This window comes from Bradyrhizobium sp. BR2003 (assembly GCF_009720285.1).
In the GTDB taxonomy this organism is placed as follows: domain Bacteria; phylum Pseudomonadota; class Alphaproteobacteria; order Rhizobiales; family Xanthobacteraceae; genus Bradyrhizobium; species Bradyrhizobium elkanii.
Window position 1 is genome coordinate 1 of the sequence record NZ_SMYJ01000031.1, and the last position, 115,343, is coordinate 115,343.

General features: G+C 61.2%; 101 protein-coding genes and 2 pseudogenes (1 of these 103 running past the window's edge). 32 read left to right on the forward strand and 71 right to left on the reverse strand.

What is annotated here, in order from left to right; genetic code table 11:
• Positions 1-976: TAXI family TRAP transporter solute-binding subunit (locus E2I15_RS25865; RefSeq protein ID WP_155262571.1), on the reverse strand; the 976-nt coding region annotated here is incomplete at its 3' end.
• Between the two features lie 539 nt (positions 977-1,515).
• Complete coding sequence (locus E2I15_RS25870) at positions 1,516-2,820, reverse strand: AI-2E family transporter (protein ID WP_246668091.1); 1,305 nt, start codon at positions 2,818-2,820, stop codon at positions 1,516-1,518.
• 177 nt (positions 2,821-2,997) lie between these two features.
• Between E2I15_RS25870 and E2I15_RS39350 the strand changes: the two genes are divergently transcribed.
• Complete coding sequence (locus E2I15_RS39350) at positions 2,998-3,456, forward strand: hypothetical protein (protein ID WP_246668092.1); 459 nt, start codon at positions 2,998-3,000, stop codon at positions 3,454-3,456.
• Positions 3,457-3,579: 123 nt separating this feature from the next.
• Here E2I15_RS39350 and E2I15_RS25880 read toward each other — a convergent pair whose 3' ends face one another.
• The 3 genes from E2I15_RS25880 to E2I15_RS25890 all read right to left on the reverse strand — a co-directional run bounded on the left by E2I15_RS25880 (position 3,580) and on the right by E2I15_RS25890 (position 9,548).
• A complete protein-coding gene (locus E2I15_RS25880; protein WP_137479329.1) occupies positions 3,580-6,099 on the reverse strand; it encodes an excinuclease ABC subunit UvrA in 2,520 nt (839 codons plus the stop codon).
• A 699-nt stretch (positions 6,100-6,798) separates the two neighbouring features.
• Positions 6,799-9,171 (reverse strand): PAS domain S-box protein, encoded by a 2,373-nt coding sequence (locus E2I15_RS25885; protein WP_422109843.1) that lies wholly within the window; start codon positions 9,169-9,171, stop codon positions 6,799-6,801.
• 110 nt (positions 9,172-9,281) lie between these two features.
• Positions 9,282-9,548 (reverse strand): DUF6894 family protein, encoded by a 267-nt coding sequence (locus tag E2I15_RS25890; RefSeq protein ID WP_246668093.1) that lies wholly within the window; start codon positions 9,546-9,548, stop codon positions 9,282-9,284.
• 142 nt (positions 9,549-9,690) lie between these two features.
• Between E2I15_RS25890 and E2I15_RS25895 the strand changes: the two genes are divergently transcribed.
• Positions 9,691-9,819, forward strand: coding sequence for an SANT/Myb-like DNA-binding domain-containing protein (locus tag E2I15_RS25895; RefSeq protein WP_246668094.1), 129 nt, complete (start codon positions 9,691-9,693; stop codon positions 9,817-9,819).
• Positions 9,820-9,942: 123 nt separating this feature from the next.
• Here the strand turns inward: E2I15_RS25895 and E2I15_RS25900 are convergent, their stop codons facing one another.
• A complete protein-coding gene (locus E2I15_RS25900) occupies positions 9,943-10,173 on the reverse strand; it encodes a hypothetical protein (protein ID WP_137479186.1) in 231 nt (76 codons plus the stop codon).
• 649 nt (positions 10,174-10,822) lie between these two features.
• Between E2I15_RS25900 and E2I15_RS25905 the strand changes: the two genes are divergently transcribed.
• Positions 10,823-11,956 (forward strand): PAS domain S-box protein, encoded by a 1,134-nt coding sequence (locus E2I15_RS25905; RefSeq protein WP_246668095.1) that lies wholly within the window; start codon positions 10,823-10,825, stop codon positions 11,954-11,956.
• Positions 11,953-12,138 (forward strand): hypothetical protein, encoded by a 186-nt coding sequence (locus E2I15_RS25910; protein WP_137479187.1) that lies wholly within the window; start codon positions 11,953-11,955, stop codon positions 12,136-12,138. Before E2I15_RS25905 ends, E2I15_RS25910 begins: the two co-directional genes overlap by 4 nt.
• Here E2I15_RS25910 and E2I15_RS25915 read toward each other — a convergent pair.
• Both E2I15_RS25915 and E2I15_RS25920 read right to left on the reverse strand, forming a co-directional pair.
• Positions 12,135-13,253 carry an NAD(P)/FAD-dependent oxidoreductase gene (locus E2I15_RS25915; protein ID WP_170991537.1) on the reverse strand — a complete coding sequence of 373 codons (1,119 nt, stop codon included), beginning with the start codon at positions 13,251-13,253 and terminating at the stop codon, positions 12,135-12,137. The two genes, E2I15_RS25910 and E2I15_RS25915, sit on opposite strands and share 4 nt — an antisense overlap.
• Positions 13,254-13,390: 137 nt before the next feature.
• Positions 13,391-14,896 carry an FAD-dependent oxidoreductase gene (locus tag E2I15_RS25920; protein ID WP_137479188.1) on the reverse strand — a complete coding sequence of 502 codons (1,506 nt, stop codon included), beginning with the start codon at positions 14,894-14,896 and terminating at the stop codon, positions 13,391-13,393.
• A 164-nt stretch (positions 14,897-15,060) separates the two neighbouring features.
• Between E2I15_RS25920 and E2I15_RS25925 the strand changes: the two genes are divergently transcribed.
• On the forward strand, positions 15,061-15,576 hold the full coding sequence (locus tag E2I15_RS25925; protein ID WP_137479189.1) for a YciE/YciF ferroxidase family protein: 516 nt from the start codon (positions 15,061-15,063) through the stop codon (positions 15,574-15,576).
• Between the two features lie 123 nt (positions 15,577-15,699).
• Here the strand turns inward: E2I15_RS25925 and E2I15_RS25930 are convergent, their stop codons facing one another.
• Both E2I15_RS25930 and E2I15_RS39885 read right to left on the reverse strand, forming a co-directional pair.
• On the reverse strand, positions 15,700-17,142 hold the full coding sequence (locus E2I15_RS25930; RefSeq protein WP_155262572.1) for a carbohydrate porin: 1,443 nt from the start codon (positions 17,140-17,142) through the stop codon (positions 15,700-15,702).
• A gap of 256 nt (positions 17,143-17,398) precedes the next feature.
• On the reverse strand, positions 17,399-17,548 hold the full coding sequence (locus E2I15_RS39885) for an isochorismatase family protein (RefSeq protein ID WP_422109844.1): 150 nt from the start codon (positions 17,546-17,548) through the stop codon (positions 17,399-17,401).
• Positions 17,549-17,671: 123 nt separating this feature from the next.
• Here E2I15_RS39885 and E2I15_RS39890 point away from each other — a divergent pair.
• Both E2I15_RS39890 and E2I15_RS25940 read left to right on the forward strand, forming a co-directional pair.
• A pseudogene (locus E2I15_RS39890) lies at positions 17,672-17,884 on the forward strand (hypothetical protein); the annotation flags it as partial.
• On the forward strand, positions 17,829-18,083 hold the full coding sequence (locus E2I15_RS25940) for a hypothetical protein (RefSeq protein WP_137479190.1): 255 nt from the start codon (positions 17,829-17,831) through the stop codon (positions 18,081-18,083). The pseudogene E2I15_RS39890 and the gene E2I15_RS25940, both read left to right, overlap by 56 nt.
• Positions 18,084-18,469: 386 nt before the next feature.
• Here the strand turns inward: E2I15_RS25940 and E2I15_RS25945 are convergent, their stop codons facing one another.
• The 7 genes from E2I15_RS25945 to E2I15_RS25975 form a co-directional block, all read right to left on the reverse strand.
• Positions 18,470-18,892 (reverse strand): hypothetical protein, encoded by a 423-nt coding sequence (locus E2I15_RS25945; protein ID WP_246668096.1) that lies wholly within the window; start codon positions 18,890-18,892, stop codon positions 18,470-18,472.
• Positions 18,893-18,920: 28 nt separating this feature from the next.
• Complete coding sequence (locus tag E2I15_RS25950; protein WP_137479191.1) at positions 18,921-19,853, reverse strand: DUF2950 domain-containing protein; 933 nt, start codon at positions 19,851-19,853, stop codon at positions 18,921-18,923.
• Positions 19,850-21,532, reverse strand: a complete 1,683-nt coding sequence (locus E2I15_RS25955) for a DUF3300 domain-containing protein (protein ID WP_137479192.1) — start codon at positions 21,530-21,532, stop codon at positions 19,850-19,852. The genes E2I15_RS25950 and E2I15_RS25955 overlap by 4 nt, the downstream gene beginning before the upstream one ends.
• A gap of 87 nt (positions 21,533-21,619) precedes the next feature.
• Positions 21,620-22,930 carry a type 2 periplasmic-binding domain-containing protein gene (locus tag E2I15_RS25960; RefSeq protein WP_246668097.1) on the reverse strand — a complete coding sequence of 437 codons (1,311 nt, stop codon included), beginning with the start codon at positions 22,928-22,930 and terminating at the stop codon, positions 21,620-21,622.
• A gap of 109 nt (positions 22,931-23,039) precedes the next feature.
• Positions 23,040-23,453, reverse strand: coding sequence for a hypothetical protein (locus tag E2I15_RS25965; protein WP_246668098.1), 414 nt, complete (start codon positions 23,451-23,453; stop codon positions 23,040-23,042).
• 24 nt (positions 23,454-23,477) lie between these two features.
• Entirely contained in the window at positions 23,478-24,710 is a 1,233-nt protein-coding gene (locus E2I15_RS25970) for an HlyD family secretion protein (RefSeq protein WP_137479193.1), read from the reverse strand.
• Positions 24,703-25,146 (reverse strand): hypothetical protein, encoded by a 444-nt coding sequence (locus E2I15_RS25975; RefSeq protein WP_137479337.1) that lies wholly within the window; start codon positions 25,144-25,146, stop codon positions 24,703-24,705. The genes E2I15_RS25970 and E2I15_RS25975 overlap by 8 nt, the downstream gene beginning before the upstream one ends.
• A 157-nt stretch (positions 25,147-25,303) precedes the next feature.
• On the opposite strand from E2I15_RS25975, the gene E2I15_RS25980 reads away from it, so the two are divergent.
• Both E2I15_RS25980 and ppk2 (E2I15_RS25985) read left to right on the forward strand, forming a co-directional pair.
• A complete protein-coding gene (locus E2I15_RS25980; protein WP_137479194.1) occupies positions 25,304-25,756 on the forward strand; it encodes a hypothetical protein in 453 nt (150 codons plus the stop codon).
• A 26-nt stretch (positions 25,757-25,782) separates the two neighbouring features.
• Positions 25,783-26,583, forward strand: coding sequence for a polyphosphate kinase 2 (ppk2, locus tag E2I15_RS25985; protein WP_137479195.1), 801 nt, complete (start codon positions 25,783-25,785; stop codon positions 26,581-26,583).
• Between the two features lie 43 nt (positions 26,584-26,626).
• Here ppk2 (E2I15_RS25985) and E2I15_RS25990 read toward each other — a convergent pair whose 3' ends face one another.
• The 3 genes from E2I15_RS25990 to E2I15_RS26000 form a co-directional block, all read right to left on the reverse strand.
• Positions 26,627-27,052, reverse strand: coding sequence for a hypothetical protein (locus tag E2I15_RS25990; protein ID WP_422109847.1), 426 nt, complete (start codon positions 27,050-27,052; stop codon positions 26,627-26,629).
• A gap of 92 nt (positions 27,053-27,144) precedes the next feature.
• Positions 27,145-29,895: an aminotransferase class I/II-fold pyridoxal phosphate-dependent enzyme gene (locus E2I15_RS25995; protein ID WP_137479197.1), complete on the reverse strand. Its 2,751-nt coding sequence runs from the start codon at positions 29,893-29,895 to the stop codon at positions 27,145-27,147.
• 148 nt (positions 29,896-30,043) lie between these two features.
• Positions 30,044-31,732, reverse strand: a complete 1,689-nt coding sequence (locus tag E2I15_RS26000) for a SulP family inorganic anion transporter (protein WP_137479198.1) — start codon at positions 31,730-31,732, stop codon at positions 30,044-30,046.
• 160 nt (positions 31,733-31,892) lie between these two features.
• On the opposite strand from E2I15_RS26000, the gene E2I15_RS26005 reads away from it, so the two are divergent.
• Both E2I15_RS26005 and E2I15_RS26010 read left to right on the forward strand, forming a co-directional pair.
• On the forward strand, positions 31,893-32,777 hold the full coding sequence (locus E2I15_RS26005) for an alpha/beta hydrolase family protein (protein ID WP_137479338.1): 885 nt from the start codon (positions 31,893-31,895) through the stop codon (positions 32,775-32,777).
• Between the two features lie 44 nt (positions 32,778-32,821).
• Positions 32,822-33,376 (forward strand): invasion associated locus B family protein, encoded by a 555-nt coding sequence (locus E2I15_RS26010; RefSeq protein ID WP_338134470.1) that lies wholly within the window; start codon positions 32,822-32,824, stop codon positions 33,374-33,376.
• A gap of 16 nt (positions 33,377-33,392) precedes the next feature.
• Here the strand turns inward: E2I15_RS26010 and E2I15_RS26015 are convergent, their stop codons facing one another.
• The 3 genes from E2I15_RS26015 to E2I15_RS26025 all read right to left on the reverse strand — a co-directional run bounded on the left by E2I15_RS26015 (position 33,393) and on the right by E2I15_RS26025 (position 36,495).
• Entirely contained in the window at positions 33,393-33,767 is a 375-nt protein-coding gene (locus tag E2I15_RS26015; RefSeq protein WP_137479200.1) for a response regulator transcription factor, read from the reverse strand.
• 186 nt (positions 33,768-33,953) lie between these two features.
• Positions 33,954-34,586, reverse strand: coding sequence for a response regulator transcription factor (locus E2I15_RS26020; RefSeq protein ID WP_137479201.1), 633 nt, complete (start codon positions 34,584-34,586; stop codon positions 33,954-33,956).
• Positions 34,587-34,650: 64 nt separating this feature from the next.
• Positions 34,651-36,495 carry a sensor histidine kinase gene (locus E2I15_RS26025; protein WP_137479202.1) on the reverse strand — a complete coding sequence of 615 codons (1,845 nt, stop codon included), beginning with the start codon at positions 36,493-36,495 and terminating at the stop codon, positions 34,651-34,653.
• A 240-nt stretch (positions 36,496-36,735) separates the two neighbouring features.
• Here E2I15_RS26025 and E2I15_RS26030 point away from each other — a divergent pair, with 240 nt between their 5' ends.
• A complete protein-coding gene (locus tag E2I15_RS26030) occupies positions 36,736-37,404 on the forward strand; it encodes a helix-turn-helix domain-containing protein (RefSeq protein ID WP_137479203.1) in 669 nt (222 codons plus the stop codon).
• Between the two features lie 6 nt (positions 37,405-37,410).
• On the opposite strand, the gene E2I15_RS26035 is transcribed toward E2I15_RS26030, so the two are convergent.
• Positions 37,411-37,848, reverse strand: a complete 438-nt coding sequence (locus E2I15_RS26035) for a potassium channel family protein (RefSeq protein WP_137479204.1) — start codon at positions 37,846-37,848, stop codon at positions 37,411-37,413.
• Entirely contained in the window at positions 37,848-38,927 is a 1,080-nt protein-coding gene (locus E2I15_RS26040) for an AI-2E family transporter (protein ID WP_137479205.1), read from the reverse strand. The genes E2I15_RS26035 and E2I15_RS26040 overlap by 1 nt, the downstream gene beginning before the upstream one ends.
• Before the next feature lie 162 nt (positions 38,928-39,089).
• Here E2I15_RS26040 and E2I15_RS26045 point away from each other — a divergent pair, with 162 nt between their 5' ends.
• Positions 39,090-39,500 (forward strand): hypothetical protein, encoded by a 411-nt coding sequence (locus E2I15_RS26045; protein WP_196238942.1) that lies wholly within the window; start codon positions 39,090-39,092, stop codon positions 39,498-39,500.
• Positions 39,501-39,536: 36 nt separating this feature from the next.
• On the opposite strand, the gene E2I15_RS26050 is transcribed toward E2I15_RS26045, so the two are convergent.
• Both E2I15_RS26050 and aspD (E2I15_RS26060) read right to left on the reverse strand, forming a co-directional pair.
• Positions 39,537-39,806 (reverse strand): hypothetical protein, encoded by a 270-nt coding sequence (locus E2I15_RS26050; RefSeq protein WP_137479206.1) that lies wholly within the window; start codon positions 39,804-39,806, stop codon positions 39,537-39,539.
• A 409-nt stretch (positions 39,807-40,215) separates the two neighbouring features.
• Entirely contained in the window at positions 40,216-41,847 is a 1,632-nt protein-coding gene (gene aspD / locus E2I15_RS26060) for an aspartate 4-decarboxylase (protein ID WP_137479207.1), read from the reverse strand.
• A 346-nt stretch (positions 41,848-42,193) separates the two neighbouring features.
• On the opposite strand from aspD (E2I15_RS26060), the gene aspT (E2I15_RS26065) reads away from it, so the two are divergent.
• The 3 genes and pseudogenes from aspT (E2I15_RS26065) to cax all read left to right on the forward strand — a co-directional run bounded on the left by aspT (E2I15_RS26065) (position 42,194) and on the right by cax (position 46,871).
• Entirely contained in the window at positions 42,194-43,885 is a 1,692-nt protein-coding gene (aspT, locus tag E2I15_RS26065; protein ID WP_137479209.1) for an aspartate-alanine antiporter, read from the forward strand.
• 15 nt (positions 43,886-43,900) lie between these two features.
• Positions 43,901-45,595, forward strand: a complete 1,695-nt coding sequence (gene aspT, locus E2I15_RS26070; protein WP_137479210.1) for an aspartate-alanine antiporter — start codon at positions 43,901-43,903, stop codon at positions 45,593-45,595.
• A 196-nt stretch (positions 45,596-45,791) separates the two neighbouring features.
• Positions 45,792-46,871: pseudogene (gene cax / locus E2I15_RS26075) on the forward strand (calcium/proton exchanger).
• A gap of 166 nt (positions 46,872-47,037) precedes the next feature.
• Here the strand turns inward: cax and E2I15_RS39355 are convergent.
• The 9 genes from E2I15_RS39355 to E2I15_RS26120 form a co-directional block, all read right to left on the reverse strand.
• Positions 47,038-47,313: a hypothetical protein gene (locus E2I15_RS39355; RefSeq protein WP_137479339.1), complete on the reverse strand. Its 276-nt coding sequence runs from the start codon at positions 47,311-47,313 to the stop codon at positions 47,038-47,040.
• Positions 47,314-48,175: 862 nt separating this feature from the next.
• The gene (locus E2I15_RS26085) at positions 48,176-50,512 is read right to left on the reverse strand and encodes a N,N-dimethylformamidase beta subunit family domain-containing protein (protein WP_137479211.1); all 2,337 of its coding nucleotides are present in this window, start codon (positions 50,510-50,512) and stop codon (positions 48,176-48,178) included.
• Positions 50,513-50,571: 59 nt separating this feature from the next.
• Entirely contained in the window at positions 50,572-50,937 is a 366-nt protein-coding gene (locus E2I15_RS26090) for a N,N-dimethylformamidase alpha subunit family protein (RefSeq protein ID WP_137479212.1), read from the reverse strand.
• Positions 50,938-51,016: 79 nt separating this feature from the next.
• Positions 51,017-53,338 carry a N,N-dimethylformamidase beta subunit family domain-containing protein gene (locus tag E2I15_RS26095; RefSeq protein WP_137479213.1) on the reverse strand — a complete coding sequence of 774 codons (2,322 nt, stop codon included), beginning with the start codon at positions 53,336-53,338 and terminating at the stop codon, positions 51,017-51,019.
• 61 nt (positions 53,339-53,399) lie between these two features.
• Positions 53,400-55,049 carry a branched-chain amino acid ABC transporter permease gene (locus E2I15_RS26100; protein WP_137479214.1) on the reverse strand — a complete coding sequence of 550 codons (1,650 nt, stop codon included), beginning with the start codon at positions 55,047-55,049 and terminating at the stop codon, positions 53,400-53,402.
• Positions 55,050-55,052: 3 nt separating this feature from the next.
• Positions 55,053-55,934 carry a branched-chain amino acid ABC transporter permease gene (locus E2I15_RS26105; RefSeq protein ID WP_137479215.1) on the reverse strand — a complete coding sequence of 294 codons (882 nt, stop codon included), beginning with the start codon at positions 55,932-55,934 and terminating at the stop codon, positions 55,053-55,055.
• 3 nt (positions 55,935-55,937) lie between these two features.
• Positions 55,938-56,705 (reverse strand): ABC transporter ATP-binding protein, encoded by a 768-nt coding sequence (locus tag E2I15_RS26110; protein ID WP_137479216.1) that lies wholly within the window; start codon positions 56,703-56,705, stop codon positions 55,938-55,940.
• Positions 56,702-57,478 carry an ABC transporter ATP-binding protein gene (locus tag E2I15_RS26115; RefSeq protein WP_137479217.1) on the reverse strand — a complete coding sequence of 259 codons (777 nt, stop codon included), beginning with the start codon at positions 57,476-57,478 and terminating at the stop codon, positions 56,702-56,704. The genes E2I15_RS26110 and E2I15_RS26115 overlap by 4 nt, the downstream gene beginning before the upstream one ends.
• Positions 57,478-58,893 (reverse strand): ABC transporter substrate-binding protein, encoded by a 1,416-nt coding sequence (locus E2I15_RS26120; protein ID WP_246729441.1) that lies wholly within the window; start codon positions 58,891-58,893, stop codon positions 57,478-57,480. The genes E2I15_RS26115 and E2I15_RS26120 overlap by 1 nt, the downstream gene beginning before the upstream one ends.
• 512 nt (positions 58,894-59,405) lie before the next feature.
• Between E2I15_RS26120 and E2I15_RS26125 the strand changes: the two genes are divergently transcribed.
• A complete protein-coding gene (locus E2I15_RS26125) occupies positions 59,406-60,443 on the forward strand; it encodes a helix-turn-helix transcriptional regulator (RefSeq protein ID WP_137479218.1) in 1,038 nt (345 codons plus the stop codon).
• Between the two features lie 17 nt (positions 60,444-60,460).
• Here the strand turns inward: E2I15_RS26125 and E2I15_RS26130 are convergent, their stop codons facing one another.
• The 4 genes from E2I15_RS26130 to E2I15_RS26145 all read right to left on the reverse strand — a co-directional run bounded on the left by E2I15_RS26130 (position 60,461) and on the right by E2I15_RS26145 (position 66,364).
• Positions 60,461-61,618 (reverse strand): MFS transporter, encoded by a 1,158-nt coding sequence (locus E2I15_RS26130; protein ID WP_196238943.1) that lies wholly within the window; start codon positions 61,616-61,618, stop codon positions 60,461-60,463.
• A gap of 67 nt (positions 61,619-61,685) precedes the next feature.
• Positions 61,686-63,788: a primary-amine oxidase gene (locus E2I15_RS26135; protein ID WP_246729443.1), complete on the reverse strand. Its 2,103-nt coding sequence runs from the start codon at positions 63,786-63,788 to the stop codon at positions 61,686-61,688.
• A gap of 528 nt (positions 63,789-64,316) precedes the next feature.
• Positions 64,317-65,066 (reverse strand): DUF2971 domain-containing protein, encoded by a 750-nt coding sequence (locus E2I15_RS26140; protein ID WP_137479221.1) that lies wholly within the window; start codon positions 65,064-65,066, stop codon positions 64,317-64,319.
• A gap of 80 nt (positions 65,067-65,146) precedes the next feature.
• Positions 65,147-66,364, reverse strand: a complete 1,218-nt coding sequence (locus E2I15_RS26145) for a restriction endonuclease (RefSeq protein WP_137479222.1) — start codon at positions 66,362-66,364, stop codon at positions 65,147-65,149.
• 378 nt (positions 66,365-66,742) lie between these two features.
• On the opposite strand from E2I15_RS26145, the gene E2I15_RS26150 reads away from it, so the two are divergent.
• On the forward strand, positions 66,743-68,173 hold the full coding sequence (locus tag E2I15_RS26150; RefSeq protein WP_137479223.1) for a DUF8370 family protein: 1,431 nt from the start codon (positions 66,743-66,745) through the stop codon (positions 68,171-68,173).
• Positions 68,174-68,382: 209 nt separating this feature from the next.
• Here the strand turns inward: E2I15_RS26150 and E2I15_RS26155 are convergent, their stop codons facing one another.
• Positions 68,383-69,162: a hypothetical protein gene (locus E2I15_RS26155; protein WP_137479224.1), complete on the reverse strand. Its 780-nt coding sequence runs from the start codon at positions 69,160-69,162 to the stop codon at positions 68,383-68,385.
• 339 nt (positions 69,163-69,501) lie between these two features.
• On the opposite strand from E2I15_RS26155, the gene ligD reads away from it, so the two are divergent.
• The 5 genes from ligD (at position 69,502) to E2I15_RS26180 (ending at position 73,318) form a co-directional block, all read left to right on the forward strand.
• Positions 69,502-70,425, forward strand: coding sequence for a non-homologous end-joining DNA ligase (ligD, locus tag E2I15_RS26160; protein ID WP_137479225.1), 924 nt, complete (start codon positions 69,502-69,504; stop codon positions 70,423-70,425).
• A gap of 162 nt (positions 70,426-70,587) precedes the next feature.
• Positions 70,588-71,130, forward strand: a complete 543-nt coding sequence (locus E2I15_RS26165; protein ID WP_137479226.1) for a hypothetical protein — start codon at positions 70,588-70,590, stop codon at positions 71,128-71,130.
• A 17-nt stretch (positions 71,131-71,147) separates the two neighbouring features.
• Positions 71,148-71,810 (forward strand): DUF6946 family protein, encoded by a 663-nt coding sequence (locus tag E2I15_RS26170; protein WP_137479227.1) that lies wholly within the window; start codon positions 71,148-71,150, stop codon positions 71,808-71,810.
• 10 nt (positions 71,811-71,820) lie between these two features.
• Positions 71,821-72,588 carry an endonuclease NucS domain-containing protein gene (locus E2I15_RS26175; RefSeq protein ID WP_137479228.1) on the forward strand — a complete coding sequence of 256 codons (768 nt, stop codon included), beginning with the start codon at positions 71,821-71,823 and terminating at the stop codon, positions 72,586-72,588.
• On the forward strand, positions 72,560-73,318 hold the full coding sequence (locus tag E2I15_RS26180; RefSeq protein WP_137479229.1) for a hypothetical protein: 759 nt from the start codon (positions 72,560-72,562) through the stop codon (positions 73,316-73,318). Before E2I15_RS26175 ends, E2I15_RS26180 begins: the two co-directional genes overlap by 29 nt.
• 49 nt (positions 73,319-73,367) lie before the next feature.
• On the opposite strand, the gene E2I15_RS26185 is transcribed toward E2I15_RS26180, so the two are convergent.
• The 8 genes from E2I15_RS26185 to E2I15_RS26220 all read right to left on the reverse strand — a co-directional run bounded on the left by E2I15_RS26185 (position 73,368) and on the right by E2I15_RS26220 (position 81,274).
• Positions 73,368-74,177, reverse strand: a complete 810-nt coding sequence (locus E2I15_RS26185; RefSeq protein WP_137479230.1) for a hypothetical protein — start codon at positions 74,175-74,177, stop codon at positions 73,368-73,370.
• On the reverse strand, positions 74,170-74,376 hold the full coding sequence (locus tag E2I15_RS26190) for a hypothetical protein (protein WP_137479231.1): 207 nt from the start codon (positions 74,374-74,376) through the stop codon (positions 74,170-74,172). Before E2I15_RS26190 ends, E2I15_RS26185 begins: the two co-directional genes overlap by 8 nt.
• Positions 74,373-75,296, reverse strand: a complete 924-nt coding sequence (locus E2I15_RS26195) for a hypothetical protein (protein ID WP_137479232.1) — start codon at positions 75,294-75,296, stop codon at positions 74,373-74,375. Before E2I15_RS26195 ends, E2I15_RS26190 begins: the two co-directional genes overlap by 4 nt.
• A 186-nt stretch (positions 75,297-75,482) precedes the next feature.
• Entirely contained in the window at positions 75,483-76,916 is a 1,434-nt protein-coding gene (locus E2I15_RS26200; RefSeq protein WP_502707191.1) for a hypothetical protein, read from the reverse strand.
• Positions 76,917-77,203: 287 nt separating this feature from the next.
• Complete coding sequence (locus tag E2I15_RS26205; RefSeq protein WP_137479234.1) at positions 77,204-77,569, reverse strand: hypothetical protein; 366 nt, start codon at positions 77,567-77,569, stop codon at positions 77,204-77,206.
• 163 nt (positions 77,570-77,732) lie between these two features.
• Positions 77,733-78,086 (reverse strand): hypothetical protein, encoded by a 354-nt coding sequence (locus tag E2I15_RS26210; RefSeq protein WP_137479235.1) that lies wholly within the window; start codon positions 78,084-78,086, stop codon positions 77,733-77,735.
• Between the two features lie 650 nt (positions 78,087-78,736).
• The gene (locus tag E2I15_RS26215; RefSeq protein WP_137479236.1) at positions 78,737-80,854 is read right to left on the reverse strand and encodes a bifunctional DNA primase/polymerase; all 2,118 of its coding nucleotides are present in this window, start codon (positions 80,852-80,854) and stop codon (positions 78,737-78,739) included.
• A 63-nt stretch (positions 80,855-80,917) separates the two neighbouring features.
• Positions 80,918-81,274 (reverse strand): hypothetical protein, encoded by a 357-nt coding sequence (locus E2I15_RS26220; RefSeq protein ID WP_137479237.1) that lies wholly within the window; start codon positions 81,272-81,274, stop codon positions 80,918-80,920.
• Positions 81,275-82,069: 795 nt separating this feature from the next.
• On the opposite strand from E2I15_RS26220, the gene E2I15_RS26225 reads away from it, so the two are divergent.
• A complete protein-coding gene (locus E2I15_RS26225; RefSeq protein ID WP_137479238.1) occupies positions 82,070-83,767 on the forward strand; it encodes a recombinase family protein in 1,698 nt (565 codons plus the stop codon).
• Between the two features lie 535 nt (positions 83,768-84,302).
• On the opposite strand, the gene aspT (E2I15_RS26230) is transcribed toward E2I15_RS26225, so the two are convergent.
• Positions 84,303-85,997 carry an aspartate-alanine antiporter gene (aspT, locus tag E2I15_RS26230; protein ID WP_137479239.1) on the reverse strand — a complete coding sequence of 565 codons (1,695 nt, stop codon included), beginning with the start codon at positions 85,995-85,997 and terminating at the stop codon, positions 84,303-84,305.
• A 15-nt stretch (positions 85,998-86,012) separates the two neighbouring features.
• On the reverse strand, positions 86,013-87,704 hold the full coding sequence (gene aspT / locus E2I15_RS26235) for an aspartate-alanine antiporter (protein ID WP_137479240.1): 1,692 nt from the start codon (positions 87,702-87,704) through the stop codon (positions 86,013-86,015).
• Positions 87,705-88,067: 363 nt separating this feature from the next.
• On the opposite strand from aspT (E2I15_RS26235), the gene aspD (E2I15_RS26240) reads away from it, so the two are divergent.
• The gene (gene aspD / locus E2I15_RS26240) at positions 88,068-89,693 is read left to right on the forward strand and encodes an aspartate 4-decarboxylase (RefSeq protein ID WP_137479241.1); all 1,626 of its coding nucleotides are present in this window, start codon (positions 88,068-88,070) and stop codon (positions 89,691-89,693) included.
• 101 nt (positions 89,694-89,794) lie between these two features.
• On the opposite strand, the gene E2I15_RS26245 is transcribed toward aspD (E2I15_RS26240), so the two are convergent.
• From E2I15_RS26245 to E2I15_RS26285, 9 genes are all read right to left on the reverse strand, one after another.
• Positions 89,795-90,532 (reverse strand): outer membrane protein, encoded by a 738-nt coding sequence (locus tag E2I15_RS26245; protein WP_137479242.1) that lies wholly within the window; start codon positions 90,530-90,532, stop codon positions 89,795-89,797.
• A 172-nt stretch (positions 90,533-90,704) separates the two neighbouring features.
• Positions 90,705-90,935, reverse strand: coding sequence for a hypothetical protein (locus E2I15_RS26250; RefSeq protein WP_137479341.1), 231 nt, complete (start codon positions 90,933-90,935; stop codon positions 90,705-90,707).
• 190 nt (positions 90,936-91,125) lie between these two features.
• Positions 91,126-91,560, reverse strand: coding sequence for a hypothetical protein (locus tag E2I15_RS26255; RefSeq protein WP_246668101.1), 435 nt, complete (start codon positions 91,558-91,560; stop codon positions 91,126-91,128).
• A 17-nt stretch (positions 91,561-91,577) separates the two neighbouring features.
• Positions 91,578-92,510, reverse strand: coding sequence for a DUF2950 domain-containing protein (locus E2I15_RS26260; protein ID WP_422109845.1), 933 nt, complete (start codon positions 92,508-92,510; stop codon positions 91,578-91,580).
• A complete protein-coding gene (locus E2I15_RS26265; RefSeq protein WP_170991539.1) occupies positions 92,507-94,216 on the reverse strand; it encodes a DUF3300 domain-containing protein in 1,710 nt (569 codons plus the stop codon). Before E2I15_RS26265 ends, E2I15_RS26260 begins: the two co-directional genes overlap by 4 nt.
• A gap of 99 nt (positions 94,217-94,315) precedes the next feature.
• Positions 94,316-95,650 carry a TAXI family TRAP transporter solute-binding subunit gene (locus tag E2I15_RS26270; RefSeq protein WP_246668102.1) on the reverse strand — a complete coding sequence of 445 codons (1,335 nt, stop codon included), beginning with the start codon at positions 95,648-95,650 and terminating at the stop codon, positions 94,316-94,318.
• A gap of 91 nt (positions 95,651-95,741) precedes the next feature.
• Positions 95,742-96,167, reverse strand: a complete 426-nt coding sequence (locus tag E2I15_RS26275; RefSeq protein ID WP_246668103.1) for a hypothetical protein — start codon at positions 96,165-96,167, stop codon at positions 95,742-95,744.
• Between the two features lie 24 nt (positions 96,168-96,191).
• On the reverse strand, positions 96,192-97,424 hold the full coding sequence (locus E2I15_RS26280) for an HlyD family secretion protein (protein ID WP_137479244.1): 1,233 nt from the start codon (positions 97,422-97,424) through the stop codon (positions 96,192-96,194).
• Positions 97,417-97,860: a hypothetical protein gene (locus E2I15_RS26285; RefSeq protein WP_137479245.1), complete on the reverse strand. Its 444-nt coding sequence runs from the start codon at positions 97,858-97,860 to the stop codon at positions 97,417-97,419. The genes E2I15_RS26280 and E2I15_RS26285 overlap by 8 nt, the downstream gene beginning before the upstream one ends.
• Positions 97,861-98,015: 155 nt before the next feature.
• Here E2I15_RS26285 and E2I15_RS26290 point away from each other — a divergent pair, with 155 nt between their 5' ends.
• Together E2I15_RS26290 and ppk2 (E2I15_RS26295) are read left to right on the forward strand one after the other, a co-directional pair.
• Positions 98,016-98,468, forward strand: coding sequence for a hypothetical protein (locus E2I15_RS26290; RefSeq protein ID WP_137479246.1), 453 nt, complete (start codon positions 98,016-98,018; stop codon positions 98,466-98,468).
• 26 nt (positions 98,469-98,494) lie between these two features.
• The gene (gene ppk2, locus E2I15_RS26295) at positions 98,495-99,295 is read left to right on the forward strand and encodes a polyphosphate kinase 2 (RefSeq protein WP_137479247.1); all 801 of its coding nucleotides are present in this window, start codon (positions 98,495-98,497) and stop codon (positions 99,293-99,295) included.
• A gap of 41 nt (positions 99,296-99,336) precedes the next feature.
• On the opposite strand, the gene E2I15_RS26300 is transcribed toward ppk2 (E2I15_RS26295), so the two are convergent.
• The 3 genes from E2I15_RS26300 to E2I15_RS26310 all read right to left on the reverse strand — a co-directional run bounded on the left by E2I15_RS26300 (position 99,337) and on the right by E2I15_RS26310 (position 104,485).
• Complete coding sequence (locus tag E2I15_RS26300; RefSeq protein WP_137479248.1) at positions 99,337-99,771, reverse strand: hypothetical protein; 435 nt, start codon at positions 99,769-99,771, stop codon at positions 99,337-99,339.
• A 91-nt stretch (positions 99,772-99,862) separates the two neighbouring features.
• Positions 99,863-102,613 (reverse strand): aminotransferase class I/II-fold pyridoxal phosphate-dependent enzyme, encoded by a 2,751-nt coding sequence (locus E2I15_RS26305; RefSeq protein ID WP_137479249.1) that lies wholly within the window; start codon positions 102,611-102,613, stop codon positions 99,863-99,865.
• A gap of 177 nt (positions 102,614-102,790) precedes the next feature.
• Entirely contained in the window at positions 102,791-104,485 is a 1,695-nt protein-coding gene (locus tag E2I15_RS26310; protein ID WP_137479250.1) for a SulP family inorganic anion transporter, read from the reverse strand.
• Between the two features lie 164 nt (positions 104,486-104,649).
• Here E2I15_RS26310 and E2I15_RS26315 point away from each other — a divergent pair, with 164 nt between their 5' ends.
• Together E2I15_RS26315 and E2I15_RS26320 are read left to right on the forward strand one after the other, a co-directional pair.
• On the forward strand, positions 104,650-105,537 hold the full coding sequence (locus E2I15_RS26315) for an alpha/beta hydrolase family protein (RefSeq protein ID WP_137479251.1): 888 nt from the start codon (positions 104,650-104,652) through the stop codon (positions 105,535-105,537).
• 57 nt (positions 105,538-105,594) lie between these two features.
• Positions 105,595-106,146, forward strand: a complete 552-nt coding sequence (locus E2I15_RS26320; protein ID WP_246668104.1) for an invasion associated locus B family protein — start codon at positions 105,595-105,597, stop codon at positions 106,144-106,146.
• Between the two features lie 16 nt (positions 106,147-106,162).
• Here the strand turns inward: E2I15_RS26320 and E2I15_RS26325 are convergent, their stop codons facing one another.
• The 3 genes from E2I15_RS26325 to E2I15_RS26335 form a co-directional block, all read right to left on the reverse strand.
• Positions 106,163-106,537, reverse strand: coding sequence for a response regulator transcription factor (locus tag E2I15_RS26325; protein WP_137479253.1), 375 nt, complete (start codon positions 106,535-106,537; stop codon positions 106,163-106,165).
• Positions 106,538-106,706: 169 nt separating this feature from the next.
• Positions 106,707-107,339 carry a response regulator transcription factor gene (locus E2I15_RS26330; RefSeq protein ID WP_137479254.1) on the reverse strand — a complete coding sequence of 211 codons (633 nt, stop codon included), beginning with the start codon at positions 107,337-107,339 and terminating at the stop codon, positions 106,707-106,709.
• A gap of 118 nt (positions 107,340-107,457) precedes the next feature.
• Complete coding sequence (locus E2I15_RS26335; RefSeq protein ID WP_155262575.1) at positions 107,458-109,302, reverse strand: sensor histidine kinase; 1,845 nt, start codon at positions 109,300-109,302, stop codon at positions 107,458-107,460.
• Between the two features lie 249 nt (positions 109,303-109,551).
• On the opposite strand from E2I15_RS26335, the gene E2I15_RS26340 reads away from it, so the two are divergent.
• Positions 109,552-110,220, forward strand: coding sequence for a helix-turn-helix domain-containing protein (locus tag E2I15_RS26340; protein WP_137479255.1), 669 nt, complete (start codon positions 109,552-109,554; stop codon positions 110,218-110,220).
• Between the two features lie 8 nt (positions 110,221-110,228).
• Here the strand turns inward: E2I15_RS26340 and E2I15_RS26345 are convergent, their stop codons facing one another.
• Together E2I15_RS26345 and E2I15_RS26350 are read right to left on the reverse strand one after the other, a co-directional pair.
• The gene (locus E2I15_RS26345) at positions 110,229-110,666 is read right to left on the reverse strand and encodes a potassium channel family protein (RefSeq protein WP_170991540.1); all 438 of its coding nucleotides are present in this window, start codon (positions 110,664-110,666) and stop codon (positions 110,229-110,231) included.
• Positions 110,666-111,745: an AI-2E family transporter gene (locus E2I15_RS26350; RefSeq protein ID WP_137479257.1), complete on the reverse strand. Its 1,080-nt coding sequence runs from the start codon at positions 111,743-111,745 to the stop codon at positions 110,666-110,668. The genes E2I15_RS26345 and E2I15_RS26350 overlap by 1 nt, the downstream gene beginning before the upstream one ends.
• Positions 111,746-112,147: 402 nt before the next feature.
• Here E2I15_RS26350 and E2I15_RS26355 point away from each other — a divergent pair, with 402 nt between their 5' ends.
• Entirely contained in the window at positions 112,148-112,567 is a 420-nt protein-coding gene (locus tag E2I15_RS26355; protein ID WP_137479258.1) for a hypothetical protein, read from the forward strand.
• A 36-nt stretch (positions 112,568-112,603) separates the two neighbouring features.
• Here E2I15_RS26355 and E2I15_RS26360 read toward each other — a convergent pair whose 3' ends face one another.
• Positions 112,604-112,921 (reverse strand): hypothetical protein, encoded by a 318-nt coding sequence (locus E2I15_RS26360; protein ID WP_137479259.1) that lies wholly within the window; start codon positions 112,919-112,921, stop codon positions 112,604-112,606.
• 440 nt (positions 112,922-113,361) lie between these two features.
• Positions 113,362-113,934: an ATP-dependent Clp protease proteolytic subunit gene (locus tag E2I15_RS26365; protein ID WP_170991541.1), complete on the reverse strand. Its 573-nt coding sequence runs from the start codon at positions 113,932-113,934 to the stop codon at positions 113,362-113,364.
• 773 nt (positions 113,935-114,707) lie between these two features.
• Here E2I15_RS26365 and E2I15_RS39580 point away from each other — a divergent pair.
• Entirely contained in the window at positions 114,708-114,830 is a 123-nt protein-coding gene (locus tag E2I15_RS39580; RefSeq protein ID WP_276486542.1) for a hypothetical protein, read from the forward strand.
• 29 nt (positions 114,831-114,859) lie between these two features.
• Here E2I15_RS39580 and E2I15_RS26370 read toward each other — a convergent pair whose 3' ends face one another.
• On the reverse strand, positions 114,860-115,343 hold the final stretch of the coding sequence (locus tag E2I15_RS26370; protein WP_137479346.1) for a formate dehydrogenase subunit gamma. The gene runs 509 nt beyond the window's last position; the window shows 484 of its 993 coding nt (coding positions 510-993); the start codon falls outside the window, past its right edge; it ends in the stop codon at positions 114,860-114,862.

Below are 115,343 nucleotides of genomic sequence, written 5' to 3' on the forward strand. Positions count from 1 at the left end.
GGTGCACGGAGGGCTCCGCCTCCTTTTCCGTCTCGGGCTTGGTGATGTGCGCGGCGCCGGCGAAGCGTCGCGAGATCGTGTCGCGAACCGCGAACAGTTGCCGATAGAAGGCCGCCGCCTTGGCTTCGGCAAGCTCCCTCCTGGCAAGAATGAGATGATTGACGCTGATGGTGTCCACCTTGTCCTCCGGCCACGCCGGGTTCGCGCTGAAGATGCTGCCGGGAATTTCTTCAGCTTCGTAGCGCGGTTGCTTCAACGCGATGGCTTGGGATGCATCGATCGGAAGAAAATTCGGAGCGCCGCGTGATCGCATGGTCGCGGCGATCGCATCGGCCGTAATCCTGCTGTCGAGCGGACCTACCGCAAGATAGGCGTCGAGACTCGTGTCCTGGGCGAGCTTTTCGATCTGGTCCGTCCCGAACTGCACCATCCCTACCTTGTCCGGCTCCACGCCGGAGCCGATCAGAACGGTGCGCAGGAGCGCCGCATTGGCGCCGGTCTTCCCAATGATGCCGACCCGGTGACCGGCCAATCCGGCGATCTCGCCGATCTTCCCCGCGGGCTTTCGGCGCGAACCCTTGCCTGGTCGCCCAGAAGGTGCCCACAGGACGACGTAGTTTTTGCGCAGCACGGCCAGCGTCTGCGCATCCGCCGGCAGGCTCAGGTCTCCGCGCCCGACCGCCAGGTCGGCCTTACCGGAGCCAAGCAGAGCAAGGGATTCGGCCGCGCCTTCGGTCGTGATCGGGGAGAGCCTAACCGACCTGCTTTCCTCTCCAAAAGTCTCGGCCATAGCTTCGACCACCTGCTGGTCGTCGCTTCCTGGCGGGCCGACGGCGATCCGCAGGGTTTCGGGCTGCAGGAGGTAGAAGAGAGCGGCCGCGGCGCCGCCGAAGACGAGGAATCCAAACGCCAGCACGATCAATAGCCTACGTTGGCGTCGATCGTGCGCGCTCCTGACTGGGTCGGACGGCGTCATCGGCGTAAACCTAGCTACCGATCGCCCGCTTTGAGCTTGCAGGCCTGCGGTTTGAACATGCGAACCGGTCCCCGGCGGGAAAGTTCCTTCCTGAGCGAGGCGACACGATGGGAAGGGCAGAACCTCTCCATCGTTCACCGCGACAGGCCACAACCACGTGGTCGAGCGGCGCGAACGCCGGTGATCGAAGAGATCGACTAACCGTTTGGATCGGCTCGATAGCCCAGGAAGAGCCGCCTGCGCGGGCCTCACGAATTCGCAGAAGCGGCCGGACTCGACGATAGCGAAGCTGGCCTCTGGAGGCCGTGAGGGATTGACCCGCGGGCGATTTCGTAGGCGGCCCAACGCCCTTTAAATACTGCCGTGAGGACGAGGCTCAGCTTGCTGGCCAAGGGCCACTCCCAAAGGCCGTTACGGTTGGCGACCGCGCAATCGTGATTCTGCCCATCTTCCGGTTGCGAAAAAACCGATCCAAGAGGCGTTGCACGATCATGGTTCCTGCGGAGGTCAGCTCTTGCGGCGGCGATAGAGTGCCGCGCTCATGCCTGCGGGGCTGGTCGAAAGATCCACTCGCGCCACATCGCGAGAAGCGCAGCCATGATGACCGGCCCGACAAACAGTCCAATCAAGCCGAATGCGGCCAGTCCGCCGAAAATTCCCACGAACGCGAGTAGGAAGGGCAGCCTCGCCGAACCGCCCACCAGTGACGGCCAGATGAAGTGGTCGCCAGCCAGCATAATGATGGACCCCCATAAAAACACGCCGGCCGCGGTGATTCCGCTTCCGCCAGTGGATATTGTCACGACCGCCGCGGCGGTGAACGCCAGCCAAGCGCCGAATGGAATCAGCGCGAAGGCTGTTGTGAAGATCAGGAACATCAGGGCATTCGGCACGCCGGCGACGAAATAGGCGGCACCGATTGTCAGCCCCTCTCCGACGGCGACGAGAACCGTTCCGTTCACGGTCGCGCGCGTAGCGTCGACCATCTTTTCCACGAGGCCTTCTCCCGCTTCGCCAAAAAGACGGTCGCACGTCTCCAGAACTCGATTAGCGATCGCTCGGCCGCTGCGCAGCAATGCGTATAGAGCCAGCAGGGAGAAGGCTAACAGAAATAGGCGATGTATCAGTTGACCGCCGAAGGTCGTGAACAGGTCGGACACGTTGTCGGCGTTCAGCGTCTTCAACCAGGCCGTGGCGACCTTCGGGTCGGACAGGTTGGCGCGCCACCATTGCTCAATGCTTTCGGCGGCGATGGGCAATCGCGCGACCCAGTCCGGGACCTCGACCCCGCCCTCGCGGGCCCTCTTCAGCCAATCGATGAGCAAGTCGCTTTGCTGGGCGAGCGCGTAGACGGCAAGCGAAATCGGGGTGACCAGCACCAGTGCGACGAGCAGCGTGAATACAAGCGCTGCCGATGCTGATGGACCGGTCATGAACCGAGTCGAGAACGTGGAATACAGTGGCCACAGCGATACGGCCAAGATAGTGGCCCAGATGAGCGGTGGCAGAAAGCTGGCGGCTGTCCACAGGGCGAGCGCCACCAGGACCAGCGCAAATACAATTCGAGCGTTCATACGGGCGTTTGGCCCTAAAGGCAGCGGCTTCCGTTGGTCCGGACGGTGGGCCATCACGCGCGGTCTATTCGTGTCCGGCTTTTTCGCGCCTGCTTTCCCCGTATTTGACATTTGCGGCGCTTCGGGTCTGGCCGCTAAGCCGTGGTGGCCGAGGGTGCGCGATTTGCCCGCTGCTCCGGCAACGAAGCAGGTGGCGAGCGCCGAGGGATGAGAACCACAGGGACTTTCCCGCTCAAGATGGCGGGTCGCCGATTGCGCTTCTTTCGCCAAGCATCGGCTTCGGCCTCCAGCTTCAAGCCGTCGGCTGCTCTCTGGCTCGGATCGACGATAATGCTCATGTCAAGTCCTCTCAAATCGCCCGCGCATAGAACCATCGAAAAGACCGGATGTTCCACCTCCGGAACATCCGCAGGTCGTTGCAGTTACCCCGCGATTGGAGCGTTTCGCATGAGTCTCAGGCGGATGATAGAAGGCCTCGGCCCGTATCCATCGCTGCTCCTGCTGGCGGTGCCGGCCGCCACGGTGGAACCGTTGAAGCTCGTAGCCGTGGCCGTCGCGGGAAAAGGTCACTGGATGACAGGCACGGCGATGATCATCGCCTGCTACGCGTTCAGCCTTTTGGTGTTGGAGCGGATATTCGTAGTCGTGAAGCCTAAGCTCCTGACGATCCCCTGGTTCGCGAAACTCTGGGAGGGGTTCGTTTCCGTGCGAACGCGCGCATGGAGGATATTCAAATCTTCCATCAGTATTCGCCGTGACCGGAAGCCGACCGCGCCGCCGTCATCGAAGTGCTCAGCTTCGGCCGCAGAGCCGTTGCAGGAGCGGCGGCCTTTCCGCGGAGGATTTGCAAGCCCCGCAGCCGAAGCGCCCGCAGCAGATGCTAGCCGCCGACGAACCCTTCGATGATCAGGCTGGGTATTTGAGGACAAGTGAGTACGACGGATTTCTGATGGCCGCGGAAATTCGAGATGTCTTAGGTGACGAAATGCTCTTTTGAGCCCGGTCACCTTCATCTTGATCTCGCTGACGTTAAAGTACCTTCGCCAAATAAGTCGCTGTCCGGCTTCCGGATGCGGCGACCTGCTTCGGAGGCCCTGAGGCCACGATGCGGCCACCTTCGTCGCCTGCCCCGGGGCCAACATCGACGATCCAATCGCTATTTGCCGCGACCGACATATCATGTTCAACCAGGATCACGGTATTGCCGGCATCGACGAGCCCCTGAAGCTGCCCGCTAAGCTTACGGACGTCGGACGGGTGCAAGCCGGTCGTCGGCTCATCGAGAACGTAGAGTCCCCCACCGCGCTGAGCCCGCTGGAGCTCGGTGGCGAGCTTGACCCGCTGCGCCTCCCCTCCAGAGAGCTCGGTCGCCGACTGACCGAGCCTGATGTAGCCAAGCCCGACCTCGCGCAGCACGCCCAGCGAACGGGAAAGCATGTCGTCATGCTCGAAGAAGGCGAAAGCGGCATCGACCGTCATCGCCAGCACGTCCGCAATCGACTTGTCGCGTATCCTGATTTCGAGCGTCTTCGCGTTGTAGCGAGCTCCCCTGCAAGCCGGACATGGCGTATAGACGCTGGGAAGAAAAAGTAGCTCGACGCACACATATCCTTCGCCCTCGCACGTTTCGCAGCGCCCCTTGGCCACGTTGAATGAGAACCGACCGGCGTCGTATCGCCTGGCACGCGCCTGCTTCGTAGCGGCGAACAGCTTGCGAACGTGATCCAGCAATCCGGTGTAGGTCGCAAGATTGGACCGCGGCGTCCGTCCGATCGGCTTCTGGTCGACGACGACAAGCCGCCTGATGCGATCAAGGCCCGCGGCGATCTCGCCGCCAAGTGACCGCACGGGCTCCACCAGTTCGCCTTCGTCCGGATCAGCCTCTCGACGCTGCCCCAGCTTTTCGGCGACGGCTTCGACGAGAAACTGGCTGATCAGACTGGATTTCCCCGAACCCGAGATACCGGTGACGCAGGTGAGAACACCGAGAGGAAGATCGGCATCGAGGCCGTCGAGATTGTTGCGCGTGACTCCCCGCAGCTTCAGCCAGCCATGCGGCTCGCGAATCTTCCGTGTGGGCTCGGCGGCTTCGTCGAAGAGGAAACGTCGCGTCTGGGACGCTTCCACTTCGGCCAGTCCCGCGAGCCGTCCACTATAAAGAATCTTGCCCCCCTGCTCTCCCGCGTCGGGTCCGACATCAACGATCCAGTCAGCTTTGCGCACCACGTCGAGCTCGTGTTCGACTACGAAAAGCGAGTTGCCCGAGGCTTTCAGACGGTCCAGTGCCCGCAGCAGCGCTTCCGTGTCGGCCGGATGCAGGCCGGCCGACGGTTCGTCCAGCACGTAGACGACGCCGAACAGGTTCGATCTGACCTGCGTCGCAAGCCGAAGCCGCTGCAACTCTCCCGGAGACAATGTCGGCGTACTTCGCTCAAGCGTGAGATAGCCCAGGCCGAGATCAAGCAAGACCTCGAGACGTCCCGCGAGATCGTGGGCGATCCTTTGCACGACGAGCGCCTTCTCGGGATGAGCCGCTTCCTGCTCGGCTCGATCGATGTACGGCTTGACGAGCGCGTCCAGCTTGTTCAGCGGCAGGCGCGAGATCTCGGCGATGTCCAGGCCGGCGAACTTGACGGTAAGCGCTTCCGGCTTGAGCCGCTTGCCCTTGCAGACCGGGCAATCGTCGCTTGACAAGAACTGCGCCGCGCGGCGCTTCATCATCGCGCTCTGCGTAGTGGCATAAGTTTGAAGAACGTACTTTCGGGCGCCCGTGAAGGTGCCCATGTAGCTCGGTTCCTCCTTTCTCTTCAAGGCCCGACGCGTTTCGGCGGGAGTGTATCCGGCGTAGACCGGGACGGTCGGCTGCTCGGCAGTGAAAAGGATCCAGTCGCGATCCTTCTTCGGCAGCTCGCGCCACGGCTTGTCGACGTCGTATCCCAGCGTAACGAGGATGTCCCTGAGGTTCTGGCCTTGCCAAGCCGTCGGCCACGCCGCGACTGCCCGTTCTCGAATTGTCAAAGTATCGTCCGGCACCAAGCTCCGTTCGTCGACTTGATGGACCCGTCCGATACCGTGACAATTGGGACAAGCGCCTTCCGGCGTGTTGGGCGAGAAGGATTCCGCGTAAAGCAACGGTTGGCCCCGCGGATAATCGCCGGCGCGCGAATAGAGCATCCGCAGCAGATTCGACAACGTGGTAACGCTTCCCACCGAGGATCTGGTCGTCGGCGATCCCCGTTGCTGCTGCAGTGCCACGGCCGGGGGTAGTCCTTCGACGAGGTCGACGTCGGGAACCTGCATCTGGTGGAAGAGCCGCCGCGCGTATGGCGACACGGATTCAAGATACCGCCGCTGAGCCTCCGCGTACAAGGTACCGAACGCCAGCGAGGATTTGCCGGATCCGGAAACCCCGGTAAAGACCACCAGTTCGTTGCGGGGGATGTCGAGCGAGACATCCTTGAGATTGTGCTCGCGCGCCCCTCTAACGCTGACAAAGCCGTCACGCTTGTCAGATAGCGGGCCTTCGGGTCTCTTTGTCTTGGCATCCATCGAAGAAGAAGCTCTGTCGGCCGCGAGGGTTCCCTGCCCCGCACCCCCAAGTGCGGGAACGTTGTTTGTCGGATGGCGCTCAATGGCGTCGCCCGAGACAGCTTGGGCGCTCATCAGCTGCAGTCGGTTGCCGTTCTCGACTGAAGAGATCGATCATTGCGCGGCTGAAAGCCGGGATCGTCACTGGTCACCAGGCCTTGATCAGTCACCGTTCTCATCCACCCCTGCGCGCCAGCGTTTCGAACGTCGATCTCGAGTGGTGGCCAGGACGTCATGGACCACCACCACCTCGCCTCGATGATGGCTTGGCCGGGACGTCGAATGAGGTGGCGATCAACGAGAAACGCTTGGATCAGTCAAGGCCGCTGCGCGTGTAGGCCTTCCGGTGCCCCCGGTCGACGTGGAGCTGGAGGCGGTAGCCGTCCTATTGATCTCATGCAGCTAGTCGCCCGAGGGAGCCTTGCTCCGCAGGATCGCAAGCTCGGGCTTGATAAAGCCCGGCATCACAGTACGAACTAGGAACTCAGCAAATACCGCCATCAGAGACGAATGGCGGTATCTTACGCATATTTTCTTCCGGGTCCCAAACCCAGCGGGTGATCAGCTGTCCTAGGATTCGATGCCGTTGCCTAGACCGAAACTTATGATGTTGTCGATGAGGTCTGCCACCTACAATTCGACGATGTCCGCCATTTAGCGTCAGCGATTTTTTTTCATCGCATGCTGCAAAGCCTGGCGAAGAGACGCGGGAGTGTAAGGCTTGGCCAGATATATCGCGCCCAATCGCGCGGCTTCAAGTTTCGTCCCGCTGTCCCCTGTTGCGAGAACCAGGCGCACATCAGGCCGGCGCGCTTGGACGTCTCTCGCGAGCTGCAGGCCTGAAACTCCTGGGAGGCCGACATCCGTGAGCAAAACGTCCACTGCTTGCTCATCAAGGATCTTCAGTGCCTCTTGAGCCGTGCCGGCCTCCTTTACCTTGCATCCGACGTCGCTCAGCATCTCCGTCGTCGAAAGGCGGATCAGGAAATCGTCCTCGACGACTAACACTGTCGCGTCCTTGATGGCCTTTTCATCGGCAGAGTGTTGCGAGCCCTGAGCGACGCGCCTTTGAGCCTGGTTGACCAACACGTGTCTGATTTTCCGCGCGAGCGCTTCGCGCGTGTAAGGCTTGGCCAGGAGCTCCACTCCGGGATCAAGCCGTCCACCGTGCACGATTGCATTTTGGGTATAGCCCGACGTGAAAAGTACAGCGACGTTGGGCAAGCGTTCCTTGGCTTTGCGCGCCATGTCCGGGCTACGCAGGATGCCCGGCATCATGACATCGGTGAAGATAAGGTCTATCGGAATGCCGCTATCGACGACGATAAGCGCGCTCGCCGCGTCTCGCGCTTTGACCACGCGGTAGCCGAGCTCCGTGAGCATCGCGACCGCGACCTCGCGAACCTCATCGTCGTCCTCAACCACGAGGACGGTTTCCTCTCCGCCTTTTACCTCCCCGGACAGAGCCCCGACCAGAGCGTCTTCGCTTGCTGCCTCCCGCGGAAAGTAGAGTTTCACGGTGGTGCCAGCGCCCACCTCACTGTAGATCTTGACGTGTCCTCCGGATTGCTTGAGGAAGCCGTAAACCATAGCGAGGCCGAGCCCCGTCCCCTTGTCTTCCGCTTTGGTGGTAAAGAATGGCTCGTAAACCCGCTCCAGGATTTCGGTCGGGATGCCGGTGCCCGTATCGGTCACCGCGATCATGACGTATTGTCCCGCTGCCAAGTCGTCATGATGCCGGACATATTCGTCGTCGAGAAAGGCGTTGCTTGCTTCAATCGTCAACCGGCCTTCGCCGTTCATGGCGTCGCGCGCGTTGATTGCGAGGTTCAAGATCGCATTTTCCAGTTGATCCGGGTCGATGAGGCTGTTCCACAGCCCACCGGCGACCACCGTCTCGACTTCGACCTCGCCGCCGAGGGCACGACGAAGCATCTCGTCCATGTTCTTGAGCAGACGGCCGGCATTTACCACTCTTGGCTCCAGCGGCTGTCGTCTTGCGAAGGCGAGCAATTGAGAGGCGAGTTTCGAGCCGCGGGCGACACCTGCGAGGGCGCTTTGCACCCGCATCTCGGCGCGGGCGTTCCCAGCGATATCCTTGCTCAGCAACTGTAGGTTTCCACTGATAACCTGAAGCAGATTATTGAAGTCGTGGGCAACGCCGCCCGTGAGTTGACCAATCGCCTCCAGCTTTTGCGAACGAATCATGCCCGCCTGCGCGGCTTGGAGTGCCGCTTCCGCCTCGCGGCGTTCGGTGATGTCCCTTGTCACCTTGGCAAATCCGACAAGCTCGCCTGCGTCATCCCGGATCGCGTCGATCACGACGTGCGCCCAGAACACAGTGCCGTCCCTTCGGACCCGTTCACCTTCGTGCTCCCAGCGTCCGTTTCGAGTTGCTGTCTCCAGGCCGATGCGAGGAAGCCCAGCGGCGCGGTCGGCTTCCGTGTAGAAGTCGGAGAAGTGCCGGCCAATGATCTCTTCGGGCGCATAGCCTTTAATGCGCTGCGCGCCTGCATTCCAGCTCGCCACGTGACCGCCGGCATCCAACATGAAGATCGCATAGTCGGTGACACTTTGAACCAGCAGTCTGAACTGTTCTTCGCTTTCGCGCAGCTTCGTCTCGGCAGCCCTTCGTTCCGTCAGGTCGCGGGTGATCTTGGCGAAGCCGACGAGGTCCCCCTCAGGCGAGCGGATCGCGTCGATGACGACATGAGCCCAGAACTGCGTGCCGTCCTTGCGGACACGCCAGCCTTCCCGCTCGAATCGGCCAGTGCGCTCAGCCTCCGCCAGCGCCTGAGCTGGGACGTTCTCTGCTCGCTCAGCATCGGTATAAAAAGTCGAGAAATGGCGACCGATTATCTCGTCGGCCTCATAGCCCTTGAATCGCCTCGCGCCCGGGTTCCAACTGGTCACGCGGCCGTCCCGATCCAACATGTAGATCGCGTAATCGGTGATCGCTTCCACCAGGAGGCGGTAGCGGTCGTCGCTGGCCTGTACGACTTCGGAGAGGTTCGAGGAGTCCATATGAATCATATCCCAGCCCCAGCGCGGGTTGGGACATAGTAAGGTCAAACGCCGTCCAGGCGTTTGAGTTCCATCGATGGATTAAGATGGTCTATTTCGCATCTGCGAATGGCGTCAGTTCAGCTCCGCCTCTCCCGGCTGATCTCGAAAGCAAACCGGACTGTCATCACCGGTCCGCTCTCGTCGCGAACCGCAATCTCCATCTGCTCCGCCCCGCCACCGTGTAAGATTGCCGCTGCGTCGCGGGCCATTCCGCCCAGGGCGCGCGCAGCTTCATCCTGCACGGCTTCTATGTCCCTAAGGTCCAAACCTTCCTCGTCAACTATGTTGCCGGCGTTGTCACATAGGTCGAAGTAATATCGAGGCATCAGCGTGCTCACGCTCATCTCATCTCCCGATTCCTATCAAGACGACCGGCTGAAATGCGTTCCTTTTCGGCGAGTACCGGAAGAAACAGGACAGACGCGGCTACAGTCATCTGCCATTCTCTAGCGGCATCTCATCACGAAACAATTTTGGAAAATCCCCATGCCAGCAGGATCATCGTGGTCCGCTGAGGAAGAGCAAAAGCTATTGCAGTTGATACGGGAGACTGGGCGGACACAGAGCGAGATCGCCCAGAAGCTCGGCCGTACCGAGGCGTCAGCGCCCGTCTGACCATCATCCGAAAGCGGATCGCGGAGAACGCAAGTGAGACCTAGCCTCGCCGTCCCGCTTCCTCTGGAGCGCATGCCTTACGCTTCGGCGTGACCCGAGATGGAGTAAGGGGAACCAAGAGCCTCAAGTGCCCGGCTGGTCGCGGGGATTCTCCGTTTCCTCTTCCGCATTTTGCGAGACGGCGAGAGCTGTTTCGCTGGCAGCCAGGACCCGATAGCTGTGCTCCATCCGCTCAAGGAAATACCGAGTGAACTGGTCGGCTGCCGTCTCCTTGGCATGCCGGTAGTGCTCGGCCCTCGCGAGATAGTAATCGTCCGCATAAAAATCGTCCACACTCATGACCGGGAAATTCATCAGGGTCTGGAGCGTTCCAGAACGCCGGCGGTGGAGCCGCGGTGGACGCCAGCGGTGCACCTACCGGTCCCGACGCCGCGGATCCCCGTCGAATATGCTATCGTAGCCCTTCGTCCTCTATGGGGAACGGAGGACATCATCCCGTTCGACTGATCCAAAAGAAACGGCCCTGGCACCCTTGGAGGTGATGCTGAGGCCGTTCCTCATTCCAGCCTTCTCAAGCCGCCGATGCAATACTTAGGCGTCTCTCTGGGTCCTCAGTAAATTGTCCTTAATGAAAAGCCCTGCCCAGTATACGCATCATCGAATCAGCCTAGTTGGTCCCGCCGTTACCTAGGTGAATCAATTTCCGAATTTTCTTTAACACGATGGTCGCAGTGCATTGACCGGTCAGGACGGTACGCGACCGCGAATGCTGTCCCTCCTGACCCTCCGTGCTCTAAGTTGATCTGCCATCTGCGCTAATCCGCTCGTGGCGCAAGTGACGCGAAGTGGGGAACTTGAGTAATTCCTGAATGGTTCCGGGCCGAGAGCGAAATATACAATTCGCGTTATCGGCATTCAGGCCCCACAATAAATCCACCACCGAACCTCGCGGCTTTTGTTGGTGATGAGAAGCTCCCGCCTATTCAAGGAGGGAGCAAATGCCATGACCCGACGTCGGCCTCGCTTCGAACAAACCGAAACGTTGGAAAAATGGCAAGGAAGCGAATGCATGCGTGAAGAGGCCAAAAGTCTCCCCGGGTGGCGCCAGGCGGGAGGACATCTTGCGGAAGTCATGCCGGTGCGAACCGGCTCGCACACGAAAGCTTCCAGCTCGCAAGCTCCGGCTCTGGAACGTGCCGAGCGCTTGGCCAACCTGCTCGCGTCTATCGTTGAGTCCAGCGACGATGCGATCGCGAGCAAGAACTTGGACGGCATCATTACAAGCTGGAACAAGGCGGCTGAGCGCATCTTCGGCTACTCGGCCGCCGAGGCGATTGGCCAGCCCATTACGCTTGTGATCCCTGAGGACCGGCAAAGCGAAGAGCGTGAGATATTAACCCGCATCCGGCGAGGTGAGCGCATCGAGCATTTTGAGACTGTTCGGCGGCGTAGGAATGGTAGCTCAATCATGGTTTCGCTCACCATTTCCCCTGTCAAAGATAACTTCGGCAACATCATTGGGGCATCAAAGATCGCAAGAGATATCACCGAGCAGAAGCGGGATCAGGAGCGGATAAGCGTTCTGGCTCGCGAGGCAGAGCACCGAAGCAAGAACATCCTTGCGATCGTCCAGGCGATCGTAAATCTTTCTCAGTCCGCTACTTCCGAGGGTCTCAAGGAGATGATCAGCGGGCGAATCCAGGCGATGTCAAATGTTCACTCGTTATTTGTTGCCACGCGGTGGCTAGGCGCCGAAGTCTCGGCGATCGCGAAGCAGGAACTTGCCCCTTATCTCAGTGAGCACGACAGGCGGGTTCGGATGGACGGCCTGCAAACCGTGCTGGATCCCACTGCCGCGCAGGCGGTTGCGGTGGTCCTGCATGAGCTAGCGACCAATGCCTCCAAATATGGCGCGCTATCCAGCCCGAAAGGCCAGATCAGATTGGCGTGGTCGCGCGGCAAGGACGGACAACTTGCGATCCGCTGGACCGAATTTGGCGGGCCGAGGGTAAAAATGCCTGAACGGAAAGGCTTCGGTAGTCGCCTTATCGAAGGAACGCTCAGCCAACTTGGGGGTAAAGTGCTCTTTGACTGGCGAGCGGAAGGGCTTGATTGCGATATCGCCGTTCCGACATGAAATCCCAGTCGAAGGACGTTTCGGAAGGCGTGCGTGAGACCGCCCGCACGGTGCGGCAAAGCCTGGAAGAAGGACAGCGGCCGAGCCAAGCGCTCGCCTTTCTGCGTGATGTGGTAGGAGAGGTTTCGCTGCCCTCGCTGCTCGTCGCCTTCATGCTGGGCTGCGCGATCCCGCATCGCTAGCCCGGAATATCGCGGTCAATCGCAAGATCATCGAGGAGGGGCGAAGAGCCTCCGGCAAGCAACGTTGCCAGAAGTTCCGCCGCGAGAAAACTGAAGGTAATGCCGTTGCCGCCATAGCCAAAGGCCGCGGAGATATTCTTGCAGCCGGGTACCCTGCCGATCAACGGCAAGCCGTCATGGGTGGTATCGAAAGCACCCGACCAGCTGGACGCCACTTGGTCCGATGCATGCGGCCAAAGCGCCATCAGATAGTTCTTGAGCGCCCTCACCTTTGCAGGCGTGGCATCATCACGAGCGTCAGGCTCGATGAGCGCTCCGTCATCCTCGCCGCCAAGGATGATGCGGCCATCAGCAGTGGTCCGCGCATAATGATAGTTCCGGCTCGCTTCCCAGATCAGCGTCTCTTCGGGCCACAGATGGCTCGGCTGCCGCCGGGTCGCCATGGCCCAGCTGGAGGTTGGCTGCTGTCCCGTGGGCCGCACAATATCCGGCATCACGTAGCCGGTCGCGAGCACGACCTCGCGCGCCTCAATCGAAAGCCCGCTCTCAAGCCCGACGGTTACGCTCTGGGCCGCGCTATCAAAGGCAACTGCATTGGCCTTTCGAAGGTGGGCACCGCGCCGGATGGAGATATCAAGCAAGCCATGCGTGAGCAGCACCGGATCGGCATCAGCCGCATCCTTTGACAAAAGAGCACCCGCCCGCGCGATTCCGAAGCGCTTCAGCAACGCGGCATGATCGAGATGGAGGGATGGCAGATCGGCGCGGTCCCTCATCGCATATTCATCTTGAACAAGCTTCGGACCGTCATCGACAGCGAGATAGAGCGAGAGACGCGGCCGCATTTGGCAAGAAATTCCCTGATGCGCAATCAGGGACAGCAGGCCTTGCGCGGCCTGAAGGCTGGCGCGATAACAGCGCACCGCCTTCTCGAAACCATAGAGCTGCGCAAGTTCAAACAGCGGCCGGTCGATTTCCCAGAGCAGCATAGCGGTGCTGGCGACCGTGCTACCGAGACTGGGAAGCTCGCGATCGATGATGACAACCTGGTGGCCTTGCCGTGTCAGGCGCTCGGCCACTAGCGCGCCGGTGATGCCGGCACCGATGATCAGCACCTCGCAACGAAAGCTTTCAGAGATGCGCTCAATCGGGCGCGACGGGAGGACGGCCCACGGTGTGCGCGGGCTGCGCAGATCGTCCTGCTGAATGTCATCGTCCTTGAAGATGGACCGCTCCCAACCGCTCTAACTCGCTAGGCCTTCACCGGGCGCAAAGCCGATACGGCCGGAGCATTGATCGGCTGCCCGTTGGGCGCAAAGATCGACCCGTGGCACGGACAGTCCCAACAGCTCTCGAAGCTGTTCCAGTGCAGGTGACAGCCGATATGGGTGCAACTGGCTGAATGAAGGTGAAGCTCGCCGGCCTTGTCCTTGTAGGCCGCGATCTTTTCAAATCCACGCCGCAGGATGGCACCCCCACCCGGTTCCAGCTCTTCAAGTGAGGCTATTTCACCCGGCGCCACGTATTCCGCGAGATTTTGCAGGATCGTCATGTTCTCGCGCAGGAAATTCTTCCCCGCCGCCAGCGGTTTGCGATCCGGCGCATAGACGGACTTCCATGGATGATCTTCGCCAAGGATGAGCGCTGTGTTCAGCATCGCGCCCATCACGCCATGGGTCAGCCCCTGGCCCGAATCGCCCATCGCAAGATAGATGCGCTCGCTGCCGGGCTCGCTGCCGATGAAGCCGGCGTAGTCGATCGTATCGAGAACCTGGCCCGACCAGCGGTGCGTGATGCGGCCAAGGGCCGGGATCAGGTCGCGTGCCCAGCTCTCCAGACGTGTGAAGCGCGGGTCGGCGTCATTGGCCTCTCCGCTCTTATGGTCTTCGCCGCCGACCAGCACGAAATCATCCTCCTCGGGGCCCGTTTGCAGCCGAACATAATGGTAGGGATCTTCGGTGTCCCAATAGAGCGCGTCGGGCAGGTCGCCCCGCGCGATGGCAAAGGCAAGCATGTAAGTGCGGTAAGGAGCGACCTTGGTATGCAGTTGAAAGCGATCGGCTATGGAGGCGTTGGTCGCGATCACGGCATGGTCGGCCGTGATTTGCCCCTGTGAGGTTCGCAGCGTGATGCCGCCGTCCTGTTCGGCGACTTCTTCCACCGGACTATGGGCAAAGAAACGGACACCGCCGCTCGCGCAAGCGGCCGCGAGGCCAGCGAGATATTTAAGAGGATGGAATTTCGCTTGGCGCGGATATCGAAGGACGTGGCGGTTCTCGCATCCCTTGAGCGGCACGCCGACCAGCCGGTGAACCGGTGCGCCGACGTCGCGCACCGCTTCCAGCTCCGCATCGAAAATATTGGCCGACATGCCGTTACCTTGAAACAGATAGCCGTCAAGACGGATAAAATCGCAGGCAATTTTCTCGCTTGTCTGGATCTCCTCGATGCGATCGACGGCGGCGGCCTGACTTTCGTAGAATAGCTTGGCAACCTCGGCGCCGCGCAGCTTTTTGAATTCGCTCATCAGGTCATCGCACAGTGGCGCAAGATGAGCCGAGGTGCGCGCCGTCATGCCGCTTGCGATACCTTTACGGTCAATGACGATGACCGACCGGCCCCGCTTCATCAGTTCGTACGCTGTCGAGAGCCCGGCGATGCCGGAGCCAACCACGGCGACATCGCATTCCACATCGCCTTTGAGAGTACGCGCCTCCGGCAGGATCTCAGTCTCCATCCAAAGCGAGGTGCTGACCATGTTGAACTCCACCCAAAGAGGCAAAACGCGGCCTGTTTGCGCGAGTTCCTGCGGAAGCACGAGACGCCCGCGATCATAATCTTCCCGGCCGCCTGAAGCGTAGAGGCCTAGGAACCAGCACGGCGAGCATGCGTTCCTCCGCTTCAAGAGCGAGGAGCGACGTCATGGGACTATTCACCAAAGACATCAAGACCATGGATGACCTGCTGCTTCATGGCTTGCAGGACATCTATTATGCCGAGCAGCAGATCACCAAGGCCCTGCCGAAAATGATCGATAAGGCCACCAACAGGGATCTGGCCACGGGCCTCAAGAACCATCTCGAGGAGACGAACAAGCAGATCGAGCGTCTCGAAAAGGTCTTCGAAAAACTCGGCCAATCGCCAAGCGGCACGCGATGCCCAGCCATTGATGGGATCATCAAGGAAGCCGACGAGACGGCCGGCGAGATCGAGGACAAGACGGTGCTGGATGCGGCGCTCGTCGCCAACGCGCAATCCGTCGAGCACTACGAGATATGCCGTTACGGCACCTTGATCGCCTGGGCGGAGGAGCTCGGCCACGACGATATCGTGCGTTTCCTGACCACGAACCTCAACGAAGAAAAGGCGGCAAACACCAAGCTCAACACAGTTGCGTTGCGCAAGGGCGTCAACAAGAAGGCTTCCACCGCCGCCTGATCCGGCAGAGGCCCGGCGGATCGATTCCGTTGGACCCGCACCTCCCTTTCGAGGACCCGTCATACGCAATGACCAATCTGGCAAAACTGCCGAGTTGGGCACCGGCGTCATGTTTACCGACACCTAGAACTTCAGGGTCGTGCGTAGGCCGAGCACGGTTGCGTTATGTAGAGCCTTGCCGGGCATTGCACTGGAAGGGCTAGTGGCACTTGCGCCGGGATGGATGATGTATTGCAGGTTGGGCTGCAACGTCCACCCGTCCCTGATTTGATACTGATACACGGCCGTCAGAAGGCCTTCGAAACTCCGCGTCGGCCAAGTTGGATCGACGAATGTGCGACAGTCTGCATCCAAAGTCTGGGCGCGTTTGGATATATGCGCGTAGCCGGCCGCGATTCCAAACTTGTCGTCAGGACGGTTGTCGTCGAGACCGATGAATTCGATGCCGGCGTCAGCGTAACGATCGATCAGATTGCGGTCGGCCGGCGCTCCGGAGAGGCGCGCAAAAATGCCGATGCCTCTATCATCGCTTTTCGGCACACCATAGAGCTTCTGCTCGAACACAATCCAGCCACCGATATCACCGGATAGGAGCAGAGGTTCGCCGCTGCTGGCGGGCGACGCCAGCGGGACTCCATTGGAGGCAAATCTCTGATCGGCGAAAGACCCAAAATGCCGCCAGCCGCCGAACTTGATTTGACCGGCGGGGTTCGGATCGCCCTTGGTGTTATTCCAGGCGTATTGGATTTGACCAAGCAGGAGCGGCGGATCATTGACGCGGAAGTTGACGCCGTAGCGGTTGCGCTCCTGCGGATCGCCACCGCCTGGCCCGGCCTGATCGCCATCAAATAAGCCGCCGAGAACGGACAGTTGATCCGTGACATTGACGAGAAGCCGGGCCCCCATCGCAGCCAAGGGGGGCGACGGACCGCCGCTCGGCAGGTCAAGCGAGGTGATCGCCGGCCAGCCCATCGAGGCGTTCGTCAAGACGTCGGTGTATCTGGTGTTGAAGAACTCGCTGTCGGCCGCGAGTTGCCCCGCCTTGAGTGAGACTTTCTTGTTGCCCCACTGCTTTTCAAAGTAAGCCTCGTAAAGACGCGTAGACGGCAACGCCTCGATGCCGCTGACCACGAAGTAATTCTGCAAGCTGCCGCGCGACAGCCCGCCACCATGAATCTGAAACATATTGGCATGGAATGTCAGTTGATCGAGGCCGGCGAGCTTTTGCAGATCAAGGTCGACGGCGAGATTCAGGCGCCCTTCATAGGCCGAGCCCTGTTTCAGTCCGCCGGAGGGGTTGCCCAACACCTCCCCAATATAGGTGGCTGCAAGTTTGACGCCGTCCTTCTGCAAGGGATTGGGCAGGAGACCAAGCGTCTTTTCCTCGACCGTACTTTCGCCGGTATCGGGATCAGCCGGTTTGTCGTCGTCGGTCTTCTTGTCCTCCTGCGCGTCCGCCATCCCCGCCGCAAGCAGCGTGGCGGCGAGAAGTAGTTGGCCAAGACATCTTTTAGTGCGGCTCACAGCTTCGATCCTGGTCGGCGGGACGCCCACCCATCGGGCCATGTCATCGGCTTCAATTCAAGCCTGTTGATCGAAGAGTTTGCTTTGCAATCGAAGCTCTAACCTATGTTAAGCACGCGCAAAGAAGTTCCATCGCCCAACGGCTGCGCGCTCGGTCATCGACCGACCAATTCGCAAGAATGCGGGCAGTCGGCGCCACCTCGATTTGCAGGCTGAAGCGCTTGGTATAGAGACCCAGCAGTGCGTCGTGGCTTTCATCGGACGAGTTGCATAGTGCGTCTTCCGCAAGGATCACGCGTTAGCCGATATCGACCGCGGCCAGCACAGTGGGCAGCACGCAAACATCGGTCTCACCGTCGGAGACGATCAGCGTGTCCACCTGATGCTCATCCAAAAAAGTTTGCAGCCGGCCGCTGGCAAAGGCGCAATAGGCCTGCGGGTCAATCATTGATGTGTCCCAACTGAGGATCGTCGAACAGTCCGTTTGGGAGGAGGCTTTGAAGACTGAGAAGGGGCACTTGGCCAGCCACATGAAGCGGCGGGCGCCGCATCTCCTGTCGGGTCTGTTCGGTGCGGTTGTTCCGGATCTAGCATGTCAGTTCACGACCGCGACAAGACTGGAAAGACGAGGATTCGCTGCTCAGCTGTGCGCGAGAATGGCCGTTGCTCGAATCGCAGGATCATCACCTGCGCGACGTCGAAAGACTTGTGTTCAGCGGGATGGTCCAGTGGAGTTGAAGGAGCCACGGCTGATCGAGACCTACGTCCGGAACTACAACAGTGAGCGAGAGCGGCTTGCTAGAAACGCTTCCGCGGAGCGCCTGCGGCTAGAGGCCAAACGTGACTGGATCGAGGGCGCGCGTCAGCGCAACACTGATCTTGTGATCAGGTACGTGATCTGGGACGAAGATGCCAAGCAACGGATCGCGGAGCTGAAGCAAGAGCGCCTGCGCATCGAGGCGGAACTGGCCGCTCTCGAGTAGGCCCCCTCCCCCAGCTCACTGCATCCGGCAACGCTGGACCGCTGCATCGAGACCGTCAATGCGCTTGCTGACACGATCGCAAGCCACGCAAGCGCGGAGGATGACCGAGGTCCGTTGGTCGCCGAAATCAGGTCGCTTGTGCACAGCGTCCACCCGAAGGGCCCTTGGGAAGGCTTCGAGGTCTAGGTCAAGGGAAAGCTGGCCGCTGGTTGGCGGAGGGGTCTTTCCAGAGGCCCACCATAATAGCGGGTCATACTTGGTAGCGGGGGTCCGCTACATCGCTAAACCCACTATCGCGGAAGCGCTGTTCTTTTACCGGAGAGCAGCCTAGCTCGCGAGATGGCCTTTCACGATTTCGCCAAGAGCCACCGCATTGGACCTCGCGCTCACCGCAGCGAAATCGTCAGTCCGCCCAGGTTTGCGGCAAATTCCAGTCCTGCTTTCGGCCCTTTGAGCGAAAGCAGGACGCCGTGTTCGTTTCGCATGCTCACACCGCCGGCGCCGGCGGCCCATGCGCCGCCGCCCCCGACCAGCGTATAGCTGCCGGCGAAATCGTTGACTTCCCTGATGCCCGAGGCAGTGCCTTCCAGCCAGGTCACCGATGCGCCCGCGCTCACGCCGAGGCTGAAGCCGGACACGATGAAGCGATAATGCCGCCCACGATAGATGAGTGTGCCGCTCCCGCCGCCGCCACCGACGACGAGAGCCGCCTTCACGAACTTGACCTGGACGTGGCCAGCCGCCTGCGCGGAGCATGGGGTGACCGCCAGGATCATCGCCACCAGCGCCAGTATGACGGGACGGATCATGCATCGCATCGGGGCAGCCTCTTTTCGCTCAGGGATTTGCAAGGTCGACCTTTTTCCAGGTGTGATCCGGATCGAACACGATCATGCGCTTGGCGAGAAAATCGGTGCGCGCGCCGAGATCCTTTTGATAGACAATGCCGGCGTGATTGACCAAGAACGTCATGACCCCGGAATTGGCGTATTCGGCGGGCCAGGCGACCAGTGCAAATCCACCGATCATCTTGCCCTTCACGACGTAGTTCAACGCTCCGCCCGGAGCGTCGGAACCCTGCGCCTTCAGGATGCGATAATAGTATCCGTGATACGGCTCGGGCTGCTCGCCGACCTTGTAACCCTCCGCCGCGGCCTGGGCCGCCAGCTCGCCGAGCGGACTCCGGTCCTTGTCGTCGCGCCAGAACAATCCGTCGGTCTTGCCCGGCCTGCTGACGATGCGTTGGGCATAGGTGCCGACTCCCTCACCGCGATCCTTCTCGGCATACTCGTTCTGGGCGTCGACATAGGCAAGACAGGTCTGGATCGCAGCAAGCTCATTATTGCCGATCCTGCGGTAGAGGATTTCGCGACGTCCCTCGGCTGCATCGAAGCTCCAGCCGTCATGGTTGTTGACGAGGGCAATCGGGAACGGGAAATCGTCGGGTCCCAGAATCAGGGTGGCCTTCTTGTTACCGTCGGCCTTGACCGAATGCTTGGCGTCATAAGCCGCAACAAAGCGCGCGCGCGCATTGGCGTCGGCGACATCGTCGCCGGACTCGATGATATCGGCAGCGTCGCGGCCCAGTACCTTCAGCATCGCACGGCTCGTGCCCGCCTTGACCGCCGTCGCCAGGGCGGCCGCCGCATCTTCGGGATTGGCGAAGCCCTGCTGGGCGCGAACCGGCGACAGCAGCAAGGCGAAGGCGACTGCGGCAGTGGCGCCGATGCAAGTTATGCGACCGAATGGCGCGTGTGAGCAGCCTGTCATCGTGATGCCTCCGACGGAAATGGAATCTTCGCACCGGCGGCATGCCATGCATTGTAGCTGCGCAGCTTCAGGCCGAGCTTCTCGTAATAGACCCGGAGATATCCGTCCGTCCCGCGCGTCACGGCGTCCGGCATGACCTGTTCGACTTCCTGCGCCATCACGCCGACATAAGCCTTGCTGCTGCCGAGATAGCTGAAGCGGTAGTAGCCGAGGCCGTTGGCGAGGTAGCCAAGCAGTTCGATATCGTGCTTGAGCGCGATGTCGGAACGCCGTCCGCCGCCGCCGCCGCGGAAACCGCCACCTCCTCCGCCACCGCGGAAGCCGCCGCCGAAGCCACCACGGCCGGCGAAACTTGCGCCGCCGCCGCGCGGCATGCTCGCCATGCTCGATCGCCCGCGCGCCGATGCCGCCGCAGCCGCGCGTCCCGACGACACGTTCATGGCGCCGCCGCGACTGCCGCCGCCACCCCGATTGGTCGCAGCGGCGCGGTTACCGGCATTGCCGCGATTGGAGGCCTTTGCGCGGTCGCCGCCGCCCTTTGCTCCGGCGCGGTCGCCGCCCCCCTTGGCACGATCTGAAGCACCTGCGCGATCACCGCCACCGGGCCGATCACGCGTGCCGGCGCGATCTCCACCGAGGTCACCACCACGGTCACCGGCACGGTCCGCAGCCCGGTCTCCTGCTCGGTCACCCGCCCGATCTCCGGCTCCCTGGTTCGGACGCAGCACCTGCTGTCCGTCGCGGCCGCGGAAATCCATCCGGTCCGCGGCACCCGCCTTCACATTATTGCCGCCGAACCGCTGCTGCACGTTGGTGTTGCTGTAGCGGACGCCTTGCCGGTGCGACGGGTTGTGCTGCCAGCTGTTGCCGACATTGGTCACCCGGTTGTAGTGGTTGACGTAGACGTTGCGGTTGCCCCAGTTGCACCCGCCGCCCCAGTAGTTGCCCCAACGGCCGATTGCCCATCCGGCACCGAATGCAAGGCCCGTCGCGATGACGCCTGCGCCGATATAGGCCGGATACCCGAAGTAATAAGGCGGGTATTCGGCGTATGGCCAGGTCCCGTAGACCGCGGCCGGTTCATAATAGGGCACGTACATCGTATTCGGATCTGCCGACTCGATCACGACCACCTGCTTGTTCTCTTGTGATTGAACGCTGACCTTCTGCTGCTTGGTCGTCACCAGTTTCTTGTTGTCATAGGCCGTTGACCGCAATCGCTGAATCGCATCCATTACATCAGCTTGCTGCGCCAGCACCGCATCTCCCAGATTTTTGGTCCAGTCGATCTTTTCGCTCATCATCGAAATAACATCGGGCGTGCTCGCAAGCGCCTTCACACTGTCGTCCCAGGCCTGCTTCTCGACCTCGGTCTTCAACGCATCGCCTTTCAGAGTCTTGCGCTTCTTCAGCCAGCGATCGGCCTGCACCACTTCGAGCGGGTACGTCGACGCCGCCAGCACGTTGGCCAGCAATTCGTCGGGATAGAGCGCTATCGGCGCAACCAACGCCTCGAGTTGCTCGGGCTTCAGCAACTTGTCGGCTGGCTGTGCCGTCGGCGCGGCTGCCGGTGGCTGATTGCTCTGCGCAGGCGGCTTGTCGGCGGTCTGCCCAACCGCGGCAGCGGGAATCGCCGACACCAGCGCAACCGCAAGCAGGATCTTGTCCCAACGGAACATCGCGACCTCCATCGACAGCGACGGCGGTCAGCATCGGCCGCGGCCGCGTCTGCCCTTTGATCGAGATCAAGGAAAGCGATTGTCCGCTCAGCTTCCGGCCTGGCCGGTTTGCCGCGACGCAAGATAGACGCGACGATCATGGATCAGGTTTTCGAGCCGATGCGCCGCAACGTTCACCGCCGTCACTGCACGCTCGACCTGGTCGTCTGCGACCGGTTGCTTGCGCTGGGTTCGCAGCACCTGGTCGATCTCGCGCTCGATCTCTTCCAACTCCGGCACATGTTCGGCCGTCCGGATTCGAGGCCCCAGGGCATAGAGCATGTCGAGTGGCTCCTCGCGGCTCTTGGTCTCGGCCGGCCGCAGGAATTTCCAGGCCGCAGCCAGCACCGACGCGAGCCCGCCCGCGATCATCGGCGCCAGGAAGATCGCATTTCCCCATTGATCGAGGAAGCTCTCGCGGGTCCCCTCGTAGAACGCGGCGGCGCCCGGATGCACGGGGATGTAGGCATCCGCGTCGGTGTCGGGCGTTGCTATCTGCGCCAGCCCCGGTAGTTCTGCCAGCAGGTCGTGGCGCGCGGTCATGATCGACTGGGTCAGGTCGCCGATCAGGTCGTTGCCAAGCTTCTTCTGCGCCACCAGGTAGAATGAGGTCCGCAGCGTCGTCAGGTCATCGGGAGGAATTGGCGGCGAGCCCCGTAACGTTCCCTTGGGCACGTCGAAGCTTTCGTAGGCGCGCTCCTTTTCGGCGATCGCTCCCGCCGACTCGATCGCGATCATCACAGGGCCGGTTCGCGCGGTGTGCGGCAGAGCGCGCCGCACAAGGGACAGGTACTTCTCGGTCAGAGGAACCACGAGCAGGATGGCGCGGACATCCTTGGTCTCCAGCGACCGGCGTGCATCCGAAGGCAGCAGCGGCTTGAACGTGACGCCCGCACGCGCGAGATCGTATTCATCCGAGAGCACCTTGATCAGCTTCTGATTGGCGTCGAACCCGATCACGCCGACAGTAACGCGCTTCAGCTCGGTCACGTTGGATATCGAAGCACCAGGCGGAGCAATGATCAGGGCGACGGCGTGGGCGAGCACGATCACGGCCTGGGCCTGGGCCAGGTCGCCAACATCGCCGCGCACCACCGCAAGATCGACCTTGCCGGACGCGAATGCCGCGGCAGATTCGAGCGGCCCTGTGGTCTGGACCAAGTGAAGCCGGACCGTCGCTTTCGACTCCGTGAGCTTGCCGGCGATCGCCGAAATCAGCTTGTTCGCCTCGCCGTCGAGCGAACCGACGGCGACGGTGAGCGTCGTCGGCCGAGCATACCAGCGATAGGCCAACAGGCTGGCACCGCCGAGCATCAAAACGAGCCCGGCCACCAGGGCGATGCGCAACGACCTTGGCAAACTGTGAGGATCCACGGAGCATCACTCGATCAATCCGGCGTTGACCGGATCCTGCGTCACCAAGCTCAATATATCGGGCCGCGGGGATTGGTCAAAAGCTTGCATTCCGCTAGAGTTTGCAGCGGTGATAGGAGACCTGCATTTCCTCGACGCCAGGAAAATCCCGTGTGATGGTGTCATCGTCGACGACCTTGAGGAAGAACTGGACGTTGGACACCATGATCCCCGACGCGCAGCCCACGATGATATTGAGGTCCTTGCCGTCATCCTTGCGCGACTTGATCTTGCAGTTCTCGAACTTGCCCCTGAGGCGATCGGCCTCGGCGATGAACCCGCCGCCATGGACCCCTGAGAAATTCGTGAACGTGACCTGGTTCGCCCTGCCCTTGCGGGCGAACACCTTGCCGCACTGGTCCGCGCTCGTGGCCCAGGCCCCGGTGAGATCGAACGCGAGCGCGTAGTCCGGCAGCGCGAAGATCATGGCAGCCACCACGATTGCGCGAAGCTTGCGATCCGGCTTCATCCGCTGTCTCCGGGTTCGCGCCCGTCAGTGACCACTCAGCACCAGCGTCTGGATCGGCAGCAGTAGAGCCTGGATCCGCAACAGCAAGGCATGAACAAGTGCAGTCGCGTCGACGGCATGCAGGGCAAAGCCCTTCAACACGCCGGTCTTCGGATCGGATATCTCGTCGTGGTTGCTGGTGTACGCATTGACGATGCAGCTGCTGCCGGGCGTCACGCCGTCAAGACCGCCCTTGTAGAGCGGCTCGAGGAACACGAGGATCGAACCGGGCTTTTGCAGGCTCTGCGGGTCGATCAACAGCTCGCTGGCCCGAAACTGTCCGGCGGCGATGAAATCCTGAACGCTGGTGACGACCAGCGGAATGATCACCCAGGGTTTCGACATGCAGGTGGCTTCAGCAACCATACCGGGCTTCATCACCTGGGCCTCGATCTGCCCGAACCCCGCCTGCAACCTGTTGCGGCCCGCCTCCTCCGGTATCAGGATTCCGGCCGGCCGCATGATCTGGGCGACGAGGTCCCCTGGGCGAACGAGGAATTGCTCGACGCGGCCGTCAACGCCGGCGCGGACGAAGGTCTTGTCGAGATCCACTTGCGCCTGCGCCCACGCAGCCTCGGCGCTGGCTTTCTCGGCCGGCAGGAGCGTGGAGACGCGTAATGTCGCCGATTCCTTGACGGCGTTGGCCGCATCGACGCCGGCCTGCCGCTGATCGACCAGAACCTGCAGCTTCTCAATGTCGCGTTGCGGCACGATGCCGGGATTGCGGCGCTGCAAATCGCTCTTTACGTCGAGCTCGTCCTTGGCTTGCTGCAAGGCGGCTTTCGCCTCGCCGATCTGAGCGTCCGCCTTGACGACATCCGCCTGCGCCGAGATCAGCGACGCATCCACCTCGGCAACCTTTCGCTTGGCAGTTTCGAGCGCGGCCTCCTGCTTCGAACTGTCGAGCCGGAACAGAACGTCGCCCTTCTTCACCGGCGCGGTGAAGTCGACATTGACCTCGACGACGCGGCCGGAGCCCTCAGGCAGGATCGGCACGGTCCTGAAGTAGATCGCCGCTGAAGTGGTCGAGGGATGGAAGTAAAAGATCATCGTGATCAGGGAGATCGTGAGCATCAGGCAGCCGGTGATGCCCCACCGCAGTTCGTACCAGACGGAGAAGAACGTAATTTCCTTGCCGAACCGCTTGCCTTGCCGATAGCGGCGGTAGAGGTAATCCGGCAGAATCGTCACCAGCGAGCAGATCATGAGCTCAAGCATGACTGTGAACCTCCGGCTTCGCAGGCGTCCGGACGTCTTGACTGCCGCTGGGCGCGGATTCGATTTCCGGTTCGGCGACGGGCGCACCCGGCGTGGCGTCGGCGATGCGCTCGACGGAATCGGCAATGCTGCGCATCGGCGTGCCGAAATCCGGCAGGTCGATCAGTGCAAGCAGCAGGCCGGCGATCCAGAAGATGTGCATGTGGGTGAAGAGCGATATCAGCCCCAGGACGGCGACGATCTCAAACTGAAGCTTCTGGCTCTTGTGCGCCATGCGCTCCGGCAGGCTGTGCAGCTTCCAGTACAGCGTGCCGACCCATAGGACTGCGGCGACAAGGAAGATGCCCATCACCACGGTCAGGGTGTCCGACCCATCGACGCCGGGAATGAAGAACGGCAAATGATGCGGAGCCAGCGGATGAACCTGTTCGCTCAAGCCAAGCCTCCCTGCAGCGATCAAACTCGCCTGCGCCCCTTGGTTGACATTGGGTGCCATCCTATCGCCCTGGCTTGATCTGGATCAAGGATCGCGATCGGCTGGTGCCTACCCTTTCGGGGGCAAGGTGGATGATCGGACCCAGGAGTCCCCAGCCATGCGAGACAAGATCGATGACCTGATCCCGAATGCGCACGAGATCCAGAAGGAGGCTGCGCTCAAGGAAACTGAGAAGGCCGAGGAGCAAGCCAAGCGTGCCGCCGCCGTCGAAGCCGAGAAGCGCGCCTTGATCGAGCGGCTGAGCAAGCCCTCTGGGCTCAGCGAGGACGAGAAGGTCAAGCTGGCCTCGACGGTTATTCAGCGCGCAGTGCGCAACGGTCTGACCGAAGTGCAGGTCTACCGCTTCCCCAACACGCTGTGCACCGACAAGGGACGGGCCATCAATCAGATGGAGGCCGGCTGGGAGAAGACGCTGACCGGGATCCCCAAGGAAATCTACCAGCTCTGGGCGGATTACCTGCAACCCCGCGGCTACCGCATCCGCTACCAGATCGTCGATTATCCCGGCGGCACGCCCGGCGACATCGGCATCGTCATTGCGTGGGGATGAGCGGCTCGAACGAGGAACGGCCATCCATGGCGAAAGACAAGCGCACGGAGAAGATGAAGCGCAAGCAGTATGAGGAAGAGCTGCAAAAGCTGCAGGTCCAGCTCTGCCATCTGCAGGAATGGGTGAAGGCGAACAACATCCGGGTCATCATCCTGTTCGAGGGACGCGACGCCGCCGGCAAGGGCGGGACCATCAAGGCGCTGACCGAGAAGGTCAGCCCGCGCGTGTTTCGCGTGGTCGCGCTACCTGCGCCGTCGGATCGTGAGAAGTCCCAGCTCTTCATCCAGCGCTACATGCAGCAGTTTCCGGCGGCCGGCGAAATCGTGATCTTCGATCGCAGCTGGTACAATCGCGCAGGCGTCGAATATGTGATGGGGTTCTGCACGCCGGCGGAGCACAAGCGGTTTCTCTCGCTTTGCCCGCAGATGGAGCAGTACATCATCGAGGGCGGCATCATCCTGATCAAGCTATGGCTCGAGGTCGGTATGGACGAGCAGGAAAGGCGCTTCAGGGCCCGGATCGACGATCCGCTGCGGCAATGGAAACTGAGCCCGATGGATACGGAATCCTACCGGCGTTGGTACGACTACTCGCGCGCGCGCGACCTGATGCTCAAGGCGACGAGCTCGAAGCATGCGCCGTGGCACATCATCCGCTCCGACGACAAGCGGCGGGCGCGGCTGAACTGCATCTCGTTCCTGCTGAAGACGATTCCCTACGCACGGATCAAGCGCGACAAGGTCAAGCTTCCTTCACGCTCCAACAAGGGTCGCTACAACGATCGGGCCGGTCTGCGCGGAATGAATTTCGTCGAGGAACGCTTCTGAGCAGCCGAGACCGCGCCGGGCGCGCGGCCTGGCTCATTGAGACCTATTTCAAGCGGATCGACACGCCGCCAACGGCGGCCGATACTTCGGCACCGATCTTCGGGCCACTGAGCTGCAGGATCACGCCATTGGCATTCTGCAGCTGCACCCCACCTGCGCCCGCGGCGATTGCCCCGCCGGCTCCCGCGACACTGTAGGAGCCTTCGATGGAGGCGGGCCCCCTGAGATTGATGGCGCGACCGACCAGCTTGGTGGTAGAGGCGCCGATTGTGAAGCCGACGCTCATGCCCGACACCATGAACGGATAATGCTTGCCGCGCAGGGTCAGGACGCCCTCGCCACCTCCGACACCAACGATGAAGCCGCCCTTGGTGAAGATGACGGCGACCGAGCCGGTTTCAGCCAGCGACGGCGTGCTGAAGGTGGCCAATCCCGTCACCTGCGCAGCAAGGCCTCCGATCAGACCCATTTTCCTCATTGTGTCCCTCCAGGAACCGGTTGCGTTACGAGTTGTTGCGCAAGGATCATCGCCGCAGGAAGCGCTTGCGGGCTCTCTTCCCCTTACGATGCAGCCTTCAACTTCGGTGTGGCCGCCCGCGGCTTGCCCATTCTGGCCAGCGCCTCAGTGGTCACGAGCTTCAGTCCTTCGGATGCGTCATAGCCATGGATCTCCTTCACATCCAGCTTGCGCATGAAATCGATGGTCTCCTGCGTGATGACCTGGCCGGGGACCATGATCGGGAAGCCTGGCGGATAGGGGATCACGAAGTTGGCGGAGACCAGAGCTGGCCCGTTCTTCAGGCGCCGGTCGATCTCGGGATCGTTCAGGCGGATGTATTGGCATCCCGCGGCATCATAGGCCGAGTAGAATCCGCCGCGGATGTCGCCCTCGTTCGTCTTCGCACCGGCATCGCCGCGATAGGCCTCGTGGAAATGCGAGAAGTTCGGCAGGTCGGGCACGTCCTTCATCAGGCTGTTGACCCGCGCGTCGAAGTCGACCCTGGCGTTCGCGCCGCCCTTGGCCAGAGCGCGATCAATTTCACCGGAGATTTCGGCCAATACCCGGACAAGATGCGCGACGTCGCTCCGCGTATTGTTGATGTTGGACTGGATCAACACCGAGTTGCGCGAGGTCTTGTTGACCTGGATGTTGTAGCGGCTGGCGAGCAGGCCCTTGAACTGCGTTCCGTCGTAGCCGGCGGTGCCGCAGACCAGCGTCATGCGGGTCGGATCGAGGCAGAACTCGTCGTCGTTCAGGCTCTTCAGCGCGCTCGCCCAATTGGTGCCATCAGCCAGATAGTCGGTGAACCCACTCTGCCGATATTGCTTCGGCACCATGGCATTGGCGCCGAGGACGTGGAAATACCTGGAGATCAGCGGGTTGGTGTTGACTGCGTTGCGGATGGCGAACGCGATCTCCATGGCATTGGCCACCAGTCCATAGCCCTCGAGCTCCATCTGTCGGCGCGAGACGTCGAGGCTTGCGATCAGCTGCTGGTTCGGGCTGGTCGAAGCGTGTGTGAAGACGGCTTCCTTGAACTGCGCTTCGACGGTGTGAAATTCGATGTCCTTGACGGCCAGCATCGAGCCCTGCCGGATCGCCGACATTGACTTGTGCGTCGAGTTGGTCTGGTAGACCCGCAGCCGGATCTGGCGCGGATCGGGGATCAGCCTGGTCTTGAGCAGCACCTCGTCCGAGGGGTTCTTGCCGAGTTCGGCCTGCTGCTTCTCGTAGGCGGCAACCGACTTCGGGTCGCGCATCCAGGCTTCGATCTCGTTCGCCGCGCCCATCGCGGTTCGCCGCCTCAGGAACGGCGAAAACCGTGCGAAGCCGAACCAGGCCTCGTCCCAGAGGAAGATCAGGTCGGGCTTGATCGCGAGGCATTCCTCCATTACCCGCCGCGTGTTGTAAATGTGGCCATCGAAGGTGCAATTGGTCAGGTCGACCATCTTGACGCGATCGAGCCGGCCGTCGGCCTTGGCGTTCAGGAGCGCCTGCTTGATTGTCTTCAGCGGCACTGCGCCATACATCGAATATTCCGTCATCGGGAATGCCTCGACGTAGAGCGGTTGCGCGCCGGCCAGTACCATGCCGTAGTGGTGCGACTTGTGGCAGTTGCGGTCGACGATCGCGATGTCGCCGGGGCCGAGCAGCGCCTGCACCGCCATCTTGTTCGACGTCGAGGTGCCGTTGGTAACGAAGTAGACGCGGTCGGCGCCGAGCGCGCGCGCGGCCTTCTCCTGCGCCTTCTTGATGTTGCCAGTCGGCTCCAGCATGCTGTCGAGGCCGCCGGTGGTGGCGCTGCTTTCGGCCAAGAACAGGTTCAGCCCGTAGAACTCGCCCATGTCGCGGATCCAGTCCGACTTGAACACGGACTTGCCGCGGGCGATCGGCAGCGCGTGGAAGGTCCCGATCGGCCGCTGCGCGTATTTCTTCAGATTGTCGAAGAACGGCGTGTCGAAACGATCCTGCACGCCTTCCAGGATTGAAAGGTGCAGTTCGAGGATGTCCTCGACCGAGTAGAACACCCGGCGCACCACATCGGCCTCGGGATCGCCGGCGATGGCCTCCACGTCGCGGTTCGACATCAGGTAGATGTCGAGCTCGGGACGAACCCGCTTCAGAATATGCGCCAGCCCCAACGCGGACGCGTCGGACTCATGGCTGAGCGCCATCGCGGTCATCATGGACCGCAGCACCGGCGCATCGTGACGCGAACGCAGGGAAAAGCCCTCGTTGATCACTACCGCCGCGATATTGGGGTTCAGCATGGCCGCACAGAAAGCGTCCTCGAGACTGCCGACCACCACGGGCTCATAGATGAAGCCATCGACCAGACGCCGCAACTTGCGCCATTCCGCCAGAAGTCCCGGCCAGTTGCTGGCCGGCACCCCGGTCACAATCAGGGTCTCGAAGTACGGACGGCGCGCCGCCGATTGCCCAAGCGTCGGCGGAAGCAGATCGGGGACCTCTCCATTGCCGTCGTCCTGCGTGCTCCAGTCGCCGGCATGCTGGCGGAAGGATCTTGTCTGAAGAGCCTGCGCGATCCGCGTCGCAAGCATGTGCGAGCTGGCGGCGTCGCCCGCCGCCGCGGCTTCCTTCAGCGCCGTCATCAAGCGCAGGCCCGGGTAACCATGAAATTCCTCCGTGACCGCAAGGGCCGACAGCGCCGCGTCATATGGCGCACGGTCGCCGCTCTTGCTCCACGCCTTTGCCGCCTCGACCAGATCGCGCCAATTGTCGGCGCGTCCGCCCGGTCCGGAGAAGAACTGATCGATGCGCTGCTGTACCGGCTTCGCGTCATTGGCCATCGATATCTCCCGATTTTGGCGCTGGTCCTCTCCGATCGTAGGAACGGTGTCCGCCGCCAGGTTTGATCCAAGTCAAGCCGCAGCCGGATGAGACAAGTCTCGCGACCGCCGAGTGAGTGGTCTGCCTTGCGGTGCAGCAGGGCGCAAGCTAGCGGTTTGCCGGCGGCTTCCTGGTGCCCAACACGCTATCGAGCGTACGCATCCAGTCGCCGCTGTCGGTCTTGTCCGCAAGACCATCAGCCTGAAGCAAGTCTCTCAGCTGCGCATGCGCACCGACGACACGGAATGCGATCTGCCGCGATGCGAGTTCTTGGTGAAGGTCATGCAGCATACGCGACCCCGCGAGGTCGATGAACGGCGCGGCCGACAGGTCGCAGGCCACCAGCTTGACGTCAGGGGACAGCTGAACCGCCGCCATCACTGCATCGAAAATTGTCTCGGTATTGACATAAAGCAGAGAGGTTTCCGGGCGGAAAGCAATGATGCCGGGCAACGGCTCTACGCCGTCATGTCGCGCACGGTCGGAATAGCGGCCACTGCCTGGGAGCCGGCCAAGAAATGCGATGTTGGGCTGCGACGCGCGTACCAACAGCAGGAAGATCGAGGCGAGGGCCGCAAGCAGCACGCCCTGCAATATTCCCAGGAACAGCACGGACACCAGTGCGATGAGCGCGGCATAGAAATCGATCCGGCTTATCCGCCACATTCTCGCGAGCGCCGGAATATCGACCAGTTTATAGACCGCCGAAAAGACGATCGCGGCGAGCACGGTCTTCGGCAGATTGGTCAGAAGACCGGTGAAGAACAGCAGGCAGAGCGCGAGAGTCACGGAGCAGAACACAAGCGCCAGCGGCGTCCGCGCGCCGGCGGCGTCATTGACGGCCGACTGCGACAGACCGCCGGCGACGGGATAGCCATGCCCAAGGGCCGCCGCGAGATTGGCCGCGCCGAGTCCCAACAACTCCTGCCGGACATCCAGCGGGTAGCCGTGCTTTGCCGCAAAGCTTCGCGCGGCAGATACGCCTTCCACATAGGCCAGCACGAGGCATCCGGCGGCAATCGGAAACAGATCGTCGAATTCGAGCAAGCCGAACGTCGGCAGCGCCAGCGCCGGCAGCCCGGTCGGGATCGTTCCAGTCACCGGCAATCCCATGTCCGCAAGTCCGAGCGCGGAAACCGTCAGGATCGACAGCGCGACCACCGCGAGCCCGATGGGCTTGCCGGGCAGCCTGCGTTCACCGAGCAACAGCAGCAGGGTCGCAGCCAAACCAACGCCAAGCACCAGCGGCTTGGTTTCGCCGAGCTGGCCGGCGATCCTGATCGTGCGATCGAAGAAATTGTGACCGCCTCCGGCTACGCTGAACAGGCTCGGCAGTTGGCTCATGATGATGGTGAGCCCGGCACCAGCCTTGAAGCCGACCAGAATGCTGTCGCTGATCAGCCGCACCAGCAGGCTGAGCTTGAACAGCCAAGCAATCAGGCAGAGGACTGCAACACTGAAGGCAACGAGACTGACGATCTGACCGTAGCGCGCGGTGTCGCCGCCGGCCAGAATACCGACGGCACCGGCAATCATCAGCGAGATCGCCGAGGTCGGGCCGACCGCAAGTTGCCGAGACGAGCCCAGCAGGGCGTAGCCCACGCCGCCAAGCAGATAGCCGTAGACCCCGACCTGCGGCGGCAGGCCGGCGAGGCCTGCATAGGCCAGCGACACCGGGATCGCGTAGGCCGCGAGCGTGACGCCGGCGATCACGTCCGACCCAAGCCACGACCCGCGGTAGTCGGCGAGCCAGCCCGCCGGCGGAAACCAGCGACTTGTCTTTTCCTGGATTGCCATCAAGCCCGCCGTGTGAAGCCGCAATCGCTGCATGTGGGCGCGCCGGAGCCAATACTCGTTGATTCAGATCAAGCCTGATGCCCGGCGATGTGCTTCTCACTTTGCTCGGCCCGACGGTCGCGGGCCTCTACATGGTCGGATGACCGTTGGAGCGTTTGGCATGCGTCAGCACCGCTTACGGACCCTCTCTGCGGCAGCCTTTCTGTGGCTTGGCCTGATCGCTCCTGCACGCGCCGACGAACAGGCAGCCCAGCAGATCCAGGAAGAAATCTGGGTGTTGCCATTACCCTTACCGATGTTCGCCTATCTTGTTCGTCCGCTCGGCGATGGCCCTTTCCCGCTGGTCATCATGAACCATGGCGTTTCCCTTAATGCCAGGGATCGCAGTTTCTTCCCCCTGGTCGAATTTCGCGATGCTGCAATGTGGTTCGCGCGGCGTGGCTATCTTGTAGTGGCGCCGGTCGGCACCGGCTACGGCGCAGCCGCTATCGATATTCCCGAGCGCGGCCTCTATGGCCCGTTCTTCTCCAAGATCGGGAAATGCGCCAATCCGAATTTCCTCGATCCAGGCCTTGCCGTCGCACAGGTCGATCTCTGGATCATCGATTACATGGCGGCCGAAAAGCGCGTCGTGCCGAAGGACGTCATCGTCGTCGGACAGTCCGCAGGCGGCTGGGCGGCGATCGCGCTGTCCAGCCTCAATCCGCTGCAGGTCAAGGCCATCATCACCTTCGCGGCCGGCCGCGGCGGCCGGGTCGACGGCAAGCCCAACAACAATTGCAATCCGGACAAACTGGTCGAAGCGACCGGCACGTTTGGCCACACGTCGCGAGTGCCGATGCTGTGGCTTTACATCGAGAACGACACGTTCTTCGGGCCAGCCCTGTCGAAGCGAATGCATGAGGCGTTCTCGCGCGCCGGCGGTCGAGCCGAATACCATCTGTTGCCGCCATTCGGCGACGAAGGACATTTCCTGATCGGCTCGCCGGATTCCATTCCCATCTGGTCACCGTTGGTCGACCGATTTGTGGACAGGGTTCGATAGGCGGAGATTCCGCTGGAGGAGCATCCATGGTGCGATACGGAGCCTTGGCAAAGCTGGTGTTGCTTGCGGCGGGCATCGGTGCTGCCCACAGTCAAGAGACACCGCCGGCGGCAGCCAAGGATGGCGGCGAGGTGGCGCCTCGCGGCGCTCGGATGGCACGAGACGTCAAGTACGGGGATTGGCGGAAGTTCTGCTTCAACGCCGCCGGCGCCAAGACCTTGTGCCGAACGTCGATCACCGGCACCTTCGGCACAGGGCAGACAGCCGTTCGGCTCGATCTGGTCGAGCGCGAGGATGGGACCGCCCGCCTCCAGCTTTTCCTGCCGGTCGGGATGTACCTGCCAGCCGGTGTCAAGCTGTCGGTCGATCAGGAGAAAGTTCATCGCCTGCCCTACACCTGGTGCGTGACCAACATGTGCATTGCGGCCGATGTCGCCGATCCCAGGCTGCTCGAGGAGATGGACGGCGGAAGGTCCCTCTCGATCGACACCGTCGACACCAACATTCTGACGCTGACGACATCGGTGCCACTCGACCGCTTTGCGACTGTGCGAAAGGGAGCGCCGGCGCTGACACTCGAACAAGCCATCGATGAATGACAGAGAGCCGCGATCGCTAGACCACCCCAGCCAGCAATTGCTCGATCGGCTGGATCAGCGATTTTGCCGTGAACGGCTTGGTCAGATAGGCCACACATCCCGAAGCCATCGCGGCCATGCGCGTCGCGGGGTTGTCATTTCCGGTGATGTAAATGACCGGAACCTCGATGCCCTGATCCGCCAGGCGGTGCCGCAGTTCAATCCCTGAACCATCGCTGAGATTGATGTCCAGGATCAGACACAGTGCGCAATCGAAGCCACCGTCCATCAACAAGGCATTCCCGGTCTCGAATAGTCTGGATGCAAATCCACATTCCCGCAGCAGCCGTCCGATTCCGCGGAGCATCGAAGGATTATCGTCTACGACGAAGACTATTTTCGCGGTCGGCAAATCCGGGTGCCTCCAGCTTGTCGCTGAAACGGAATCTCAACGCGCCGCCCGGCGTCCGTGTATGGGCGACACATTGATGTCTCATCGGCGCGCGACATGGTCGCGGCCAATATTGGAGATACGCGCCGTCACAGAGCTTTCATATTGTACCATGGGACATGGACGGCCTTAGGCCGCCCGCACCGGTCAACCCTTGACCTCACCATCGAGCTCCCGCGCGCCGAGCCGCTCGGCGATCGAGACCAGTTCGGCAAGCGACTGCACCTGCATCTTCTCCATGATCTGGTGACGATGCGCCTTGATGGTGCGCTCCGTGGTACCGAGCTCATAGGCGATCTGCTTGTTGATCCGGCCGCGCACGATCTGATCGAACACCTGCCGCTCACGTGGCGTCAACCTCGCCAGCAGAGCGCGAAGCGCGTCGAGCCTGGTTCGCCGGCTGCGGACCAGCTCGTGTCGCGCAACGGCGCGATTGATTGCCTCAATCAGCTGCTCCGATGCGATCGGCTTGGTCAGAAAATCCTCGGCTCCGGCCTTGATCGCCTGCACGGTGGTCGCCGTATCGGCATGCCCGGTAAGGAATACGATCGGAAGCGTCGACTCCAGCTCGTTAAGGCGAATCTGCAGCTCCGGGCCACTCATTCCGGGAATGCGGACGTCCAGCAGGATACAGCCGGCTTCTTCGTCGCTTGGCAATTGATCGAGCAGTTGCCGGGCCGATGCATATGTCGCAACCCGGTAGCCGGCAAGCTTGAGCCGGCGCTCAAGCGCTGTGCGAAACGAGGCGTCGTCGTCGACAATATGCACGTAAGCGTGCATTGCCCTTCCTCCACTACCGCTTTAAATTAGCACTGCCTCCTGCCGAAGAAAGAGCCCAAACGCGCTATGCCGCCAACGGCAATGAAAGATGGAAAGCCGCTCCGCCGCCCGATTGGTTCTCGGCCCAGATTTGACCGCTATGCGCCAGCACGATCGTCCTGGCGATTGACAGGCCGATGCCCATTCCCTGCTCCTTGGTGGTGAAGAACGGATCGAAAATCTCGTTCAGCCGCTCCTGGGGAATTCCGGGACCGGAATCGCAGATCGAAATCACGGCGGATGCCGCGCCGTTGACTTCAGTACGCCCGATGATCGTGCGCCCGTAGGGCATTTTGGCCATCGCGTCCATGCTGTTGACTGCGAGGTTGAGGATAACCTGCTGCAACTGAACCGGGTCGCCCTTCACCCACAGGGTCTGCGGCGACGTCTGCAGGTAGATCGCGACATTGCGCGCAGAGGCCTGCAACTTGAGGAAGTCGAAGGCCTCCCGCATGGTCTGGTTGAGATCGATCTCCTTCTTCTCGAACGGCGCACGCTTCAGCAGGCTGCGCATCCGTCGGATCACCTCGCTCGCGCGCAGATCGTCGCGCTTGATGTCGGAAATGATCTCCCGCACCTCTTGCAGGTCCGGTGCCGGCGAACCGAGGATCAGCTCCGCGCTCTCCGCATTGGTCAAGATCGAGCCGAGCGGCTGGTTGAGCTCATGGGCGATCGAGGACGACAGCTCTCCAGCGGTCGCCTGGCGATTGATGTGGGCAAGCTGCGATTGTTGACTGCTCGCTTCGACCTCGGCCTTCCGCCGCATATGTCGCTCGTGCAGCAGGAACGCGATCAGCAGAGTCTGCGCCAATATTGCCGAAGCTAGCGCAATCGCCCGCAAGCGATATCTTTCAAAAAAGCCTGGCTCACGGAAGCGAATTTCGCTGCCCCGCGGTAAGCTGGCTTCGCTGACATTCCAGCGCTGCATCTGCCGCCAGTTGAAGATCGGCTTCACGGCATCGATGACCGAGGGCGGCAGGTTCTCCGGCGCTTCCCCATCCAGAATTCGCAGCGCCTTTTCAGCCGCGTCCGCTCCGATCGCGGACGGGATAACTACGAATCCGCCTATGCCGCCCGGCTCGAGAAAAGTTTCCGCCGCAACCACGATCGGACGATTGGCCTTCGCCGCGACAAATGCGAGGGCATCCGATGGCGGATAGTAATTGCCTTTGCCGTCACTATAGAGGCCCGTGTAGATGATGGCGCTGTGGTCTGGAAGCGTAGCCACCTGCTCGAGAATCTCCGGCATTGGACGTCCGATAATCTCGATAATGTCGAGGCCCGGAATGCCGGTCGAGGCCTGGTCTTTCCAGCCGCGAAACAGAACCTGGCGTTCCCATTCCGCGCCGACGAGCACCACTGTTTTGAGTCCCGGCGCGACGGCACGAGCGACCGAAACGGCATCCCTGAGCTTCATGCTCACGATCCCGCCGGTGACAAAGCTGGGCGGTCGCATTCGCTTGAAATCGGCTTCTTCCACCAAGGCAAACACGATCGGCGTACCGGGCCAGAGCTGCGGGCGCCAACGGATCGCGAATTCGAGCGCCGCCGCTCCCACAGCGACCACGACACCGATCGGCCGATCGCGATACTTGGCTTCGAGGAATCGCCTAAAATCCTCTTGATAGGCTTCCCCACCAAAACGATTGAGATCGAGGCTCTCCGTATAGATGGTCGTCGGCGCGTGGCCGTGCGCGCTAACGGCATCCCGCAGCCCGACGAAGACCTGATAATAGAACGGACCGCGCCGATCGGACTGGTCCAGCACCAGCATGGAATGCGGGCGCATCTCTTGCGCCCGCAGACCAGCCGGCAACAGCAACGTAGCCAGCAGGATGATCAGTCCAGAGAGCCGAATGGCCTTGCCCATAGCGTTCGGAGCCGGAGAGCAGCGGGTTTGGAAAGCTAGCACCGGGCTAGCGCCGTGAAAATTGAAAAGTAGTCCGGGACTTCCGTATCAATTGCGAACAAATTGCCGCATATCGCTCACCCTGTCCTTTAGGACAATGGCCTTAGGACCAATAGAGACCGATCGAGCCCTGGCGTAGTCATTGCGCGCGGACAAGCATTTCGAACCGCGCGACACCGCAAGTACGGAGTGAGTTGGTCCATGTTCGCTCGCTTCAATGTCAGACCGGCCAACGTACCAAGCGTCCTCGGCGGGCTGACCGCCCAGCATGCCAATTTCGTCACCAGCGAATTCCACTACAGAAAGGGCACCGAGATCTACGGCGAGAAGGAGCCCGCGGAGTATGTTTACCAGGTCGTGTCAGGGGCCGTCCGCAGCTACAAGCTCCTTTCCGACGGACGACGCCAGATTGGCGCCTTTCATCTCGCTGGCGACATTTTCGGCCTTGAGAACACCGAACTGCATCGCTTCACTGCCGAAGCGATCGTCGATACCAATGTGCGCCTGATCAAGCGGATGAGCCTCGAACGGGGAGCCCATTCCGACTCCGCGCTCGCACGCAACCTGCTGGTCATGACCACCAGCAACCTGCAGCACGCCGAAGACCACATGCTGCTGCTCGGCCGCAAGACCGCGCTGGAGCGCGTGGCTGCATTTCTGCTCGAAATGGATCGCCGGCTGACCGGCGTAGGCGTCGTCGCCCTGCCGATGTGCCGGCGTGACATCGCCGACTATCTCGGCCTGACGCTCGAGACCGTATCGCGCGCGCTATCCAAGCTGCACGCCTACGGAGCGCTCGATTTCCTCGGCTCGAACCAGCGCGAAATCATGCTGGTTGACCGCGGCAAGCTGGCCCAACTCGACAATTGAGCGCCATCACCGGGATTTCGCCAGCCCGGCCTGACGTTCGATGGTCTTCTGCAAGACCTCGAACAGCACCGCAGTCGACCAGCCGAACATCAGAATGCCGTTCATGGCCGCCATCGGACCGATCAGCTGCCATTCCCTGACCGGAATCACGTCGCCGTAGCCGAGCGTGGTGTAGTTCACAAAGGCGAAATAGAGCAGATCGCTTCCGGCGGGTGCTGCACCGGCGGCGAGATAGGCCAGCGACCACACCAAGATCTCCGACATATGAGCCACCATCAGGATCAGCGCCGCCGCCACCATCACGCCGCTGAGCTGCAGCCCGAACCGGCCGGCGGCGCCGAGGGTGACGTTGCGCAGCAGTCCGATCACGCCGACGGTGAACAGCGAATGCAGCACGATATTGATCGCACTGACCGCCGATCCCACGATGAGTTGAACTAGCATCACCGCTGTCCTGCCAGCCGGGCACGGTCGTCCCGGATCCATGCCGTGATCAATTCCCAGGCGACGGCGACAATGATCGGCCCGATGAACAGGCCCACGATACCGTGGGCCAGCGTCCCGCCGATCACCCCGACGAAGATGACGAGCGCCGGCGTGGTCAGCCCGCGCCCCATGACCAGCGGCTTGAGCACATTGTCGAGGACGCCGACCACGAGGAAGAACAGCGTCAGCGCCAACGCGGTCGTGAAATCCTTGGTCGACCAGAGCCAGATGATGACGGGGAACAGCACGATCGCCGCTCCAATCTGCACAATCGCCAGCAGCATCACGACGAACGCGAGCAAGCCCGCGTTCGGAATGCCGGCCATCTTGAACCCTATGCCGGCCAGAAGTGATTGCAGGACCGCGACGCCGATCACTCCCTGCGAGACGGCCCGGATCGTCGCGCCGGCGAGATCGAGGAAGTGCTCGCTCTGCTCCGGCACGATGCGCGACAGAAAGCCGCGGCATGCGGCGGCAAGCTGCCGCCCGTTCGGAAACAGAAGCCCGGCCACGACGACCGCCAGCAGAAACTTCAGTGCCCCGACCCCGGCATTGCTCGCAAAAGCAAACAAGGGCCCGGCCAGCGGCTTGAGATGCGGTACGGCCTCGCGCAGCACGGCGCGCAGATTGGTCGACGCCCGATCCCAGAGGTCATAGAGCGGGCCGCCGATCAGCGGCCAATCCCTGATCTCCGACATCGGCGATGGCACGACGACGTTGCCGGCGGTCAGTTGCTCGGCGAGCTCCCTCACCCCCTCCACTGCCCCGATCCCGAGCCAGGCCGCCGGTCCGATGACGATTGCCAAAGTGATCAAGGTGAGCACCAAGGCCGCAATGCCTGCATGGCCGCCGAGCATGCCGGCGAGCCAGTTGAAAACCGGATAGAGCGCGACGGCGAGCACCACGCTCCAGGCCAGGATCGGCACGAACGGGCGGATCAGGACGAACGTCCAGCAGATCAGCAGCGTCAGCAATCCGAGCCGAATTGCGAGCTGGATGAATTCGTCTCCGGCGACGAGCTGGCGAAGGGTTTTCAAGGGCGTGCTTTCGATCAGGCGTCAGCAGGCACATCGGAAGCAGTGTCATCGCCTCGGAACAGGCTGCTTGATCCAGATCAAACGTCGGATGGCGCCGGCTGACAGGCTTGCCTCGGAAGATTCGGTCACAGCCGCGCGTGTCACCCTGATGTGGAGGACGTCATGAACAACACCAAAATCTTGCTGATCTTGACCTTGCTAGCGAGCACGGCCGGCATTGGCGCGGGCCAGGCGGCTCCGCTACCGACCAACATCGCTGCCATGAAAGCGGCGGTCGACGGCAGCGCCGTTCAGGTCCGTTGGGGCGGCTGGGGTGGCGGCTGGCGCGGAGGCTGGGGCTATCACGGTTGGAGAGGAGGCTACGGCGGCTGGGGATATCGAGGCTGGGGTTATCGCGGATGGGGTGCGGCCGCTGCCGGTGCGATCGTTGGGGGAGCGATCGCGAGTTCGGCCGATGGCGCGTATCCATATTACGGCGCCGGATACGGTTACGGTTACGGCTCGGGGTACGGCTATTGCCCGCCTGGCGCAGGTTACGGCTACTACGCCCAGCCGCGCTATTACGGTTGGTAGGTCGGCCGTTGCGCGCCTTGCACGGTCGCGGTTGAGTCACCGCAGGCCGAGCAACGATCGTCGATAGCCGCTCTCCCGGGCTTCATTCCTGCACACGAAACCGCCATCGAAACCGCGGGCGTAGCGGCTCTGCCCTTTAAGATAGTAGCGTCCGCGTCGGAAATCGAGCCAGACGACGTTATCGCCGGGACAATGGCGCTGGGCCTGAGCTTCATAACGGAAGGGCGTCAGCGGCAATGCGGCCGCCTGCTGCGCGCAGCAGAACAAGATCGTGGCGCACGCTGCAATACCGGACCTCACCGTCATATCGTCCCGACATCCGATCGGGTTAGTACGCAGCCGAAGCGCATGCACCACCGCCGGGTATATCCGCGCCGAACCGGTTCGCTCAGAGCGCCAGCAATCCAAAGGCAAACGCCGCCGTCGACAGCATCCCGCCTGCCATGACCAGGATCTTGAACGCAAAATCGTCGTCGAGGACCTCAAGCCAATGACTCAACCAGCCACGAGCGCGAGCCCACGGACTTGCGCGCACGATTCGACTAAATATGTCGCGGCCGTTCCCCATGATAGTGAGCCTATATCACGGCGAAGCCGGGTGACCAGTGCAGCTTGTGCCACCCGATCGAAATCACTTCCGACACCTGGCCCACCCAATCGGGCTATAGCGGCGGCCGACGGGGCGGCACACCGGGAACGGCTTGATCGTGCGTCGTCAGCGTCTCGCGCCTGCACCCTTTCCCGTCGCGGCTTCGTAGGCATCGCGATAGCCCCTTGCGATGGTCCGAACGCCGCGCCCGATATCGTCGTAGACATCGTCAGGCAGGTTCGCGAGCGACACGCGCAGCGACCATTCCGGTGCATCGAAGCCACCTCCGTTCAGCAATACGATCCCGTGGGCTTCGGCGAGCCTGAACGCGAGGTCCAGCGGGTGGACGTTCTTCTTCAGGTACTCGACGGCATCGTCGCCGATGTTCTTGCGTGCCCAGAACTCGAAATCGATTAGGGCGTAGTAGGCATCGTAGTTCGGATTGGGACTCAGTTTGTCGGCTAGCCCGAGCCCGTCGAGCAATGACCACAGGCGCTTGTTGACGATCTCCATGCAGGCTGCCTGGTAGGCCTTGTTCACGTCCATCATCTCGGCGAGCGAAAACAGGCTCATCATCACCTGCTGCGGCAGCGACAATCCGGCGGTGTGATTGAGGGCCACGTCACGGCTGTCGGCCACGATCCGGTCGATCAGCTTGAGCTTGCGCGGCTCGAGCGTGAGCGGTCCATAACGCTTGTCGAGCGCCTTCACGGCCTCGTCCGGAAGGTTGGCGATCTTCTTGTCGAAGATGTTGTCTTCATGGATGGCGATGGCCCCGAGCCGCCATCCGGTGCAGCCGAAATATTTCGAATAGGAGTAGACACCGATGGTGTTGTGCGGCAGTTCGCCGAGCAGCGAGCGGAAGTTGTGCACGAAGGTTCCGTAGACGTCGTCGGTCAGGATCATCAGGTCCGGACGCTTGGTCCTGACTAGATTGGCCAGCTTAGCAACCGTCTCTTTGCTCAAGGCCATCCCCGGCGGGTTGGAGGGATTGACGACGAAGAACGCCTTGATCTTCGGATCCTCCAGCTTCCTGATTTCCTCATCGGTGAATTGGAATTTGTTTTCCTGCGGCGCCCTGATCTGAACGACCTTCAGGTCGTAGTCCTCAAGGTGCGTCATCTCGATGTAGGGCGTGAAGATCGGTGTCGCCAGCGCAATCGTATCGCCGGGCACCAGAAGCCGATTGGCCTTCAGCGACTTGAACAGGTAGCACATCGCCGCCGTGCCGCCCTCGACCGCATAAATGTCGAACTTGCCGGTCGGTCGCGGCTCGCCGCAAACCGCCCACATCAGGTATTCGTGCACGATCTTCTCGTTGTGCACCAGCATGCGGTCCGGAACCGGGTAATTGTCGCCGATGATCGAATCGACCAGCTCGTGGACGAAGGCATCAGCATCGAAGCCGAATTTCTCGATCGTAAAGGGCAGCATCTCGGTCAGGAAACGAGCGCCGGGCATGTCCTCGTGTTGCTTGAGCCAGGCCTCGAACCGTCCGGCGATGCCGTTTGCCTGCGGCATACCGCCGATGCCCGCCGGGTGTTCCATCACCCGCTTGCTTTCCGTGATGGCGAACTGTCCCAGCAGGAAGAAGCCTTCGCGCGGCGTCGTGGCCACCCAGTTCGGATTGCCCCGTCCGGCGTTCAGGAAGGGCATCTGACTGCGCTTCGAATTGGTCTTGGCGAGGTTGATCAGTTCGTCCTTGATCTCGAAGGGGCTCAACGCCTCGAATTTCTTCAGAGTCAGAAGATCGGCCATTTTATACTCCCCGGGCGATGCAAGCTTTTGGCATGGAAGCGACGCGCTCTCCTGCCTCCGCAATCGCGCGCAGCATGATCGGTGGCCGGTGACGACCCTTGATCTATGTCAACGGTCGCGCGCAAGGGGTGCGATCGCCGCGACGGATAGCCGTCACGATGCCATGTGCCCGTCAAGGCAATGACGCCGCAGCGCTTTCGCAGGTGCGGTTGACATAGATCAACATCCAGCTCGCTAACCGCCGTCTGATCTCGACCGATACGGTTGCTCGCCCTTTTTCGGCCCCTGCACGAGATCGAAGCAGGCGTACGCCGAAGCCCCGGTGACAGCATGAACGGGTGACATCATGATCGATTGGTTCTTCCAGACGCTCCGCACCTATCCCGAGATCGCGATCTTCCTCTCTCTGGCCCTCGGCTACTATTTCGGATCCTTCACGTTCAAGGGTCTCGGCCTCGGCGCCGTCACCGCGACACTGATCGCCGCGGTCATCATCGGCCAGATCGGGATCACCATTTCAGGCCCGCTCAAGCCGTTCTTCTTCCTGATGTTCCTGTTCGCGATTGGTTACGGCGTCGGACCACAATTCGTCCGCGGCATTGCACAGGACGGCATTCCGCAGGCGATTTTCGCCGCGGTGGTCTGTGTCTTCTGTCTCCTCTCGGCGTATTTCGGCGCCAAGCTCGCTGGTTACGACGTCGGGTCAGCGATCGGACTCTATGCCGGCTCGCAGACGATCTCCGCGTCGATGGGCCTTGCGACCGATGCCATTAATCGGCTTGGCCTGCCGGCGGACGAAGCCAAGAAGCTGCTCGATGCCATGCCGGTCGCCTACGCCGTGACTTATATCTTCGGCACGGTCGGGTCGGCGATCGTGCTGGCGTTGCTCGGGCCTGCGCTGCTCGGCATCGACCTCGAGTCCGCATGCAAGAAATACGAGGAGGAGCATGGCGGCAAGAAGGAACTGGGCGGTCCAGGCACGGCCTGGCACCAGTTCGATGTTCGCGCCTATCGCGTTCGCGAGCGTGGGCCGGTCGTCGGCAAGACAGTCGAGCAGGCTGAGGCGCTGATTCCCGATCATCGTGTGTTCATCCTTCGGCTGCGGCAGGGCGGCAAGATCGTCGAGGCCACGTCCGACGCCGCGATTCACGCCGGCGATGTCGTCGCAGTAGCCGGCCGCCGCGATGTGCTCGTACAGCTGATCGGCGAGCAGGCCGAAGAGGTCGACGATCGTGAGCTGCTCGCAATGCCAATCGAGGGCGTCGACGTCTACGTGACCAGCAAGGACGTCGATGGCAAGACGCTGGAGCAACTGGCGAAGGAGCCCGGCGCGCGCGGCCTATTCTTGCGCAGGATTGCCCGGGGCGCGATCGCGACCGAGATCCCGATCCTGCCGAACACCAAGATCAATCGAGGCGACATCCTCACCCTGGTCGGTCGCACGTCCGATGTCGCCGCCACCACAAAGCTGCTGGGACGGCCGGATCGTGCAACCGACGTCGCCGACGTCGCCTTTATCGGGGCAGCCATTGCGATCGGCGCCCTTGTCGGTGCCTTTGTCTACAAGATCGGAAGCGTGCCGTTGACCTTGTCCACCTCCGGCGGCGCGCTGATCTCCGGTCTGTTCTTCGGCTGGCTCCGATCCGTACACCCGACCTTCGGCCGCATCCCATCACCGACCGTGTGGTTCATGAACTCGGTCGGCCTCAACGTCTTCATTGCCGTGGTCGGCATCTCGTCGGGGCCGGGATTTGTCGCCGGTCTGCAGAAGCTCGGCTTCAGCCTGTTCCTGTGGGGCGTCGTGGTGACCACCGTGCCGCTGATCCTGGCGATGTTCGTTGGCAAATACCTGTTCCGCTTCCACGATGCGATCCTGCTTGGGTGCTGCTCCGGCGCGCGTACCACGACCGCGTCGCTCGGCATGATCAACGATCGCGCGAAAAGCCAGATTCCCGGCCTCGGCTATACCGTCACCTATGCGGTCGGAAACACGCTGCTGACGATCTGGGGCATGGTGCTGGTTATGTTGATGACGTAGCCGTGGTCCTGGAAAATGTTGAGCTGGCTGCAGCAGTTTCTGGTCCGCTATCCGGAGCTCGCGCTGTTCCTGGTGATCGCGGCCGGCTACTGGATCGGCAGCTTCAGGATCGGCGCCTTCAGCCTTGGCCCGGTGACGGGCGCACTGTTCGCGGGCCTTGCGGTCGGCGATTTCGCGCATGTGCCGGTCTCCGGCATGACGAAATCGTTCCTGTTCCTGCTGTTCCTGTTCGGCGTGGGCTATTCGGTCGGTCCGCAATTCGTGCTGGCGATGAAACGCGACGGACTGAAGCCGATGCTGATGGCCGTCGTCGTGAGCCTCACCGGCCTTGCGTCCGCGATCGTGGTGGCACTCGTGCTGCGACTGGACCCCGGCTTTGCGGCCGGGCTGATGTCCGGTTCGCTGAGCCAGAGCGCGGCAATGGGAACGGCCACCGACGCCGTCAATTCGCTGCCGGTGTCCGAAGCGCAACGCGCGCTGTTCGTTTCGCACATCGCGGTGGCCGACGCGGTCTGCTACATCTTCGGCTATGCCGGCGTGATCACATTCTGCACCATCGTCGTGCCGGCAATGCTGAAGATCGACCTGAAGACGGAAGCGCTCAAGCTGGAGCAGGCCCTGGGCATGACACGCGCCAAGCCCGGCCTGGCGTCCGCCTGGCGCAAGTTCGAACTGCGCGCCTATCGGCTGGACGATCACGCGACGATCGCGGGACTGACGGTTGCCGCCGCCGAAGCACGCGTGCCCGGGCAGCGCGTCTTCATTCACCGCATCCGCCGCGGCGAGCGCATCCTCGAGGCGGAGCCTGGCACAGTTCTGGCCGCGGGCGATGTGATTGCACTGTCCGCACCGCGCCGAATCGTCGTGGAGCTGATCGAACCGCGCGGCGAGGAGGTCGAAGACCGGGAGCTGCTCGATATTCCCCTGGTCTCGGCCGACGTGTTCCTGATCAAACCGGAGTTGGCGGGCACGAGTCTCGCGCGGGCGTCGGAGCAGAACTGGACACGCGGCCTCTATCTGCGCTCGTTGAGCCGGGGTGGCGAAGCACTGCCGATTGCCGCCGGCGTCGTCCTGCAACGTGGCGATCTGCTTCGCATCGTGGGTCCTGAAGCCGTGGTGCAGAATGCGGCCAAGAGCATCGGCGTCATCGTTGCGCCGAGCACCAGCATCGATTTCGTCGTGCTGGGACTCGCGATTTTTCTCGGCGGCCTCGTTGGCGTTCTCCTGAGCTTCTCGGTCGACGGCATCACCATCTCGCTGAGCACCAGCGTCGGCACCCTGCTCGCCGGACTTCTGGTCGGCTATCTCCGCACCCGTCTGCCGTATTTCGGCCGGATCCCCGACGGCGCGATCAGCCTGATGACATCACTTGGGCTGGCAGCGTTCGTCGGACTGACCGGGATTCATGCCGGGCCGATCTTCCTGTCCGCCGTCCGCGAGTCCGGCGTCGGCCTGCTGCTCGGCGGCATGATCGTCACCCTGTTGCCGCAGATCGTCGGTTTCTGCTTCGGCCATTTCATCTTGCGCATGAACCCGATCCTCCTGCTCGGCGCATTGACCGGAGCGCAGACAGTCACGGCTGCGATGGCCGCCATCCAGGAACGCTCGGCCAGCTCCGTCGTCGTGCTCGGCTATACGCCGGCCTATCCCGTCTCGAATATTCTGCTCACAACCTGGGGATCGGTCATGGTGGCCGTATTCGCCGGATGAGCCAATGCGCTCGTAGTCGCGTGAAGTTCTAGCCGCTTGAACTTCGATCCGCGGTCTAGAGCAATGCGGGCAGACGCAGCCCGGCGGCAGCTGGCGAACGATCGCGTTGCATCCGACGTGGTTGAGCTAGATCAAGATGGCACGCCCGCGGCGTTCGGAAACTGGGGATCGAACTCGTTTTGACCCGAGGGATGCCATGCACCTTCTGCTCAAGGAAATTCGCCATAATCCCCTCTTTTGGATGCTCATCTTCGTGCCGATCGTGCTGGCGGTCGAAATTGCGGCTCCGTCCGCCCACACCGCCCTGTTCGTGCTCGCTGTCCTGGCCATCGTACCGCTAGCTGCCCTTCTGAGCCACGCAACCGAAAGCGTCGCGGAGAAAACCGGTGATGCTGTCGGAGGCTTGCTCAATGCGACCTTGGGAAACCTGACCGAGCTGATCATCGCGATCGCCGCGCTTCATGCCGGGCAATACATGCTGGTCACGGCATCGATCGCCGGCGCCATCGTCACCAACTCGCTCTTCATGCTCGGCGCATCGTTTCTGCTCGGAGGCCTCCGCCATCACGTTCAGGAGTACAATCGGGCCGGCGGGAGGATGTACGCCGCGCTGCTGCTCATGGCCACGGTTGCCCTGCTGGCACCCGCAGCCGTCGCCGACCTCGATCCAGCACGAGGTGAAACCATGGCGCAAACTCTCAGCACAGGCCTTGCCGTGCTGCTGGTATGTGCCTACCGGCTCAGCTTGCTATTCTCGCTCAAGACCCACAAGGAGCTGTTCGCAAGCGATGAGCATGGCGAGACTGGCGGCGCGGACTGTCCGATCGGACTGGCATTCGGCACACTCATCGTGGTCACGGTGCTGGTCGCCCTGGTCAGCGAAATTTTCGTGAGTTCGGTGCAGAAAGCGGGCGAGGCACTGGGATTGAGCCCTGCGTTCATCGGCTTCATCATCGTGGCGCTGGTCGGCGCTGCGGCAGAAATGGCGGTTTGCATTTTCTGCGGCGCGGCTCGACATGAGCGTCAGCATCGCGCTCGGAAGCGCTTCACAGATCGCCTTACTTGTTGCGCCGGCCCTGGTTCTTCTGAGCTACGTGATCGGTCCGAAGCCAATGGACTTGGAGTTCTGGCCCGGCGCCGTGACAATGGTCATGATCGCCTCCGTTACGTCGTGCTTGATCACCAACAGCGGGCGGTCGGCATGGTTCATCGGCGCCCTGCGATTTTTGCCATGACGCTATACATGGTGCCGCCCGGATCGCACGCTGCAGTTTGACTGCTTCGACCGGCCGCCCAAAAATCGCGATCGTGTCTGGACATTGCGAACGCGGCCGCTGCGCTCTTGCGTGAACGGTCCTGTACAGAGCGGTGATCGCGACGCGCTTGAGAACCGGCAGTACCGTCCCGAGTGATCGAAAGCAAGATCGCCGCGCTACGCCCGACTACTGGCAGAGGTGCTGGCGGCCATCCTCGCCGCGAAAATATGTGCCGGGCGTGCAGACGAACCCCTGTCCGCTGGATGGATAGCGATAATAGCCGTAAGCGCCGGCTGCTGCCGCTGCTCCAACGGCCGCCGTGCCGTAAACTGCCCTTCGGGTCTGGCGACGCGCGACACCCGCGACACTTACAGGCGTCAAAGGACGACCGACGCGGGCTTGCGCGCCTTCGACGGACATTGACAGCCCTCCTTGTTCCGACCAGCCGACGGAGAGCAGCATGGCAAACCCAAAGGTGGCCGTTGCCGTGGTGATTGTTTTTGCTGTGATCCTCATGGCCTTTCCTCCAACAGACGTTTTCCAACGAGCTTGGTTAGAAGGCCATGGTCCTGTAGACTCGTTGATCTGGATCAAGCGTTGACATGGACCGTCTTGCCGAAAACGAAAACAAGGAAGGCCGCGGATCCGCGATCGTAGCGAGAACCGTGGTTTCGCCTACAAAATCGTCCAAATGTCCGCGCGGTCGCTATCACTATTTGCGTCCTGCTCTGACATGGAATGGGCGCATGAGAGTACCAAGCGATCGTCTCGCATCGGCCACCATCGCGCGTCGCTTCACGGTGGGGAGCGCAACGGTCGCGCTGGTCGCTCCCCAGCACGACCGACAGGAGCACAAAATCGCACGAGATCGTAGTTTGGGTGCAAATTCGCAGAATTGGTAGCGGGGGAGCGCTACCGCTTTTCCCCACACCAACCGACACTGCGATATCTCATCCGATCCTTCGCATGCGGCAGTGCAAGAATCTCGCAGCGGCATCTCTCGCTCTTTGGAGACGCACCTTGACAGGGCCCGCCTCTGAATATCGGGCGAAAGCGACCGAACTGCGGAAGCTGGGGAGATGGCGGGTCTTTGGTGCCATTTTTGTATAGACGGCCCGTATCATTTGAGATGGGATGCGGCGTAGAGCGCAAAAGTTCTGTTCCGCGAAGGCGCCGCATACGCCTGGCGATATCACTGAACCCACGACTCAGAGCCGCAGTCAGTGCCATGAAGGCACAGCCTCCTTGGAAGGAAGGGCTGCCGGACGGCGGCGTCAAATCGAGACAAGGACGACCGGTCTGCCGGCAGCACTTGCATTCGGGGCTAAGCGACGCTTTCAATCTTTCCGGTGCTCAAGCCCCACTTCTGCGCTGCGCCGGGCAGCGGACCCGGCCTGACGAACGCATTCACTACATTACTCAGCAGCTGAGAGACATTGTTCTCGAATCCGTAGATGGGCAGGGCACTGCCGAATGCGATCGATCCAGTCGCAAACACCGCACCGTTATTTGGAGCCTCGAAGTACACCATATCGGCCCGCAGAATATAATTGTGCGTCCCGCTGAACCCCTGATGCGCGTGAGCCCCTTCCTCGTCGTGGGCGATGTAGTTGTCGGGGTGACCACCCGAGGATGCGATGATCTTGGTGTTCGGCGGCGTGCCGAACCCCAGCTTGTAGCAATCGATCTCGATACCCGCCGCTCCACCGTTGCCCAGGCCGAAATCGCCGATGAGTTCGCCCTCGATCCCCTCGGTGATCCAGGCGAGCGCGGGATCATAGCTGTCCGGCATCCGCCGGTAAGGCTGGCTGTGGGCAAAGCCCTCGCCGGCAAACGTGTTGCCGACCAGCTTCTGCCCCCAGCGCTGGAAGCCGGTCCAGATTCCGCCCATCTGCCCTGTCGTGGCGAGGTAATACTCGCCGGGTCGTGCGGCCCAAGCTATCCAGTGTCCACCGGTCTTGCGGCACTCCATGATCCACGGCTCATCGTCGCGAAACGCCACGTTACAGCAGAAGCTGTTCGCCCCCATACAAATGAAGCGCCCGCCGCCGGCGATGTAGTCCTCGTGTGCATCGAGCATGCGCTCGGAATGATATTCCGGATGCGTAGAATTGAGAATGCATGCATAGGGAGCCATCGCGGCGACACCCTCGCGATGAACGTCTTCATCAGTCAAGACGTCGTAGTCGTATCCTTTGTGCTCAAGCCACGCGAGGATCGACAGATCCGCGGGGAAATTCCAGGGCAGGTCGAACGCGGAGATCCGGTATTTCGGCCGCATGTTCACCATCGGACGATGATAGCTCGAGTAGCAGATGCCGGCTCCATCAGCGTGCGAGTCGTAGCAGCCTCCGCCGAATTCCGGATTCTCGTAGATTTCGATATCGACCTCGGAGATCGTCGGCGGCTGGCCCGCCATTGGCTGCACGATCTGGCCGTCTGTCGCGAAGCGCTCATTGGCATAGGCCAGATAGGTCGCGGTGGAAAACAACAGAGCAATTCTCGCCTTGGGCACGCGGGGCCGGACGAAGAAAACGATGTACTCTTCGGCCAAGCCCTTGCCGTCGCCGCCGCGGACCCTCATCGCGTAGGCGCCGCTGCGCAGCGTCTCGGGCAGCTCGAGCGTCTTCGTGACTTTCCAGTTGCTGTCGATCATCGCGTCGGCATGGAACTCGATGCCGCCGTATTGATGCGGGGCGAGCCGGAAGCAGTCGTTGCGGCCGTTCCAGTTGTAGCCGGTCTGCGCACGCACCGGCCTGTTGTAGCCCTTCGCATCGAGTCGGTTTGGTCCGGTGTCGACTACGACATCGCCGATCCCGCGATCGGTATACCCTTTCGTGGTATCCCAATATGCGACCATGCCGTCCGATGGGGGCTGCCCTCCCGAGCGGATCGAGTCGAGCTCCTCGCGACCCAAAGGGCGATCGAACACACCGCAACGATCAATCTTGCCGCAGTAGAGCTGCGACACGAAATGCCCGCGCAGTGCGTGCCAGTCGCGCGAGCCCGCCACGAGGAACGGGGTGTCGGGCAGGTTGTTCTGCTTGAACCGAAATGTCTCCGACACGTGCGAGCGGTATTCGACCGGCGCGACCTTGCTGAGCAGGCTGTTGTAGCGGTTCACGACCCCCTCCTGGTACAGCGTGGCGCGACCGCTTCGCGCATCGAATGTGGCCGCGACGAAGTACCAGGCCTGCTTCTGCAACGGCAGCTCAGCCTGGAGATAGTCGATCTCGTTTCCACAGCCGACCCAGAATTCCAGCCTGCCGCTTGGATTGATGCCAAGGCCATAGCCGTGATTCGTGTCGTTGTCCCAGCGGCCCAGCAAGCATTGCCGATGCCCGACATCGGGCCATGTCGGCCAGATGAATGCGCAGAGCGTGATGCTGCCGTCGAGCGCGAGCTTGCGATCGGGGTCGGCGACCTCGAGGAAGGCGCCGACCTGCGTGAACTGCTTCTCCACCTGCCAGGTGCCGTTGGCGACGCAGTCGATTTCTTCCTCGATGAATCCCGGACCATGCGGATGCTCGTCGCCATGGATCAGGCGCACGAGATGGGCTTCGGCGGTGGACGTGCCGTCGGCACTGACATGAAATTGAATGGTGTCGCCCGGCTTCACCGAGAGCTTGTCTGCGTAGCCGAATATCTTGATCTGCGCCATGGTGCGGAGTTTCCCATCGAGAAGCCGGACAAGGTGCCCTGCCCGGCAGGCGTGTTGCGCTAGGTTTCGAGAAGGTCGCGGATGCAGCGCAGGAACAGGCCGTGACGGGCATCGTTCGCCGATGTGTAAATGGCATCATCGACCACACGCGGGGACACTCCCCGACGTCCTGAGAGCCTGACGACCTGATAGCGCCGGAACGGATCGACTGCCCGGACCGCATATCTCTGCTGAAGCGGGCGTTGGCGAAAATAGATCAACAGCCGCTCGAGCCTTTCGCTGTGCTGTCCCAAAGGCGTCCGCCGGTGCTCCTCGATGACCTCGGGGTTGACGAGCGTTCGCAGAAACTCGCGGCGGAAGCCGTCGAAACGATCCCGGACGATGATGTCGCGGTCCTCGGACCTGTCGTATTCGAGAGGTAGCATCCTCAGCTCTCCACCTGCAGATGTTCGACGTGAACCATGGCCCCGGCACGTACCAAAGCGAGCTTCCCTAACGGATCCATCAGGCCCACTGCTTTTCCTCGTTGACCCAGGCGAACCCGGGCAACCTGCCGGCCCCGGCAAATGCCTCCACGACATTCGCCAGCACGCGGGATGCGCTGTTCCTGAAATTGTTGACCGGCAGCGATTGCGCGAACGCGACCGAGCCGCACGCAAACACGGCGCCGCCATGGGGAGCGGTGAAGTAGGTCATGTCGGCATGAACCCGCCAGTCATATGACCCATAGAGACCAAGGTAGGAATAGAGAACGAGCTGCTGGTTCACGACATAGCTGTCAGTGTGGCCGCCCGACGATGCGATGACCCTGGTGTGCGGAGGAGTGCCCAGAGCGCGGTCGTAATAGTCGAGCGCCAGTCCCGCGGCGCCGTCATTGGCAAGACCGGCGTCACCGATGATCTCGCCATCGACGCCCTTGGTGATCCAGGACACGGTGCGGTGATAGCTGTCCGGCATCCGCCGGTATCGTTCGCTTCGTCCACCGCCCGAGCTGCTCAGGCCGACGCCAACCAGCTTCTGGGTCGCCCGTCCGAGCACCTTCCAGGGACCACCACGCATTCCGTCGGTTGCCATGTAGTGCTCGCCGTAGCGGGACACCCATGGCTTGTACCCATCATCGCGACGCCGACACTCCACGATCCATGGCTCGCCGTCGCGGATTCCGGCCGAGGCGTTGAATCCGTTGCCGCCAGCATAGATGTAGCGGCCGCCGGCCGCGATGTAATCCTCGGTCGCATCCAGCATTCGCTCGGTGTAATACTCCGGGCGCGAGCCGGTGATAACGCAGGCGTACGGCGACAGCGCCTCCGACCCATCGCGATGCAGGTCCTCGTCGGTCAGGATCTCGTACTCGAAGTCGCTCTGGTCGAGCCATGCGATGATGGATAGGTCCGCAGCCAATCCCGAAGCCACATCGAGGCTCGGCATCCTGTATTTCGGCCGCATGTTCATGATCGGACGGTGATAGGAGCTGTAGCACACGCCGCTGCCGTCGGCGTGCATGTCGTAAGTCGACAATCCGAAATCGGCTCGTAGATACATTTCGATGTCGATGTCGGACAGCACAGCCGGCTGACCCGCCAAAGCCTCACGCTCCGGGTGATCGAAGCTCAGGCGCTCGTTCGCAAAGGCAAGATAGGTGAGCGTCGGAAACAGGAATGCAATACGCGCCCGCGGCCTTTCCGGCCGCACGAAGAAGACGACATGCTCCTCGCTCACGCTGTTTCCCCAGCCGGATCGCAGCCTCATGGCATAACAGCCACTCTTGAGACCGCGCGGCAGGGTAACGATCTTGGTCGCCTTCCAGTTGCAGTCCGTCAGCGCGTCGGCATGAAACTCGATCCCGCCGAACTCGTGCGGAGCCAGGCGGAAGCAGTCGGTGAAGCCGTCCCAGTTCCAGCCGGTCTGGCCGCGGACGGGCCGGTTGTATCCTCGGGCATTCAGCTTGTGCCGACCAACGTCGACCACGAGATCACCGATGCCGCGGTCGGTATATCCAGCGCTCGTATCCCAGTACGCGACCAGGCTGTCCATCGCGGGCACGAGCCCGCTCCCGATCGTGTCGAGCTCGGCCCGCTGTAGAGCCTGGTCAAATGCGCCACACCGGTCGATCTTGCCCCAATAGAGCTCCGACACGCACGCCCGCTGTTGCGCGTCGCGGCCACGCGACCCTGCCATCAAGAACGGAGTTGAGGCCAGGTTGCCCGGCCTGCTCCGGAAGATCGCAGAGGTGCGGGATTCGTAATCCACCAGCGCGACCTTGCCCAACAGGCCGTTGTACCTGTTGCCGACGCCGACCTGATGCAAGGTCGCACACCGGGTCTCGGCATCGAAGGTCGCGGCCACGAAATACCACATCTGCACCTGCAGCGGCACGTTGGCGGTCAGGCGCTCGGTCTCGTCGCCGCGTCCGACCCAAAACCGCAGATAGCCCTTCTCGTCGATGCCGATCCCGTAGCCCTGCTTTCGATCGCCGTCCCATCGGCCGATGATCGTTTGCCGTTTGCCGGACGCGGGCCAAGTCGGGTGGATGAAAGCGAACAGGGTGAAGCTGCTTGCGAACCCCAGCCGGCCATCGGGATCATCGACCTCGAGGAACGATCCCACCTGGGTGAATTGCGGTTCGACCCGCCACCTGCCGTTTGCGGTGCACGCCACCTCTTCCTCGACGAAGCCGGGCCCTGCCGGGTTCTGATCGCCGTGGATCAGGCGCACCAATTGCGCCTCAGCCGTATCCGTCCCCTCGGCGCTGACGTGAAACTGAATGGTCTCGCCCGGCTTGACCGAGATCCTGTCCGTGTATCCAAAAAGTCTGACCGGTGTCACCACCAACTCCCTCGTTCACGAGCACAATGTCCGGCGCAGCTCGGACACGCTTCGTCCGTGATCAGGACTCCAGCAGATCCTGCACGCGCCGCATGAAGACGCCGTGGCAGGCCTCATCCGGCGTTGCGTAGATCCTGTCCTCGACCACACGCGGCGCCACGCCGCGATGTCCGGATAGAGCGACGATGCGATAGCCTTCGAAGCGTTCCACTGCCATGATGGCGTACTTCTCCACCTGAGGACGGGTGCGGAAGTAGATCAGCAACCGTTCGAGCGCCTCACTGTGCTGCCCGTTGAGGGAGTGGCGATGCTCCTCGATGATCTCCGGCGACACCAGCGTCTTGAGATGGTCGCGGGTCATCTTGTCGTGGCGCCGCTGGTAAATGACGCTCTTGTCGTCGGTCTCGGTCGCCTCCTCGGGCAGCATCTCGCCGCCCTTCTCCGCCCGCGTCGATCGCCGCTCGCTCTTCTTCTTGTCGCGCCAGGCGCGGAACTGCGCCTTGATGCCGAACAGCCCGTTGCGCAGGTAGAGCACGACCAGGAGCATGATGAGCCCGATGATCATAAAGCGAGCCGGTCCCCACGTATTCAGCACCTGGTCGAAGAACACGACGATGAGCGTGCCGAGCACCGCGCCTTCCGCACGTCCAACGCCGCCGATCACCAGCATGGCGAGCCCGAGCAGCACGGTATCGAAGTTGAAGATCGAGAAGGCTACGCCGCCGAAATTCGAGGTGTAGAATCCACCGATGAAGCCCAGCGCCGCCGACGAGATGAGGAACACCCTGACGCGCGCCTGACGAAAGTTAACCCCCGTCGCCTCGGCGAAGGCCTCGCGCTTTTCGGGCGCCATGCGAAGGATTCGTCCGAGACGGCGGCCGTTGACGAACCGGTAGAGCAGCAAAGCCAGCAGCGTCAGGCCGAAGCAGGCGTAGTACGCCAGGAGCAGTTGCCCCAATTGCGACCAGTCCTCCGGGATATAGGTTCTGGCGCCGTACAGGCCGCCATTCGCCGACCCGAACTCCTTTGACGTCACGAAGTAGACCCGGCAGAGCTCGTTGAGCCCAAGGGTGAGAAGCGCATAGTAAAATCCGTCGAGCCGCGTCGCAGGCAGCGCAATGATCCCGCCGAAAACGAGCCCCACCAGCGCGCCGATCGGCGGCAACAACCACCAGGGCAATGCGAACTTGACCGCCAGCAATGCCGTGACGAACGCGGCCGTCCCGACGACGGCATAGGTCGCGAGCGAGAAGACGCCCGCAGTGCCCATGATCAGCATCCAGCACAGACTGATGGCGGAATAGATGCCGAAGGTGGCTCCCGCCGTCAGCAGCGTGTTCTGCAGATCGCCGGGCGTGAACAGAGGAGCGATCGCCAGCGCAAGAAGCCCCAACATCCACCAGATCGGTCGCTTGTCGACGATCGTCTTCTCCGCGCGCAAGGTCTTGGGATTGTACTCCCCGCGCAGGCGGAGCACGCGGCGGCGCGTCGGCCAGTAGCGAAGACGATTCCACATCGTTCCACTGTGACCTGGCCATTTGTAGTAGTAGCGCAGACGGCCGACGGGATTCAGCTTCGTCGCCGATTGACGAGTTCTTTCCCAGACCTCCTGATGGCTGTGGAACGGAATCGTCGGGAGCTCTTCGACATCGCGCTTACCGCCCCAGACGAAGAGGGGATTGCGCCATTTGTGATCGCCAGCAATGGACATGGATCAGGCCTCCCTTGCCTTGTCGAGCAGCCCGGCGATGCCGCGCGGGCGGATCAATAGGATGGCGATGATCACGACAAACTGGGTAATGAGAACGTAGCGTCCGCCGATCGATATGCCCGTCAGCGCCTCGTTGAGGCCGAGCACGATCGCGGCGATGACGGCGCCGCGTACGCTGCCGAGCCCGCCGCAAAGCGCAATGCTGACGCCCTTGATCATCGGCATCAATCCGCCGAACGGCGAGATATAATAGGTCTGGGAGAGGAGAACGGCCGCGAGGCCTGCCAACCCGCCCGTGATGCCCATGACGTAGAACGAGGTTCGCCGAACGCCGATGCCGACGATCGATGCCGCGTGCGGGTTCATCATCATGGCACGGATCTCTAGGCCACGGCGGCTCGACTGCATCCACCTTAGAACGATCGCCAATATCAGAACGGATGTCACCACGTTCCCGACCTTGTCCGCCGTGAAGACCACACCCGGCAAGGACATCGACCAGTTGCCGAAGATATCCGGCAGGCTCTTCGATCGCGGGCCGAACCACCAGAGCAGGAATTGCGTGCCGATCAGATTGATCGCGAGCGTCGCAATCAGACCCCGAATGGTGAAGTTGGGCTTGTCGTGAATCGGTATGAACCCGATCGCACAGATGATCACTCCCCCGAGCGCGCCTGCGAAGATACCCGCGGCCAGGACGGCAGGCCCCGATGTGGAGACATGCTGGGCAAACAGCCAGGCGCCATAGCCCGCGAGTGCGAATACAAAGCCGTAGGCGAGGTTGAGCAGACCGAGGCTCGACCACGTGATCGAAATTCCGATTGCAAGCGTGCCGTAAATGCACGCAAGGACGATGGTGTTGCTGACGATGAACCAGATATCCACGTTCTACGCCTTTCGAAAAACGTTCAACGCAAGGGCCGCCGAGGCTTCTCCCTTAAGCTTGCCGACATGCATGCCGATGACGCGATCGACCCGTCCCTCGAGCAGCGCAACGTTCTGCTCCGCAATGATCATCGCGGCATTCCCGAGCTCGACGGCCATCAATGCATTGATCACGCTCTTGCCGATCTTTGGCGCCAGCCCGAGCGATGGCTCGTCGACGAGGAAGAGCGACGCATCCGTCATCAGGCCGCGGCCGATCGACACCATGCGCCGTTCGCCGCCCGACAGGCGCCCCACGGGTACGCCCATCAGCTTCCGCAACGGTGGAAAGATCTCCAGGATGCGGAGCTTGCGCGCGGCGCGATCGCGCCAGGCCGCCGCGGTGTAGGCCCCGGAATCGAGATGCTCCTCGACGGTCAGGCCATGGAAGATTTCGTCGCCCTGCGGAATCAACGCCAATCCCGCGCGCACGATCTCGTGGGTGTAGCGCCCCGGCCCCTGGCTTCGCGTGCGACCGACCTCCCTTCCGTTCAGCTTGATCGAGCCGCGCTGCCAGCCCGTAAGCCCGGCGATTGCATAGAACAGGGTCGACTTGCCGTGGCCATTCAGGCCGACGATGCCGATCCGCTCCCTACACTGAACGACGAGATCGAGATCGTGGATGACGCGAACCGGCCCATAGCCCGCGGACAGTCCCTTGACGTTGAGGATCTCGCGCTGCGGCTGACGCGCCGGAGCGCCCGGCAAATGGTTGCTCACGGAGATATTCATGCATCGGCCTCTTCGCTGAACTCCTCGAAGTAGGCCGCGTGGACTTTTGGATCCGCCATGACGTCTTCCATCAGCCCCTCGGAAATGACCTCCCCGGCATCCATCACCAGAATGCGGTCGGCGATCGTCCCGAGAAGCTCGATGCGGTGCTCGACGATGAGAATCGCGACGTTCATTTCCTTGGCTAGGATCCGCAGGAGCGTATCGATCTCGTCGACCTCCGAATTGATTAGGCCGGCCGCCGGCTCATCCAGCAGCAGCAACGAGGGCCGGCGCATCAGCAGGCAGGCCAGCAGCAATTTGCGCCGGTTGAAGGTCTCGAGCTGCGTCGCCGGCGTGTCGTCACTGATCTTGAGACCGACCAGGTCGGCCCCGTATTCGGCATCGAACCTGGTGAGAAACGGACGATGCGCCTGACGCGCCGCCTTGAACGTCTCACCGACGGTCAACTCGTCAGGGACCACCGGCGTCTGGAACGTGCGGCCGATCCCGAGGCGCGAGCGGGAATACAACGGCAAGCCCGTTACATTCTCGCCCTTGAACCACACTGAGCCACTCTTTGGCGGCATCCGGCCGGAGAGGATTTCAAACAGGCTGGTCTTGCCCGCACCGTTCGGCCCGATGATGCCCAGCACTTCCCCCGCCTCGACCTGCAAGTTGATGTTGCGCAGGATCTCGCGACCGCCGAGATCGAGCGAGATGCCGTTGCAGGAGAACAGGACGGGCTTTCCGGCCTGTTCAGCCGCACCGTTTCGGGAGATTTGTCTGAGCATCAGCTCCACCACGGCGCAGAGATCAGCTTCGTTTCCGAGACCGGACCGGGATAGACGATCTTGTGCTCGCCACCCTGGATCTGGACATAGAGCTGCGCGACGCCGGCCTCGAGCTTGCCCGCCTGCAGCTCGTCGCCGCCATTGTCCGGGAAATGGCGCGCTTCCTGATATGGGTTGCCCATATCGACGTAGCCGCAGACACCGCGCTGTGGGTTGGCCCGGATCCAGTCGCAGACCTCCTTGAACTTCCGGGGATCGCCGACCGCTTCCCAGGCCTTCTTGAGGTAGTAGGTCTGATCGTAGGCAATGCCGGTATAGGCGAGCCCGGCAATGCCGGGGAAACGCTTCTTGTACTTCTGCCTGTACGCGAGCCCCCTCTCGTCACCATAGATGCCCATGGTGGTGCCCCAGACGAAGCCGTTCGCCGCCGAACCGGCAAGCTCAAGGAATTCCGGCTGCGAGGGGCCGTATTGGAGATACACGAGTGAATTGCGCACCGGACTTGCCACAAACTGCTTGCAGAACGCGGCGTATTCAGCGGCCACCCAATGGTCCACCATGATCGCGGCGGCATCGACCTCCTTCATCTCGCGAATGACCGGTGCCCAGTCCTGCACGGGATACTGGATATCCGTGATGCGGGCGACTTCGAACTTACCGCGCCGCTTGATTGCTTCCTGGGCCGCCCGCGATATCGTTTGGCAGTAACCGATCTGCTCCTGAATAATATGAACCTTGCGGTTCTTCGGCTTCCAGACGCCCCCCTGCTCCTGGTCTTCAAGCCAAAGCGCATAGCTCCATCCGTAGTTCACCTCGGACGGACAAAACTGGAAAATGTGGCCGTATTTGTCCGGTTGCTCCTTGACGGCAGATGTGCCGGCGCGTTGCGCGTTGCCGTTGATGTAGGGACATTTGTACTTCACCGTCGCGTCCATCGCAGGCAGCGGGACGAGCGTGAAGGCAAAGGAGATCGCATCGACCTTGGCATCCACGCAGGCGGCCAGCGCCTGCTTGGAGGATTCCGGCGAGAGGACGTTCATGTCCGTCGTGAACAGCTTCAGCGGTCTGCCGAGGATGCCGCCTGCGGCATTGATCTCCTCCATCGCGAGCGTCGTCCCGTTCAGAAAGTCCTGATGATCTGCGACACCCGCTGCTGCCGTCTGGCAGTAGGGAACGCCGAGAACGATCGGCTGGGCGGCGAGCGCCGTCCGTCCAACGAACGGTGCGGCCACGGCGGCGCCGATGCCCGCGGTCACTGAACGCCTGGTGAGTTTGGAAACCATCCGAGCAACCTCTCCTGCAGTCGTGCGCGGGTCCTCGGCATCGCGACCGAGACCGAGCCGGATTTCTGTTGGGGCTAGGACGATGCTGTCGGGCACCGTCGGGTGATCAGCGGCCTCGATCCGTATCCCCATGGACTGACATGGTGGTTTCGGCCGAACCGCATGGATCAGAGCCTCGGTTTTCTGCCGATTTTCAGCAATACGTCAGCTGACCGATTTTGAAGGCTGATCCTGTGAGCCCTGGTGTGATCCAGGCCGACGCTGCGCGTGCGAACAGGGTTCAGGGTGACGACTTGGGCAGCAAGCCACGCCCAGATTTTCATCAGTCGACAGCGTTGAAGGTCCTCTTGCGTCAGAATTGCTGGCCCTGAACGAGGTGAAGTGTAACACTGTTTTGACTAAAGGACTAACCGCCTCTAACATGCAATTTGCAGCTTTCAGCTCGGTGTCTCGGCTCGATCGGGCCGGTCGAGATCAGCAGAGCGAGTGGCCACAATGTCATGTGGCAGCTCGCATTGGTTGGCGCGGTCCTTGCTCTGAGGACGCGAAGCACTACGCAGTGCCGCCGGTCGGATCATTAGCGGCCAAGAAGAAGATTCGATCACGAACCGTTGGCAAGATCTTTCACGAGCTGGAGGCTCACAGTGAAATTGGCAGCGATCGACCATGCGATGTCAGCAACGGTACGGCTCGACACGCCGGCGGCAACCCTGAATGATCAGATCATCGATCAAGCGACCCAGATCACCCGTCTGTTACGCGAGTTCGTGCGGAGCGAGGCAATCGCTCTGGTGGCGATGGACCCGATATCCCGAACCCACGGCTCTCTGGCCCACGACGGATATACGGACAGAACGATGGCCTACGTGCTCAACGGCTTCCCTGCCGCCTGCCCGGCTTACGCCATCGCGCGCGAGAAGGACACGCACTCGCTGCGCTGGCGAGACTACAGGCGTGACTGGAATCTCCATCTGCCGGATACATTCACCGCCCAGGAATACCTGATGCCGGATGGATTCAGCGAAGGTTCGACGATGTGCCTGCGCGTCGCGGATGGCCGCTACGTTGGGGCCATCCATATGAGCTGGTCCCGGGAGGCGCACGCCACCGACGAGCGTCGCGAGATGACGGAGCGCTTCCGTCCGATCTTGCTCAACATCTGCGATCAACTCAGGGCACCACAGCTTCTGGCCGATGAACTGGCGCCTGGCTCATACGCCCTCGCCGTCTCGCCGAACGGTTTCGCATTCCACCTGCCCAACCGCAGTCCGGGGCCGCATCTAGGCGAAGGCGGAGAGCTTCGCCGGCTCGTGTTGGAAAAGGCAAAATCCTCGAAGCCGCAACGTTTCATCTGGCCCGACGGGGCCGGCCGCTGCCATCAGGTCACGATCACGCCCTGCCGGGGAAACATCCTCCTGATCACGGAGGAATGCATTCGCTGGCCGTACAATCTCTCGCTTCGCGAGATTCAAATCCTGCACCTCGTGACCAGCGGCGCTTCAAATCCCAACATCGCCGAGCAGCTCTTCGTGTCGCCCCGTACGGTCTCCACGCATATCGAACACATCCTCGCCAAGATGAGCTGCGACTCCCGCACAAGGCTCGCCGCCTTGGCGGTCTCCGAAGGGCTGCTGCTGGCGGAGAACCCATCGCGGCGGTCCCGCAAACTCGGAGGCGATTGACCGCTTCCGTGATCGCATCAGCCGGATAGCCCCTCTCGCGCGGAAACTCCCTTCAGCAGTATCGCGAGCCCGGCCGCCACGAGGCAGGCGAGGCCGACGCATGCAAAGCCGACCGCGTAGACTGCGAGGCCGAGGGCTCCGACGCCGGCGGAAGCGACAGTGGCTCCCGCCACGTGCGCTGCCATCATCCAGCCCATCGCGGTGCCGATGCCGCGACTGCCGAGATTTGCGGACATCAACCTCACGAGCGCAGGAAACGTCAGCGCCGCATCGAGGCCATAGAGCGCGCCGAATCGCGCCAGCTCGACAAGGCTGAGACCGGTGAACGGCAGCCAAAGCAGGACGAACGCGCGGACGACAAAGTAGACGGCCAGCAGCATTCGTGCGGGATAACGGTCCGCGAGATACCCGCTCGCCACACTTCCGATCGCGCCACCGAGCAAGACGATGGCCACCACGTCGGCGCTCGACGAAAGGCTAAGACCCGCGCTCATGCAGAGGACACCGATCTGGCCGTCGATCAAGCCGGATGTCGATGCGCCGCAGATGCAGAAGATCGCAGCCAGCGCCCAGAACCGCCAGCTCCTCCCCTCCGAAGGCGCGTGCCCGATGGATGCTGACCGATGCGGTTCGGCTTCCTGCCTGGATGCGGGGACAAGCAGGAATGCCGCGAAGGCCGTTGCCAGTACGACGATTGCGGCGGCATGGAAGGCGGTGCGCCACTCGGGCGCCTCCACCGCACGGGATGCGAGCAGCAGCCCCGCTATCGATCCCAGGATCTGCATCGACATCACGAGGCCAAAGCGCGTAGCGCAATGCGCCGCGTTTCCACGACTGCCGACCATGGCGCCCAGAATGGAAGCGCCCAAGGCTCCGCTGAAGCCGACGCCAACTCCCCAGGCGAGGGCAAGATGCCAGGGCGATGTCGCCCGCGTCGTCGACGCAAGCGATATCGCGAGGAGAACCAGGCTCGTGAACAGCGGTGATCGAACACCCCATCGCACGAGGCCATGCGCCGCAAGCGGCGACGCGAATGCGGAGACGGCAATGCCGAGCGTGATCGGCCAGACCACGTCGGAGGTTTGCCAACCCAGATCCTGCTGGACCGGGATGGCAAGCAGCGCAGGAAGAACACGCGCGGCCGAACTCACAAGGATCGCAAGAGCGACGGCCACCGAGGCCCCCGACGCTGCGCACGCCTCCCGTCCTAAGAGCAGGAGCCGTGCGGCGGCGAACGGTGCCCTATTCGGCGGGCTGCGCATGACAGCTTGCGGCATTCCTGTCGGGTGCCAGGTCGATGCCGGGATTGCGATCGAAGAAGCCGCTCGGCATCATCTTGAAGCCGGTGAAGATGCAGGGCTGAACCGGAAAGTCCTCGGGACGGACTTGGTGGTGAAGGCCGAAGACGTGCCAGAGCACGATATCGGTGTTCTCGATGCTCCGGTTGTTTCTGACGAAATCAGAGACGCCTCCCGTTCCATCCGAGTGGTTCATGTGTTCGCCAGCCGGATAGCGCTCCTCGGGATCGAAGGCGGTGACCCAGAGCTGGTTCTTGATGAAGCTCGACCGCCTGCCCGACGGCGACTCGGGATGAATGAACGGCGTCACCGGATGACTTGCCTCGAGCTTGTAGCCCGTCGGAGTGCCGACCCAATTCTTGCGGCCGGGATTGATGACCTTCCAGGCCCGATGGGTCGCCGGGTTCGCCTGGCGACAACCGCCCAGCTCGGTCTTCAGAACCGTCTCCTCCTCGTAGAAGCCGTTGCCATAGGCATTGTCCGGCCCCCACGGATCGGCATGTGTATTGAGCTCGACGACGCTGTTCTCATCGCCGTCGACGTTCATGTCCAACCGCGCGCAGAAGATGTGCTGGTGAATGTGCCCCACGACACCGGGCGCGACTTCCTTGCCGTATTTGCCCGGCCGTCCCGGATGACACGCGGCAGTGTTGATGATGCCGGTTGCCTTGAGCTCGAACTGGATTGAGCCATCGGTGTGGAAGTACCAGAAAAGGCCGTATTCATAGTTGGCGACTGTCGCGATGCATGAGATGATCAGCCTGCGGGCACGACGCGACTCGACATTGTTGGACCGGAAGTCCCAATGCTTCCAAAGCAGGCCTGCATCCTCCTCATGAATGCAGATCGCATTCTGGATCGTGACCACGTTGCCATCCATCGTGGCAAGGTGCGCGTCGAGATAGGAGATGGCGCCGAGGCAATCGCAGCCGAGCTTGAGTGAATTGGCCAGCTTGCCGATCCCGTATTCGCCGATGTCGAAGACGTTCTTTCGGAAATGACCTTTGTCGGTGGTACCATATGGCACGACCATTTCCACCAGCGACACACGGTGCGCGATCGGTCGTCCGTCATAGCTGATGTCATGCAGGGTCAGGCCTTCGCGGGAATTGAAGCCGACGAGCACGGACCAGCGATCCCACTCAAGCCGATGTCCGTCGAGCCTGAAGGACACGCCCTCAGGCTGAACGATGTCGAGAGGCTTGTAGGGAGTTCGAGGGTTTGTGATGAACTCCGCCTCATAGTTCACCTCCGCTTTGGGAATCGGGATGATCTCGTGGTCGTCGACGCGAATGATCTCGTAAGTCTTGATGTCGACAACGGCGTTCAGGCCGCCGATCGGATGGGCATAGAGATTGTCATTCTCCCGCAGACGCAGCCAGGCGAAGACGTGCGCAAGATAGCGGCCGTCCTCCCCCGGAACGCCGAAATTGCCCGCCGACCACGGGTCGATGCAGACAAGCGACATGTCCTCGATGCCGCGCTTTCGGCAGGCGGCAATGAACTCGGGAGCCGCGCGAACCGCATCCTCGATCGCAGTGAATTGCTCGAGCTGGATCATCGGCTTGGCGTCCGGCCGATGTTTCCACGTGAGAACAACCCCCTCCGTCAGTGAGACCGTCAGACGCCAGATGCCATTCTCTCTTACCTTGAAGAGATTGACGCGCGCCGCCCTGAGAATCGGCTCGCCGGGCTTGTAGCGGCGCACCGTTGATTTTTCAGGCTCCAGAAGCTCGATGGTTTCGAAGAGAAAGTCGGCGCCAAACAACGGATGGTCGCGGACGATCCGGACAACGGCGCCGATCTCGGCCGCCGTTAGAGGGTCGAGCGGATGCTTCACGATATCCGCGCTGCCCGTCACCGGGGCACATGTGCAGGACGACGAGGCAACGACGGTATCCATGAGCAACTTCCTTGCGTGCCGATTGGTGCAGACGAGCGTAGCGACGAGCGAGTCCGCGCTCCGGCATCCAACCTGATTGATATCCTTGCGGGAATCGGCGGGGTACGAGGGCCGTCCTGAATTCCGATTCAGATCCCATTCCAATGGATGATTTCGTATCGGATGAACCGCTATCCCCGCAGTCCGTTTGCAGACGAGGCAAGTCTCCTCTGCGCACCGCTGTTCGACAATACGTCAACTGACCGATTTTCCGGGATGCGAGCACCGACGCGATGCTGAAGACCTCCGACGGTGGATGTAACGACCGAGTTGCTTGAGGCCGAGCACGGGCGAAAACGCTCGACCGGCGGTTGCTTATCGGAAGCAATTCGGCACCCCGGGGCTCCCGTACGCATCCAATAGGAATACCGAATCGTAGGAAATCGTATTTTGGCGTGCAATCGTAGTATTGGTAGCGGGGGAGCGCTACCCACGTTCCCCCCGACCGCTTTCGGCCGAGTTCAGCGTGTCCGTGGCCTAGCCAAGGCGCTAATGGTCTCTTCTCCCCTTGTGGGAGAGGGGAAGCCTATTTAATCAATTGAAATTGCTATAGAATCATAAATCGTGTCCCTTGCGCTGCATCATCTCGCGCGGTCAAACTCAGCCAGCCAGACGCAAGGAACCGTTCCCGTTTTAACGTCGCGGCGGCACGGTGGGTTCATCCGGGACTACACTAAAGAATTTATCCGCGAGGCGCGATTTAAACGTCGTGACGTCGCTGTGCAGTGAGTTCACCTTTGCGCGCAAGGCGACAACATCTTCGCTGCACAGTGGACCGGCGATCACTTCTCTCAGACGAACTTCGCTTCCGAATTTCTCGAAGAAGAGTTCACGGTCTATTCCCGTCGGCAATTTCACTATCTCACGCTCAGCACTAGCGAACTCAACAATAATGCGTTGTTCCCGCTCATATGCCCAACTGGCGTACTTCGTTCCGAGAAATTGATCGACGAGATCAGGTGCAACAGCAGAAGGAAAAACAACACGCTGAGGCTGATATCGGACAGGCAATAGATGCCTCTCCGAAACGTCAAATCCGAGCGCGATCCCCTGATGCCTATCGCCGTAATGGCTCCACAGGGTCGGATCGAGCCAATCTTTGCTGAAGCAAACTATTCCAAATCGCTTGGCGACATCATCGACAAAATCCTTGAGCCGCAACTGTTGCGCGGGATCACGCGAGAAAAAGACCGACAGCTCAAATGGATCGTTGGCGTCAGCGAAAGTGGCGACCTTCAGGCGGCTGTTTTCAACGTTGGCGATCGCATACCGTGCCTCGCAGAGATGATAGACGCGTAGGAAACCGTCCGGTGGTGGCGGCGCTGCTGACGCGCTGGCACAAGCGCTCGGATAACCTCGGTCAACCCACTCTGATCGGTACATTGGTTTTCTCATGCCTCGTTGGCTTCGCTAGGATCGCATTCTGCCATTCAATGCGGGCAACGCCTGCCAAAGCGACAAACTTAATCGGTTTCTGTCAGCGCAAATTCTGTGTGCAAAAGAGTCGTCACTAATTCTGGCGTATTGAAGCCGTTGTTGACAAGAATGTCGGCGATATCTCCTCCGCCGAAGAAGATGATCGGATGGCGGTCTTCGCGAACCTCTTCATAAGCTTGGCGCGCGATCACTGAGGTAGTCACTAGAACTCCGAACTGCCGATGGCGAATTCGAGAGATCAAGCGCGAGACCTCTCGAACTCCGACAGTATTCGGAGAACTCTCGTCGAATCCCGGCTGGTAACATTTAGCTTCGAGTGAGAACTCCGCGTACACTGGATCGCCGGAAAGGCCAAGGAGATAGCGACCAACGGCGTCGCGACCACCGTCGACGCTGCCTCGCGTGATTGCGTCGATAATCACTCGCGGATCATGCATCTGAAACACACGTGCGGCGAACGCCTCGAATGCAGTCGGCGCTTGCTCGAAATACTCGAAGACAACGCGCAAAATCTCAATCTTAGTCTCAGTATCGGGCCGCTGCTCTTCGATGCTCCTGATGATGGTGGTGCTTTCTGAAGCCAGAGCCTTTGCTCGGCCAGACCGCACCCAATCCAGCCAAGCGGCGGGTGCTGAGACGGCAGTGCTAGCACCAGGTCCGGCAGCCAGTTCACGCAGCCATGAGCGCGCGATTACAGGAGCGTCCAAGACTGTAAAGATCGAGCGGTAGTTCTGAAAGCGTTGCCCTTCGGTCGTCTTCCAAACCGCGACTAGATCGGCGGTCGACGGCAGGCCAGGAAAGCCGGGGACCGCCAACCCTTTGAACTGCACAGACCGGCTACTTGAGGGGGTCGGATATCTTTTGAAAATGAAGAACGGCGGCACCTTTGCCCGCATCGGTGGCGACGCGTGCAAAAATTCGAATGCACGCCGCAAGAGTTCGTTCCCACCGCGCGTGGTCTCGTGCAGTTGGTGTCCGGGCGTCTTGTTGTCGCCAAAGTAGATGAACTGCCCAGTGCTCAAGTCCAACGTATCGGGCCAGTCCTTGTCTTCTCCACTGGTGTAGAGGACAACGTACTTCTTATCCGGTCCTCGCCCGGCAGCTCGAAATCCGCCCTGGTTTCCCACTCCCTCAAGAATTTTTGAGATCGGATCGTCGGCTGCGTTTCCCTGTCGCCCACCCTCATAGATTGCATCGACGATCAGGTCCGATGATGACAAGACGCTTGAAGGAATGATGCGCACAAGGATATTCCGCTTCCACCAGACGAGCTTTGCTCAACAGCTTCACGATTTGTAGCTGCCTCAATCAACCGCAAAAACTACGGGGCGCAGCTCATTTGAGTACACACGACTAAGGTCTAGTGTCGTGGATTTAAGCTCTTTGTTGATATCCCGCTCTGGTTGCGCTTCTATCCTTTTTCAGTCGGGGTGGATGCGCATGCTTTGTGCCACGTTGGATGGCTGCCTAACGAGGAGCGAAACAGTTCAGCTCAAAACAATTCAACGCGCAAAGAAAGCGGTCTAGGGTGAACGTTTAGCCACCCACCCAAGTCCGCATAATCAACCGTTGGTTGTTTGCGTAGTATGCGTAATTTTAGCGGTGTTTGAAGGTCTATCTTTGTGGCGAAACTTTTTAAGCCGAGGCTATTCAGCCAGCAGTTCGGTATCAATCCTACTGTGCTACAGAAGGCGGGCTTGCTCGATCCGTTTCTGAACGCGGATACCAAGCTCTTCATCGATCCGCTGCTGCTTCGGCACAGCAGTAATCTGTTGATTAGCGGCAAGGGCCTTGCGACTTTCCGCAAGAGAATGAAAGACATAATCGATCTGTTGATCGCGACGCCAACCAATAGCGGGCCAGCGTGGACCTCAGCGCTCAAGCTCCTCGATCTCCACGAGCGACGGGAAACCTGTCTGGGCTATGGTGGAAAGGGGACCTCTGGTAGCAGCCGACCAGCAAGCCTCAAGGCCAAAATCCTCACAACCGCAAGAGAGATCGTAAACCTTGGGATGAAGAACCCTGAGATCATTGGATTGATGGGCATTCTCGAGGAAAAGGTTGGACCCGACACTATCAGTGACCTCACGACAAACTCTATCCTGCCGATCCTGGAAGAGATTACCCAGAAGTTCTGCAAAACCCACGGCATTCCCACCAAAAAATTCATCATTGAGCGAGTAGCGTATAATCTTCCCCAAAATCCACTCGATCCTCGGTACGCATTCGCATTGGTCCCCAAGGACATTCTCCGTGAACTGCCTGTAGCGACGGACTGGTCCGACATAGATCGGGTTGTTTCGCACAACGCAATGCTACGAGACGCGGTCAACAAGATGCTCGGTAACATCACGAAGGCCACCGTCACGGATAAAAAGCGGGCACTGAAGCAGGCTGCGTTGACGTCCACAAAGGGCTTCAAGCGCTTCTTCGACGATATGCTAAGCGAGCATTTTGAAAGCTACGACTTCTCGAAAGACAAGCGCGCAATCGAAGCGTTGCGGCAAGCAATTACCGAGACGTCGAGCAAATTCCCGTTGAAGATTGATGCTCCGACCGCAAAGAATACTGCCGAGTTGAAGCGTGTGGTCGACCTGATCGTTGCCCAGTTCAAACACTTGGTAGAGCATAATGATCTCTCACGCCTGCTTTGGGACGGCAACAAACCTCGAAGCGAAAAGTCGTCCCAACTCGTGTTCTTTGGCGTAGCAGACTCCTATTGCAAGGCGAACAACATAGATATCTCGCCGGAGGTAAATGCGGGCGGTGGCCCCGTCGACTTCAAATTTTCCTCTGGTTACGAAGGTCGCCTCCTGGTCGAGATAAAGCTGTCCACTGGTACCGTAGAGCATGGCTACAGGACGCAGCTCGGCGTCTATAAGACGGCAGCGGTTACCGATGAAGGGCTATTTCTAGTTATAAATGTTGGAAAGCTCGGCAAGAAAGGGCTGAAGATTTTGGCTGCCCAGAAAGCTCAGCGAAAGGCGGGGCACCGCGCTGCCGACATCGTCATCGTTGATGCAACGAAAAAGCCGTCAGCCAGCAAGCGCTGAAAAAGCTATGCCAATCGAGTTACGCATTCTAACGTTGTGCGAGGGGCTGCACAAAGGAAACGTTTACAGGCTTGGAGCGGAACGCGACACGGCCGTCCGACTGTGTTTGCTCGCGCTGCGGAGCTGCTGCTAATGCCGACTGTGATGGTTTTGTGTGGCGCCGCGACGCCGTCTATCGTCTATCCGCTGGGTGCCCACGTTGATGCAAATTAAGATTCGGGTTGCGGGGGCTCCAACGTGCGGCCCGAGATGTGCCGGCGAACTGCGCGCGCAAAATCGTAAAGACCATGTATTTCAAGCTGTGATGCAATTTCCGGTAGAATACGGCTCGCGCCAGAGGTTTTCAATGTAGAGACGATGATCTCTACGATTGCTTCTATTTGAGACTGAGAAAGATTTTCGCTCCCTGCTTGACGCAGTTGTTCAACCGCAAACTCCACATCGGGACGGGCGGCCAAGGCACGCGGATAGTCATTCTGTACCAGCTTCGGCCCCGCTTCAGGCGATGCGGTCGCTTCCTTTATCGCAACGGCCTCAATCGGGGTGATCTCGGCCTCAAGCGTCTCGCCGTTTGCTTTGATGTGCTTTACTTTCGCCCGGCTGCGCGTTTTTGCTGCTGTGTTAATAATGGCTTCCACAGACCGCTGCCCGCTTTGCTTTTTGCCTTTCTTGTATAGACGCTTTTTCCCTTCGTCAGTCTTTGCCTGACCGAACCATTTCTTAAGGTTTTCAGCGAACTTGTCGACCGTATTCACTGCAGCCATCACGGCAAGTGTTGACACGGCGGCCGTTTGAACATGGGGCAATGCGGCTAGGAGCGCGTCGGTCACCATAACCGTGATGGAGCCACTCTGGACGCGCGTAACGACGAGCGTGCCGCCGCCCGACGTTTCGCGGTAATCCCGAGCCAATGCCGCAAAGACCTCGGCGAGGTCTTCTGCAGCGGGCGACTCTTCGTAGTCGAATGTAAGTATAATTTCGTTTGCCATGGCCCCACCCTGTGACGAGCGTTTCCGCCTGCCTGCGGAAACGCTCAACTATTGATGTCATTGCTATAATCGTTATTGGCTCACTATGCAGGCCCCGGATAAAAATATCTCGCGTTTTACGTGGTTGAGTTCGCGGAGCGGGCGGCGGACCTACCAGTCAATTGGAGGCTGTTCCCCCTCGTATTGCGCGACATGAGCAACCGCTGCTTGATGAAAGGATCATCGGCACGATCCGCGTCAAAATAGACCGCGATTTGTTCAAATCATCGTCCAACATGGATCACCAGTAAAATTGCATTATACTGCGCGTCATTACCCTATGTTAGTTTTGAGTTATGTATGGTTAAGCATCCCCAAGGCATCGAGATGCCCGGCTTCATCAAGCCGCAACTCGCCACGCTCCGAGGCAAAGCGCCCAAGACCGGCTATCTCCACGAGATCAAATACGATGGTTATCGGGTTCAGCTTCACCTGAACCAAGGGAAAGCTAAGGCGTACACCCGCAACGGACTTGACTGGACCAAACGGTTCTCCGTCATCGTTAGGGCTTTCGACGTTCCCCGCCAGGCGATCATCGATGGCGAAGTCGTCGTTGTTCATGAAGGCCGAACCAATTTTAGCGAACTACAAACCGAACTTGCGAGAGGCAGTCAGGATCGCCTGCTGTACTACGCCTTCGATCTTTTATGGCTTGACGGGCAAGACCTGCGCAAGCTGCCGCAGATCGAACGCAAATCGATGTTGTGGGGTTTGTTCGACGCGAATGATCTCAAACCTCCGGTCGTATACAGTGAGCATCTTGAGGGCGATGGGCAGCAGTTATTCGAGCACGCGAGCAAGTTGAAATATGAAGGCATCGTCTCGAAGAAGGCCGATGCACCTTACCGCTCGAACCGCAATGAAGGCTGGCTGAAGGTCAAGACCGTTCAACGCGAGAAATTTCCGGTGATCGGGTTCGTAAAGGACCCGACAGGTGTGGCCGCGCTCTATCTCGGTAAGCAGGAAGGCAAGAAGCTGGTCTATATGGGCAAGGTCGGCACCGGCTGGTCTCGCACTGTCTCTAGCCAAATTCGCAAGCAGCTCGACCCAGTCGTCAGCCCAAAGTCGAAGCTGACCAAGCCTATCAGAAAGCCAAAGGCGACCTGGGTCGAGCCGAAGTTTTACGCGGATGTCGAGTACCGGGACATCACGTCTGAAGGACTGCTGCGAGCCAGTTCGTTTAAGGGTCTGTCTAAGTACCGGCCAAAACTCGCGTCGGAATAACGGCTTTGCGCATGCGGCGGCAGCGGCCACCCGTATTTCTACGGGTTCGGGTTGGCTACCCCTTGACCCACGCGCAAAGGTTGAGAAACACTGCAATCTTTACGCCTTGAGACTAGGCGGGTCTGTGATCCTCGCCACTAATTATTTGTTAGGACCAAAGCATTGCCAGCCTACTCCTCAAAAGCACAGCCATATTTGGATGCGATTGCAAACGGCGTCTTCTCCTCAGAGGATGTCAGAGATTGGCTGGTCAAGGGAACGTCAGCTGAGGCCGAATATCTGGGTTCGCACGTTCTTCTTGAAGAGCAACGCAAAGTTCGCTGGCAAATGCGCCCGACAAAGCAGCCATTTTGGGCGAACTATTGGTGCGGAAAAGACTCTCGCTGCACCTGCCGAATTGAAGGCAGCAAAGGTCTAGAGTCGGATGCAATATTCTTCTTCCGATCTCGTTCAGCCAAGGTCTTAGCAGTTCACGTCGAATTCAAACATGCATCCGAGGCGTTCAAGTACGGACAGCCCGAGGCATACCCGCTGCGCGCGGCGTGCTTTGCAAAGAAAACGCCGATGACGATAAACCCCCATCACGATTGGACGACCGTTCTATTCTGCGGGGAAGCCGCGCTAACGGACGAACGCATTTCCAATTTCCAGCGCGTCATTACGCACGACGAAGCTGCGGATGTAATCTCGGGGTACCCCCGGTAATCCTATTCGGAGGTGAGATGCGAAGGATTTACGTCCCCACAACAGGCCCGTTAAGCTGGCAAGCACTCCTCGCGGACCCCGAGAAGCAGTGGCGCGTTGGCTATTCAGCACGAACTCTCGCGCTTTGCTGGGAAGCCGCAGACGGACTGCCACCGGAGATCGCCGCTCTGTTCGGATCAAACGCCGAATTGCTAGTAGCGATCCCAGAGCACAAGGTTTCGCTTCGCGACGGTGGACGAGAAAGCCAGACGGACGTGTTTGCTCTAGTGAAATCAAACGACCGCACCATCGCGGTCGCTGTCGAGGGTAAGGTCAACGAGTCATTCGGGCCAACTATAAAGAATTGGTATCAAGACGCGCCTTCAGGAAAGCAGCAACGGCTCGCGCTCCTGTGTGATCTGCTCGGCGTAACTTGTCCGCCTCCTAATGACATCCACTATCAGTTACTCCACCGCACCGCTTCGGCTATCATTGAAGCCGAGCGGTTTAAGACCGACGATGCAGCGATGGTCGTCCATTCGTTCTCGCCCGAGAACAAGTGGCGAGATGCATATGCGGCGTTTCTCGGTCTCTTCTCCCTTACCCACGAGCCCGGACATTTGGCTAGCAGCACCCTGCCTAACGGACTGCCTCTGCATTTTGGGTGGGCTGAAGGCAACTCGGAATTCTTATCAGCGTAGGGGGCCTCTCATGCCGCCAATTTACAAAGACCAGCCGACCAAACTGCTGATGGCGGATTGGGCGAAGGCAAACCTAAAGCCGAACCAGATATTCTCGAAATCGGACGCGGTACGATGGTTTGCCGAGCATTATCCGAAGATCAAGCGAACCACAGTCGTTATGCATGTGGACGGAATGTCGGTAAACAACCGGGTTCGCAAGCACCATGTCAACGTAAAGCCTGGTAGCGGACACGACCTTTTCTTCAAACTCGGGCCAGATCAGTACCGGCTCTGGAACCCGGACGCCGATGGGCTACCTGTTTACAAAGCGGACATCGAGGGCGCCAAAGTAGCACCTCAACTTCATCAGACAGACGATGAGGTCGATGATGAACGTGCGACGGCAGCGAATGGATTTGCATTTGAACGAGACCTTCAAAACTATCTCGTAAAGAACATCGGTCGAATAGAGCCTGGCTTAAGGCTCTATGAAGAAGAAGGAATTACAGGCGTCGAGTTCCCGGCGGGAGGTCGCCGCATCGACATCCTCGCAATAGACGCCCAAGGCAGCTACGTCGTTCTTGAACTGAAAGTCTCTAGGGGGTTCGATAAGGTAATCGGACAGCTGTTGCGTTACATGGCCTGGATCGAGCAAAACATGGACAATTCAAATGCAGTGCGCGGCATCATCGTTGCCAAGGAGATTACGGACGATCTCAAGTTGGCCGCATCGCGCATCCCGAACGTCCGACTAATCGAGTACGAGCTTGATTTTCGTCTGCGCGCGCTCACCTGACCTGGTCCTGACTGTCAGCCATGGACAGGCGACGCCAACAAGGGTTCATGCCCTCGAAAAGCAAAGCAGCACGCTCGCCAAAGGAGATGCAATGCAGATTGTAATCTTCGTGCTATTGCTAATCATTGCGATAGCGGTCGCACCAACGTTGGTGGCGATACTAGCAGTAGGTGCTGGCGCCGTCTTTCTAAGCAGCTGGCTTATTAAACTCATTCTGTCGGTCATCATTGGTACGGTCGCCGCAATCGGTTTTTTCATTTACTTTCTAGTTCGCGACACCACACCACCTGCCATCAAGGCGTTGCGAAGGAAGAGCGTGGAAAGCGACGGTCGGAACGAGCAGCTACCCACGTCGGCTCCGAATGTAAATGGATGGCTGTCCCTGACCGCAGACGCGATCGAGCGTGTCCACTCAGGCAACGGAACCTTGTCGTTCTCGTTGGAAAGGGGTGATCAGATCGCGCAATGGGTTCACTGGCACAACAAGACCACGCTCTACGTCTCCCCATACGCAGGATGGTCGCCTTACAGCCTAAGTCAAAGAAACGCCACATGGCTCAGTTCACGCGGCTTCAAAAATGAGGGAGTAGTATACCAAAAGCAGTTCGACCCTAGGAGTGACTGGAATTACCCCGAGCTGTCCCTCTTTCTGAGCGAGTTATTCAACGGTGTTTTTGGGATCAAGCGCGTTAATCGCGTTCGGATCGATTTTGATCCCGAAGTACCCTGACGCCGAGAAAACAAAACGGATCGGCTCAATCATAGTGGCCCCGTATTGATCAAGTGCGACAATCTGACGATGCGCAGATTGCGGCACTGTAGAGCGAACCCGGTTCGCTGCGAGCGCGCTTCAGCCAGTCAGCCCGGCGCCGATGCTCCGTCGCCAGCTCCTTCCGCGCCTCCACATCCCGGATGATCTGATCGATTTCCGCACCATCCAACGTTCGCTTGATGCGCAAGACGACGGACAACGTCATCACGAGATCGCCATAAGGCATCAGCAGATCGCGCGCGGCCAAATCACAATGCAGGATTAAGGCATCAAGTGCCTCATCAGATGAGCAAATGAGCACGGCCAATTCCCGCGCCTGACGGAGATCATCAATGGGCGCAGGAGGTTCTCCCTCAAGTAGCATGCGTTCCGCCGCCCGACCTGCCATAAACTCGATACACTGAGCGTAGATGCCTGCAAACACATCTGCGACGGGCTGCCGATCTTCGCCCGCTTGCGGCATGACCGAGCGAAGCGCATCCCGCACGTCTGCGACATCACCGCGACCTTCCGCAAACGCCTCCGCGTGATCAACGCCCCAACACAATCCTTCTGAGCCGCGAACCATGTCCGGGTTCACGGTGATGCCACCGACTTCATGCCCCAGCAGTCGCGCGCAAACGGCGTGCCCGGCTTCGTGGATCGCGATGCGCATATCGTCGTCCTCTGTGCGGCCGAGCGACGCGAGCAAGCTGTCATACTCGTCGCGTTCGTCATCGAGGCCGCTGCCGCGCTCAGTCATGCCTCCTGGGCGGGCAGCGGCCTCCGTATCGGCGAGAAAGACTGATCCTTCCTCAGCCGGAACTTTGTCAGACATAGCCAAAGACCTTCTTGTGTCGCGTGATCATTCGCTCGCGGATCGCTGCGACGGCGCAGTCGCCCGGTTGCCGCGCAGTGTGGGCGATCATCTTCGCCACGGCTGCCGGGATGCGGTCGCCGCGCGCAGCGATGTACCCGTCGATACGCGTTTCGATACGATGTGGCTCCCAGCCAGGAGGCGCGGCTTTGGCGGTCACAGGCGCGGCACCTCAATCTGGACCGAACGCGCTTCGTCGCCGCGGTCGATCACGGTGAAACCCGCGGCGCGCAGCACCGGATCAGGCTCGATCTGCGGCCCCGCCTGGGGCTCAGCCGCGTCGAGGTCGACAACATCAGACGCATTCGGATTGAAGTCACCTCCCCGTACACCGCGCAGCTCCGCACGACGCGGGTCGGTCACGGGCACCGCAACACGCTCGCGCAATGCGCGCTGAGCGGTTGCCAGCGGCATCATGGCATCTTCCCACTGGCCCGCGAACCGCTTGCGACCGTCATGGTCGAGATAATGAGCGCTGCGCATCATGAACACGGTCAGCGTCTCTGGCTTCGGCTCAACGGTAGCGACCGTCGCAGGGGCAAGCTCGCCCGGGATCGCCTGCCGCCCCTGCCGGATCGCCTCAGGCATCCCCGTCAGTTCCGCTAACGCAAAGTTAGCAGCGACCTCGGTCTGCCCCATGGTGTTCTGCACAAAGCCCGCAATCTGGCCGCTCTCGAAATGCCAGTGACCGATCTCGGACAAGGCATCTGCGAGGACGCGACACTGTTCAAGGTGCCGCGGCAACGCCGCCTCGATCGCAGCAACTTGCTTGGTCAGCTTGTCCGCGGCCGCAGCACGCTTGGCGCTTTCGAGTGCCGCAGTCAGTTGGACTTCTGCCTCCGCTTTGTCATGGGCCAGGACGGCGAGTGCATCGTCCAGGCCCGCAACAGAAGACGCTGCTGTATCGACGGCACTTTGCAAGTTTTGCAGGGCGCGCTGATCGCTGAGATCGCCCGACAACAAGGCCGCTTGGCGTGCCTTCGTCGCCTTGTCCAGCGCCGCCTGGGCTGCCGCGCGCATGGCGACGAGCTGCTCGCCGCGCTTCGTAAGCGAGGCGATGATGGGTTCGAGCTTCTGCACTTGGGGCTTTCTGAATGGATTTCGCATTCAGGCAGTCTAACCCGCAGAGAACTCACTTGCGTAGATAGTGCGCGTGGGGGTCTCCATATCCAGCGCAGAAATTTGTGGCATTCTCCACATCTAGAGCTTCTTTGCTGGACCTTGGCAGGCACCAATTAGATCGCCTCACCGACGTATCGCACCGCGCTACGTAAATAACTTAGCGATCTCTGTTGCCGCCCCGGCGATGGTTGTAATCGTGGGCAAGGCTGCGAGAAGGCCGTCCCACGATCTCTTCAACAGAGATTTCCTTGGCTGAGGCTTGCTTAGTTCCTCGTTGAACTGATCGAGTAATTCGCCCGCCTCTTTGTTACCTGACTTGGCGACGAACTCCGCAACCTTCAGGAGGATCGACGCCGTTTCCTCGCCGTTTTCTGATTTCGTCTTATTGAATGCGCTCTCAACCGTCGATCTGTTGACGATCGTCGAGTTCTGAATATTTGAGAAAACGTCACCCATGAAAATGCCTCTCCTGTGGTCGTGTTGGCTCTGGTCGATAATGACGAACTGCGTGAAGCCATTTCGCCTAATGCGTGCCCCTACATTCCGCTTTACGTTTGGCCTAACGTTCAGCACATCAAGGCGCTGCATAAGCGTATCGAGCCAGCCTGGCTGAACGTATTGAAGACAGGATGCGGCTAGCGTACCGATGCCATCTACTGCCTTCTTGTCGGCTCTACTTTCCAAATGATTGATGCGGCGCGTGCTTTCTAGAAGGTATCTTTGCAGTGTTTCAGATGCGGAGGCGCCGATTTTACCGGAAGCGATACGATCGAGGACAGCCCTCAGAACTTCCTTCTCTGCATGTATTCTTTGCAAGAAAATTCTTAGATGCCGCGCCCCATCACTTTGCTGATTGCGCAAAAGTATCCAGACTGGAACACGAAGCGCGCCTTGTTGATGGAGCCCGAAGAAAACTTGGAAGTCGAAGTTGCCGGGCATCACGACGGAACGGAAGCCTTTCGGCAGAACAAACTTCTGACTAGAACAATCGATGAAGATCAGCGGGTCCCCAGGCACGACGAGCCCCGCCTCATCCGGACTTTCTTTGGCAAGGACCTGCGTATCGATTGCTCGTTTGGTGCTGCATTCAGCGTATCTTGTCGCCAAGGGCTTGCCAGAGAATAGCAAAGGCCCCGCAGCGCTACCCGGTACGCGGCACTGCAATTTACCAACTTCAGTTACCAGCCCTGCAAAATCGTACGATAAGCCCCAGTCCCGCGTTTGCAGATATCCGCCTGCCGCAATTCCCAACTCGAACTTCGCGAGCGCAACTCCGTCAGCGAAAAGTCTTCGAAACTTCACCCGCGTTGTTACAATTCCGGGAGGGACCTCGTCCTCATTCAAGAGCCGCGGCTGGGGAAGATCGCCCAGCGAAACGAGATTGGTTGCGAGACAGTGCGTGCCTTCGCCGACCCACCCCTGCAGTCCGCCCAAACGGCGAAAATCAATTCCGCCGATCCCACGGACGAACTCACCTCCGGGATGAGCATTGGGCCAAGCAGGCTTTGGGAGACGGCGGTTTGGGCCAAGCAGAAAAGGGCGCAAGTCCGCTAGCGGAAATTGTATGGTGAAAAGCATATTATACCAAAAGTCGAAGTGGGCCGCCGTCGACGAAGACGTGCGGCCCTTCGCCTATTCCGGCTCCCTGGGTGACGGCAGGGCACTAGGCCATACCGCCATTCCCAAAGTAAGCCGGGACGATTGCACCATGAGGATCGGTCCGTTGCCTCACCCCAAGGATGCGAAACTTATGTGAAGCGATCCTAAATAGCAACTTTCATGACACCCGAAGCAAATCCAGCGAGGATTTCCTATCCCATTGGCCGTCCCGGTTCTCGCCGCTTGGACATCCGACCGGCGCAAAATCACAGGGCCTTTGCTCGGCGGCTCTCCAAACCAAGCCGGTCCTCTGATGGCTCTGACCATCTCGGCCAGAATTCCCGAAGCCTGTTCTGAGCTTTCACGCGCGCGGGCAGCCCACCCTGATACTTCTCAACGTAGTCGAGCAGCCGCGCCCGGCCGATCAACCAGGTCGCGCCCTTTTTACCGAGCGACTGCCCCCTGCGAGCGGCATCTGCATTCCATCGGCGGATTGTCTCATCGGACACTTCGCAAACGGTCGCCGCCTGCATCACGGTCAGCAGGCCGCCGTTTGCAATCTCATCAATCACGTCACCGGATGGCGGTGCCCATCCGAGTTCCGCGAGCATTTGCAAGTGAAGATCGATCAAGCGATTGCGGTCCAAAATCAAAATGACCTCGTGTTTTCTCCGCTGACCGCCCAAGCACGGTCGCGTTAATATCAACACCCTTGTAGTTCGCACGCCCTAGTTGCGTGTCGCGCGCAAGCGCGACCCGCATTGCCGGAGGGCCAGGAAGGACCCAAGCCGAGCGTTACGCTCTGATGGGAGGCGGGTCGTCGCTATCCACCGACGACTGGCTATCCGGCGTAGCTTGCGGCTGTTCTTTGCGCTTCGCGGCGAGGATTTCTTCAAAAGTCTGGATGCAATGCTTCAGCCGGCCTTCGAAGTCGTCGGGGTCCTCACCGACAATCATGGCGTACTCCCAGAACACAGCTGGCATAAGCATCCAGCGTTCCTCGAATTCGTTGAGCTCCCCGTCCAGATACCAGCCGCCGTCAGCAATCCCTTCGATCTGAAACAGCAGGTCGCTCGCGGCTTTGAGCGCGGGACGCTCGTTGAAAAGCCGGCGAAGCTCTTTCTCGGATGGACACGCTTTCACTTCCATAGTCTTGCTCCTTTGTGCTTAGACGCGGCAAGCGCGGCGCGAGCGCTTCAATAGTCTAAGTGCGACCCCTCGAATGTCCTGCGGACAAACGGACACACCCCTATAGGGGCGTGTCCGCGTCCGTCCGCAAAAGGACAAGTGGGCAGACCGGACGTTGTCCGCTCCTGACCGCCGTCCGTACTCGTCGCACACTGGATCATGATGACCGCAATTCACGCAGCATCCGCTCGCCATACTTACCGATCCCGCGTTCAAGCGTTTTGATAGAGCGATAGGTGCCGATCACACACGCTTCTTGTCGTAGCGCTCCACCAACGTGAACCTCCCCTCGCCACCTCGCACCATGAGGTGACTTGCATACGCCCGAACTCTCTGCTCTCGCTTCACGCTTGTCTCCTCGCTGAGGTCTCGCCTCATTCGGTTTAATCGTCGCGCACCAGCCACACCCAGCTTATCGAGGCAACCAGCCGGGTTGACGGTCCGCAAATCGTCTTTCGCTCGGCGGAACGCCCTCCCCTGTGCAAGGCCATAAAGAGGGGACAGACAGACCATTTGTCCAGCTTGTCCTCTTGTCCCTCGGACAGACAGGACAGGACACTCGAAGAGTGTCCTGTCTGTCCCAGGGATATGGGTGGCTCGCATTGCGGTCATTACAACAGCCAGCAATAATGCTGACCGCCTACCTCGTAGCTCCCAATCAGAGTGTTCTTCGCGTCGAGCAGCGCACGATTAAACGCCTTCCGCTTTGCATCTGGTTCTGCCGGGTACCCCTTAAAGAACTCAGTGCGTAACTTATCCACGCTTACCGCGCGAACCTGTGGCCCCTCGTGGCCATAAGGCTGCATCAGCGTACCGTGATCGAGGATCGCCGTTTGTAGCGCCGCTTTGAACAACCTCAAGCTCCTGGAAAGGGGTTTTGCAGAATTCCCACCCACTGATTGCGGTCCCTCCTCCACCTTCCATTTCACGATGCAGGTCGTCTCGCCGTTGTCGAGATCAACCAATTCCAGGTCGAAGAACGTTGTGCCGCCGGTCACGCCGCCACGCTGTTTGCGAACTGCCATTCTCGTCTTGCTCAGCGTGCCCTCGACATTACGTTCCCCAAGATTGGCGAGCACGACATCCGCCGCTGCCTCTTTTGCGCTCGTTCCGCGAGTACCTGTTTCCGTGTTTTTTCCAAAATGATCGATAGCCAGGACGAACGCGCCTGTGTCCCGGGATAACTGGGCCAGTCGGTTCATCATGCGCTGACCTTCCGCCGCATCGTTGCCGTCCTTGAGATTGAAAGATGCCGGGAGCGTATCGACGACAATCAGAGCGAGGGGTAAGCAGAACTTTTTGAAGAGGTGCTCGTCTGCGCTCATTGCTGCCGCTCGCAAATTTTGAAACGCGACATCATCTTCGGGCTTGAGTGCGTAGAAGTCCTCTATCCAGGCAAAGGGAAGCTGGTCCAACCGCGAATGAGCAACGAAATTTGTGTAAGGGCAATCCTGAAAACCGGGCGGGACAGCTTCGCGCCATAGCTTGTGATCGACCACGCCTTTGAGCCGAGCACGAATTTCGCTCGCACCCTCAGCAGCAATGAAAAGCACCCCGCCGGACCTCGTAATCTCGTGCCCAGCGAATTCGGTACCCGCCATGACGCTGGCTGAGAGGTCGAGCGCGGCAAAGGTTTTGGCCATGCCCCAAGGGCCTGACAGAAGCCCTGTTCCCGTTTGTGGGATCAGACCGTCCACGAGCATCAGCCGCTTTTGCTCAATGGCATTCGCATTGTGCCAATGGATCGAGAGCGAGGTTTGAGGAGCAAGCGACTGGGGCAAATGCCTCTTATCAGTGCTCGGAGCGGCGTTCAGCTGCGAGCGGTCGGGCAGCTCGCCGGGCTCCCGCATGCCCGCTTGCATACCGCTACGAATAGTCTTCTCGCATTTCGCCTGTCCATCATCCTGCAAGAGGCCGTTTGTAGCACAACTACTCAATAGGCGATGCAATACCTCCGTCTCCGACAATCGACCCGGACCGATCCAGTGCCCGCACGCCAGCGCACTATTATTGAGCTGATTATTGCGTCCCGGCTCGGACGCAGTCGCGACCTTTTCGGCTTCGGCATTCAGCACGGCCTCGCTGTACGTGCGATCGCGTATCGGTGAATTCGTCGAAGCTACTTTTGTCTGCGCCTCCGGCTTAGGCGGAGTACGGCTTTCCAGTAGATCGTAAAGCCATTCGGGAGCGTTGGCGGGCGGCCAATGATCGGCAATTTCGTATGTTCCCCCGTCCGCGTTGATGCTGCCGGACCAGATGATGTAACCGCCGCGACCACGAATATTGATGTTATTGCCCTTGAGTTGGCCTTCTGAGTTTCCAATCGGCCGGGAAAGTGACCAGTTGAAGAGCAGATGCATACCGCCGCTGGGCGTCGTATGCGTGCGGGTCGGAGAGCAACCGCCATGTTTGTCGAGCAACGCCTGCCAAGCGCGGCGTCCGTCGATGCCGCCGTGCTTCTTTGGTATATCGACATCGACGGCGAAAAGACCGGAACGCGCGCCCATGGGAACTCCGACCATCGCTTTAGGCCAAGCGCTCCACCAATCTCGAATAAGCGAATGATCTGTGGTGGCTTGACCAGACCAATCCTTGACAAGGGGCGCTTTTGTTCGCGGATCGCACGGAAATACTGGGGTGCCGTCAGCGACGATTGAGAACACTACCTCAAGTGCAGAACGCTTGCCGACTGACCGCCCTGTATCGATCGATGAGTTATCTGTTTGCATGATCTTCCATCTCGCAACGTCAACGCAGAGCGACTGACGATTTAGTTACGCATGTCGCGCTGCTCAGAGCCGATCGCGGATGTTTTGAAAGGTTTCCACCGCTCCTGCGATGAATCCTAAGATGTACTCGTTCGCAACGTCGTTCTCGTCACCGAAGCAAGTTTCATGGACTTCATTCGGGTCAATTTCGCCATTCGGATCAATCGCCATGCGGAGAGTTTCAAACGGCTGCGCACACACCGAGCATCCATCGGCGAGCCGCCGCAACCATCGATATTCGGCAACTTCTTCGGCCCACGCCTTTCCATCTCTGCGGCCTCTGGTAGTGTCCTGTTCATCCGCTTTGAACCTTGAGGCACGAAGCCGATCAATTGCTCCCGCGCTGCATCCCTGGTCGGCGTCTCGTTCTCTGCTGCTCATCCTGTTGCTCCTGTTGATCATAGGCGCGGCTCTTCGCTCACCGACGCAATGACTTGCCATCGGCGTTACAAAGAACAGATTTCTTAGTCGTGAATTCTCGGCACTCGATTGCTTGAGTGCGCGCTGTAAAAAAACACCGCGTGCGTAGGCGAAGTCAAGACGCGAAAACACGCGACATTGCCCCACCATGGGCAACATTGCCCATGGTGGACAGCTTCCGCCAACTTGGCGGAAGAAAAGCGCTACAAATCAAAGTGGCCCGTAGTTCTCCGGTGAGCAGAAAAAAAATTGGTGGCCCGTCGCGAGCATCGCGATTGACTAGACCTCACAAGATAGGCGTCAGTTAGAAGCAACTCGGACGCAGGCATTCGCGATCGGCGGAGTTGGGCCGAGATGGCGTATGCAAAACCCAATGAGTGTTAATACGCACAAAGCGTGTGATTTTCTCATCGAGCGCTTGCCGTCTGGGAGCCTCTTGACGGATGCGTTGTCACGCATCGCCCGAACGCGGCACCGCACGAAGGGCGAGATGAAGCATTGGGCCCTGTCGCGTGAACGTGCGGTAATTGCACTTTCTTCCGTTGCGAAGTTGTCGTCGTGGGAGTGGCTGAGGATCGTGCAGCGCTGTGCTTCTGGAATGGCGGCAGCACGAGACGGGAGTCTTATGATACCGTCACATCGACCCGACGAAGCGGTTATCCGCTACGTCCGAGCCCTTGCAAAACGGCTCGCGCGGGAAGATCATGAAGCTGAGATTGCGGCCCGCCAAGCATCCCAAGTGACAAGCGACACCACATGATCCAGGCTGCGATCTACGCCCGATATTCATCCGACCGTCAAAAGGATCGCTCTGTCGAGGATCAAATCGCATTCTGCCGCGACAATGCCACGCGGCATGGAATGGCGGTCGTCTCGACGTTTGAAGATCGCCAGATTTCTGGTGCAGGAGCGGTCAACCGGCCCGGCGTTCAAGCGCTGATGCGAGCGGCCGAGGCTCGGCTTTTCGATGTCATTATCGCGGAGGATTTAGATCGGCTTTTTCGCAACCAAGCAGATTATCATGCCGCGCGTGCCACGCTCGACTTCCACGGCATCAAGATACACACCGTCGCGCACGGTCCCGTTGGCGAGCTTGATGGCGCGCTGCGCGCGCTTGTCGCCGAACAGTACCTCAAGGATTTGGCGGTCCACACCCGCCGTGGCCTTGAAGGCGTCATCCGCGATGGACGACACGCTGGTGGTCGCGCGTATGGTTACCGTGCTGTGTCCGGCAAGCCTGGCGAGCTAGAGATTGTTGAGGACGAGGCCGAGATCGTTCGCCAGATTTTTTCCGATTACGTTGAAGGCAAGACGCCGCGTCAAATTGCATACGATCTCAACAAGCGTGGTGTTAGACCGCCGCGTGGACGGCAGTGGAATGCGTCAACGATCAACGGCAATGCGTCGCGAGGCGGCGGCCTGATCCTGAACGATCTCTATCGCGGGCAGATCGTTTGGAACAAAGTTCGCATGGTGAAGGACCCGACGACGCGAAAGCGTTTGTCGCGGCCAAATACGAAAGAGCAGTACAAGGCCGTTGAAGCTCCGCATCTGCGGATCGTTGATGATGCGACATGGATGGCGGCGCAAGCCATCAAGGCTGCACGACGCCACGACGCGACGCCTGCGACGATACAGAACGCCCGTGCTCCAAAACGGGTGTTCTCCGGCTTGATCAAATGCGGATCGTGCGGCGGCGGCATGGCGTCAATCGGTAGCGATGCCAAAGGGCTTCGATTGCAGTGCTCGACATATCGTGAGAGCGGATCATGCAGCAATGGTCGCCGCGTCTATCTCGACAGCATCGAGGCGCTGGCAATCAAGGGGTTGCGTCAGCACCTCGCCCACCCCGAAGTGATCGCCGAATTTGCTGACGCCTACAACGCCGAGCGCAAGCGGCTCATGAAGGAGGCGATCAGCGAACGCGCTCGGCTGGAGCGGCGGCTCGGCGAGATCGAGCGCGAGATGAACCGGATCGTTGACTCTATCGTCGTCGCGGGCATGCCGCCGGAACGGTTCGTCACCCGGATGCAGGAACTTGAGGCCGAAAAAGCCAATGTCATGGCCGGGCTCGAAAGTGCAAGGGAAAACGACAATGTCATCGCGCTGCACCCCAAGGCGCTCGACCGTTACAAGTGCGCAGTCGCTGAGTTAGCCGATCATTTGAAGCGCGGCACGCCGATGGAATTCTCGACCATCCGCGAGTTAGTGTCGGCGATCATCGTACATGCCAGCCCGAGCCGTCCGGGGGGTACCGGAACCAAAGCCAATGCCGAAGATGATCGGAGTGTGCGGATTGACATTAGGGGCCGCCTCGCCGCTCTCTGCGGCAATCCGGCTCTTTTTCCCAACATGGCTATGTCGGGGGGAACGTTGGTAGCGGGGGAGCGACTCGAACCCCCGGCGCCGGCCTTTTGCCTTCTCGCTGCAGCTCACGTGAGGCCTCGGGATTAAGCTGAGCCTGCTCGCGAGATAGCTGGGCATCTAGACCCTGCGCGGGCGCCCAGCCTGCGTAGCGCACCCGCACTCTATGCACCGACGCTTTGCGGACGTCGCGCAGCTCCAACGATGGATTTCCGACACGCCTGCGATTGGGATTTTTCTTGATCTCCCGGTGCACACGTCGTGCACACGCTATCTGCTAACTAGATGAAAATATTGAACTCTCGGTCCAATCCATCATGGGGGCGACGGAAAACAGATAGTTTTGATATTTCAAATAGTTATCCAATTTCCACACTGACTGGACCTGGAACACGTGCACACATGTGTACTCCAAACCAGTCGGAATTGCGCACGTATGTACCTCATTTGATCTCCCGGTGCACATGCAGCGCACGCGAAAATCGGGGGTGAAGTGCACACGCAATGTCGATCTTTACGAAGCCGAAATCGGGGAGCTGCACGTTCCGACATTCGGTGTGCGTAGCGATCTGGCGAGGCCACGGGCGGATTGCGGTCGTCCGGACCCGGGGGAGTCCCTGCCCCGTCATCCAGCGAAAACGACGACCATGATCGATCCCCAGGTTGTCAGCAGAATATTGGAGATCGGATAGGCGGGCGTGTAGCCCAGCACCACCACCGAGCTGCCCGAGCGCTCCTGAATGGCAGCCATCGCGGCCGTGACCGTCTGTGCGCCGGTCAGCGCACCGAGCAAGAGGATCGGGTTCATGCGCAACACGAAATGGCCGAAGCAGAAGCCGACGATCTGCGGCAACAGGGTGACGATCATGCCGCCCAGCAGCAGCCCGATGCCCGACTCGCGTAGCGCGGAAAGGAAGATCGGCCCGGCATGAATCCCGGTCAGGCCGACGAACGCAGCCAGTCCGAGCGACGTCATCAGGCTGATGGCGCCGTCGGGGATCCGGCCGAAATACGGCAGACGGGTGCGGAGATAGCCGACCAGAAGTCCGGCGAGCAGCGTGCCGACGCTGGTGCTCAGCGAGATCGTGACGCCGCCAACGGAAACGCTCAGGAGAACGCCAACGAGACCGCCGAGGAAGATCGCGAGCCCCAGCACCACGAAATCGATACTGGTGCTCGGCGCAACAATGACGCCGATGCTTTTGGCCGCATTTTGCACGACGGTTTCGGGGCCAACGATGCGAAGCAGATCGCCGCGCTGCAGAACCGTGCCGGCAGCGATCGGGAGCGCTTCACCGCCCCGGCTCACCGAGCGCAGATAAAGGCCGCGCGTCCAGTCTTGTTCGGACGCCTGCTGGAGACTGCTGCCTGCGAGCTTCGCGTTGATCAGGAATACGTCTGCCGAGATCAGCGGGATATCGAGGAGCTCCCGGTCCTCCGCCTCCTCCCCGCGCGGTCCGATCAGTTCGACGATGATCTGGCGTGGCGCCGACAGCGCGACAACATCGCCTGCCGCGAGCACCGTTGCAGGCTCCGCCTCGAGGATGCGCTCGCCGCGACGGATACGGTGGATGAATACGCGTTGCCCGGGCACGCGGGCTTCGGCGGCCGCAACCGTCAGCCCAACGATCGCAGCGTGAGCATCCAGCCGGTAGGCGCGCAGTTCGAATTTGCGCCAGGCCGACGCGAGGCCGGGCTTGGCGCGCGTCATGCCCAGGACCTGTTCCAGCTCGAGCGCTTCGGTCTTCAGATCGATCTTCAGCAGCGCCGGAACGACAATCGTGCAGAATGTGATCACGCCGGCATAGCCGAAGATGTAGCAGACCGCATCCGCCACCGCGATGTGCGAGACAAACAATGCGCGCTGCGCTTCGGGCACGGCGAGAGAATTGACCGCGTCAGTCGCCGTACCCATGGCCGCGCTCTGGGTCAGGGCTCCGGACATCAGCCCCGCCGCAAAGCCGGGGTCGAGCCGCAGCACGCGTGCCACGACGATCGCCGCCGCAAGACCGGTAAGGCTCACGACAACGGCCATCAGCATCGGCTTCAGCCCGTCGCGCTTCATCGCCAGCACGAATTGCGGACCGACCGAATAGCCGACCCCGAACAGGAACAGCAGGAACAGGAACGATTTGGTCATGCCAGAGACCGGCACGTGCGCGAAATCGCCGACCGCGAGGCCGGCGAACAACGCGCCCGTCACCGGGCCGAGGCTGAAAGCGCCGATCCTGAAGCTTCCTATCCAGTAGCCGGCCGCGATCACCAGAAACAGCGCGAGCTCCGGATAGCGGACCAGAAATTGCTGCAGCCAGATCAACATTTTCCCGCGCCGCGGCTACGTCATCATCATCACCAGCACCATGCCCCAGATCGTCAGCAGCGTGTTTCCGACCGCGTAGGTGACGGTGTAGCCGAGGCCGGGAATCTGGCTTTTCGCGCGGTCGTTGACCATGCCCAGCGAAGCGGTCGTGGTGCGCGCGCCGGAGCAGCATCCGAGCAGGATCGCGTCGTGGAAGCGGAACACGTATTTGCCGACGAACATCGCCAGGATCAGCGGCACGGTGGTCACGACGACGCCCCAGAGGAACAGGCTGAAGCCGAGCTTTTGCAGGCCGGCGACAAATCCCGGGCCCGAGGAGATTCCGACCACGGCAATGAAGACGTTCAGGCCGACTGAGTTCATGAACCACACCGTGGGTGACGGGATGCGGCCGAAGGTCGGGTGCACGGATCGGAGCCAGCCGAAGAACAGGCCTGAGATCAGCGCGCCGCCGGAGGTGGACAGCGTGAGCGGCACGCTTCCGATCTTGTAGACGAAGGCGCCGACAAGGGCGCCGATCGCGATGGCGGCGCCGATGAACGCGACGTCGGCAACGTCGGTCGCGCGATCCGGCCGGCCCAGCAGCCTTGTGGTGGCGGCGACATCGGACGTGCGGCCGACCAAGGTGAGGATGTCGCCCCGATTGATCTTGGTGTTAGGCAGGATCGGAATCTCGGTCGCGATCGCGCCCCGGGCGATCCTGCGCAGGAATACGCCGCGAGCGCCCGGTTCCCTCGCCAGCTGCTCCAGCGTCTTGCCGTCGACGTCCTTGCTGGTGACGTAGACATCGACGCCTTCGATCGGCACCGCCAGCAGCTCGCGGTCGTCAACCTCCTCGGCCTGTTCGCCGATCAGCTGCACAAGCACATCGCGGCGCCCGGCCACGGCGACGACATCGCCGGCATGAATCACGGTGTCGGAGGTCGCCTCCACGGTCTTTCCGCCCCGCCGAAGCCGGAGAACGAAGATGCGATGATCGGGAATCAGCGCCTCGGCCTGCTCGACCGTCTTGCCGACGACCGGCCCCCGCTCGCTGACGCGGTAGGCACGCAGGTCGAACTGGTGCCAGGCCGTCCCCGGGCCGCCCAGCTCCTTCTTGCCGCCATGCTCCTCCTCGTATTTCTTGCACGCGGTTTCAAGGTCGATGCCGAGCAGCGCGGGCCCCAGCAGCGCCAGCACGATCGCCGACCCAACCGTGCCGAAGATATAGGTCACCGCGTAGGCGACCGGCATGGCATCGAGCAGCTTCTTGGCTTCGTCTGCGGGCAGACCAAGGCGATTGATGGCGTCGGTTGCGAGGCCCATCGACGCGGAAATCGTCTGCGAGCCGGCATACAGCCCGATGGCCGATCCGACGTCGTAACCGGCGAGCTTGGCGCCGAGATACGCAGACAGCAGACAGAAGACACAGACCACCGCCGCGAAAACCGCCTGCGGAACGCCGTCCTGCGCGATGCCGCGCACGAATTGCGGTCCGACACCGTAACCGATTGCAAACAGGAACATCAGGAAGAAGAACGGCTTCAGCGGCCCCGAAATGGTGATTCCGATCTGGCCGATGATGACCGCCGCGATCAGCGTCGCAGTGACGGCGCCGAGACCTAGACCCTTGTAGGTGAAGGATCCGAAATAGTAGCCCAGGGCCAGCGAGAGGAAGATCGCAATTTCAGGATAAGTGCGGAGCGTCTGGAAGAGCCAATCGATCATGATGTCACCCGTTCATGCTGTCCCGGGGCTTCGGCGTGCGCCCGCTTCGATCTCATGCGGGGGGCCGAAAAGGGCGAGCAACCGTATCGGTCGACATCAGACGGCGGTTGGCGAGCAGGATATTGATCTATGTCAACCGCAACTGCGAGAGCCTTGCGATTTCATGATCTTGCCGACACCACGCGCGTGCCCTGCACATTGCATCGTGAGCAGCTATCCGTCGTAGCGATCGGACCGCTTGCGCGCGACCGTTGACATAGATCAAGGCTCGCCACCGGCCGCCGATCATGCTGCGCGCGATTGCGCAGGCAACAGAGCCTGTCGCCTCCATTCCAACAGCCTGCATCGCCCCGGGAGTGTCAAATGGCCGATCTTCTAACCCTGAAGAAATTCGAGGCGTTGAGCCCCTTCGAGATCAAGGACGAACTGATCAACCTCGCCAAGAGCAATTCGAAGCGGAGCCAGATGCCCTTCCTGAACGCCGGGCGGGGCAATCCGAACTGGGTGGCGACGACGCCGCGCGAAGGCTTCTTCCTGCTGGGACAATTCGCCATCACCGAGAGCAAGCGGGTGATGGAGCACCCGGCGGGCATCGGCGGCATGCCTCAGGCAAACGGCATCGCCGGCCGGTTCGAGGCCTGGCTCAAACAGCACAAGGACATGCCGGGCGCGAGCTTCCTGACCGAGATGCTGCCCTTTGCAGTCAAGAAGTTCGGCTTCGATCCGGACGCCTTCGTCCACGAGCTGGTGGATTCGATCATCGGCGACAATTACCCGGTGCCGGACCGCATGCTGGTGCACAACGAAAAGATCGTGCACGAATACCTGATGTGGGCGGTTTGCGGCGAGCCCCGGCCGGCCGGGAAATTCGATATCTATGCCGTCGAGGGCGGCACGGCGGCGATGTGCTACCTCTTCAAGTCGTTGAAGGCCAACCGCCTGCTGGTGCCTGGCGATACGATCGCGCTGGCGACGCCGATTTTCACGCCCTACATCGAGATGACGCACCTGGAAGACTACGACCTGAAGATCGTTCAGATCAGGGCTCCGCAGGAAAACAAGTTCCAGTTCACCGACGAGGAAATCAAGAAGCTTGAGGATCCGAAGATCAAGGCCTTCTTCGTGGTCAATCCGTCCAACCCTCCGGGGATGGCGTTGAGCAAGGAGACGGTTGCCAAGTTGGCCAATCTGGTCAAGACCAAGCGCCCCGACCTGATGATCCTCACCGACGATGTCTACGGCACCTTCGTGCACGGCTTCCGTTCGCTGCTGGGCGAACTGCCGCACAACACCATCGGTGTCTACTCCTATTCGAAGTATTTTGGCTGCACAGGATGGCGGCTCGGGGCCATCGCCATCCACGAGGACAACATCTTCGACAAGATGATCGCCAGGCTTCCGGACGACGCCGTCAAGGCACTCGATAAGCGCTACGGGCCGCTCACGCTCGAACCGCGCAAGCTCAAGCTGATCGACCGCATCGTCGCCGACAGCCGCGACGTGGCGCTCAATCACACCGCGGGATTGTCGTTGCCGCAGCAGGTGATGATGAGCCTGTTCTCGCTCGCCGAGATGATGGACGTGAACAAGGCCTATCAGGCGGCTTGCATGGAGATCGTCAACAAGCGCCTGTGGTCGATGCTCGACGGGCTCGGGCTGGCCGACAAGCTAAGCCCGAATCCGAACTACGATGCCTACTACGCCCTGATCGATTTCGAGTTCTGGGCCCGAAAGAACATCGGCGACGCTGCGGTCGAATATCTGAAGAAGAACGTCCATCCGCTGGACCTCGCGTTCAGGCTGGCCGAAGCCCACGGGATCGTGCTGTTGAACGGCGGCGGCTTCGATGCGCCCGAATGGTCGCTTCGCGTGTCGCTGGCGAACCTGCCTGACGATGTCTATGACGATATCGGGCGCGGCGTTCGGACGATCGCCAGAGGCTATCGCGACGCCTACGAAGCAGCGAAGGGCGGAGCCGCAAAACGCTGACAGCGGCACCTGCCGCATCGAGCGTCTGATCCGGCAGTGCTGAAGCAAAGCAAGAGCCCCGGCGATGGTGCCGGGGCTCAAATGACATGGGCTCACGAAGATCAGTATCTCGCGACGACCGGCCCGCCGAACCGATAGTTCAGGCGTATCGTCAGCAGATCCACGTCTTGTCCAATCCGGTTGGCGGCGCCGGCCACGATGGGATTGACGACCGAGAACGTGTTGTTCGCATCGCCCATGAAGAGACGGTCATATTCGAGCCCGACGGACCAGTTCGGAGTGAAGCCGTATTCGAAGCCCACGCCGACGGTGCCGCCCCAACGGGTCGACGTCGCCGACGCGACCCCGATTCCGCCGACCGTGGTCCAGATGTCATAGCGATTGCTGGTGACCGCTGCACCGCCCTTCACATAGAACAGCGCGGCATCCCAAGCCCAGCCGAGCTGGCCGGTGAAGAGACCCAGGCCGTCGGTCTTCGTTGTCGTCGAGAACCTCGGATCGATCAGGCTGAGGCGCGAACTCTTCAGGTCCGCCCAATCACCCTGTCCTTCCAGGCCAAACACGAACTGGCCGGCCTGCCAGCGATAACCGAGCTGTCCGCCGAAAACGCCGCCGGAGCGCGAACTGCACCCGTCGGCCACGACGCCTCCGAGGGCGGGGAGGAAATCCCAGCAGGTCCGGCTCTGACCCCAGCCGCCATTGGCACCGATATAGAAGCCGGTCCAGTTGTAGACCGGCGGAGGGACCGGCACAGGCGCCGCCTTGACGGCCATGTCAGCCGACAATGCCGGCGTGGCCATGCCGACTATCGCGGCGACAGAAAGCAAAAATCTCTTCATGGAATGATCTCCGGGTCTCATCGCGTTAATCGAGAACAGCAACCATTGCGCTCACCAAATCGGTGCAACAATCGAAGCCTAGATGCGGGTCACGAAAAACCGCGTGCCAAAATGGCAACACTCAAGGGCAATCGAACACTGCGCGCCTGGTTGCTGCTTTTGGCATCTGAGCTCACTGCTCGACGAGCCAATCGGCGATGTTCTGCGAAGTGATCAATTGCCTTGGAAGATGTGGATTGATGGTGCCGGCAAACACGACCAGCCCTTCATCCAGTTTTGATCGCGCGAACGCCTTGGCTTCCGATTCGCTTGCAAATGTTCTGGTCTCGCGAGGGCTACGCGCCCTTCGATTCAGCAGACCACGTTGGCGGATCTCGAAAGTGACGTACCAGATGGCCAGCACCGCGACACCAAGGAGAACGGACAGCCCAACCGACACATCATCCGGCCGTCGGTGGCGCCTTGATCTTGGTCAAGCGTTCCGGTCCGTAGAAATACGGGTGCAGCATCTCGGCGCGGCGGCATCGCAGGTCATTGAGCGGCCGACGCCCAGCCCTGCATCGAGAATGAGGCAAGGCAAATGACGCGCGAGTTCACCGCAGCGAAATCGTGAGGCCGCCCAGATTGGCGGCGAATTCCAATCCTGCTTTCGGTCCCTTGAGCATGAGCACAACGCCCTGTTCATTTCGCAGGCTCACCCCGCCTACGCCACCGGCCCATGCGCCGCCTGCTCCGACCAGCGTGTAGCTGCCGGCGAAATCGTTGACGTCCCTGATGCCTGACGCGGTGCCTTCCAGCCAGGTCACCGACGCGCCGGCCGTCACGCCGAGGCTGAAGCCGGACGCGATGAACCGATAGTGCCGCCCGCGGTAGGTCAACGTGCCGCTGCCGCCGCCGCCGCCCACGACGAGCGCCGCCTTCACGAACTTGACCTGGACGTGGCCGACGGCCTGCGCGAAGCATGGCGCGACCGGAAGGACCATCGCCGCAAGCGCCAGTACGACGGAACGGATCACGGATCGCGTCACTGCAGCCCCCTCCTCGCTCAGGGATTTGCCGGGTCCACTTTCTTCCAGGTCTGATCCGGATCGAAAACGATCATGCGCTTGGCGAGGAAATCGGTGCGTGAGCCGAGATCCTTCTGATAGACCGTGCCTGCGTGGTTGACCAGGAAGGTCATGACGCCGGAATTGCCGTATTCGGCGGGATAGGCGACCAGCGCGAAGCCGCCGATCATCTTGCCCCTCACGACATAGTTCAGCGCGCCGCCCGGGGCGTCGGAGCCCTGTGCCTTCAGGATCCGGTAGTAGTAGCCGTGGTACGGCATGCTCTGCTCGCCGACCTTGTAGCCTTCCGCAGCGGCCTGGGCCGCCAGTTCGCCGAGCGGGCTTGGATCCTTGTCGTCGCGCCAGAACAACCCGTCCGTCTTGCCCGGCCTGCTGACGATGCGCTGGGCATAGGCGCCCACACCCTCGCCGCGATCCTTCTCTGCGTATTCGTTCTGTGCGTCGACATAGGCAAGGCAGGTCTGGATCGCGGCCAACTCGTTGCGGCCGATCCTGCGGTAGAGGATTTCGCGACGTCCCGCGGCGGCGTCGAAACTCCAGCCGTCATTGTTGTTGACGAGCGGGATCGGGAACGGGAAATCGTCCCTCCCCAGAATCAAGGTGGCTCTCTTGTTGCCGTCAGCCTTGATCGAATGCTTGGCGTCGTAGGCGGAAAGAAAGCTCTCTCGCGCATTGGCGTCGGCGACATCGTCGCCCGATTCGATGATATCGGCGGCATCGCGGCCCAGCACCTTCAGCATCGCCCGACTAGTGCCGGCCTTGACCGCGGTTGCCAAGGCGGACGCCGCGTCTTCCGGATTGGGGAAGCCTTGCTGCGCGCGCGCAGGAGACAGCAGCAAGGCGAGTGCCGTCGCCGCGGCCGCGCCGATCGAGGCAATACGATCCATTCGCGAGTATGAGGGGCCTGTCATCGTGGTGCCTCCGACGGGGACGGAATCTTCGCGCCGGTGGCAAGCCAGTCGTGGTAGCTGCGGAACTTGAGTCCAAGCTTGTCGTAATAGACCCTGAGATAGCCGTCGGCGCCGCGCGCCACCGCCGCCGGCATGACCTGCTCGACCTCCTGCGCCATCACGCCGACATAGCTCTTGTTGCTGCCGAGATAGCTGAAGCGATAGTAGCCGAGGCCGTTGGCGAGATGTCCAAGCAGCTCGATATCGTGCTTGAGCGCGATGTCGGAGCGTCGTCCACCGCCGCCGCCGCGGAAGCCGCCACCTCCGCCACCGCCGCGGAAGCCGCCTCCGCCGCCGCCATGGAAGCCGCCACCGCCACGGCCGGCAAAACTTGCACCGCCGCCGCGCGGCATGCTGGCCATACTCGATCGCCCGCGCGCCGATGCCGCCGCAGCCGCCCGTCCGGACGATACGTTCATGGCGCCACCGCGACTGCCACCGCCACGATTCGCAGCAGCTGCGCGGTTACCGGCATTGCCGCGGTTGGCGGCCTTTGCGCGATCGCCGCCGCCCTTGGCCTTGTTGCCGGCGCCGGCGCCGGCGCGGTCGCCGCCCTTGGCGCGATCGGCGGCACCTGCGCGGTCGCCACCTTTGCCGCGATCGCCCGCACGGTCTCCGCCGCGGTCGCCTCCACGGTCCCCAGCCCGATCTCCGGCGCGATCACCGCGGTCTCCTGCCCGGTCACCGGCGCGATCTGCGCCCTGACGATCGCCGCCGGGCTTGAGAACCTGCTGACCATCGCGGCCGCGAAAATCCATCCGATCGCCGGCACCGGCCCGATTGGCGTTGCCGCCGAAGCGCTGCTGGACGTTGCTGTTGTTGTAGCGGACGCCCTGGCGATGCGCCGGATTGTGCTGCCAGCCGTTTGCGACGTTGGTGGTCCGGTGATTGACGTAGACGTTGCGGTTGCCCCAGTTGAAGCCGCCGCCCCAATAATTACCCCAGCGTCCGATCGCCCATCCGGCGCCGAAGGCAAGACCTGCCGCGATCACCCCGGCGCCGATATAGGACGGATAGCCGAAATAATACGGCGGATAGTCTGCATAGGGCCACGCGCCATAGACCGTCGCGGGATCGTAATAGGGCACGTAGACCGTGTTCGGATCGGTCTGCTCGATGACGATGACCTGCTTGCTCTCCTGGGTCTGGACGCTGACTTTCTGCTGCTTGGTCGTCACCAGCTTGTTGTTGGCCTGCGCCTTGCTGCGCAGCCGCTGGATCGCATCCATGACGTCTGGCTGCTGCGCCAGCACGGCATCGCCCAGATTCTTCGTCCAATCGATCTTGTCGCTCATCATCGCGAGCACGTCGGCGGTGCTCGCAAGCGCCTTTACGCTGTCATCCCAGGCCTGCTTGTCGACCTCGGCCTTCAGCGCATCCCCTTTCAAGCTCTTGCGCTCCTTGAGCCAGCGATCGGCCTGCACGACCTCGAGCGGATAGGTCGATGCCGCCAGCACGTTGGCGAGCAGCGAGTCCGGGTAAAGCGCGATCGGCGCCACCAGGGCTTCCAGCTGTTCCGGCTTCAGGAGTTGATCGGCAGGCTGCGTTGTCGCCGCGGCCGGCTGGCTGGTCTGGGCCGGCGGCTTGTCGGCAGTCTGCGCGAATGCGGCAACGGACGTCACCGACACCAGCACAACCGCCAGCAGAGTCTTGCCCCAACGGAACATCGCGACCTCCATCGACACCAACGGTCGACAACATCGGTCAGGATTCCGTCCCATCCTTGATCAAGATCAAGGAAACCGCCCTTCCGGTCAGCTGTCGGCTCAGCTTTCGACTCGGCTTTCGGCTTGGCTTTCGACTTGCCCCGACTGTCGCGACGCAAGGTGGATGCGGCGATCGTGGATCAGGTTCTCGAGCCGATGGGCCGCAACGTTCACCGCCGTGACGGCGCGCTCGGCCTTGTCGTCCGCGACCGGCTGGTCGCGCTGCGTTCGCAGCACCTGGTCGATTTCGCGCTCGATCTCTTCCAGCTCCGACTCACGCCCGGCCGCGCGGACCCGAGGCCCCAGCGCGTAAAGCGTGTCGAGCGCCTCCTCGCGGCTCGGTGTCTCGACCGGTCGGAGGAATTTCCACGCTGCCGCAAGCACGGACGCAAGTCCACCGGCGATCATCGGCGCCAGGAAGATCGCATTGCCCCACTGGTCGAGAAAACTCTCCCTGGTCCCCTCATAGACCGCCGCCGCCCCCGGATGCACCGGGATGTAGGCGCCTGCGTCGGTATCGGGCGTCGCGATCTGGGCAAGTGCCGGCAACTCGGCAAGCAAATCCCGTCGCGCATTCATGATCGACTGCGTCAGGTCGCCGATCAGGTCATTTCCGAGCTTCTTCTGTGCCACCAGATAGAACGACGTCTGCAGCGTCGTCAGGTCGTCGGCAGGAACAGGCGGCGAGCCGCGCAAGGTCCCCTTCGGCACGTCGAAGCTTTCATAGGCGCGCTCCTTTTCGGCGATGGCTCCGGCGGACTCGATGGCGATCGTCACCGGGCCGGCCCGCGTGGTGCGCGAGAAGACATTGCGCAGCAGCGAAAGATATTTTTCGGTCAAAGGTATGACGAGCAGGATCGCCCGGACTTCCTTGGCATCGAGCGCCCGGCGCGCGTCCGCGGGGGCGAGCGGCTTGAACGTCACGCCCGCGCGCGTCAGGTCGTATTCGTCGGTCAGCACCTTGATCAGCTTCTGATTGGCCTCGGCGCCGATCACGCCGATGGTGGCGCGTTTCAACTCCGCCACGTCGGATATCGCCGCGCCGGGCGGCGCGACCAGCAGGACGGTGGCGTGGGCCAACACGATAACGGCCTGGGCTTGCGAGAGATCGCCGACGTCTCCACGCACGACCGCGAGGTCGACCTTTCCGGACGCGAATGCCTTGGCGGACTCAAGCGGTCCCGGCGTCTCGACCAAGCTGAGCCGGACTGGCGCTTTCGACTGGGCAAACTTCCCCGCGATCGCCGAGACCAGCCTGCCGGCCTCGCCGTCGACCGACCCGACCGCGATCGTCAAGGTCGTCGGCCGCTCGTACCAGCGATAGGCCAGCAAGCCTGCGCCCCCAACCAAAAGGACGAGGCCGGCCACCAGGGCGATGCGCAATGACCTCGGCAACCTGCTGGGATCCACGGCGTATCACCCAGTCGGTCCGGCGTCAGCCGACAACGATCCGGCGGCGCGGAGCCAGCGCGGGGAGCGGACGCCTCTAGATCTTGCAACGATGATAGTTGACCTCCATCCCCTCGATGCCCGGGAACTGGCGCGTAATGGTATCGTCGTCGACGGCCTTAAGGAAGAACTGCACATTCGATACCATGATTCCGGACGCGCAGCCGACGATGATGTTGATGGTCTGGCCGTCGTCCTTGCGCGATTTGATCTTGCAGTTCTCGAACTTGCCCCGCAGGCGATCAGGCTCGGCAATGAATCCGCCGCCATAGACGCCTGAGAAGTTCGTGAAGGTCAGCTGGTTCGCCCTGCCCTTGTGGGCGAACACTTTTCGGCATTGCTCGGCGCTCGTGGCCCAGGCGCCCGTGAGATCGAATGCGTGCGCGTAACCCGGCAATCCGAAGATCATGCCCAAGATCACGCCCGTCGCCACGATTGCACGAAACTTACAGCGCGGTTTCATATGCCGTCTCCCTGTTCACGCCCTTCAATGACCGCTTAACACCAGCGTCTTGATCGGCAGCAGCAGAGCCTGGATCCGGAGCAGCAAAGCATGGACCAGCCCGGTCGCGTCGACGGCGTGCAGGGCAAAGCCCTTCAACGCGCCGGTTTTCGGATCGTCAATCACGTCATGGTTGCTGGTGTAGGCATTGACGATGCAGGTGCTGCCCGGCGTCACACCGTCAAGCCCCCCCTTGTATAGCGGCTCAAGGAACACGAGGATCGAACCCGGCTTTTGCAGGTTCTGCGGGTCGATCAACAGCTCGCTGGCCCGGAACTGGCCGGCGGCAATGAAATCCTGCACGCTGGTGATGACCAGCGGAATGATAACCCAGGGTCTCGAGATGCACGCGGCTTCCGCGATCATGCCGGGCTTCATCACCTGGGCCTCGATCTGCCCGAATCCGGCCTGCAACCTGTTCCGGCCCGATTCGTCGGGTATCATGATTCCGGCCGGTCGCATGATCTGGGCGACGAGGTCCCCGGGGCGAACGAGGAATTGCTCGACACGGCCGTCGACGCCGGCACGGACGAAGGTCTTGTCGAGATCGACTTGCGCCTGTGCGCGCGCGGCCTCGGCGCTCGCCTTCTCGGCCGGCAACAGCGTGGAGACGCGCAGCGTCGCCGATTCCTTGGCAGCGCTGGCGGCATCGACGCCGGACTGCCGCTGATCGACCAGCACCTGCAGCTTCTCGATGTCGCGTTGCGGCACGATGCCGGGATTGCGGCGTTGCAATTCGCTCTTCACATCCAGCTCGTCCTTGGCCTGCTGCAATGAGGCTTTCGCCTCACCGACCTGAGCGTCTGCCTTGACGACGTCGGCCTGCGCCGAGATCAGCGACGCATCCACCTCGGCGACCTTTCGCTTGGCGGTCTCGAGCGCAGCCTCCTGCTTCGAACTATCGAGCCGGAACAGGACGTCACCCTTCTTCACCGATTCGGTGAAGCCGACATTGACCTCAACGACGCGGCCGGAGCCTTCAGGCAGGATCGGCACGGTCCTGAAGTAAATTGCCGCGGAAGTCGTCGAGGGATGAAAGTAGAAGATCATCGTGATCAGCGAAATCGTGAGCATCAGGCAGCCGGTGATCCCCCACCTCAGTTCGTACCAGACGGAGAAGAACGTGATCTCCTTGCCGAACCGCTTGCCTTGCCAATAGTGGCGGTAGAGGTAATCCGGCAGGATCGTCACCAGCGAGCAGAGCATGAGCTCAAACATGGTTGTGCACCTCTTGCTTCGCCGGCGTTCGGACGTCGGGGCCGCCGCCGGATGTGGGCTCGGCTTCGGGTTCAGCAGCGGGCGCACCCGGCGTGGCGTCGGCAATGCGCTCGACGGAATCGGCAATGCTTCGCATCGGTGTGCCGAAATCCGGCAGGTCGATGAGTGCCAGCAGCAGGCCGGCGACCCAGAAGATATGCATGTGGGTGAAAAGAGAGATCAGACCGAGGACGGCGACGAACTCAAACTGCAGCTTCTGGGACTTGTGCGCCAGCCGCTCCGGCAGGCTGTGCAACTTCCAGTATAGGGTACCAACCCAGAAGATTGTACCCACAAGGAAAAGGCCCATCACCACCATCAGTGTGTCCGACCCGTCGGCGCCGGGAATGAAAAACGGCAGATGATGGGGGGCTGCCGGATGGATCTGTTCGCTCAAGTTTCATCTCCCTTCCGAGCACCAGGCGCGTCGCAGCCGTGCCCGCACCGTGCCTTCCTGCCGCGCGGCTAGCTTGATTTGGATCAAGGAAGCCGGTCGGCTCATCCCTACCGTGCCGGGGGAAAGGTGGAAGATCGGGCTTAGGAGTCCCAGCCATGCGAGACAAGATCGATGACCTGATCCCCAAGGCACACGAGATCCAGAAGCAGGCCGCGCTGAAGGAAGCGGAAAAAGCCGAGGAGCATGCCAAGCGTGCGGCTGCCATCGAAGCCGAGAAGCGCGCGTTGATCGAGCGGCTGAGCAAGCCCTCCGGGCTCAGCGAGGACGAGAAGGTCAAACTGGCGTCGACGGTGATTCAGCGGGCAGTGCGCAACGGGTTGAGCGAAGTGCAGGTCTATCGCTTCCCCAATACGCTGTGCACCGACAAGGGGCGAGCCATCAATCAGATGGAGGCCGGCTGGGAGAAGACGCTGACAGGCATACCCAGGGAAATATACCAGCTTTGGGCTGACTACCTGCAGCCGCGCGGCTACCGCATCCGCTATCAGGTCGTTGAATACCCCGGCGGCATGCCCGGCGATATCGGAATCGTCATTGCCTGGGGCTAAGCACTCGAACGATGGACGGGGTATCGATGGCGAAAGACAAGCCTGCCGGCAAGATGAAGCGGAAGGACTACGAGGAAAAGCTGCAAAAGCTGCAGATCCAGCTCTGCCATCTCCAGGAATGGGTCATAGCGAACAAGCTCAGGGTCATCATCCTGTTCGAGGGACGCGATGCGGCCGGCAAGGGCGGAACGATCAAGGCCCTGACCGAGAAGGTCAGCCCGCGCGTGTTTCGCGTGGTCGCCCTGCCCGCACCATCCGACCGTGAGAAGTCCCAGCTCTTCCTCCAGCGCTACATGCAGCAGTTTCCGGCCGCGGGCGAGATCGTGATCTTCGATCGCAGCTGGTACAATCGCGCAGGCGTCGAATATGTGATGGGGTTCTGCACGCCGGCGGAGCACAAACGGTTTCTCTCGCTTTGCCCGCAGATGGAGCAATACATCATCGAGGGCGGCATCATTCTGATCAAGCTGTGGCTCGAGGTCGGGATGGACGAGCAGGAACGCCGCTTCAGGGCCCGGATCGACGATCCGCTGCGGCAGTGGAAGCTGAGCCCGATGGACACGGAATCCTACCGCCGCTGGTATGATTACTCCCGGGCACGTGACTTGATGTTCAAGGCGACGAGCTCGAAACACGCGCCCTGGAACGTCATCCGTTCCGATGACAAGCGGCGGGCGCGGCTGAACTGCATCTCGTTCCTGCTGAAGACAATTCCTCACGGACGGGTCAGGCGCGACAAGGTCAGACTGCCCAAGCGCTCCAACAAGGGTCGCTACAACGATCGGGCTGGACTGCGCGGAATGAAGTTCGTCGAGGAACGATACTAGAGGTCCAGGCCGCGCCGGGTGCGGCCTGGATCACTCCGGACCTATTTCAAGCGGATGGAAACCCCGCCCACAGCGGCCGAGACCTCGGCGCCGACCTTCGGGCCGCTGAGCTGCAGGATCACGCCATTGGCGTTCTGCAGCTGCACGCCGCCGGCGCCCGCGGCGATCGCCCCACCGGCGCCTGCAGCGCTGTAGGAGCCTTCGATCGAGGCAGGCCCTCTGAGATTGAGGGCCCGCCCGACCAGCTTGGTGGTCGAAGCGCCGATCGTGAAGCCGACGCTCATGCCCGACACCGTGAACGGATAGTGCTTGCCGCGCAGGGTCAATACGCCCTCGCCGCCTCCGACACCAACGATGAATCCACCCTTGGTGAAGATGACGGCGACCGAGCCGGTTTCAGCCGGCGACGGCGTGCTGAAGCCGGCCAATCCAATTGCCAACGTAGCAAGAGCTCCGATCAAACTCACTTTCCTCATGGTGTCCCTCCGGAAACCGGTTGCGTTACGACTTGTTGCGCAAGATTCATCGCCGCAAGAATGCGAAGACGCCTTGCGGACTCTCCTTCGTCTATGATGCAGCCTTGAACTTCGGCGCGGCCGCTCGCGGCTTGCCCGTCCTGGCCAGCGCCTCGGTCGTCACGAGCTTCAGGCCCTCGGCCGCGTCGTAGCCATGGATCTCCTTCACATCCAGCTTGCGCATGAAATCGATGGTCTCCTGCGTGATGACCTGGCCAGGGACCATGATCGGGAAGCCCGGCGGATAGGGAATCACGAAGCTGGCGGAGACGAGATCGGGCCCGTTCTTCAGGCGCCTGTCGATCTCGGGATCGTTCAGGCGAATATATTCGCATCCTGCAGCGTCATAAGCCGAATAGAACCCGCCGCGGATGTCCCCCTCATTCGTCCTCGCGCCGGCATCGCCGCGATAGGCGTCGTGGAAATGCGAGAAGTTCGGCAGATCGGGGACATCCTTCATCAGGCTGTTGACCCGCATGTCGAAGTCGACCCTGGCGTTCGCGCCGCCCTTGACGAGGCCGCGGTCGATTTCACCGGAGATTTCGGCCAGCACCCGGACGAGATGCGCGACATCGCTCCGCGTATTGTTGATGTTGGACTGGATCAGGACCGAATTGCGCGAGGTCTTGTTGACCTGGATGTTGTAGCGGCTGGCGAGCAGCCCCTTGAACGACGTTCCGTCGTACCCGGCGGTGCCGCAGACCAGCGTCATCCGGGTCGGATCGAGACAGAACTCGTCGTCGTTCAGGCTCTTCAGGGCGCTCGCCCAGTTGGTCCCGGCCGCCAGATAGTCGGTGAATCCGCTCTGGCGATACTCCTTCGGCACCATGGCATCCGCGCCGAGAACGCGGAAATATCTCGAAATCAACGGATTGGTGTTGACCGCGTTGCGGATGGCGAACGCGATCTCCATGGCATTGGCCACCAGTCCATATCCCTCGAGCTCCATCTGCCGGCGCGAGACGTCGAGGCTCGCGATCAGCTGCTGGTTCGGGCTGGTCGAGGCGTGCGTGAATACGGCCTCCTTGAACTGCGCTTCGACGGTGTGGAATTCGATGTCCTTGACCGCCAGCATCGAGCCCTGCCGTATCGCCGACATCGACTTGTGGGTCGAGTTGGTCTGGTAGACGCGCAGCCGGATCTGGCGCGGATCGGGGATCAGCCTGGTCTTGAGCAGAACCTCGTCGGAAGGATCCTTGCCGAGCTCGGCCTGCTGTTTCTCATAGGCCGCAACCGACTTGGGATCGTGCATCCAGGCTTCGATCTCGTTCGCCGCGCCCATCGCGGTTCGCCGCCTCAGGAACGGCGAAAACCGCGCGAAGCCAAACCAGGCCTCGTCCCAGAGGAAGATCAGGTCGGGCTTGATCGCAAGGCATTCCTCCATCACCCGCCGCGTGTTGTAGATATGGCCGTCGAAGGTGCAATTGGTCAGGTCGATCATCTTGACCCGGTCGAGCCGGCCGTCGGCCTTCGCGTTCAGAAGCGCCTGCTTGATCGTCTGCAACGGCACCGCGCCATACATCGAGTATTCCGTCATCGGGAATGCCTCGACGTAGAGCGGCTGCGCGCCGGCCAAGACCATGCCGTAGTGGTGCGACTTGTGGCAGTTGCGGTCGACGATCGCGATGTCGCCGGGACCCAGCAGCGCCTGCACGGCCATCTTGTTGGATGTCGAAGTGCCGTTGGTCACGAAGTAGACGCGGTCGGCGCCGAGCGCGCGCGCGGCCTTCTCCTGCGCCTTCTTGATGTTGCCGGTCGGCTCCAGCATGCTGTCGAGGCCGCCGGTGGTCGCGCTGCTCTCGGCAAGGAACAGGTTCAGTCCGTAGAATTCGCCCATGTCGCGGATCCAGTCCGACTTGAACACGGACTTGCCGCGCGCGATCGGCAGCGCGTGGAAGGTGCCGATCGGCCGCTGCGCGTATTTCTTGAGATTGTCGAAGAACGGCGTGTCGAAGCGGTCCTGCACGCCTTCCAGGATCGAGAGATGCAACTCGAGGATATCCTCGACCGAATAGAAGACCCGGCGCACCACATCGGCCTCGGGGTTACCGGCAATGGCTTCCACGTCGCGATTCGACATCAGGTAGATGTCGAGCTCCGGTCGTACTCGCTTCAGAATGTGAGCCAGCCCCAACGCGGTAGCGTCGGACTCATGGCTGAGCCCCATCGCGGTCATCATGGACCGCAACACCGGCGCATCATGACGCGAACGCAGGGCAAAGCCCTCATTGATCACGACCGCCGCAATATTGGGGTTCAGCATTGCCGCGCAGAAGGCGTCCTCGAGACTGCCCACCATCACGGCCTCATAGATGAAGGCGTCGACCGGACGCCGCAGCCTGCGCCATTCGGCCGAGAGGCCCGGCCAGTTGCTGGCTGGCACCCCGGTCACGATCAGGGTCTCAAAGTAGGGACGGCGCGCCGCCGAATGTCCGAGCGTTGGCGGGAGCAAATCCGGAACGTCGCCATTGCCGTCATCCTGCGTGCTCCAGTCACCGGCATGCTGGCGGAAGGATTTCGTCTGAAGGGCCTGCGCGATCCGCGTCGCAAGCATATGCGAGGTGGCGGCGTCGCCCGCCGCCGCGGCTTCCTTCAGCGCCGTCATCAAGCGCAGGCCCGGGTAGCCGTGAAACTCCTCGGTGACGGCCAGGGCCGACAGCGCCGCGTCATACGCCGCGCGGTCGCCGCCGCCGCTCCATAGCTTTGCCGCCTCGACCAGATCGCGCCAGTTGTCGGCGCGTCCGCCGGGTCCGGAGAAGAACTGGTCGATGCGCTGCTGTGCCGGCTTCGCGTCGTTGGCCATGAGTGTCTCCTGATCTCGTGATCTCAGCGCTGGTTCTGTCTAAATCGTAAGAACTGGGGCCATTGCTCCCTTTGATCCAAGTCAAGCTGCAACTGGATTGGGACAGCATCCTAGGCTTGTGTGATCGCGACGTCTTGCGACGCAACAAGGTTCGAGCAGTGCGCACGGCGGCGGACGCTAGATGCTTGCCTGCGGCTTCTTGTTGCTCAATACGCTGTCGAGCGTACGCATCCAGTCGCCGCTATCGGTCTTATCGGCAAGACCATCCGCCCGAAGCAGATCCCGCAACTGCGCGTGCGCGCCCACGATGCAGAGTGTGATCTGGCGCGATTCGAGCTCCTGGTGAAGGTCGTGCAGCATGCGCGAGCCCGCAAGGTCGATGAACGGCGAGGCCGACAGGTCGCAGGCCACCAGCTTGACGTCTGGCGACACCCGAAGCGCCGCCAGCACCGTTTCGAAGATCGTCTCGGCATTGACATAAAGGAGCGAGGTCTCCGGGCGGAACGCGATGATCCCGGTCAAGGGCTCGACGTCATCGTGTCGCGCCCGGTCGGAATAGCGCCCACTGCCGGCTTGACGGCCCAGAAACGCGATATTGGGCTGGGACGCGCGCAACAACAGCAGGAAGATCGAGGCGACGGCCGCCAGCAGCACACCCTGCAATATCCCGAGGAACAGCACGGACACCAGCGCGATGATAGCGGCATAGAAATCGATCCGGCTGATCCGCCACATTCTGGCGAGCGCCGAAATGTCGACCAGTTTGTAGACGGCTGAGAAAACGATCGCGGCGAGCACGGTCTTCGGCAGATTGGTCAGCAGGCCCGTGAAGAACAGCAGGCAGAGCGCGAGGGTTGCCGAACAGAACACCAGCGCCAGCGGCGTGCGTGCGCCGGCGGCGTCATTCACGGCCGACTGCGACAACCCGCCGGCGACGGGATAGCCATGCCCGAAGGCTGCGGCGAGATTGGCCGCGCCGAGTCCCAGAAACTCCTGCCTGACATCCAGCGGGTAGCCGTGCTTTGCCGCAAAGCTTCGTGCGGCAGACACTCCTTCCACATAGGCCAGCACGAGGCATCCGGCGGCGATCGGAAAGAGATCGTCAAATTCGAGCAGACCAAATGTCGGTAGCGAGATCGTCGGCAACCCGGTCGGGATCAGCCCGGTCACCGGCAAACCCAGCTCTGCGAGCCCGAATGCGCTGGCCGCGAGGATCGACAGCGCGACCACTGCCAGCCCAACGGGCTTTCCAGGGAGCCTGCGCTCGCCGAGCAGGAGCAGCACCGTCGCAGCCACACCAATGCCGAGCACCAGCGGCCTGGTATCGCCGAGCTGGCCGGCAAGCTTGATCACGCGGTCGAAGAAGTTGTGGCCGCCTCCGGCGACGCCGAACAGGCTGGGCAGCTGGCTCACGATGATGGTGAGGCCCGCTCCGGCCTTGAAGCCCACCAAAATACTATCGCTGATCAACCGCACCAGCAGGCTGAGCTTGAACAGCCAGGCGATCAGGCAGAGCACTGCGACGCTGAAGGCCACGAGACTGGCAATCTGTCCATAACGTGTGGCATCGCCGCCGGCCAATATGCCGACGGCGCCGGCGATCATCAGCGAGATCGCCGAGGTGGGTCCGACCGCGAGCTGCCGGGACGAGCCCAGCAGGGCGTAGCCCACGCCGCCGAGCAGATAGCCATAGACGCCGATCTGCGGCGGCAGACCCGCGAGCCCCGCATAGGCCAGCGACACCGGGATCGCGTAGGCCGCCAGCGTGACCCCGGCGATTGCGTCCGCCCCAAGCCAGGATACGCGGTAGTCGGCGAGCCAGTTCGCCGGCGGAAACCAGCGCATCCGACTCCTCTCTGCCTGGATCGACATCAAGCCCGCCGTATGACGCCACTATGGTCGCATGTGGTTGCGCCGGCAGGTCCGATGCGCGTTGATTCAGATCAAGCCTTGCAGCCCTCAATGTGCTTCTGATCTTGCGCGGCTCGATCGTCGTGACCTGCACATTTGCCAGAATAACTGCCGGAGCGTATGGCATGCGTCAGCACCGCTTACGGAACCTCGCAACCGCAGCGCTGCTGTTGCTTGGCCTGACCGCTCCGGCACGCGCCGATGACCAACAGTCACCCCAGCGCATTCAGGAAGAGATCTGGGTGTTGCCGACGCCGCTGCCGATGTTCGCTTATCTGGTCCGTCCGCTCGGCGATGGTCCTTTCCCGCTGGTCATCATGAACCATGGCGTGTCACTGAACGCCAGGGATCGCAGCTTTTTCCCGCTGGTCGAATTCCGTGATGCCGCCATGTGGTTCGCGCGGCGCGGCTACCTCGTGGTGGCGCCGGTCGGGACCGGTTATGGCGCGGCAGCCATTGATATTCCCGAACGCGGTCTTTATGGCCCGTTCTTCTCCAAGATCGGGAAATGCACCAATCCCAATTTCCTCGATGCGGGCCTCGCCGTCGCGCAGGTCGATCTTTGGATCATTGATTACATGGCCGCCGAAAAGCGCATCGTACCGAAGGACGTGATCGTCGTCGGACAGTCGGCCGGCGGCTGGGCGGCGATCGCCCTGTCCAGCCTCAATCCACCGCAGGTCAAGGCCATCATCACCTTCGCGGCGGGCCGCGGCGGCCGTGTCGACGGCAAGCCCAACAACAATTGCGCTCCCGACAGACTGGTCGAAGCGACCGGCGCGTTCGGCCACACCTCGCGGGTGCCGATGCTGTGGCTCTACATCGAGAACGACACGTTCTTCGGCCCGGCCCTGTCAAAGCGAATGCACGAGGCCTTCTCGCGTGCCGGCGGGCGAGCCGAATACCATTTATTGCCCGCGTTCGGCGACGAAGGGCATTTCCTGATCGGCTCCCCCGCTTCCATTCCCACATGGTCGCCGTTGGTCGAACGATTTCTGGACAAGATTCGCTAGGCGGCCGTTTCCGCTGGAGGAGTATCCATGGTCCGATATGGTGCCTTGGCGAAATTGGTGCTGCTTGCGGCCGGCATCAGTGCTGCCCACGGTCAACAGATGCCTTCACCGCCGGCAGCAATGAAGGACGGTGGCGAAGTGGCCGCGCGGGGGACACGCCCGCCGGTGCGAGATATCAAGTATGGCGAGTGGCGAAAGCTCTGCTTCAATGCCGCCGGGGCCAAGACATTATGCCGAACGACGATCACCGGCACCTTCGGCACCGGACAGACGGCCGTTCGCGTCGATCTGATCGAGCGTGAAGATGGCACCGATCGCCTCCAGCTATTCCTGCCGGTCGGGATGTACCTGCAGGCCGGCGTCAAACTATCGGTCGACCAGAAGCAAACCTATCGCCTGCCCTACACCTGGTGCGTGACCAACATGTGCATCGCGGCCGATGTCGCCGACCCCAAGCTGCTCGAGGAGATGGACGGTGGAAAGGTGCTTTCGATCGAGGTGGTCGACACCAGCATTCTGACCATGACGACATCGGTGCCACTCGACCGCTTTGCGACCGTGCGCAAGGGGTCACCCGCGTTGACACTCGATCAGGCCATCGATGAATGATCGAGACCAGTGGCCGCTAGACCACGCCGGCCAACAGCCGTTCAATCGGTTGGATCAGCGAATTGGCAGTGAATGGCTTGGTCAGATAGGCCACGCATCCCGATGTCATTGCCGCCATGCGCGTCGCCGGATTGTCATTTCCGGTGATGTAGATGACGGGGATTGCGATGCCCTGATCCGCCAAACGGTGCCGCAGTTCGATCCCGGACCCATCGCTGAGATTGACGTCCAGTATCAGACAAACCGCGCTGTCAAAGCTGCCATGTTTCAGCAACGCGCTTCCGGTCTCGAATAGCCTGGATGCAAAACCACATTGCCGCAGAAGCCGCCCGATCCCACGGAGCATGGAAGGATTATCATCCACGACGAAAACGAGTTTCGCGGTCGGCAAATCCTGGAGCCTCTTCCTATCGCTGAATGACCTTCGCCCGCGTGTGGATAAAGGGCACGTCAAGCGGCTACCGGCGCGCAATACTGGCGCAGCCAATATCGGAGATACGCCCCGTCACAAGGCTTTCATATTGTACCATGGGACATGAGGGGCAGAGCCGCCCGGCAGATCAAGCCTTGACTTCGCCACCGGACGCGCGCGTGCCGAGCTGCTCGGCGATCGAAACCAGCTCGGCAAGTGACTGCACCTGCATCTTCTCCATGACCTGGTGACGATGCGCCTTGATCGTGCGTTCGGTCGTGCCAAGTTCGTGAGCGATCTGCTTGTTGATCCGACCGCGCACAATCAGATCGAACACCTGCCGTTCGCGCGGGGTCAACTTCGCCAGCAGCGCGCGCAGTGAGTCGAGCCTGGTTCGCCGGCCACGAGCCAGCTCGTGCCGCGCAACGGCGCGGTTGATCGCCTCGATCAGCTGTTCCGACGCGATCGGCTTGGTCAAAAAATCTTCGGCACCTGCCTTGATCGCCTGGACGGTCGTCGCTGTGTCGGCATATCCGGTCAGGAAAACGATCGGGAGCGTCGACCCCAGCTCGTTGAGGCGGCGCTGCAGCTCCGGACCACTCATTCCGGGAATGCGTACGTCCAGCAGGATACAGCCGGTCTCTCCGTCGTCGGGCAATTGGTCGAGCAATTCACCGGCCGATCCATACGTAGCAACCCGATAGCCTGCAAGCTTGAGCCGGCGCTCGAGCGCTGCACGAAACGAGGCGTCGTCGTCAACTATGTGCACGTAAGCGTGCATTATTGGCTCCACCGCCTGCCGATCGCCGCTACTTATTGAATGACCATCAGCCATGGCTGAAAATACTGCGTTGGTCGTAAATCGAACCTTGCTCCTCGGCAAACAAGACCCAAACGCGCTACGCCGCCAGCGGCAGTGAGAGGTGGAATACCGCGCCTCCTCCAGACTGGTTCTCGGCCCAGAGCTGACCGCTATGCGCCAGAACGATCGTCCGCGCGATGGAGAGGCCAATGCCCATGCCCTGCTCCTTTGTGGTGAAGAACGGATCGAAGATGTCGTTCAGCCTGTCCTGCGGAATTCCCGGCCCGGAATCGCTGATGGAAATCACCGCCGACGCGTCCCCATTGACCTCCGTACGACCGATGATGGTGCGCCCGTAGGGCATTTTGGCCATCGCGTCCATGCTATTGACCGCGAGGTTGAGAATGACTTGCTGCAACTGCACCGGGTCACCTTTCACCCGCAGGGTCTGCGGCGAGGTCTGCAGGTAGATTGCGACGTTGCGCGCCGAGGCCTGCAGCTTGAGGAAATCGAATGCTTCCTGCATGGTCTGGTTGAGGTCGATCTCCTTCTTCTCAAATGGCGCACGCTTGAGCAGACTGCGCATCCTGCGGATCACCTCGCTTGCACGCAGATCATCGCGCTTGATGTCGGAAATGATTTCCCGCACCTCCTGAAGGTCGGGTGTCGGCGAAGCGAGGATCAGCTCCGCGCTCTCGGCATTGGTCAGGATCGAGCCGAGCGGCTGGTTGAGCTCATGGGCGATCGAGGACGAGAGTTCTCCGGCAGTCGCCTGCCGATTGATATGGGCGAGCTCAGACAGGCGATTGCGGGCTTCGACCTCGGCGCTCCGCCGCATGTGACGCTCATGCAGCAGAAACGCAATCAGAGTTGTTTGAACCAATAATGCCGTGGCCAGGGCGACGGCGCGCCAACGATATTTTTCCAGGAAGGTCGGTTCGCGGAAGCGAATCTCGCTACCTTTTGGCAGACGGGCTTCGCTGACGTTCCAATGCTGCATCTGCCGCCAGTTGAAGATCGGCTTCACCGCATCGATGACCGACGGTGGCAGGCTTTCCGGTGCCTCACCATCCAGAATCCGCAGCGCCCTTCCTGCAGCCTCGGCACCGATCAGAGACGGGACCATAACGAATCCGCCGATGCCACCCGCCCCGAGGAAGGTCTCCGCAGCGACGACAATCGGGCGGTTGGCTCTTGCCGCGACGAATGCGAGGGCATCCGAGGGCGGATAGTAGTTGCCCTTTCCGTCGCTATAGAGGCCCGTGTAGATGATCGCGCTACGGTCGGGAAGCGCTGCGACCCGCTCAACGATCTCAGGCATCGGACGTCCGATGATCTCGACGATGTCGAGTCCCGGAATGCCGGCCGCTGCCTGGTCTTTCCAGCTGCGAAACAGAACCTGCCCGTCCCACTCCGCGCCAACGAGCGCGACGGTCTTGAGGTCCGGCACCACGGCACGGGCGGCCGTGACGGCATCCCTGAGCTTCGAGCTCAAGATGCCGCCGGTGACATAGGCGGGCGGCCGCAATCGCTTGAAATCCGCCTCTTCGACCAGCGCAAACACGATGGGCGTATCGGGCCATAGCTGCGGACGCCAGCGGAGCGCAAGTTCAAGCGCAGCCGCTCCAATGGTGACCACCACGCCGATCGGCCGATCGCGATATTTTGCCTCGAGGAATCGCCGGAAATCCTCCTGATAGGCCTCGCCACCGAAGCGATTGAGATCGAGGCTCTCCGTGTAGACGGTGGTCGGTGCGTGACCGTGGGTGCTCACCGCATCCCGTAAGCCAACGAACACCTGGTAGTAAAAGGGGCCACGCCGATCAGACTGGTCCAGCACAAGCATCGAATGCGGGCGCATCCCTTGCGCCCGGAGGACAGCCGGCGCCAACAGCGCAGCCAGCAGAATGACCAGTCCAGAGAGCCGAATTGCCTTGCCCATAGCGTTCGGAGCCGGAGACCAACGGGTTCAAAAAATAGCACCCGGTTATCGGCGTGAAAATTGAAAAGTAATCTAAGATGGTGCGCATCAATTGCGAACAAATCGCCGCATTTGGCGCACCCTGTCCTTTAGGACAATGACCTCAAGACCAATAGAGACTGGCCGGGCCCTGTCGTAGTCATTGCGCGCGGACAAGCATTTCGAGCCGCCGCGGACGCTGCAACAGTCGTTACCCAAGAGGGTTAGTCCATGTTCGCTCGCGTCAATGTCAGACCGGCCAATGTACCGAGCATCCTCGGTGGGCTGACCGCCCGGCACGCCAACTGCACCACCAGCGAATTCCACTACAGGAAAGGCACCGAGATCTACGGGGAGAAGGAGCCGGCGGAGTACGTCTACCAGGTCGTTTCGGGGGCGGTCCGCAGCTACAAGCTGCTCTCCGACGGACGCCGCCAGATCGGCGCCTTTCACCTCGTCGGGGACATCTTCGGCCTCGAGAATGCCGAAACTCACCGCTTCACCGCCGAAGCCATCGTCGACACGAACGTGCATCTGATCAGGCGGATGAGCCTCGAACGCGTGGCCGATTCCGATTTCGCCCTGGCTCGCAACCTGCTGGTCATGACCACGAGCAACCTCCGGCATGCCGAGGAGCACATGCTGCTGCTCGGCCGCAAGACCGCATTGGAGCGGATTGCCGCGTTTCTGCTCGAAATGGACCGCCGGCTGACCGGAGTCGGCGTCGTCGCCTTGCCGATGTGCCGGCGTGATATTGCCGACTATCTCGGGCTGACGCTCGAAACCGTGTCACGTGCACTGTCCAAGCTGCACGCCTACGGCGCGCTCAACTTCCTTGGCTCGAACCAGCGCGAAATCATGCTGGTTGACCGCGACCAGCTGGCCAGGCTGGACAACTGACCACGACGTCAGGGTGATTTCGTGAGCGCCGCCTGGCGCTCGATGGTCTTTTGCAACACTTCGAACAGGACCGCGGTCGACCACCCGAACATGAGAATGCCGTTCATGGCCGCCATCGGTCCGATCAACAGCCACTGCTTGACCGGGACAACATCGCCATAGCCGAGCGTGGTGTAGTTCACGAAGGCGAAATACAGCAGATTGCTGCCGGCGGGTGCGGCGCCGAGCACCCAATAGGCCAGGCTCCACACCACGATCTCGAGCGTGTGCGCCAGCATCAGCGCAAGCGCGGTCGCGACCATCACGCCGCTGAGCTGCAGCCCCGCCCGGCCGGGCGCGCTCAAGGCAACGTTGCGAAGCAACCCGATGGCCGCGACTGTCCAGAGCGAATGGATCGCGATGTTGATCGCGCTCACCGCCGATCCCACGAGGAGCTGAAACAGCATCATCGCTCTCCCGCCAGCCGGGCGCGGTCGTCCCGGATCCATGCCGTGATCAATTCCCAGGCGACCGCGAGAATGATTGGACCGATGAACAGGCCCAAGATGCCGTGGGCAAGCGTGCCGCCGATCACGCCGACGAAGATGACGAGCGCCGGCGTGGTCAGGCCCCGCCCCATCACCAGCGGCTTCAGCACATTGTCGAGGACGCCGACGACCAGGAAGAAGAACGTGAGGGCGAGCGCCGTCGCGAAGTCCTTGGCCGACCATAGCCAGATGATCACCGGAAACAGCACGATTGCCGCACCGATCTGCACGATCGCGAGCAGCATCACGACAAACGCCAGCAGCCCCGCGCTCGAGATCCCCGCCAGCTTGAAGCCAATGCCGGCCAGCAGCGATTGCAGGACGGCGACGCCGATCACGCCGCGGGAAACCGCCCGGATGGTCGCACCAGCAAGATCGAGGAAGTGCTCGCTCTGCTCCGGCACGATGCGGGACAGGAAGCTCCGGCACGCCGCTGCAAGCCGCGAGCCATACGGAAACAGAAATCCTGCCACGACGACCGCCAGCAGAAACTTCAGCATCCCGATCCCGGCATTGCTGGCAAACGCAAACAGGGTCCCGGCCAACGGCTTCAGATGCGGCACGACCTCGCGCAGCACGGCACGCAGATTGGTCGACGCCCGATCCCAGATCTCATGGAGTGGGCCGCCGATCAGCGGCCAATCCTTGACCTCCGCCGGCGGCGACGGCACGACCACGTTGCCGGCGCCCAGTTGTTCGGCGAGTTCCCTCATCCCCTCCACCGCTCCGATTCCGAGCCAGGTCGCCGGCCCGATGACGACTCCCAGGGAGATCAAGGTCAGCACGAGCGCCGCGATGCCGGCATGGCCGCCGAGCATTGCTGCGAGCCAGGTGAAGACGGGATAGAGCGCGACCACGAGCACCACGCTCCAGGCCAGGATCGGCACAAACGGGCTGACCAGGACGTACGACCAGTAGATCAACAGCGCCAGCAATCCGAGGCGAATTGCGAGCTGGATGAACTCGTCTCCGGTCACGAGCTGGCGCAGGGTTTTCAAGAGCGTGCTTTCGATTGAGCATCAGCAGCGACGCGGGAAGCGGTGCCATCGCCTTGCTGTGCACGGCTTGATTCAGATCAAGCGTGACGCGTCCGGACTTTCGCCGAAGAAGCGGCCCCGGTTCGGGCGCAGGAATCGGGGCCGCTCCAACTTTGCCGGGATGCCTTCGCGGTCGGGATACGAGCGCGATCGTGCCCCCTTTAGGCCGCGGCCTGCCTATCCGCGGCAATTGTCCCAAGCTGCAGGATCAATCGTCTGGCACCGCCCCCGCGCCACTTTGATTCAAATCAAGCATCGGCCGGCGGCGGCTGACAGGCTCGGCCTGCTCATGGATCGGAAAGCCGCTCTCGATTTGGCTGCTTCGATCGCGACTGGCTATGTCACCCCGATGTGGAGGACGTCATGAAGAACACCAAGACCCTGCCGGCCCTGATCCTGCTTGCGAGCATGGTCGGCATTGGCGCGAGCCAGGCGGCGCCACTGCCGACCAACGTCGCGGCCATGAAGGGCATGGTCGAGGCCAATACCGCCCTTCAGGTGCGCTGGGGCGGCTGGCGCGGCGGCGGCTGGGGCTATCGCGGTTGGCGAGGCTACGGCAGCTGGGGAGGCTATCGTGGATGGGGCTATCGAGGCTGGGGCGCCGCGGCCGCCGGTGCGATCGTTGGCGGAGCCATCGCGAGCTCGGCCTACTATGGCGGGTATCCCTACTATGGCGGCTATGGCGGCGGATACGGCTATGGCGGCGGCTATGGCTACGACTATTGCCCGCCGGGCGGCGGCTATGGCTATTACGCTCGGCCACGCTACTATTACGGATGGTAGTGCCGTCTTTACGTGCCAGGCCGGCCTTCGGTGACGTCACCGCAGGCCGAGCAGCGAACGCCGGTAGCCGCTTTCGCGCGCTTCGTTCCTGCACACGAAGCCGCCATCGAAGCCCCTGGCATAGCGGCTTTGCCCTTTGAGGTAGTAGCGTCCGCGCCGAAAATCGAGCCAGACCACGCTATCGCCGGGGCAATGCCGCTGAGCCTGGGCCTCATAGCGGAACGGCGTCAGCGGCAGCGCCGCCGTCGGTTGCGCGCAGCAAAACAGGAAGGTCGCGGCGCAGGCCCCGACGCCCAATTTGGCCGCCAGACGGTCTCGACGTGCGCTCGACTTTTCAGCCAGTTCGAAGTGCATTCATTGCCGCCGGGAATGATCCGTGTCGTGCTGGAGACGATGGCTCATATTGTCAGAGCTTCGCGGGCGGAGCACCTCAGAACAACGATTTCAGCATCACACACGGCGAACAAGAGGCGCGCTCAGGACGATAGCAATCCAAAGGCGATCGCCGCGGTCGACAGCATTCCGGCCGTCACGACCGCGACCCTGAAGGCAATATCGCGGTCGGCCGCTGCAAGCCAGCGACGCAGCCACTGGCGCAAGCCAGCCGGCTGGCTTGCGCCACGCACTCGCCGGAATCTGTCACTGGCATATCCCATGACTGCCATTGTAGATCGCGGCGGGATGGAGAGACCAGTGCAGCTTGTGCCAAGCAATCAAGGTCACGTGCGGCGGCTTGACTGACCCAATTGAGCCATACGAGCCGGCTCGGCCCAAGGCCCGCTCATCCAGCGCCCCTAGCTTCCCTTCGAGCCGGCGGCGTTCCGCGTCGGACGTTCCTGCTCCGACGCGCTCTTCGAGGACGCCGCGCCGCAGATGGAGCTACTCCTTGATTCCGCGGTTGCCGTACGAACGGTGCGGTCAAACGGATTCCGCTCCATGACCTTCAGCGAAGCGAGCTCTTCCTTGTTCAAAAAGGAGATCTTTCCCGGCGGAGTCATCACCATCCTGCCGATGGCCGACGGAGGAATACGGAGCTTGGCCGACAACCTTGCAAGCTTGATCGTGTCACGAATCGTTCGACTGTCCTCGTTGCCGTGTAAATTGGAAACCGAATGGACGCCGATCTTGGCATTTGGCGCCACATAACGCTTCCTGCTCGCCAGGAAGATAAAAGCGCAGGCCGAGTCGCATTCTCCGGAAACATAACTGGCGATCTGCTTCTGGTGCGCGAGCATGGCGATACGGAAGCCTTCGTAGAGAGATCCACCTCGGGAATCGAGATCGAGGCCAACGATCCGGCGTTCAGTCGCCAGATATCCGCGAAAGCGGACAAAGTCCCCATCCCTGATATCTCCACTGAGCTTCAAGACATCTCCAAAGCACCCCGGGACACGGGAAAACTCCATCGCGAGACAATCCGTCGAGGTCAGCACGACCACAACGCTCAAAACGCATCCCGCAATCCGCATCGAGCGAACTGCAGGCGCTCGAGAATGAAGCTGACCCGTTGCGACATCGCTTCGGCATGGCTGCAACCCATGCGCGGCGCGCCGGCTGTTTGCGTCGCCGTCGATAAATGTCGCGCGGAGGACCCTCAAAGCGTGCTTCCAGGCTGCCACGGCGCTCCCCATTGGACCCGGGACCTCGCACGATAAACAGAGCATCGGAGCGCATCGTGGGTTGATCTGAATCAAAGCCAGTTCAGCAAGCGCGCAGGCGGGAGCGCCATTTTGACTTCTGGAGCGGGACGCTGGCCCTCACGCGCATGCTCTGTGCCGAGAGCAAACATCATCTACCCGACCTTAAGATCAGCCAGTCCAACCCAGTGTCGGGGTCACGCAGAATTTCCACATTAAGTCATTAATTCTATTCATCTATTTTCGCCACCCGACCCCTGCGCGGATTGGGGCGACGGAGGAATTCCATAGGCTCAAATTGCGCGATCAATCCATCCCTCCACGCATACTGCCCAACAACCTAACACGGGATGCGACGTCTCGATGGTGCAACCTCCCGAAAGTCGCCGCTTGCGCCCGAAGGCTTGAGCTACGGCTGCTCACGCGCGCCGGACAGCGCTGTTCGCGACGCGCCATCTTGTGTAGACTTTCACGGCATCCCGATCAGTTTTGGGAGAACGGCAATGAAAGTCTTCTTGCTCGCCTGCGTCGTCGCCGTCGTCTTGGCGACGATCGGGGCGTTGGCGCTAAACCGCGTGCAAGAGCCGGTCGCACAGGCCTTTGCGACGACGGGCGTACGGCTGTAGCGCCTCCGCGTCGAGCGCGCGCGTCCCGCCTACTCCGCCGCGGTGACCGAGGGCTGGGGTCGGGCTTGGCGCGCATTCTCCTCCTCAAGCCAGAGGCTGTGGTGTTCCCTGGCCCAATTGACATCGACGGTGCCGCTTCCCATCGCCTCGAACGCGCCTTCCATGCCGATCGTGCCGATATAGATGTGCGCCAGCATCACTGCCGTGAAGAGCACCGCCACGATGGAGTGGACGATCTGCGCGAGCTGCATCCCTTCGATGCCTGACAGGTAGAACGGGAACATCAGCGCATAGCCCGTCGCTGCCACCAGACCTCCGCCGATAACCACGATCCAGTAGACCGCCTTCTGGCCGGCGTTGAAACGATAGGCCGGCGGATGATCGTGCCCGACGATGCCGCCGCCGCGCTTGATCCAATCGACATCGACCTTGTTCGGGATATTGCCCCCGATCCACATCAGGAAGATCAGCACGACGCCAATGGTGAACGGGAAGCTGAGATAGTTATGAACG

Excerpts from the sequence above, each read along its gene's own strand:
- E2I15_RS26085 (WP_137479211.1), bottom strand. The coding sequence starts at position 50,512 with ATGGCGCAGATCAAGATATTCGGCTACGCAGACAAGCTCTCGGTGAAG.
- E2I15_RS26355 (WP_137479258.1), top strand. The coding sequence starts at position 112,148 with ATGAAGAACACCAAGACCCTGCCGGCCCTGATCCTGCTTGCGAGCATG.
- ppk2 (WP_137479247.1), top strand. The coding sequence starts at position 98,495 with ATGGCGAAAGACAAGCCTGCCGGCAAGATGAAGCGGAAGGACTACGAG.
- E2I15_RS26265 (WP_170991539.1), bottom strand. The coding sequence starts at position 94,216 with ATGTTCCGTTGGGGCAAGACTCTGCTGGCGGTTGTGCTGGTGTCGGTG.
- E2I15_RS25925 (WP_137479189.1), top strand. The coding sequence starts at position 15,061 with ATGGGACTATTCACCAAAGACATCAAGACCATGGATGACCTGCTGCTT.
- E2I15_RS26335 (WP_155262575.1), bottom strand. The coding sequence starts at position 109,302 with ATGGGCAAGGCAATTCGGCTCTCTGGACTGGTCATTCTGCTGGCTGCG.
- E2I15_RS25900 (WP_137479186.1), bottom strand. The coding sequence starts at position 10,173 with ATGAATTTCCCGGTCATGAGTGTGGACGATTTTTATGCGGACGATTAC.
- E2I15_RS26110 (WP_137479216.1), bottom strand. The coding sequence starts at position 56,705 with ATGAATATCTCCGTGAGCAACCATTTGCCGGGCGCTCCGGCGCGTCAG.
- E2I15_RS25980 (WP_137479194.1), top strand. The coding sequence starts at position 25,304 with ATGCGAGACAAGATCGATGACCTGATCCCGAATGCGCACGAGATCCAG.
- E2I15_RS26140 (WP_137479221.1), bottom strand. The coding sequence starts at position 65,066 with ATGTACCGATCAGAGTGGGTTGACCGAGGTTATCCGAGCGCTTGTGCC.
- E2I15_RS26115 (WP_137479217.1), bottom strand. The coding sequence starts at position 57,478 with ATGCTCAGACAAATCTCCCGAAACGGTGCGGCTGAACAGGCCGGAAAG.
- aspT (WP_137479209.1), top strand. The coding sequence starts at position 42,194 with ATGATCGATTGGTTCTTCCAGACGCTCCGCACCTATCCCGAGATCGCG.
- E2I15_RS25930 (WP_155262572.1), bottom strand. The coding sequence starts at position 17,142 with ATGGCCCGATGGGTGGGCGTCCCGCCGACCAGGATCGAAGCTGTGAGC.
- aspT (WP_137479239.1), bottom strand. The coding sequence starts at position 85,997 with ATGTTGATCTGGCTGCAGCAATTTCTGGTCCGCTATCCGGAGCTCGCG.
- E2I15_RS25965 (WP_246668098.1), bottom strand. The coding sequence starts at position 23,453 with ATGAAGCCGGATCGCAAGCTTCGCGCAATCGTGGTGGCTGCCATGATC.
- aspT (WP_137479210.1), top strand. The coding sequence starts at position 43,901 with ATGTTGAGCTGGCTGCAGCAGTTTCTGGTCCGCTATCCGGAGCTCGCG.
- E2I15_RS26170 (WP_137479227.1), top strand. The coding sequence starts at position 71,148 with ATGCGAAGGATTTACGTCCCCACAACAGGCCCGTTAAGCTGGCAAGCA.
- E2I15_RS26345 (WP_170991540.1), bottom strand. The coding sequence starts at position 110,666 with ATGCTGTTTCAGCTCCTCGTGGGATCGGCGGTGAGCGCGATCAACATC.
- E2I15_RS25910 (WP_137479187.1), top strand. The coding sequence starts at position 11,953 with ATGAAATCCCAGTCGAAGGACGTTTCGGAAGGCGTGCGTGAGACCGCC.
- E2I15_RS39580 (WP_276486542.1), top strand. The coding sequence starts at position 114,708 with ATGAAAGTCTTCTTGCTCGCCTGCGTCGTCGCCGTCGTCTTGGCGACG.
- E2I15_RS26275 (WP_246668103.1), bottom strand. The coding sequence starts at position 96,167 with ATGAAACCGCGCTGTAAGTTTCGTGCAATCGTGGCGACGGGCGTGATC.
- E2I15_RS26025 (WP_137479202.1), bottom strand. The coding sequence starts at position 36,495 with ATGGGCAAGGCCATTCGGCTCTCTGGACTGATCATCCTGCTGGCTACG.
- aspD (WP_137479207.1), bottom strand. The coding sequence starts at position 41,847 with ATGGCCGATCTTCTGACTCTGAAGAAATTCGAGGCGTTGAGCCCCTTC.
- E2I15_RS26225 (WP_137479238.1), top strand. The coding sequence starts at position 82,070 with ATGATCCAGGCTGCGATCTACGCCCGATATTCATCCGACCGTCAAAAG.
- E2I15_RS26185 (WP_137479230.1), bottom strand. The coding sequence starts at position 74,177 with ATGTCTGACAAAGTTCCGGCTGAGGAAGGATCAGTCTTTCTCGCCGAT.
- E2I15_RS25955 (WP_137479192.1), bottom strand. The coding sequence starts at position 21,532 with ATGTTCCGTTGGGACAAGATCCTGCTTGCGGTTGCGCTGGTGTCGGCG.
- E2I15_RS25885 (WP_422109843.1), bottom strand. The coding sequence starts at position 9,171 with ATGATTCATATGGACTCCTCGAACCTCTCCGAAGTCGTACAGGCCAGC.
- E2I15_RS26005 (WP_137479338.1), top strand. The coding sequence starts at position 31,893 with ATGCGTCAGCACCGCTTACGGACCCTCTCTGCGGCAGCCTTTCTGTGG.
- E2I15_RS26200 (WP_502707191.1), bottom strand. The coding sequence starts at position 76,916 with ATGCTTTTCACCATACAATTTCCGCTAGCGGACTTGCGCCCTTTTCTG.
- E2I15_RS26245 (WP_137479242.1), bottom strand. The coding sequence starts at position 90,532 with ATGAAGAGATTTTTGCTTTCTGTCGCCGCGATAGTCGGCATGGCCACG.
- E2I15_RS26090 (WP_137479212.1), bottom strand. The coding sequence starts at position 50,937 with ATGCTACCTCTCGAATACGACAGGTCCGAGGACCGCGACATCATCGTC.
- ligD (WP_137479225.1), top strand. The coding sequence starts at position 69,502 with ATGGTTAAGCATCCCCAAGGCATCGAGATGCCCGGCTTCATCAAGCCG.
- E2I15_RS26050 (WP_137479206.1), bottom strand. The coding sequence starts at position 39,806 with ATGACGGTGAGGTCCGGTATTGCAGCGTGCGCCACGATCTTGTTCTGC.
- E2I15_RS26020 (WP_137479201.1), bottom strand. The coding sequence starts at position 34,586 with ATGCACGCTTACGTGCATATTGTCGACGACGACGCCTCGTTTCGCACA.
- E2I15_RS26310 (WP_137479250.1), bottom strand. The coding sequence starts at position 104,485 with ATGTCGATCCAGGCAGAGAGGAGTCGGATGCGCTGGTTTCCGCCGGCG.
- E2I15_RS26220 (WP_137479237.1), bottom strand. The coding sequence starts at position 81,274 with ATGAGCAGCAGAGAACGAGACGCCGACCAGGGATGCAGCGCGGGAGCA.
- E2I15_RS26260 (WP_422109845.1), bottom strand. The coding sequence starts at position 92,510 with ATGACAGGCCCCTCATACTCGCGAATGGATCGTATTGCCTCGATCGGC.
- E2I15_RS25970 (WP_137479193.1), bottom strand. The coding sequence starts at position 24,710 with ATGCTTGAGCTCATGATCTGCTCGCTGGTGACGATTCTGCCGGATTAC.
- aspT (WP_137479240.1), bottom strand. The coding sequence starts at position 87,704 with ATGATCGATTGGCTCTTCCAGACGCTCCGCACTTATCCTGAAATTGCG.
- E2I15_RS26215 (WP_137479236.1), bottom strand. The coding sequence starts at position 80,854 with ATGCAAACAGATAACTCATCGATCGATACAGGGCGGTCAGTCGGCAAG.
- E2I15_RS25950 (WP_137479191.1), bottom strand. The coding sequence starts at position 19,853 with ATGACAGGCTGCTCACACGCGCCATTCGGTCGCATAACTTGCATCGGC.
- ppk2 (WP_137479195.1), top strand. The coding sequence starts at position 25,783 with ATGGCGAAAGACAAGCGCACGGAGAAGATGAAGCGCAAGCAGTATGAG.
- E2I15_RS39350 (WP_246668092.1), top strand. The coding sequence starts at position 2,998 with ATGAGTCTCAGGCGGATGATAGAAGGCCTCGGCCCGTATCCATCGCTG.
- E2I15_RS26210 (WP_137479235.1), bottom strand. The coding sequence starts at position 78,086 with ATGGAAGTGAAAGCGTGTCCATCCGAGAAAGAGCTTCGCCGGCTTTTC.
- E2I15_RS26360 (WP_137479259.1), bottom strand. The coding sequence starts at position 112,921 with ATGCACTTCGAACTGGCTGAAAAGTCGAGCGCACGTCGAGACCGTCTG.
- E2I15_RS25945 (WP_246668096.1), bottom strand. The coding sequence starts at position 18,892 with ATGATCCGTCCCGTCATACTGGCGCTGGTGGCGATGATCCTGGCGGTC.
- E2I15_RS25905 (WP_246668095.1), top strand. The coding sequence starts at position 10,823 with ATGACCCGACGTCGGCCTCGCTTCGAACAAACCGAAACGTTGGAAAAA.
- E2I15_RS26175 (WP_137479228.1), top strand. The coding sequence starts at position 71,821 with ATGCCGCCAATTTACAAAGACCAGCCGACCAAACTGCTGATGGCGGAT.
- E2I15_RS26330 (WP_137479254.1), bottom strand. The coding sequence starts at position 107,339 with ATGCACGCTTACGTGCACATAGTTGACGACGACGCCTCGTTTCGTGCA.
- E2I15_RS26100 (WP_137479214.1), bottom strand. The coding sequence starts at position 55,049 with ATGTCCATTGCTGGCGATCACAAATGGCGCAATCCCCTCTTCGTCTGG.
- E2I15_RS26340 (WP_137479255.1), top strand. The coding sequence starts at position 109,552 with ATGTTCGCTCGCGTCAATGTCAGACCGGCCAATGTACCGAGCATCCTC.
- E2I15_RS26155 (WP_137479224.1), bottom strand. The coding sequence starts at position 69,162 with ATGGCAAACGAAATTATACTTACATTCGACTACGAAGAGTCGCCCGCT.
- E2I15_RS25890 (WP_246668093.1), bottom strand. The coding sequence starts at position 9,548 with ATGAGCGTGAGCACGCTGATGCCTCGATATTACTTCGACCTATGTGAC.
- E2I15_RS26305 (WP_137479249.1), bottom strand. The coding sequence starts at position 102,613 with ATGGCCAACGACGCGAAGCCGGCACAGCAGCGCATCGACCAGTTCTTC.
- E2I15_RS26280 (WP_137479244.1), bottom strand. The coding sequence starts at position 97,424 with ATGTTTGAGCTCATGCTCTGCTCGCTGGTGACGATCCTGCCGGATTAC.
- E2I15_RS26290 (WP_137479246.1), top strand. The coding sequence starts at position 98,016 with ATGCGAGACAAGATCGATGACCTGATCCCCAAGGCACACGAGATCCAG.
- E2I15_RS26315 (WP_137479251.1), top strand. The coding sequence starts at position 104,650 with ATGCGTCAGCACCGCTTACGGAACCTCGCAACCGCAGCGCTGCTGTTG.
- E2I15_RS39355 (WP_137479339.1), bottom strand. The coding sequence starts at position 47,313 with ATGCTGCTCTCCGTCGGCTGGTCGGAACAAGGAGGGCTGTCAATGTCC.
- E2I15_RS25880 (WP_137479329.1), bottom strand. The coding sequence starts at position 6,099 with ATGGATGCCAAGACAAAGAGACCCGAAGGCCCGCTATCTGACAAGCGT.
- aspD (WP_137479241.1), top strand. The coding sequence starts at position 88,068 with ATGGCCGATCTTCTAACCCTGAAGAAATTCGAGGCGTTGAGCCCCTTC.
- E2I15_RS39885 (WP_422109844.1), bottom strand. The coding sequence starts at position 17,548 with ATGATTGACCCGCAGGCCTATTGCGCCTTTGCCAGCGGCCGGCTGCAA.
- E2I15_RS26300 (WP_137479248.1), bottom strand. The coding sequence starts at position 99,771 with ATGAGGAAAGTGAGTTTGATCGGAGCTCTTGCTACGTTGGCAATTGGA.
- E2I15_RS25995 (WP_137479197.1), bottom strand. The coding sequence starts at position 29,895 with ATGGCCAATGACGCGAAGCCGGTACAGCAGCGCATCGATCAGTTCTTC.
- E2I15_RS26035 (WP_137479204.1), bottom strand. The coding sequence starts at position 37,848 with ATGCTAGTTCAACTCATCGTGGGATCGGCGGTCAGTGCGATCAATATC.
- E2I15_RS26120 (WP_246729441.1), bottom strand. The coding sequence starts at position 58,893 with ATGGGGATACGGATCGAGGCCGCTGATCACCCGACGGTGCCCGACAGC.
- E2I15_RS25990 (WP_422109847.1), bottom strand. The coding sequence starts at position 27,052 with ATGGGTCTGATCGGAGGCCTTGCTGCGCAGGTGACGGGATTGGCCACC.
- E2I15_RS25895 (WP_246668094.1), top strand. The coding sequence starts at position 9,691 with ATGCCAGCAGGATCATCGTGGTCCGCTGAGGAAGAGCAAAAGCTATTG.
- E2I15_RS25920 (WP_137479188.1), bottom strand. The coding sequence starts at position 14,896 with ATGGTCAGCACCTCGCTTTGGATGGAGACTGAGATCCTGCCGGAGGCG.
- E2I15_RS26030 (WP_137479203.1), top strand. The coding sequence starts at position 36,736 with ATGTTCGCTCGCTTCAATGTCAGACCGGCCAACGTACCAAGCGTCCTC.
- E2I15_RS26000 (WP_137479198.1), bottom strand. The coding sequence starts at position 31,732 with ATGGCAATCCAGGAAAAGACAAGTCGCTGGTTTCCGCCGGCGGGCTGG.
- E2I15_RS26045 (WP_196238942.1), top strand. The coding sequence starts at position 39,090 with ATGAACAACACCAAAATCTTGCTGATCTTGACCTTGCTAGCGAGCACG.